Raw genomic sequence first — 114951 nt, 5'->3', positions numbered from 1 at the left:
CCGCGAACTCCTCGAACGTCAGCACCGCGTCCCCGTTCGCATCCGCCGCGTCGAACAACGCCGACGACGCCTCCGCGTCCTGCACACCCCAGAACGGCAGCACCCCCCGCGCCGCCAGCGTCGGCCCCCGGTCCCGCAGCGCCGAAATCACCTCGACCCGCGTCAGCCGCCCATCGGCATCCAGATCCAACGCCTCGAACAGCACCCGCGCCTTCTCACTCATCCCAGAACTCCCCACTCGACCCACTCGACCCACTCGGCCTCAACCGCATCCGAGGTCCTACGCTCGCACCATGACGACGATCAAGAAACACCCCCGCTGCTCACGGACCTGACGCACCGCCGCCCGGCACGCCAGGGTATCTGTCGACTCCCCGAGCCGTGGATGTGCAAGGTCTTCTACACCGACGGCAGCCTCCGCGACATCACCGTCTCCGGCACCGACGAGAGCCACTGGCCCAAGGTCCTCCACCACCTCGGCGCCACCGCCGACGAACTCACCTGGTACGGGCAGGCACCCGACACCGACCCACTGGCCACCCTCCAGGACGGCGCCCCGGCGAGCCTCGCCGTCCGCTACGGCCGGACCTGGTTCACAGCCCACCTGCCGGTCGACGGGATCGAGTTCTCGCTCTCGCCCGAGGATGTCGTGGACGGTCGGCGGCTGCTGTTACACGCAGGACATCCGGAAACGGCCGCGAGCGGAACACCATCTCCCTTGCAACTCCCCCTCCGGTCAGAGCCGTTAACAGGAAAAGCTACCGTTACGTGGCAAGCCGCCGGGCCGAGGCGTTCCTTGCCCATGGCGTCATGATCTACATGTGGCTGGAGGGGTTCTGTTGACCGGTGGCACGACCTTGAAGACCTTGCTGGAGGGCCGGGAGATCGTTCTGGCCCCGGGAGCGCCCGACTCGATCACTGCTCGGCTCGTGGAGGCGGCCGGCTTCCCCGCGGTGTATATGACGGGTTTCGGCGCGACGGCCAGCCGACTGGGAATGCCGGACATCGGGCTGCTCAGCCAAACCGAGATGACCGAGCACGCACGCAACATGACCCGTGCGGTAGCGATCCCGGTGATCGCGGATGCCGACACCGGCTACGGCGGCCCCAGCAACATCGACCGTACCGTGCACGAATTCCTCTCCGCCGGTGCTGCGGCGATCCACCTCGAAGACCAGGCCATGCCCAAACGGTGCGGCCAGACGAGCGGCGTGCGGCTGCTCGACGCGGAGAGCGGCGTCAAGCGTCTGAGGTGCGCGCTGGAGGCGCGTGGGTCGGCGGACATGCTGGTCATCGGCCGCACTGACGCCCTTCCCGCGCAGGGAATCAACGAAGCGGTCCGGCGCGCCCGCCTCTACCAGGACGCGGGTGCTGATCTGGTCTTCGTGGACGGCATCAAGAAGATCAGCGAACTGGAGGCGGTGGCCGCGGCGGTCGAGGGCCCGAAAGCGGTGTCCGTCGTCGACGGCAACGAGACCACCCGACTGACCGCCACGGACCTCCAGGAACTCGGCTTCTCCCTGGCCTTCTACGCCGTGACGGCTCTGTTCACCGCCACGCGGGCCGTCGCTGACGCCCTGTCCCACCTCCGGGCCGCGGGCACACCCGCCGGGGGTCCCCCGCAACACAGTTACACGGAGTTCTCTCAACTCGTCGGTGCCGACTTCCACACCGACCTCGACGACCGGTTCGGCGGCTGAGGCCCCGATCGTGGTACGGAGCGGTCTCCGCCGGGACTGTGGGTGTTCGCCCGGCCGTCACCTCCGTGCGTCCACCTGCCGGCATCGCCGCTTCATCGCGGGTTGCGGCCGCCTCGGCGATCCGGACCCGGGACTCGCCATGATCGACCGACGTCGACAACCTCCCCTAAACGACCCCGCTCGTGGCAGAAGAGACGAGCGGAATCGGGGGTCCCCCCGTGGTCCTGGGTCCGCGGGGCGGATGCTTCCGGTCGGGTGGAGAAGCCGGAAGCGGCTCGCTGATCACCTGACAATGGTGGTGCGGAAAATGTCGGGTGCCCGGAACCAGCGCCGCCGCACGATAAGGGCATGGATGACACGACCTTGGTATCCCGCTTCCTGCGCGATGGCTTCGTGAAGCTGGAGGGCGCCGTCGCGCCACGCGTGGCCGCGGACTGCGCACGGCTGCTGTGGCGAGAGACGGGCTGCGACCCGGACAATGCAGCAACGTGGACGCAGCCCGTGCACTGGGTGCCCGGCATGACGCAGGGCCCGTTCGCCGCCGCGCCCAACTCCCCCGCCCTGCACCGCGCGTACGACCTGCTCGTCGGCGCGGGACGCTGGGAGCCACGCTACTCGCTGGGTACGTTCCCGCTGCGCTTCCCGCACGAGGAGGAGCCGGACGACGCCGGCTGGCACGTCGAGGGGAGCTACCTGCCGGACGGCGAGAGCTGGTACTTCACCAACCTGCGCTCCCGGGGCCGGGCGTTGCTGATGCTGTTCCTGTTCAGCAAGGTCGGTGAACAGGACGCCCCGACCCGGATCCGGGTCGGCTCACACCTCGACGTGCCGAAGGTGCTGGAGCAGTACGGGGAAGGCGGAGCGAGCGGGCTGGCTCTTGCGCCCGATCTGGTAGCGGCGTCCGACCACCGGCCACTCGCCCTCGCCACAGGGTCTCCGGGCGACGTCTTCCTGTGTCATCCGTTCCTGGTACACGCTGCGCAACCACACCATGGGGTGCGACCGCGCTTCATGGCGCAGCCGCCGCTGATGCCGGCCGCGCCGTACGAACTGAAGCGGGCCGACGGCGCGTACTCGCCCGTGGAGATCGCGATCCGTCGGGGCCTGGGGCAGGACACCCCGGTCACCGGCCTTGGCTGAGAACCACTCAAGCTTTTCCGCGAGAGGCCGGCGCAGCGCAGACCTCGGTGAAGATGTGCGCCATCCCGGTGCGGATCTGGCGCCCGTAGTCGAGGTACTCCGGCTGCCGGGCAAAGTTCGACCAATCTCACTGAGCTGTGACCGCTCGCCGCTGACCAGCTGGCTGCGAGCCGGGCCGGGGAGAGCCAGCCCGACTCGGCGACCAGTGCGCGCTTGGTGGTCGGTCGATCAAAAGTGGGCGTCGTCGAAGAGGGGCTCAAGGGGATCACCCCCGTATCCGACGCCCGGTCAGAGAGTCCCCGGTTGGCCGGATGCTGGTCGCCGACACGTGAAAACGGCTGGCCCCGGGAAGGTCCTGGGGCCAGCCGTTTTCGTCAGGCGCGGACCCAGAGGACGATGATGTCCTGGCGGGTCGAGCTGAGGGGCTCGCAGGAGAAGATCGGGCCCCAGATGCGGTACCCGGCCTGGCCGGTGGCCTGGCAGTCGGCGTACGAGGTGTGGTGGCTGCGGGGGTAGAAGCCGGGGCCGGGGTTGGCCTCGGCCGCACCGGCGGTGGTGAGCGCGAGGGCTCCGGCGGTGGCGACGGTGGCGAGAGCGGCTGCTGCACGGCGGTACATGGCATGTCCTCCTGAAAGACGCCGGGATACCCCGGACAAGTGCCCGACGATGCGATGCGGTAAGTCCCCGTTTGATCCCGGCTGCGCAGCCAGGCACGAACGTACCGTCACGAACCCGGCCGCACAATAGGTCTAGGCCAATACGTCATGGCGTCCCAACCCACACCTGCGTCAACGCGACGCGCCCCCGGCCCGCCCGCCAATGCAGCGGGGGCAGGGCGGAGTGTGACCGTCGCCAAGGTGAGCCGTCTGGCGTCCACACCCGAGGCCCTCCGATTACTCACACACCGGAGGACCTCCCCGAAAACACGAGGAGCCTTCAGCTGTTCGCGAGTCAGCGCGGCACGGTCGACGAGAAGCAGGAGCAGGACGTCCAGGCCGCCCGGATCCGGCTTCCGGCCCGAGTCCAGCCCGACTCAAGTAGAGCCTTCAGTACCGAGAGGAGTGCGGGTGTCTGCCCCGATCCTCAACACACCTGCGAGCGGAGTCGGTTGTGGGCGCGAGTACGGCCCCAGACCGCTTCCTGCCGGGCCCGGGCCAGGACACCGATCGCCCTGACCAAGTCGGAGTCGCCGGGCAGTGGGCGGTGGTGCCCGGCGTCGGTCCGCGAGATGTTCGCCGGCGCTGGCCAGGCCGACGAGCCAGAAGCCGTCGCAACGACGCAACAGACCACAGAGCTCGTTGTCACCGGCGGTCTGGCAGGCCCCCGCATCAACCAGCTCCCTGGTAACCGCAGTCCGGACCACACCCACGCTCCGCGAGGTCAAACGCCTCGCTCGTGCGATGCGTGAGGGTTGGGGCGGACCCGGGTGGCACGCGCGGGGTTGGCTCCCGTAGTAGTTCGACGTCTCTGCCGGGCCCCTGCCCGTGTCGGTTTGGTGCCGGTGCCGGTTGGGTGCCGGGCTCTCCTGCATAATGGCGCCGGGTACGTCCCCTTTCGGGGGATTTCAGGCTCTGTCTGTGAAACCGGCGCCATTCGGAACTGCGGACGGTATCAACGGGGCGGGAAGCAACTTGAGTACGAGCAGGACAGTGCTGGCCGTGGCCGTGCTGGGCATGGTGGGCACGGTATGTGTGACGGGCTGCACCACGAGTGACGAGTCCGGTTCCCCGGCGCAGTCGGCCTCCTCTGCGCGGACAGCCGCGCCCGAGGAGCGGGCCCTGTCGGGCGGGCTGCGCCGGGAGCGGGAGGGGGTCGACGCGGATCTGGACGCCGCCGCAGCGCAGGCCCGGCTCACCGGGCTCTCCCCGGGCCCCGACCCGGACGCCAGCTCGCCCGCTGAGCGCAAGCTGGCCGACTGCAGCGTGCTCTGGTCGGGCACCACGGGCCTGGCCGAGGCCAGGGGCGACAAGCCGTTCGCCGTTGCCGTACGCGCGCTGCAGAAGCGCGGCTGGAAGCTCGCCTCCCGGCAGCAGGACGGTGCCCTCACCCAGACCGTCCTGGCCAAGGGGGAGTGGACCGTTAAGGGCAAGCTCTCCGAGAGCGACCGGATCGACCGGATCTCGTTCGCCGGCTACCACTCCAGCTGCGCGAAGGACATCGCCGCGCTCCCCGGTATCGGGCCGAAGGCCTGAGCATGCCCCAGCCGGAGAAATCCGTCCTCGACCTGGAGCAGTGGGGTGCCGGCATGAGCCGCCTCACCCGCCTCTTCCAGGACGGCTTCCAGACGGTGCACGGCCTCTCACCCGACCGACGAGCACCTCGTACGCACCGCCACCGGACAGGAGGCAGCCCAAGCCCCCATGCTGCTGGCCGAGGCCGAGGCCGAGGCCGAGGCCGGGGCCGGGGCACACCGCACGCTCCTGGCGTACTACGCGCGCATGAGCACCGCCGAGCTGCCGGACCTGGCGAACGGCATCTGGATCGAGGACGCCCCCACACTTCTGCACAGCAAGAACCATCCCACCCGGCTGCAGGGGACCATCAAGGACACAGTCACCGGCTTCGCGACGGACGGTGGTTGGCGGCCACTACGCCGTGAGCACCACCACAGGAAACATCTGCCACATGACCGCCGGCACCCTGCACACCGACGCCATCCACCCGGACGGCCTCCACGACGCGGAAGAGACAAGCCCCTCCAACGCCTGACCCGACCTGTTGGCTCGGGCGGTTTGAGCGGGGCTCTGGCGGCGAGCTGACAGCCCGACGGCAGGCGATCGGGACCCGGTGGCGGCGTCTGCCGGCCGGTCCGCCAGGCCCTGCCGGCCCTGGCACACCTGCGGTGCGGTGACACCTACGCCCAGCTCGCGGCCGGGTTCGGCATCGGGATCGCAACTGTCTTCCGCTACATACGCGAGACCGTCGACGTCCTGGCCGCCCTCGCCCCGACCCTCGCCGAGGCGAGGGAGACGATCCGCGAGAAGGCGTTCATCATCCTCGACAGCACCCTGCTTCCCATCGACCGCATCGCCGCCAACACCCCGTACTACTCCGGGAAACACCAACGCCACGGCATGAACGTCCAGGTCCTCACCGACCTCTTCGGACGCCTGCTCTGGGCCTCGCCTGCTCTGCCCGGCTCGACCCACAACCTCACCGCCGCACGACACCACGGGATCATCGACGCCTTCGCGACCGCAGACCTCAAATGCTGGGCGGACACGGCGTATCAAGGAGCCGGCAGACCAGTCCGGGTGCCCTTCCGGGGCCGCCGCCTCAAGCGATGGAAGCGCCGCCACAACACCACCCATGCCAGAATCCGCTGCCTCGGCGAACAAGCCATGGCCACCCTCAAGAGCCGGCGCCTCCTGCGGAAGCTCCGCTGCAGCACCAACCGGATCACCAACATGGTCAAGGCCATCCTTGCCCTCCACCACGCCTCAACCTGAGGTTGGAAAACGCTCTGTACCCCTCACCGCGTGAGGACGTCGGCGGCGTCGGTGTCGGAGAGGTAGGCCGGGGCGACTTCGAGCATCAGCTCGCCCAACGCGTGGGTGCTGGCGGCAAGGCCGTCGGTGACACGGTGCAGCGCCGCGTCCGTCGGGTCCGCCGGGCGGTGGGGGCGGGATGGGGCGGCGCGGACGGCCTGACGGACCGCCGCCCCACACGGCCGGCTTATCGAGCGTCTGGGGGCCGCTGTGGGCGAGCGCGGCGAGTCGGCCGGGAGGAGCTCCGCGACGTCGCCGCTACGGGTGGAGACGGCGATCAGGGCGCGCTGGGACAGGCCGTAGTCGAGCACGGCCACGGCTCCCCGGGCCGGTGTCTCGCCGGGAGACACCCCGGTGCCGGTAGTGACCGTTTATCGGGGGATGTCGGGGAAGACTGTGGAGGAAGTTCCAGGCGCGTGAGGAGGCCCTTCGTCGCCGAGGAGCTGTGGGCTGGCAAGATCGGCCGGGCGCTGCAGGCCACGGGCACCCGCTGCACCCCACCTCTCTAACTGACCCCGGCAGGCGCACCTGGATCACATCGTCTGCTCGGGGGTGTCCAGCCACACGGATTGCCCGGAGGGTGTGACGGTCAGGCCGAGCCGGTCGCGGGCCGGTGCGCCCTGCTCCTGCCACCGCCGGTAGGCGGTCTCGGCCTCGTCCCACAGGCGGCGCGGCCCGTACTGGTCGACCTCGAACGCGTCGTGCCCGGGAACGCATTCGGCCGCCGCCCAGGACGCACGGTCATCCGCCAGCAGCCACAGCGTCGCCTCGTCGCTGCCGTCCTCCGCCTCGGCCAGCAGATACCAGGCATCGGGCAGGGCGAGCCCGGTGAAGAACAGGGCGTCGCTGTCGCCCACCAGTGCCCGCGGCGACAAGGCGGTGTGTGTGGTGGTGGCGTCGTCACTGTGGTGCAGGAAGTCGGACAGGTAGCCGCGGTGCGGCCGGCCGCTGCGGCTGCGCATGAACGCGGGGTATCCGCTGAACCGCCCCTGCCCGATCCCGTCGGCGGTCTCCAGCACGGCGAAGGAGTGCGAGAACCAGCTGCCGCCCCACGGCGCCACGATCCGCCCCGACGGCACCTGTTCCACCCACGCGTAGGGAATCTCGGAGACGGTGTAGGTGGCGATCAGCCGCTGGTAGGGGGCGCCGTCGGGCCAGCCCGCCGCTCCGTCGCCCACCACCACCCGCGGACTGTAGCCGGCCGCCTTCAGGTTGACGCTAGCCTGCTCGGCCAGCATCGGGTCGATGTCGAGGGTGGTCACGCACGCGTCCCCCAGGCGGTGGCACAGCCACGCCGCGTTGTAGCCGGTAGCGGCTCCCAGCTCCAGGACCCGCTGCCCGTCGCGGAGATCGAGCAGGTCCAGCATCTCCACCATGACCGAAGGCATCGAGCTCGACGAGGTGGGCAGCTCGTAGGCGCCCTGCTCGACCGGCCGTCCGTCATTGACCTGCGTGGTCAACGGCAGGTCCCCGTAGACGGCGCTCAGCCACCGCTCCGAGGCCGTGCTGCGGGAGATGACCCGCTGCGGCGTCTCGACCACATCGGGCAGGAACAAAGCCCGCGGCACCTCCAGCACCGCCCGCTCCCACGGCGAGCCCGCCGCCAGGGTTCCCTTGTTGAGCAGGATCTCCCGCAGCCGCTCCGGGGAACTCACGCCGTCACTTCTTCCTCGGCGGGTCGCTGACCGGCTTGTTCCACTGCCCGTCACTCTCCTTCGGGGACTGCTGCTTGTCCCCGTCGGACCCGCCCTTGCCGTCCCCGTGCCTACCCATGCCCGGCTCCTCTCCTGTGGGGGTGGAACGCGTCCCCACGGAGTCTGGCCCATCCGCACAGGCAGCGAAACCCCGCCTGGACGGAGCGGTGTGAACACACCGGCTCAAGGAGTACCGCCACGGGTGCCGATGACGACGACCAGACGCGGTGCGCGGGCCAGTTCGGCGACGATCAGGTCCTCGGCATCCGCAAGGCGCCGTGGCCGTACCTCGTGGGCGCCTTCGAGGTTCAGCGGGCCGTACAGGGCCTCAACCGCCGCCGCCCGGTCTCCAGGGGCTCTGGCGTCCACCCACACCACCCCGGCCCTACTTCGGGCAGGACGGAGACAGCCACCAGGTGACTTTGACCGCCCGGACCAGACCGCTTCTTTGTTCCTAGTCGTCCCCGCCGGTGGTCCCGTTCACGCGCCGGCGCCGGTTCTTCCCGGAGTGGCGCACCAGCTCGCCCGCGGCGAGCGTCATGGCCGCCACGGCACGGGCCCACCGGGGCCCGCCGCGTTCCGCCCACACCACACATGCGCACCCGCCGACGGCGAGCGCCAAGACACCGAGCAGCACCAGACCGATCATGTTCCCCACCTCTGCGTTCATTCGTACAATCCTGCTGATCGTCTCAGGCCGAGAAGGACGCTCCAACGAAATACCCGGCTGAACGCCACTTGGCCCACTGTGACGTCGGCTCAACGACCCTGCGCGGAAGACCGGATGGCGGGGTCCGGCAGAGTGAACGCGGGCCTGTGCGCGCCAGCGCCACCGGCAACGCCACATCTACGCCGTAGCCCGCTCACACGCTGACCGGCGGGCGCCATCCGGACCCGGGGACGCACCGGTACGGTTCTGATCATGGTGATCGACCAAGGCTTCCACGAGGTTTCCGCCTCAGACATTACCCGGATACTCGACGAAGCCGCCCGCCAGGGCGTGCCCGCCTTCACACTCTCCACCGCCGGGCGCACCGACCAGGAGGCGTTCTTCGCAGCGGTGCGGCAGACACTTCCCCTGGACCCGCCGCTCGGGGCCGACCGCACGGTGTGGGACGCCCTTGCGGATTCACTCTGGGGCGGGCTCCATGCACTCAACTCTCCCCGCGCGGTCATCGTCTGGCCCGACGCCCAGCCCGTCGCGGGCGCCCAGGGAGAGTACTGGATCGCGCTGGACATCCTCCGCGACATGGTCACGACCCTCGCCGAAGCCCCGTACACCGGCGGACGGCCCACCCAGGTCTCGGTCTACATCGCACCAGCACCACGCGGCGGAGAAGAAGCGCCGACCAAGGGGTAAGCGGCTGCCGCACACAGCGGTCCGCAGACCGCAGGGGCGCCGGGCCCCGGCCCGAAGGAACCCGGCGTCAACCGGCCGCATACAGCAACAGCTCCGTGCCCGCGGGTCCCTGTGGCCCAAGCCGCAGGCGGGACCCTGTGAGCGCCACGGCCAGCAGCCAGTACTCCGGGGTGTGGCGGCCACGGATCGACGAGTCCTCGCGCACCACCGCTCCGGGGAACCGCGCCTACCCTCAGGGTCAGGCTGCCGACGGCAGTCCCGCCCGCATCTCCTCGACAAGGCCCACAGAGATGTCTGCGCCCGGCGCCACCTCGACGACGCGCGCCACGGCCCCGTCGGCTTCCAGCTGCTGCTTCCGGTTCTCGGCCGCAGTGGCCGAGTACGACACGGCATACGAGCGCACCCTCCGCCGCTGTCCCGCCACACCACTTTGAAGTGCGGCCCCTCGCCCGGCCGTGGCCACGCTGCTAAACACTGCGCTGCCGGTACCTCAGCCGACTCCAACCAGTTGCCCACCCAAGGGGACGCTCATGGCATCGAGCAGGCTCACGAACGCGCTCTTGGCGACCTTCACAGCTGCCGCCCTCAGTATCGGCACCCTCGCCGGCGCAACAGCGGCCACCGCCGCGCCCGCCCGGCAGCCCAGCGGGACCATCGCCATCCAGGCCGTCAACAACCTCGGCCTCTCCATCTCCGAAGGCAAGAGCGTGCAGTGCTACGTCCGCGACACCTCACCGCGCGGTAGGTACAACCCTGGCGCCATCGACGGCCAGCTCGGCACCAACAGCTGGAAAGCCTGGCAGCTCTTCCTCAACGACCGCGGTTACAACGCCGGAACCGTCGACGGCCAGGTCGGCCCCAACACCATCCGGGGCCTGCAGAGGTTCCTCGTCGACATCGGCTACGACACCGGCGGCATCGACGGCGTTGCCGGACCCAAGACCAGGGCCGCCTGGAAGGCGTTCTCCCACCTCCCCAACGATGGAAGCTGGTGCTGACCACGTACCGGCGCACGACGGCGATCTGCGCACGCGCACGCGTTCTTCAGTCCTGTGATCTTCACATAGGCGAGGACCGGCGGGTCATGAACGAGCAGGCAACAGGTCCTGCGTAGTCGATCGACCCGACGCACGGGCCTCGGGGCAGCCGCCCCGAGGCCCCGCGCTGTTCCACTAAGGGATCATCTCGTTTGGTTGGTTCGGGTGGCCTGTCTGGGTGTTGATGGTGGAGCGGTTGGTGCCGGACGGGTTGTGGGAGTTGTTCCAGCGGGTGGTGCCGGAGGCTCCGACGCGTCCTCAAGGGGGCGGCCGTCGTCGGTATGGGGACCGTGGGTGCTCGCGGCGGTCATCTTCGTGGCGACGGCGGGGTGTACGTGGTCGCAGGTCCCGCCGGTGTTCGGGCCGTCCGGGGCGACGGCTCACCGCCGGTTCATGGAGTGGAGCCGGCTGCGGGTGTGGGCGAAACTGCACCGCCTGGTGCTGGACGAACTGGGTGCAAGAGGCGAGCTGGACTGGTTGCGGTGCGCGATCGACTCGGTGAACATGCGGGCACTGACAAAGGGGACCTGACGGGTCCGAATCCTGTGGATCGGGGCACGTACGGTTCGAAGATCCACTTGATCACCGAGCGGACCGGACTGCCCCTCTCCGTTGGCATCTCCGGCGCAAACTCCACGACAGCCAGGCACCCGAGCCGCTCGTGCGCGGCATACCGCCCATCCGGTCCCGCCGCGGACCCCGTCGGCGCCGTCCCGCCAAGCTCCACGCGGACAAGGCCTACGACAACCGTCGCGCTTCATGAGCCCCGAGGCCGGATACCACCGCCGACCGGTGCCGGTGCCCGACCCTCGTCGACCGGCCCCCACCGGCCATTCTCGAACCGGATGCAGCGCCCCGCCAGCCAGGCTCGCCGAACAGGCCGCCCGACCAGCCATCAAACCGCCGCGCTTCGATCAGGCGGCGCTGGGGGTTGCCGGAGCAGACATACTGGGCGGCCCGGGCAGCGGGGCGTGGTGGGCCGGTGGCGGCTGTCTACGCGGACCGTGACACGGGGCGTGGGGACGGAGCACGCGGGGTGCGGGTGACCACGAGTCCTCGGGTGCTGGCGCAGCTCGTGCACCGCTTCTGGGCGGCCGGCGAGCCGTACACGGTGTTGACAACGTACGCGAGCATCGAGGACGGTCATCGCGGCGCACCGGCTGCGCAAGGACCGGGACGGGCCCGCGGCACTGCCGCAGTGGGATCTGCTGGTGGCAGATGGATGAGGCACACCATACGGAGACGTCGAAGCAGTGGGGGGCGGATCAGCTCGAACCGGCTGGTGCCCGCTGTGCACCGGCTGGCGATGACCGCGACGCCGCGTCTGATGGGGCTGGTGAGCCGGGACACGCGCGGACGGCGGGTTGTGACGCCGGGGGTGGCCGACGCGGTGGCCTGGGCGGCCGACGCGGCCTGGGCGGTGGTGGCGAGCATGCCGGTCAGACCGAGGAACAGACCAGCGACCGAGAGGCCAGCAGCGAACCCCACCGCCCTCCGCCCATCTTCACCGAGCGACCAAAGACCCAGCGCCACCCAGTACAACTGAACGACCCCAGGCCACGGCCTCCCCCCGGCTGATCAGAATCACCGGTTTCCGACAAGTGAGCAGGCACGCGGGCTGTATCTCGCCGCGCAGCAGACGGCGCTGCTGAAGGCCGCACGCCAGTACGGGCTGCGGCGGGTGCTGGCATACGTGAACCAGGTCGAGGACACCGGGTCGAGGACGCCGAAGCCTTCGCCACCACCCTCACCGCACAGGCGGCGCGGCTTGAGGGGCGGGTGTGGCCGTGCCCAGACGGGTGTGCGACCGGGATACCGCTGGGCACGGACGACGAGGGGGAAGTCGTCGCCACGCTCGTCACCCGGCGGGCCGCGCCACACGACGTAGGCGACGGGGGCGAGTTGGGTGACGAAGGCCGGCAGCCGGGCGCCGTCGACCGCGCTACGCCCGGCGGGTTCAGTGCGCAGGTGGGTGAGTACGGCCCGCTGTACCCGCCCCATGCCTCGTGGCATGGTCTCAAGGATTCCGGTCGCGGGCGCGGTCCGGGCAACGAGTACTTAACTCCGGGCAGGAGCACACCGGGGCAGCGGGCAGCGCCGTCACCGGTACGGTCATCGGCACGGCGCCGCATCCGGCACAGGACTGACACAGCGCTGCCTGTGGATGGCATCTCAACGCCTGCGCTCCGGCTGTCCCGGCTGTCCGGGTTCCCGCGCCCAGAGCATGTCCATGACCGTTGTTAGCACGGGGCTCCGTGGAGGAGGCTCACAAGGCCGAACACCACGTTGAGTACGGGGTCGAGGAGACCGAAGCCGTAAATGCCGCTGCAGGTGTTCCCGTCGGCGGCGCGCAGGTGGGCGTGCTGCACCACCGCGCCGGACGGGGCGGTCATGCTCGCCGCTTGGGCGGGGGCGGCGGTCGAGGTGAGGGCACTGATAGTGAGAAGCGTACTTGCTGCGGCAGTGGCCATGAGACGACGCGTCTTCATGTGGCGACTCCTGAGTGCGATGTGGTGACTGCCTTGCAGGCAGCAGACGACTTCCCCCCATGGGTGCTTACATACGGCACGGTATGCCGCAGGTGCTGCCTGCGCCTCCGGGGAAACGCCATGCGGGTGAGATCCGACCAGCGGCTGAAGCGCCCGTGCTGGTGGTGTCGGTGGGTCGGTCAGGACGGGCGATGTCGCGCGGCTGCGGCGCTCGGGCGGCGTCAGCCCCGGTCGGGGGGAGGTAAGGAACTTCGAAGAAGCACGGACCTGCGCCGTTGGCGGACAAGCGTGATCATTTCCTTCGCCTCATGGCGCAAGGGATGAGCAACTCAGCGGCGTGCCGCGAGGTGGGGATCAACCGCAGGACCGGGACCCGCTGGCGGTACGGGCGCAGGGAAGTCGACCGGACCGGACTCGAACGCGTCTACGCGCCGATCACCGAGGAACGGCGTCGCGACGGGCCTTCGGACCGGTCCCTGTCCGAGGACGAGCGGGTCGTCATCGCCGCTCTGCTCCGCTCCGGGAACTCGCTGCGTGCGATCGCCCGGGAGCTCGGCAGAGGCAGTTGGGAGGGTGACCTCATCACAGGCAAGAGCAACCGGTCCGCAATCGGCACCCTGGTCGACCGCAGCACCCGCTACATCAAACTCCTCCACCTGCCCGACGGCCGGGGCGCCGAGCAGGTCCGCGGCGCGCTCGCCCACGCCTTCGCCTACCTCCCCAAAGGCCGGCTTCCTTGCCGACTGGGACGCGCGGTTCGCCGTCGGGCTGCACCTGCCCGGCGTCTACCAGGGCCGCCTCACCGAAGGCACCTGGCTGTCCTCCCACGACTCCTGGGCCTACCTCGACAACACCACCGTCCACCAGTGGGGACCCCCGCGACCTGTTCGACGAAGCCGCCACCGCCGCCGAACACCGGCACACCCAAGACCGGCCACCAACACTCTGCACACAACCCCGGCCTGAACACATCCACAGCCGCGCGAGGGATGCCGTTCCGAGAAGGCGTCACGGTGCCGCCGGAGTCGAACGGACACCATGTAAGGAATGGGCGGGAAAGCCGGAATTGCGGACCGAAGTCCGCAGTCCACATGGTCCACAAGCCACCAGCTCCCCCTACAGCCCGCCGAGCTGCGGCTCAGCACTCCTCCCAGGGGCGACCTCCGGAGAAGGAAAACAGGCCCTTGCGGAGACCGCCGTCACACGCTCACGTGGGGCGTTGTTAGCGGGTTGTTGGAGGCCGCTGTCACGATCGCGGGGTGTCGGCAAGGTGCCGTTACGGGAGAAAGGACTGTGTCCAGTGAAGAAGCTCAAGCGCGTCTCAGTCGTCGCGGGCGCGATGTCTGCCGCGTTGGCCATGCTGTTTACACTCTCGCCCACTGCCTCCGCTACGGACGGCATGCTCATGGACCAGAACGGTTGGTGCCTGGGCGTGGACGGCGGTTACACCCAGAACGGCGGAAGCCCGATGCTGTGGGGCTGCAACAACAACCCCGACCAGCACTGGACCTACTCGCGAGTCGGCTCCGACTCGGGAGGCGCCTACTACATCATGACCAACGACTCAGGTCGCTGCCTCGGGATCAACGGTGGTTCCAAGACGGCGCGCGCGGGCGCGATCCTGTGGGACTGCAATGGTCACGACGACCAGCACTGGTACATCAACCGGGACTACCGTGACAGCGCAGGCAATCCGCTGGACCACTTGAAGAACAGGGGCTCCGGGATGTGCCTGGGTTCCCTGAACGGAGGCGGACGTGGTGCCTACATGATCCAGTGGCCCTGCAACAACAATCCCGACCAGCTCTGGTACCCGCAGAACTGAGTAGAGTCGGGGACTGGCACGGTGGCTGACGCTCCGTTACCAGTCCCCTGCCGCTTCAAACCGTGCACGTAGATCTCCCGCACACGGCTTTCCGACATCGTTCACCGACTGGCATGCGCCACCGCCCTGTGCACATTTCCGGTAAACCGGCAGACCCCGATCCGAGCGATCTAGCCATGAGTAAACCGGTGGCCCAGTTCCTGCCCGCGGCGGCATCAACGGACCACCGCACCCACGGCACAACCGCGGCCCGGAGTCGTCGCCGGTGACCACGACCAGCCGCAGCCGGGGCATGTCGTCCCTGCCCATGCCGGCACCGTACGACCAGCAGCGCCTACTGCCCACGGCATCCTGTGGGTTTCAGACGGGGCCGACAGAGAGAGTTCGGCCCAGGCACGTCCGTCGGCGTCTCAGGGGGACCGCGATCCGGCAACGGGAGCCGCCAAGCCGCCGTGGTGGGAGTCATGGTCGGCCCCACCGCCGCCCCTGCAGGACTGCACGGGTGGGTCACGTCTTCGGGACTTTGTGCTGCGCTTCGGACTGGCGCTCAGCGGGCCACAACTGGAAGCAGTGTTCCTCGGGCATACCGTCCAGCGTGCGGGCCTGGAAGCGCAGTCGCCACCAGGCCGGCGCACCGCCGGGGGCGGGAAGCACGATGGGGTCGGGCGCTTCTTCGGCCGGTGAACCGTCGTCGAGGAAGGCCAAGTATGCGACCGGGTGACCGTCGTCGCCGGGCTCAGGACTCGGGTGGGCCAGGATACTGATGTCCACGACCGTGTCCCAGCCGTCGGTGTCCAGCGAGGGCGGCGCCTCGTACAGGTACACGGAAAGGTGCAGCTCGTCCCATTGCGTCTGGGTGGCGACCGCCACCATCCCGCCCTCGGCGGAGGGGCGGATCACGCCGTTCCATTCGGGGGCGGAGAAGGCCTCATCGGTGAACCGCTCGAAGTCCTCGGGGCCGCCCGTAGCCATCCAGTAGCCGCTCGAGACGAAGAGGGAACGCGTGCTGTACGTGTCTGTCATGGGCCCTCCGTGATCGCTGCCGTCACACGCCGACCGCTACGTAGTACGGGTCGCCGTCGAGTACCCGGAACTCGCGGTAGAAACGGCTCAGGTAGCTGCCCTGCCTCCGGTTCTCCTGGGCGGGTACCCACATGGTGGCGCGGTTCGGAGGGGCTTGTGTCGTCCCGCCCTCGTAGGTGGACGCGTAGGGGTACTCGTCGCACTGGGGCTCAGGGAAGGGCAGCCCCGGAGGCGGCGTCTGATTTCCGCAGACGGCATTCCGGTTCGCGGACTGCTGTCTCGGTTTCTGCAGGCGGTGCAGCGGGCGGCCGTAGTTGGGTGATCCAAGGTGCACCCCCTGAGACTGCACGTTGTGGATGTTCTGGCTGATGTACGGCAGGAGCCGCTGGTTTTCCTCGGTGACGGGACGCTGCGGGAAGACACATCCGGGGTCCTTGTGGAATTGCCTGACCTTGTTGCTGAACCTGTCGTCGCAGCGGAAGAGGGCGGAGTCGTAGGCCACGAGGCCCACACTGAAGCCCGGCCGGGTGATGTCGAAGGAGTAGTGCGCCATGTTCCGGCGGATCTCGTACTTTTTCACCGGCACGGAGTAGACGATCCTTCCCGACTTCGCCGAGTTGCCCAGGGTGAAGGCTCCCATCTTCACCGTGGCCTTGCAGAAAGTGTTGCAGCTGGCGCGGAGCTGGACCCGCAGATCCTTCGCGTCACCGGTGAGGCGGGCCTTGCTGACCCTGATTCTCTCGGTCCACTGGGTCCGCTCCGTGTCCAGGGTCATCACGTTCTGGATGGTGAACTCCGCTCTCCCCACCCACGTTTCATCACGCAAGACGTTCACGGTGGCGCTGACGGTCTGGCATGAGCGCGTACGTAACCACACGTTCGTCTGGACAGGTGGCACGGGACACTCCAGCTCGTCCGCCAGTGCGCGGCCCTTTGCGACGGAGACCTCGAGCCGGTCGGTGGACGGCGACGGGGCAGCGGCACTCGACGCGCCGGCGGTCACGCCGAGAAGCGTGAGCAAGGCTGCGGCGGCGGCCGCAGCGCGTCTGAGCGTGGAACCTCGCATGGTCTTGCCTCCCTTGACTGGGCGTTTCGGGTGGCGCGGTGGGCGTGATCCCAGCCGGGCCACGCCCAGCCAGCACATCAGGCCGGTGACTCTACGCCACATCACCGAAGGGGTGACTGACAGGTCGAACCGATGGCCAAAAGTCCGCCGAAGCTGGCGGAGATTTCACGAAGTGCCGTTGCCCCAACACAATTTGATGACCCATCAGCTTGCTGTCGGCGCTCTCGTGCCCGCTGGGCGGGCCGTCTTCTGGTGCGGGATGGCCGGGAATCACATTGCTCTCCGTGTCCGTGTCCCAACAGACTGACCAGGCTCATGACATGTTGAAGCCTCATGGAGGGCACCAAGCATGCGCATGCCGTCGACGAGAGCCGCCGCCGCGGCCGTACTGGCGCTCAGTGCCGCCCTGCTCGCCTGGCCCGCGGATGCGGCACCCCAGGACGAACCGGAGGTCAGCGGGCCCTACCAGGTGCGCGCCCTGCACAGCGAGAAGTGCCTGGATGTGCAGGGCGGCCCAGGCGCCACGGCCGACGGGGCCAACGTCTACCAATGGACCTGCCTGGGACCGGCCAACACCAACCAGCAGTGGTACCTGCACGCCTCCGAGGGCGACTCTTTCTTCTTCACCGCCGCGCACAGCGGGAAATGCCTGGACGTCGAAGGCGGCCCGGGCGCGACCGACAATGGGGACAACGTCCATCAGTGGACCTGCCACAACCCCCCACGCAGTAACCAGCGTTGGTTCCTCCAGGAGGCCGGCGACGGCTACGCCTACCAGATCCAGGCCGCGCACAGCGGGAAGTGCCTGGATGTGGAAGGCGGCCCGGGCGCCACCGCCGACGGGACCAACGTCTACCAATGGACCTGCCTGGGACCGGCCAACACCAACCAGTGGTGGTACCTCGCCCCGATAGAGCCCACCACCAGCAAGAGCCTCGCGGGCAAAAGGCCATAGCGTTCCCTCGACTGAAGGAACCGCGCGGCATCGCCACTCGCTTCGACAAGGCGCCCGAGAGCTACCTCGCCGACCTTGAACCCCGTACCTCGATGATCTCGGTCGGAGGTCCCCTGCAAGCAGCCGGTTGATCACGACATCGCACAGACCCTAGGAGTCGCAGCTTCCCGGGTAATAGCTGTAGCTGTCGAGGTAGAGAAGATTGACGCCGAGTGCTTCCTCGTACCTCACTGACCATGTCGACTTCAAGGGGTCACTCCCCTCCAGGTAGAAGGTCATGATGTCTCCCTCGGTGACGACATGCCCGTAGAAGCCATTACTCTCGTTCTCTGCCGCGACTTCGCCCTCCGCGGTGAAGGCGTATGTCCAGTGACCGTCCGGTTGGTCGTTCGCGCCACCGCACCAGACGCCCACCACGCTGTCAGGAACAGACCACCGCACCTCGGGTTCGGGTGGTGTGGGATCGGGTTCCGGCGGTGTCGGACTGGGGTCGGGTGATGCCTGGTCGGGTTCCGGCGGTGCCGGGCTGGGGTCGGGTGGTACCGGGTCGTGTTCCGGAGTGTGCTCTTCAGGTGTGGAGATCACCGGCTTCGGGGCGGGAGTCTCCGGTGAGGAGCACCCGCTCGCCGCCACAAGGGCAAGGCCCAGTGCCAGGGCGCAGGTGAAGCGAGAGGCGGCGGACCGCGTAGAAGGCAGCATCTTCCCCCCCTTACAGATCGAATGGTTCCCATGTGGAGTCCATCGGCTTCGCACGCTACGGAAGCGCAGCAACGAGTACATCCGTGATTCCCCCAGGCCTCGCCCCGGGGTATGGGGACCAGACTCCGGGTTCAGCAAAGGGGTGCCGGTCTGCCCATGGGTACAGGCCAGGTCAGGGTTCCTCGTCGAGCTTGGCAATCAGCCCCATCCGCGAGGTGATACCGAGCTTCGTGTAGACGTTGCCGAGGTGGTATTCGATCGTTTTGACGCTGAGGACCAGCTCCCGTGCGATCTCGCGGTTCGACATGCCTCGCCTGGCGAGTCTCGCCACGGTCAGTTCCTGCGCGGTGAGCTTGGCAGGAGAGACACCGCCACGTCGCGCTGTCACGCGACCGCACCCGGCAAGTTCTCGGACACACCGCTCGAGATACGGTGCGGCCTGCAGATGCAGGAACATCGTATGCGCGGACTCAAGTTCGGCCACCGCTTTCTTCCGTTGGCCAGTACGGCGTAGAAACGCACCGTAGGAGAAGTGCAGCAGTGCTTCCTCCCAACACGGAGCGCCTTGCCTGCAGAGCTGTAACCCCTCCCGGAACGCGTGATCTGCGGCCTCATGATTGCCATATGCCTCTTGCAGCGAGCCCCGGCAACGCGCGGCTGACGCCTGTTCCAGCCATCGGCCTCGCTCGGTCGCGCCGCTCTCGTACGGGATGAGCACCTCAAGGGCTTCGTCCTTGCGCCCGAGGCGTGTCAGGGCTTCCGAGAGCAGCGGTCGCCACGGGACGATTCCGACCTCCTCCAAGCCGCTGCGGTGGACGATCTCCTCACTCAGAAAGGGGCTCAGCTCGGCCACCGTGTTCTCGTCATCACCCCGTGCGCTGTGCACCAGCGCGAGCGCTGTTGCCGCGAAGGCACCATCGTTGACGTCGGCCAGTGTCCGGGCGTGCTGCATCGCTGCCCTGGCATGTGCCTCGGCGGCCTCGAAGTCACCCCGGCCGGCAAGGGGGAAAGCGGTGAGGGCATGCACGACCGCCAGGATGGATATCTGGTCGGTGTCCTCGGCCAGGGAAACGGCCTGGGTGCCGTGCGCGATGGCCTCGTCCCACAGTCCAGCCCGGTATTCGGTGTCGGTGAGGAAGGCCAGCGCTACAAGAGCCGCGTACGGCAGACCACCCCGCCGGTGCGAGGCGAAGGCCTCCCTCAGATCCCGGCCGGCCTCTCGCAGCTGACCGTTCCACAACTGCAACATCCCCCGCGCAAGCAGGCCGTCCAGTTGATCGGGGGTGTGGCGAGGCCCTGAGAGCGGGAGGTCGGCAAGGGAGCGGATGCCTTCTTCGTACCTGCCGGAGATTGCCAGCCCGATAGCGAGGGAGTCACGCAAGAAGGACGACCGCCTGCCCGGTGGAAGAGCGAGCCCGCGCCTCGCCCACCTGACGATGTTCGGTGCGTCGCCCTGGATGAGGCACAGCCAGGCCATCTGCTCGGCGGCTTTCTGCAGGGTTTCGGCTTCCGTGCCCGCTCCGGAGCTCTCCCAGCACGCTGCGAGCCTTTGGCGTGCCTCCTCCAGTCGGCCCGTGGTTAGGGCGAGATGCCCCAGTACGTACTGCTGTTGGGCGTCGGGTTCCCTGTCGCGGACCATCGGCTCGAACTCGGCGGCCTGGCGTACGTCGCCTGCCAGCAAGCGGTACTCAACGGCCTGGACCAGCCACCGCTCACGGAGGTTGCTGTGCGTGGACAGCCGAGCGGCGGCGATCGCAGCCGAGGCGGCTGCCGCCCAGGCACCTCTCTCGGACTCCTGCGTGGCGAAGCGAATGAGTTCGTCCGCCAGATCCTCGTTCGGTGCCACGGCGGCTTGCACCCGATGCTGCAGCGCGACGTAGTGGTCCTCCGACTGGGCGGCCGCCAGGTGGTGCAGGCGGGAGCGTTCGGCTGGATCCAGCCCTCTATAGACAGCCGCCCGCAGCAACGGATGGGGGAAGGTGATCCTGAGCACGGCGTTGGCTGGATCCTCTTCCAGGAGCTCGTACGTCATCGCTTCCGCCAGCGCACTCAACGGGTCCGGCACGGCCCCTATACGTGCGGCCTGATGCAGAGAGCTTGACATGCCGAGGACACTGGCGGCTTCGACTAGGTCGCGTGCTGAAGCGCTGCACCTCGCGAGGTGCCCTGCGACGAGCCGCTCGTACCTGCGAGGGGCCGGTAAGACGGTGTGGCCGCCGAGGACATCCCCCGGAAACTGTTGCAGCAGCGCCTTGGTGTGCAGCGGGTTTCCGTGCGTATGCTCCCGCAACCGGGCGATGGCCGAGCGGGGAAGGGCAGATGGTCCCAAGGCCGCATTGAACGCGACGATGTCCGAGAGGCCGAGTCCCTCCAGGGTCAGCGTGAGCGTGGTGTCGTCGTGGAGGATGCGGTGCAAGCCCTGTGGCAGCCTGGGATCACTGGCGTCTCGTGTGAGCAGAACCGCGAGTACCCGGTCCATGCGCAGTCGCCGCAACGCGAAGGTGAGAGCGTGCAGCGAGGGAGTATCGGCCCAGTGGACATCGTCGATCAGCAAAACCACGGGGGCCCGGCTCTGGATCTGCCCCAGGGCGTCGAGGAACAGGGCACCGACACCGATCGGGTCCTGCGGGGCGGCGTCGGGCATGCCGAGGGCCAGCTCCCGCAGTGCGTTCGGCACGTCGGGCAGCTGCGCTGCGAACTGCGCGATGACTCCGTACGCAAGTTCCATCTCCAGTTCCTCGCCACTGGCCTTCAGCACGCAGCACTCCGCGGCGGCACCGGACAGGAAGTGCCGGGCCAGTGAGGTCTTGCCGATCCCGGCGGGCCCGTCGACAAGGACGATCTGTGGCGCGCCGCGGGCCGCTGAGTCCAGCCGGTTCTTCAGCTTGCTCAGTTCCTCCCGCCTGCCCAGGAACAGAGATCGTGGTGTCTGCCGCGGCACAGTCGGCGCCTCCTAACGGACACAGGGAGCTGCTGAATTGGGCTGTCGGCCGTGGCGGCGTTCCAGTTCCCACATTCGAACCCCCCTCACGCCTGTGTACGTCATCACGTGCGAACCCCGGCTGCAGGTTCTTCCGCCGCGGCGTCTTCGCTCGATCGAGTGACTCCGTCACGGGGAGCATGCAGGTTCTGAACAGGCGGGCAGGGTTTGCGAGTCGCAGCCGGGCAGTGGGCTGGACAAGGTGCCGGCGGCAGCCGCCCAGCTCGGGCCAGGTCGAGGGCCAGGTCACGCGCATCAAGCGGATCAAGCGGAAAGGCTACGGCCGAGCCAACCTCGACCTGCTCCGCAAACGGATACTCCTCACGACCTGACCGACCCCGGATCACAGCATCTTCAGGGGACCGGTCGCCCGAACGCGCTGCAGCTGACCTTCTTAGATCTCGAAGTCTCTCGCGGCGTCGTCCCAGCAGAGGCTGCGGAGACCGGGATCGGCGTCCTCGTCTGACGCGATGGCGCTGGGGAAGCTCTGGACACGCGCCATCTGGTGCGCTGTTGCGCAAGTTGGACTTCGAGGCCGACATTGACGGGGCCGAACGCTCCTCTCCCGTACACCTTCCCCCGCATGCGAAGCTGGATTCGCGTCAGGGGAAGCCGGAACGGACGAGGTGCGCGATGATTCGCAGCAGCGCGGACGGCCATGCGGTGGTGGTGGGTGCGGGCCTGGCCGGTCTGCTGTCCGCCCAGGTGCTCGCACGGCGTTTCGCCCGGGTGACTCTGATCGAGCGGGACCGGCTGCCGCAGTCCGCCCCGGCGTTCCGCCCCGGCGTCCCCCAGTCCCGGCATGTACACCTGTTGTGGTCACGCGGCCTGGACCTGATCGAGTCCCAACTGCCGGGTATCACCGATGACTTGCTGGCAGGCGGTGCCCGGCTGCTGCGGGCACCAACCGATCTGCACTGGCTGAGCCCGGTGGACTGGTTCGGGCCGGTGCCCGGCACGGTCCTGCTGGCAGGCAGCCGTGAGCTGATCGAATGGACCGTACGGCAGCGGGTGCTGCGCGAGAAGCGGATCGAGCCACGCACGGGCACCGAGGCGATCGGACTGCTCTGCGCACCGGACGGCGCGGGCGTGCGCGGCATCAGTTTCCGGCCGCGCGGCACACCGAACGGCGACCGCGTCGAGCAACTCGCCGCGGACTTCGTCCTCGACGCGAGCGGCCGCACCTCCCGCGCCCCCACCTGGCTCGCCGAACTCGGCTACCCGGCACCGGCCGTCACCCGCTGCGACGCGCACCTGGCCTACTCCAGCCGCTACTACCGGGCTCCGGCCGACGGCGGCCGGGACCACACCGCGATCTATATCCAGGGCCGCCCCGACCTCCCGCGCGCCGCCGCGCTCCTGCCCATCGACGGCGGACGGTGGCTCGTGACGCTCATCGGGATCGGCACGCACGCGCCGCCCACCGGTGACGAGGAGTTCGTGGAGTACGCCCGCGCCCTGCGCAGCCCCCTCCTGTACGAGGCCCTGCGCGCGGCGGTGCCGCTCTCCTCCGCCAAGGGCTTCCGCGACACGGCGAACGAATGGCGGCACTACGAGCGGCTGCGCCGCTGGCCGGACGGCTTCGTCGTGCTGGGCGACGCCGCGTGCCGCTTCAATCCCGTGTACGGGCACGGCATGACCGTCGCGGCGATCGCCGCGCACTCCCTGGCCCGGGAGACCGAAGGGCGGGACCACCACGGCATCCGCCGTGCGGCACGGCGTATTCAGCGCCGCACCGCCGCCAGCGCTTCGACGGCGTGGGGCATCGCCCTCAGCGGGGACCTGCGCTCGCCGGACACCGAAGGACCACGGCCCGGGCGCTTCGCCACGGTCCTCCAGCGGTACATGCCCCACCTCCTCGCGGGAGCCAACAAGGATCCCGTGCTTTCGCGCGCGCTCTTCGACGTACTGTCACTGAACGCGGCGCCCACCACCCTGCTCACCCCCAGCACCGTGATCCGCGTCCTGGGCAAATGGCGCCTGCCCACCGCCCCTGCCACCGAGCCCTACCCTCCGCACGGCCATTCGGCGCCGGCACAGCCGTACTGACATCGTTGTTGGGGTGAGCAACGGGGCGGGCAAAGGCGGAAGTTACGGCAGCGTCCACTTCTGGGCATCCATGCCATTGCAGTCGTAGATCTGCAGCTGCGTCCTGTCGGCCGTGCTGCCGCCGGGGACATCCAGGCACTGTCCGGACTGCGGATTGAGCAGCAAGCCGTTCGCCGTCGGCTTCCACACCTACGCCCCGGTGCCGTTGCAGTCCCATTACGACCCCGCCCGGGGTCACCAGGGCGTGTTCGCCAGCCGGGCTGCACTCCAGGCGAGCCCGCCCTATCGGGCGCAGTGGCCGCCGTCTCCGGCCGGGCCGGGCCCAAGCCGACGGCGGCCAGGAGCCAGGGGCCTGGCAAGGGAAACAGCAGGGGAACCGACAGGGGACACGCCCCAGGCTTGCCCAATCCCGCACCGGCTTGCCCAGACAGGCCTACCCAGCGATGCCCGGGCAGGCCGCACACCGCGACCACAGCCCCTGTCCACCACAGGCCACCACCATGGTCGGGCCCCTGGTCACGGTGGCCGAACCCCGTCTTCTGCCCTGGCAAGACGATCAACGCCCGCACCTGAGCCACAGGGCGGCGCCCGCCCGGTCAGCCCTCCGGCTCTTCCGGCCCGGCCCCGCCCCGGTGCCGGTCGCGGCCCGCCCGGTAACGCCGGACGCGTGCGGACTGGGTGTTGATGAAGGCGCTGGCCAGCTGGGCAACCAGGGCGGCGAACAGCCCCACGGCCAACAGGGCGTAGACGACCGTGAACACCTTTCCGGCGTCGGTGATCGGGGCCAGGTCTCCGTAACCGATGGTCAGACCAGTACAAACGGCGAAGTAGAAGGAGTCCAGGACGCCCCAGTCCTCCTGTCCGGCATAGAAGGCGGTCGCCCCGATCCACACCAGCAGCAGCGACAGCGCCGTCCCCCGGAAGGCCGGCTCATGCCATGCGCCGCGCACCGCGGAGAACAGGCGGGCGATCATGATGCCAAACCCGAACACTCCGGCCTCCTGTGGCTCCGGGTCGATTCGGCCACTCGGCTTCGAGCGGTCACATACCTCATAGAAACGTACAGTTGCCGACAAGACCTGGCATTGGGTGCAGTGCCATATGTCTCGAACGGGTGACTCCGGCTTGGCCAGGTGCGGCGGTTCGTCCAGGCCTGGTGGAAGGCATCGGGTTCGCGGCGCTGGCGCCGTTCCTCGGCGAGCGTGGCGGTGAGGATGGTGCGGTCGACGTACCTGTTGACGGCATCGAGAACCAGACGGTGGAGCTCGCCGGGGTCCAGGGCTTCGGCTGCCCACTGAACAGGCTCATCGAGCGGCAGGCCATGGCGGCGGGCGAAGGCGGGCCGGCGCGGATCACTCGCCTTCCCCACCGTCCCGCCCGTACGCCCCCGTCAGCCGGGCAACAGCCCACCAAGGCCCGCCGCCATCCGCACTGTTCATACCGAGCCCAACACCCCCACACCCCTACCGGCCACCACAGCCGGACCACTCATGACGTCTTTGCTACCGAGCCGTGATCTGCCCTCTCCGCTGTCCCCCGCCGGCGCCGTGGGCTCCACCCCGTGCCAGGGAGGCGGTGTGCGGAGCCGGGGCGGAGCCCGTGCCGGGCCTGCCGCACACCCCGGGAAGGACAGGGGCGGGGACCCGGCACCGTCCACGATCATCACGGCCGGACACCCCCGCCCCCCGGCGCGACACGCGCACCCCGCACCGGCCGACCGCCCGCCGACGACCCCGGCAGCGGCAGCGGCTTCGTGAGCCGAGTGAGGTGACTGTCAGCTGTTGTACCAGTAGTGGTCGCGCCAGGTGCCGCAGGGCCACTGCATGACCTTGGCGCCTTGGGCGGTGCTGCCTGCGTCGACGGCGAGGCACTGGTTGCTGTTGCGGTTGACGATGTGGGTGCCGGTGCTGTCGTTGACCAACTTCCAGTAGTGGTCGCGCCAGGTACCGCACGGCCACTGGATGACCTGGGTTCCGGCCGTGGTGCTGCCGCCTGGTACCGCGAGGCACTGGCCGCTGTTTAAGTTTCTGATCTTTACGTAGCCGGCGACGTCGGAGCTCTCGACCGACCAGTAGTGGTCGCGCCAGGTACCGCAGGGCCACTGGATCAGCCCGGTTCCCTGTGCGGTGCTGCCGCCCGGCACCGCGAGGCACTGGTTGCTGTTGAGATTGCGCAGCCACGTGTACACGGCGTTGGCCATGTCGGTGCTCCGCGCTGTGGGAGCCGGAGCGGAAGCGGGGGCCGCCGTGGCACTGCCGGTTCCCAGACCGACGACGGCGACGAGCGTGGCGGCAGCCACGGACGTGGCGTGGCGGGTTCGGATCTTCATGGGTCTCCTCGTCTGACGTGTGACGTGACGTGTGACGCGCCGGAACACGGCGGTGCGGTACCAGGTCCGCTCGCAACGGTCCGGCAACACCTCTCTGACGGACACAATGGGCGTGTCCATGACTTCCCTCTGACTTCGAGTCTCGGGCACGGCCCCGCACCCGTCTTAGCCCTCAGTGCGGGATTCCTTGCCCGCAAGCGCGGACGATGCCCCCAGGGCCGCCCGGCGCCAGTCACCGGGCGGTGTCCCGTAGGCGGCGAGGAAGGCGCGGCTGAAGGCGGACGGGCTGAGCAGGCCCCATCGGGCGGCGATCGCATGGACCGCGGTGCCGCGCAGGCCCGGGTTCTCCAGATCGGCTCGGCAGCGCTCCAGGCGCCGGTGGTGGATCGTGGCGGCCACGGTCCGCTCCCGGGTCCGGAAAAGGGTGTGGAGCGTGCGTACGGAGATGTGGTGCCGGGCCGCGACGGCCCGGGGAGTCAGGGCGGGGTCGGCCAGGTTGTCATCGATGAAGGCGTCAATGCGAGCCAGTAGCATCCGGCCGCGGGCCTCCGGCGGGACCTGGTCGTGCGCGTTGAGACGGTCGGCGAGGAAGGCCACGGCCAGCTCCCACAAGGCTGGTCCGAGCCGCTCCCGCTGCCGGTCCGTCATGGACGGTGTCTCGTCGGCCAGGTGCCGCAGGAATCGCGCGAAGACCGCAGCCGTGCCCTGGTCCGTGGGAGTGGCGCTTGCCAGCAGCCGGTCCAGCCTGGAGTCGGGAAAGGGCAGTTCAGTCCTTGGCAGGTGCACGATAATGGCGCGGGCGGCCCCGCCGTCGGCCCCCCGCAGCCCCCGCGCGTCGAAGGGCCGGGAGGTGTTCCACAGCCCCAGGTCGCCGGTGCTCATCCTGGTCTCGTTGCGAGCCTGGGCGATCCACATGTCACCGCCCTCGTTGAGCGCCAGCTCGTATACCTCGGGGTCGGATCTCCGGATGAGCGCCGGGATGCGCTCGGACCTGATCGGGGGGAAGGACAGCGTGGTCACCTGGATGCAGCCCAGCCCTATGGCCCCCGCACCCGCGGAGAAGTCGCCGCGGTGCTCGCTGGTGATCCGGGTGGGGGCGACATCCTGGCTGATCATTTCGCACCACCAGTCGAACCGCTGATCAAGCGGGACACAACTGCTGTGGAGCGCTGAGAAAGTCACCAGGCCTCCCAAGGACCACCAGCCACCGCACACACCGCCCCAGTGTCGTCAAGACTCCCGAAAGGTCACAACTGAGAAGCCATTCAGCGTGAACGGCGAGCACCGAGGCATGCGCATGCTGCTGCGGGCGGGAGTGGCGGCCGGGACCGTCGTGCGCGCCGCAATTGCGATCACGGGCAGCCTTCCCTGACGAGGCCTTCCTGGCAGGTCTCTTCGGCAAGGTCCCCCTGGCAATCTCGTCCCGGGCCTGGTCAAAGCGGGTCCACATACGCGAGGATCACCGCCGCACCACGCATGCCACCTCCCCACCACTTCGTCCCAGGAGGATCTGTATGGCTCGCCGCACATCCCACGGCCTCGTCGCCGCGGCCGCTGCCACCGTGGCGCTCTTCACCCTGGCCGGCCCGGTCTCCGCCCTGCCCGCGGGCGCCGGCACCGCTGCCGGCGCCGCGCTGCCCCAGGCCCGGCTGTTCATGGTCAACCCCGTCCAGTCCTCCGGCGACCAGACGCTGACCGACGGCAAGGACGGCAACGCCGCCGTGCCCGCCTCCGCGTACGCCGTGGCCGCGCTGCGCAATCTGGACGGCAGCGGCTCGCTCTCGGGCAGGTGGGCGACCGTGCGCTCGGACACCGGCGCCTCGGCTCGGCTCGCGGACGTGGGGACGTACAGCCGCAACGACGACCAGTTCGAGCAGGTCATGGCGTACTTCTGGGTCAACGAGGCGCAGGAGTACCTGCAGAGCCTGGGCTTCGGCAGCGAACTGCCCGGCGCCAACGACCGCGCGCAGCCCGTCCGGATCAACCAGTGGGGCGCCGACAACTCCTTCTTCACCGACAAGAAGGCCGAGATCCGCTTCGGCAAGGGCGGGGTGGACGACGCCGAGGACGCCGAGGTCATCGTCCACGAGTACGGGCACGCGGTGCACCACGCGCAGGTTCCCGGCTTCGGCACGTCGCCGGAGGCCGGTGCGATCGGCGAGGCGTTCGGCGACTACCTGGCCGTCACGGTCGGCGCGTACGCCGACGCCACGTACGGCTGGCCGCTCAAGGCCGACCTGGCCTGCGTCGCCGACTGGGACTCGGTCGCCTACAGCGCGGCTCCGCACTGCCTGCGCCGCATCGACGGGAACAAGGTGTACGAGGACCGGGTCGGGGAGGTCCACGCGGACGGCGAGATCTGGTCCCGGGCGCTGTTCGACATCCGCAAGGCCCTCGGTGCCCGGACCGCCGACCGGATCATCGTGAACGCGCAGTTCGGCTTCCGCGCGGACACGAGCTTCCAGGACGCGGCGCTGACGACCATCGCGACCGCGCAACGCATGTACGGGGCGGGCGCGGCGGACACAGTGCGCGCGGCGTTCAAGGCCCGGGAGATTCCCGGGGTCTAGGCTGTCCCGCAATTGATCTTCTGACATCGAGAACACCGCTGCCCCGCACGTCCATTGGCTGTCCGACGAGGGTGAGAACCTGCAGGCGGGCGATGCCGAGCATGGCGTGGTGCATGCCATCGCCCTTGAGACGGCAGTCACGGAGGTCTTCCAGCTCTTCATCCGCGCGAAGGTGTGCTCGACGCGGGCGCGAAACTTGCGGTGTGAGCGGTTGTGCTCCTCTTTCCGGGCGGGGAGTTCGGCTTGGCCGGGTTCGCGGCGGTGCGGGATGATCAGGCCGGTTCCGCGGCATCCGCCGTCAGCGATCACCGTGGTGTTCCCGACGGCGTCCTTCACGCCGGACAGGGCCCCTGCCATGCAGTCGTTGCGGTTGCCGGGCAGGGGCTGGCCGACCATGACGACGAGCCGGGTGTCGGCGTCGATGACGACCTGGTGATTCGTCAAGTACCGGCAGTTCTTCGATTTCTCGGCCACCGTGTGGTCGCGGGCCGGCGCCAGGGGGGCGTCCACGATGAGGACGGTGTCCCTACGGAAGACGGGCGGGTCCTGCTGCTGGCGGCCGCTGGCGCCACAGCATCCTCACCACAGCGGGCGGCACCACCCAAAGGACGCGCAGGTAGTCGTGGGGCAGGCTGCCTTCACGCGCCTCTCGGCGCCGCTCGGCAACCCAACGGCCGAGGGGGAAGCCATCGGGGGATTCGTGGACGCGCGGGACAAGGTGGCCGTGGTGGGCGGTGTAGTCGCGGGCGATGGTGAGGGGGTATTCGATGCTGGGGCGTGGTGGAAGGTGTGGGTGGTCTCGAAGGCGGCCTCCCAGACCCGGTTGGGTGCCATGACGTCTCTCAGGCCGAGAACGGGCGCGATCTCGGCCTGAGCGTTCGGGGCGTGCGGCGAGCTGCGGCGCGACGGGGTCCGCTGGTCCACCGGAGGCGGTCGACGCGGTGGAAGGTGTGCTCGTCGTAGACGTCGAGGCCGATGAGGACCCGGTAGAGCAAGTGGAACGGGCTCTACTCGGTGGCCTCTTCGAGGGGCGCGCCGGGGGCCATGCAGAGGGGGACGATGATCGTGGAGATCTTGCCGCTGCCGGGAGTCTGGCGCAGGGCCCGTCCGACGGACTGGACGATGTCGATGATGCTGCTCTTTGGGGTGGGCGAACAGCACGGAGTCGATGGCCGGAATGTCGACGCCCTCGGACAGGCAGCGGCAGTTGGTGAGCAAAGCGCACCGGGGCGGCCTGGTGGAACGGCCGGTGTCGAGAGGGACGTCGGCGAAGCCGGTGAGGAGGTGGTGGCGTTGGACGGGACTCCGGCGGGAGCTGACCGTGCCGATCCGCAGGAGGCCTGCAAGGCCGACGGCATGAGGGAAGCAGTCTCCGGCGCGGTCCTGGTGGCCGAGATCACCGAGAACGGCGCCTGCCCGCCACAGGCGGGCGGGCGCCTGAGTACCGAGGACACCACCGTCGCCCCCCTGCGCCAGATCGCCTCGCTCGCCCCCGGCTCGACGCTCGCCATGACGTTCCTGCTGCCCGTCGAACTCCTCGACCCGGCCGACCGCCCCGGCCTGCGGGCCAGCGAGGAAGGCGCCCGCGCGTCCGGAACGCCGTTCCTCAGCTTCTACGCCCCACAGGAGATGCCGACCCTGGCCCGCGAAGCCGGCTTCAAGGACGCCTGCCACGTCTCGGGGGCCTCGCACGCCCGAGCGCTACTTCGCCGCCCGCCCCGGACCGCCTGCACCCGTCCACCGGCGAGGACATCCTGCTGGCCACCACCTGACCCCGCCACGCAGCCTCCGTACATACGCCGCCGCCCCGCGCACGCGACACTGGCCACCGCGCGGCAGCCGCACCACCAAGCCGCCCCGGCCTGGCCGGGCGGGCTCCAGCCGGAGCCCACGGCGCACAACGAAAACGCCCCGCCCAGGACCACCGGGACCTGCCGGACGGGGCACCGTCACCGCTGGAACAGACGGACATGAGCGGTCCCAGCCAGCGGTCCCAGCCGACCGCGCCACGACCCGCCCCGCTTCCCCGGACTGCCACGCGCAGCAAGTCCGGACACCGCACAGCCGCCTACCAGCGGTGCTTGCGGCGCAGCCGCAGACCCACGAGCCCGACCCGGCACATCACCCGGGTGAACGGTCCGGCTCTCCGGGATGTGGGGCGAGGGTTTCGATCGGAATCGCGATCCGCTGGTCGTGCTTGTCGACGAGCCAGCGCTCGATGTCCAGGAGCCACCAGTGCAGCACTTCCACCACGTAGAACCGCCGCGGTCCGGCGCCGTGGAACTCCTGCTCGGGCAGCAGCCATGCGCTGCGGGTGTCATCGTCGGGGAAGTTCAGCTCGTAGTACGCCCGGTGATACTCCGTCAGGCTGCCGGGGCCCACAACCCGGCAGCGGCCGGTGAACTGGGCGCCGTCGAGGCCGAAGCCGGCAAGTCCGGTCATGTAGATCGAGCCCGCGATCACGGGGTGTCGTTCCACGTTGCGGGAGTGCTGGGCGGTGTGCAGGGAGTAGTAGAGCAGCCTGAGCGGCCGGTACAGGGCGACGAAGTTGACGGTCGACGCCCAGGGGGATGTGCCGTCCGAGGTGGCGAGGGTCATGAAGCGGGCGTTGGCCAGCAGGAAGTGGCTGCGCTCGGCGAGTTCTGCGGAGTCTGTCATGGCTCACCTTTCCGGGCCGGGGGTGCGGTCGAACCCGATGGTGACCGGGGGGTCGCTGAGCAGGGCCGCGTCGAGCAGCTGCCACCATGTGCCCTGTTCGGCGCGCCGACGGTCCCAGGCCGGGACGCGGCCGCGCTCCGACAGCTGCCGACGGTAGTGGCCCCAGGCGGCCTCGTCGGCGAAGGTGACGGTGTGCTCGATCGTGTGGACGTCCGTACCGACCGTACGGACCGTCCAGCGGGTGGCGAGTACGGTGTCGAGGCCGTCGTAGAACCACTTCTCGCGCTCTTGCACCCAGGCCCAGAACTTCCGCGGATCCGCTTCCGCGGCAGCGGTGAGCCTGATCCGGTAGACGAGGTGGAGCATGGCGGGTGCCTCCTGTTCAGGGATCGGGACCGGGCCGCACGGCGTCCCAGCGGCCCCATTCGGTGCCCATGGCCTGGGGCCTGGCGGCGCACCGTTGACGCCATCGCCGGGCCACAGCGCGGTTGAAGGCGAGAGCCCGCTCACGGCTGCACACCTCGTGGTCAAGGGGAAGCACCACCGCGGCGAGCGGGGAGAGCGTGGCGCCGCGGCGCGCCTTGAGGTTCCAGGCCGAGACGGCCAGCCGGTAGCGGCTCAGGCCGTGGGCGGCGGCGTAGTCGAGAGGCGCGCGGTAAGTGAGGACGAAGTACTCACAGGCCGGCTCGGCTGTCCGGTAGTCGAAGCCGTAGTAGCGCGCGTAGAGACGATCGTGGTGGGTGTAGCAGACGGTGACCGCCAGCGGTCGGCCGGCGCGGATTCCGAAGCAGCCGACGGCCTGCTCCAGTACGCCGGATCGGCGCTGTGCCGCGAAGGACCGCCGCATCAAGGCGGGGTCCGCGGTGCCGCCGTAGCGGGCCCGGTTCTGGGTCACCAGGTCGGCGGCGGCCCGGCCCGTCTCCCCTGTCAGCCGCAGCCACTTGACGACCGTGCCGGCGCGGTCGCAGGCACGCAGTTCGGCGCGGCGGCGGGTGCGGTCGGGCTGGCTCATCCGTGTGAACTGGTCCCTCGATCCACCGGCGGGGACGTCCATGTTGGCGTCCGCGTCGTGCAGCAGAACCCGTGCGCGGGGATGGGCACGCGCGAGGTCCACCGCGTCGTCCGGGGCCAGATAGGGCAGGACCAGTCCCGCCGCGCCCCGTGCGCGGGCCACCGTGAGCGCCCCGTGCACGAGCCCCGTGAGAGTGGGGTGGCGGAGCTCGCCTCGTACGCAGACCAGCTCGTTGTACACCGAGCGCCGGGCTCCCAGCCACAGGTAGTCGGCCGGCCGGCGCAGAGCCAGGCCTGGGAGCATGTCCGGCAGGCAGAACAGACCGGGGCCGTCGGCGTCGCCGGGCCAGGTGGGCAGGGCGCCCAGCAGCGTGCCGTCACACGACGCGGTCACGATGTCCTCGCTGCCATGGGCGAGTTCGAGGCTGCGCAGCCACCCGTAGCTGTTGTAGAAGTTGTCCGGTCCGACGAGCGCGTCCCACTGCTCCCGCATGACACCGCGAAGGCAGGGCACGGTGTGCGGTGTGATGCGGTCGGCCCAGGTGTCCCGTCCGCCCGAGGAACCCACTTCAGACCTTTGCACACGTGATCATCGACGCGTGCGGGCAGTCCAGATACGGGTGCCAGAACTCCTCCCCGTACCGTGCGATCCCCTCCTCGGACACGCGGAAGGCGGGCCAGTCGATCGCCTCGAAGCCGGACTCGCGCAACGCCCTCTCCAAAGTGCCGCGCGTCCAGTACCGGGCGGTGATCTGTTCTGCGTAGCGGCCGAAGCAGAGTTCCAGCGTCACACGCGAGGCATCCGCCCTCGGCTCGGCGTCGAAGAGCCGCAGTCCGTACCGCTCGTAGTAGGCGCGCCCGCCGTGGTAGTCGGGGTTGACCGGGAGTGTCACGAACAACCCTCCGGGCCGCAGTGCGCGAGCAGCGATCGAGCACATCTCGACCAGCGTGGTGTAGTCCTCGGCGTACGGCAGGATGTACACGCCCAACGCGCGTCCGAAGGCACCGGCCTCGGCGTCGGATGCGGTGGTGGTGTATTCGATGCCCAGCGGCCGGTCGGCCTCCCGTCGCCGGGCGACGGCGATCATGCCTTCGGAGATGTCGTATCCGACGACGCGGGCCGCGCCTCGGCGCTTCATCACGCGGCTGTACAGCCCGGTGCCGCAACCGATGTCGTAAATCTGCTCGCCTTCCAGTGCGCCCAGCGCGCGGAGCACACTGAAGGACTCCAGGTGTGCCCTCCACGGCAGACGGAACATCTCCTCGTACATGTCCCCGAGCGCATCGAATCTGCTGGCCATGGTCTTCCTCCCCTCACGAAATCTGTGCCGGTGCGAGAGGGGAATCGGGGGCGGCGGGGGCGAAGCGGGCCTGGAAGAAGCGCAGGTTTTCGGGTTCGTGGACGAACACGAGGCCGCTGTCGAGGCGGTCGCGTTGTTTGTGCACGCGGATGGCGCTGTCGGCGACGAGGTCCATGTGGCTCTGGGTGTAGACGCGGCGAGGAATGGTGAGGCGGACGAGTTCGAGGCGGGGGTAGCGGTTCTCTCCGGTGGCCCGGTCGCGGCCGGCGGAGACGGCGCCGCGTTCGGCGGCGCGGACTCCGGAGTCGAGGTAGAGGGCGGCGGCCAGGGTCTGGGCGGGGAACTGCTCGCGGGGCACGCGGGGCAGGGTGGCGGCGGCGTCGATGCACACGGCGTGGCCGCCGGTGGGACGTACGAGGGGAAGGCCCGCGTCGGCCAGTTGCTGTCCGAGGTAGGCGACTTGGTCGATGCGGGCCTTGATGTTCTCCTCCTGGACGGATTCGGCGATGCCGACGGATATGGCTTCCATGTCGCGGCCGGCCATGCCGCCGTAGGTGTGGAGTCCTTCGTAGAGGACGACGAGGTTACGGGCCTGCTCGGCCAGGTGGGGGTCGCGCAGGGCGAGCCAGCCGCCGATGTTGGCATAGCTGTCCTTCTTCGCGGACATGGCGGCGCCGTCGGTGCGGGCGCAGATCTCCCTCAGGACGGCGGCCACACTGTGCTCGCGCCAGGCCTTCTCGCGCTGCTTGATGAACCAGGCGTTCTCCACGGCACGGGCGGCGTCCAGGATGACGGGGATGCCGTGGCGGTGGGCGAGTTCGTGGACCCGGGTGAGGTTGGCCAGGCTGATCGGTTGTCCGCCGGCCATGTTGACGGTGGCCGCCACGCAGACGTACGGGATGCTCCGCGGCCCGACGTCGTCGATGAGCCGTTCCAGCTTGGCGAGGTCGACGTTGCCCTTGAAGGGGTGCTCGCAGGCCGGGTCGTGGGCTTCGTCGATGATGACGTCGTGGAAGGTGCCGCCGTTGAGCTCCTGGTGGGCCCGGGTGGTGGTGAAGTACATGTTGCCGGGAACGTGGTGACCGGGGCGGATCAGGATGCGGGAGAGGATGTTCTCCGCGCCCCGGCCCTGGTGGGTGGGAATGAGGTGCTCGTAGCCGTAGTACTCGCGGACGGCCGCTTCCAGGCGGTAGAAGCTGCGGGCACCGGCGTAGGCCTCGTCCCCGGTCATCATCGCGGCCCACTGGCGGTCGGACATGGCGTTGGTGCCCGAGTCGGTGTAGAGGTCGATGTAGACGTCCTCGGAGCGCAGCAGGCTGATGTTGTACCCGGCCGCCTGCAGTGCCTGTTGCCGCTGGCGGCGGGTGGTGGTCCGCAGCGGTTCGACCATCTTGATACGCCATGGTTCTGCCGGGTGTCGGGGCATGGCTCCTCATTCGGGCCGGGAAGGGGGACGAGCCGGGGCGGCTCCGGGGCGGGCCGGGCGGACCTGTGGGTCAGTGCTTGCGGGCGACCAGGACACCGTTGGCCCCCGGACCGTCGAAGGGGGTGACCCCGTCCGGCTCGAGCCCGGCCGCGCGCAGCCAGGCGGAGTATTCGGCGGCGGTGTAGTTCCTGCCCCAGGTCTCCGCCAGCATGTTCAGGCTCATCAGCGCGGCCAGCGGCGGCCCCTGCTTGTCGTCGGCGACGAAGGACTCGCAGATGAGCAGGAGCCCGCCCGGCGGGAGAGCGACGGCGCAGGTCTTGAGGATCCTCTGTACGTCGCTTTCGCCCCAGTCGTGCAGGATGTTGGAGAGCAGTACGGCGTCGTGCCCGGCGGGGAGGCGGTCGGTGAAGAAGTCCCCGGCGGTGAAGGCGATGCGGTCGTCCAGCCCGGCCGCGGCGACCCAGGGCCGGGTGAGGTCGCAGACGAAGGGCAGGTCGAAGACGGTCACGCGCAGGTGCGGATAGCGGCGGCACAGCTCGACGCCGAAGGCGCCACCACCGCCGCCGACATCGAGGAGGCGGTCGACCTTCGCGAAGTCCAGGGCGCCGGCGAGCAGGTGGGCGGTGTAGGCGGACAGGGAGTGCATACCGCGCCAGAAGTGCTCGGCCACCACCGGGTCGTCCGGCGCGAACAGCGACTCCTGGCGTTCGACGTCCCAGGTGGTCGGGTGGTTGCCGCGCAGGGAGTCCGCCAGCTTGAGGTAGGCCGGGTATTCGTGGCGGTCCACGACCGTGATCCAGCCGCCGAAGTAGTACGGCTTGCCGCGTACCAGGAACTCCTCGGACATCGGCGTGTTGGAGTAGGTGCCGTCGCTGTCCAGCCGCAGCAGGCCCAGCGCCGTGCAGGCGGTGAGCAACAGCTCGGCGGGCCGCTGCGCCAGGCCGTGCCGCTCGGCGAAGTCCGCGGCCGTCCCCGCGCGCCCGCCGGACAGGTCCGTGAACAGCTCCAGTTCGGTGGCCAGGGCCAGGGCCTTGAAGGCGTAGACCCCCGAGGTGAGCTCCATCAGGGGCAGTGGCGTGACCTGATGCTTCATGGCATGCCTCCGGTCGTGGCGGGGAGTTTGCGGGCGAGGGTCACACCGTCGGCGATGGGCAGCATGACCAGTTCCATCCGGGCATCGGCGAGGGCGTGGTCGTTGAAGGCACGGATGGCCGCCGCGTTGCCCACCGCCTCCGCGTCCACCACGGCCCCGCCGTAGAAGACGTTGTCGGCCACCAGGAGCCCGCCGGGCCGCAGCCGGGGCACCAGTTCTTCCCAGTAGCCGATGTATCCGGCTTTGTCGGCGTCGATGAACGCGAGGTCCACGGGCGGCTGTGCGGGCAGGGCGGCCAGCGTCTCGGCGGCAGGTCCCAGGTGCCGCTCGACGCGCTCCGCCACACCGGCTCTCTGCCACGCCTCGTGGGCGATGTCCGTCCACTCCCGGGACAGGTCGCACGTCACCACCCGGCCGCCCGGCGGCACTCCCCGTGCCAGGCACAGGGTGGAGTAGCCGGTGAAGGTCCCCACCTCCACCACCAGGCGTGCGCCGACGAGACGGGCCAGCAAGGTGAGCAGGGCGCCCTGCTCGGGCGGTATCTGCATCTCGGCGACCTGGCCGAGCGTACGGGTGCGCTTGATCAGGTCTTGGGCGACGGTGTCGGGCGGGGTGCCGTGCTCGACCATGTACCGGCGCAGTTCGTCGGTCAGTTCGACGTCCTTGACCAGTTTCATGGGACCTCCGTGGGTGAACGGGACCGGCTCGGACCCGGTGAGGTCCGTGCGGGACGTGGTGGGCAGAGGTGCGGCGTGGTCCCGTAATGCCGCGGCGAGGTCCGCGGCCTGCCGCCGCACCCGGAGCAGTGCCGTGCGTTCCAGCTTCGAGATTTCCTCGCGGAAGCCTTGGGGGGCTGTCTGTGCGGCGGGCGGACCCCGGTAGTACAGTCCGCAGCTCTCCAGGTCGGCGATGATCCTCAGCAGCCGGTGCAGCAACTGCGCCCGCAGCCCATGCGCGCACACGGTCGCTCTGCGGGTGAGGAAGAAGCGGTCGTACAGATCGGACTCCTCCGCGGTGGGCTCGCTGCCCGCGCGCCGCCCGGCCCGCTCCAGCAGCGAGACGCCCCCGGGTACCAGCCGCCCGGCCACCGCGATGTGTACGTGGTGGTTGCGCCGCACGGCCCGGGTCACCACGGGCGGGGCTCCATCCGCCGCCGTCTTGAGGAGGCGGGCCAACCCCTGGTGGTCGCGCGCCCATTCACCGCTGAACGCCGGATGCCACTGGGCCATCCATGGACGGATCATCCGCTGGTAGAGCTCGGGCGGACAGCTTCCGGCGTACAGCAGCAGGACGGAGTACAGGTCCAGCAGGGCGACTATGTCGTCGGCGGGAAGGGGACCGGGACGCGTGAGTGCCGCGCGCAGCAGCGACCACTCCAGGAACGCGGTCTGATGGCCGAAGATCCACCGGTACGCGGCCAGGTCGGGGGTACGGGCGGGAGGCGCGCAGACGTCCAGGGGACAGCCCAGTTCAGCAGCTCCGGCCAGCGTGATCCCCTCGAACACCCGGAACGGGTCAGCGTGGGCCGCGGCGCAGCGCGGCACCCCGTCGGCACAGCGCGCAGCCCGCGCACCCGGCAGCGGGAGAGCCAGGACGTCGAGCGCATCACCTGCGAACTCCTGCATCGCCTCACCGCCCTTGCCGCCCTTGCCGGTTCGGGGCGGAGCACGCCCGGGCCCCAACCGTCCGTGGGGAGAACGGGTTGGATGCCACCCGGAACCATTGAGAGGGAACATACGAGCGAAGGGAATGTGTGCAAGTCGTCGGGCGACGTACGGGCCGGGCGCACGGATGCACACTGTTGTCTGTACGTACCACTGGCGTACGGCCTGTTCGCGCACGAGTGCTCGCGCGCGCCGGAGCTCGGCCGGTGACGGAACCTGGCGGCGGAGGGACGGTTTCACCCCGGCCACCAGGGCTCCTGCGCGGCTGGGAGCGCCGCTGGGGCACACTTGCGCGGAAGGCCCCGCCGCCCCGGGGGGGGTGGTTTCCAGGGATCGTCGCACCACGTATCTCCCGGCGTCGGCGGGCGGCGCGGTGTTGCGCGGCGAGCATGGCGGCCGGGTCGGGTTCGGCGCAGTGATGGAGATGCCGGCGCTGTTGATGCCGGCGTGCGCGTCTCCTTGGGCGAGTGCAGCTGGGCGACCGGCCGCAGTCCCACCCACACTGAGGACGAAGCGGAGCGGTCGATGCCCGGGATCAAGATGTTCCCTCCGCGGGCGACGAGTGCCAGGGGCGCGCAGACGACTTTGACGTCCGGGTGAGTGCGGGCAGCCTTCCAGTCCTCGACGCGCGCGCAGACCACGCCGGGCGGCACGGCGACACCGGGGGTCAGACCGGATGCGCGGACGACTGCGGCGCCCCAGGCGATGCCGACGGCACCGGCCTCGCGCCCACGACGCCGTGGCACGAGCCCGACAACCCATCGGAAAGCCAGGTATCCCTGACCCCGCCCCATCATTCTTCGACTTCGGCGCGCCGAACGCCGTACTCGCGGTCACCCGATGAGTGGTTTGTTCCAGGCGTGATCGGATCATTCAAGATCGATGAAGGCCGGGCAGAGGAGTCTGGGCGAAGCGCGGCACGCGGCGCAGCGGTGCCGGATCCGCGTCCCGTCGGACACATCTGCAAGGAGGCTGTCATGGTCGACACCCCGGACAAGACGCTCAACGGCAAGGTCGCCTTCGTCGGTGGCGCGTCCCGAAATCTCGGCGGACTGATCAGTACCACCCTGGGGGCGGACGGCGCACTGGTGGCCGTCCACTACAACAGCGACTCCTCGCGCGCCAAGGCGGAGGACGTGGCCGCGGAGATCAACGCGGGCCCGGGCGAGGCGTTCGCGATCCAGGCCGATCTCACGCGTGCCATGGAGGTGGAGCGGGTCTTCGACGAGGTGGTCAACCGGTTCGGAAGGCTCGACTACAGCATCAACACCGCAGGCATGGTGCTGAAGAAGCCGCTCACCGAGATCACGGAGGAGGAGTACGACCATATGTTCGCGGTCAACTCCAAGGCCGCGTTCTTCGTGATGCGGGAAGCCGCACGCCGGATCGAGGACGGCGGCAAGATCATCACGATCGTCACCTCGCTGCTCGCCGCCTACACGGGCCTGTACTCCTCGTACGCGGGCAGCAAGGCACCGGTCGAGCACTTCACCCGCGCCCTTTCGAAGGAACTCTTCGGCCGGAACATCTCGGTCAACAACATCGCCCCGGGGCCGATGGACACCTCCTTCTTCTACCCGGCCGAGGACGCCGACTCCGTCGCGTATCACAAGTCCTCAGCGATGAACGGCGACCTGACCAAGATCGAGGACATCGTCCCGTGGGTCCGCCATCTGCTGACCGACGGCTGGTGGGCCAACGGCCAGACACTCTTCCTCAACGGCGGCTACACCACCCGCTGACCTGCCGTTCCTCGACGCTGTGCGGAGCACCCCACCGGGGCTCCGCACAGCGCCCCTCGCCTTCCCGGACCGCTCGCCCGGCACGATCGGAGAGTCGGCATGTCGTCGTCCCGGCGCGATTACCAGCAGGACCACGTCCACTTCAGCGAGGGAGCCCGTCCCCCGGACACCGCTACCGCCCGGACATACAGGCGTCTGGACGGGCTGGAGCAACGCGTCATGGGCCGCCTCACGAACTCAGTCCGTCCGGTGCTGGGCCGCCGACGGTGCCGGATCCGCCGTCCCTGAGCGCTTTGGGGGTCAAGCCGGTGTACCGGCGCAAGCTGCGGGTGAGATGGCTCTGGTCGGCGAAGCCGCACCGCTGGGCGATGGCGGCGAGCGGGGCGTCGGTGGCGAGCAGGGCACGCCGGGCCTGTTCCAGCCGCAGACCGAGCAGGTACTGGTGCGGCGACTGACCCGTCGAGGCGCGGAACGCGCGGGTGAAGTGGGAAGTGCTCACGTCCGCGACGGCGGCGAGCTGCTCAAGGGTGAGACGCTCGGCGAGGCAGGTGTGCATATGGTCCAGGACACGGTTCAGACGTCGGGGCGGCAGACCGCCGGTGGCCGGGGGCAGCGGGACGGCGCGGCTGGTGGAGGTCTTGACGAGGTGGGCTCCGAGGGCCTGCACCAGACTCTGGGCGTAGAGGGAGTCGGCGGGCTGCGACTGCTCGTACTCGGTGACCAGTTTTTCGACGAGCATGGCCAGGAACGGGTCGTCGACATGACAGCGCGGTACAACCTCCGGTGTCCCGGGGACGCTGTTCTCCTGAAGCAGCCTGTCCAGCCAGGCCGGGTCGAAGGCCACGCACATCAGTTCCGCGTCCTTGTCCCACAACGGCCGGCAGTCCCACTGGGCGGGGTTCACGATCGACTGGCCCTGGCGAAACCGCTCATGAAACGAGTGCCCCTCGTCCGACCAGCGCAGATTCGTGGAGGTGCCGACGTGTACGAGTACGACATGCCAGGCCGGTGCCATGGGCCGCGCGCTGCGCCAGGTGTCGGCCGCGGGGCTGGTGTTGCGTTCCACGACCGCCTCGTCCAGCTCCCTACCGCTGCCGGAGTGGTTGACCAAGTGGGGTTTGATGAGCGAGGGGGCCATGTCACCCATTCTGATCCGTACGGGTGAAGATCGCCGCCCAGAAAGCGCTGACCAGCGGAAACAGGGCAGAACACCGAGGCTGAACAAGGCAGACCGCTGCTTCGGCACCTGCACGTCGTCATCGGGCCGCCCGGCCGCCAAGAGGTCGAGCACCTACGGCTACGGCGGCCGCGCGACGAAGCTACGCGGTGAGGCCGGGGCAGTCCGCAACCGAGCGGGCCGGCGGCGGCGAGCCGCCCACGCAGGCCCGCCAGGTACTCGTGTTCCCTGGGAGTCCACCTCACCCACCACGCGGGGGCCTTCGTGTCCCGTCTCAATGCCCGGCCGGCCACTCGGTAGGCTCGGGGACCGGCGCGGTGGCTGATGGGCCGCGCCTACCACGAGATCCGCGTCGACAGCCCGATCGAGAGCGAAGGCCCCTTCCCCCGCACCGCGCGCCCGCTCGCGGACACCGACCTCCTCTTCGCGCTGCGCCTGCTCCTGCCCGGCATCCGCATCACCACCGAAGACAGCGAGGGCGGCATGCGCGCCTGGCTGCACGACGGCCGCTCCTCTTGGGCCGTTCTGATCACCACCAACACCACCACCGAGGCAGCAACCGTCTATCAGAGCGGTGAGCGCCGCCTCGCTCACGAGATCGTCGCGGCCTGGCAGCAGTGGGAAGGCACCGGCGCGCCAGGCCCGTACGACTTCGGCATGACGCGCACCGAGGACCAGCAGTACATCTTCAGCAACGCCCCGCACACCGGGCCACGCTGGCAGCCCCTCACCACCGCCGCACTCCCCCGACCCGCCTCATCAGGCAGGACTTCCGCGATCCGCCAACTCGTCCTCGCTCACCTACCCTCCACAGCTGAGCAGACGAGCAAGCGCGGTCTTCACTGCCAGATGGTGAGGTCACCGCCTGACGTACACACCACACGCAGATTGTTCGGGCCGGTGGTATTCCATGCTTCGAAGCGCGGTCAGCCGCGACGGCGAGCCGGGCGCCCTTGGCGAACTCCACGAGCAGCCGCCCGTCCTTGAAGGCGGTCGCTTCAGTGACGGTCATGCCGAAGAGCCCAGTGCTACGGCTACCTCTTGCCGCTCGGGAACGAGGGGCATCGTCGGCCCACCGCCGTTGTCTTCCATCGCGGCATCGGCTTCTACGCTGATCCAGGTGTCCTCGCCCAGCCGCAGGCTCAGCTGGTGGTCCATCTGCGACTCACTGACGGTGAGGCCGACGAGAGGGAGCCGCCAGCGGCCATCGAATTCCACTACGTCGGATCACGTCGCACGGGCACGGTGTCATACGCCTTCTCACAGGAACGACTCGAGCCCTGTCCCCAGAGTCTCGTGGAGAGCCGGCGCCCCGCGGCGCTTTCGGTCCCCCCAGCCGGGCCGTCGACGCGGCAGACATACGTTTCCCCCAGCAGGCATGTCGCTCCCATGTGCGGCCGACACACTAGCCCAGCGGTACGAAGCAGCATTCACCTCCTTCCCGGCCGAACTGGCCATCGCGACAGCGCTTCTTGGGCACGTGAGATGTCTTTCAGGCGTGTTGCGGATTCCTGTGCTACCCGTGTCGGCACGTGTCAGGGCCTTGTCCTTCCTGTGAACAGGCAGGCGGCAAATCCGGCATGAGCGGCCGAACCCCCTTTTGTGCCGCGTGACATGTGCGCGGCGGGCTGAGAGTGTCCCTGCCCATCAAGGCAGTCCCTCCTTGAACGGTTGGGCGGCGATCCCGCCCAACTCCCCATGACTCTCTGGAGAATCCCCATGTCCTCGCTTTCCCCCACCGGCGGCAGGGCGCGCCGTCTCGCCCTCACGTCCGGCGCCGCCGTCCTCACCGGCGCCCTGCTGGCCACCGGTGCCGCCACCGCATCGGCGAGCGCCGCTCCGGAGCACCACGACGGCACCTCCGTCGCGGCCACCGCCCAGGCGCTCGGCCTCGGTGCCAAGGAGAAGCTGGTCGTCAAGGACGTCATCAAGGACGCCGACGGCACGGTCCACACCCGCTACGAGCGCACCTACGCCGGTCTTCCGGTCCTCGGCGGCGACCTCGTCGTCCACCGTGCCGCCGACGGCGCCGTCAAGGACGTCACCAAGGCCGTCAAAACCGCCATCAAGGTCGCCTCGCTCACCCCGAAGCAGACCCCGACCGCCGCCACGTCCGTTGCGGTCAAGGCTGCCAAGGCCGCGAAGACCACGGGTGCCGCCACCGGCGATGCCCCCCGCAAGGTCATCTGGGCCGCCGACGGCAAGCCCGTCCTCGCCTACGAGACCGTCGTCACCGGCACCCAGCACGACGGCGTCACCCCGAGCCGACTGCGCGTCATCACCGACGCCGACACCGGCAAGAAGCTGTACGAGATCCAGCTGATCGACGGCATAGCCGACGGCATCACCGGCAAGGGCACTGCCGGCGCCGCCAAGCCTGCCGGCGCCCAGGCCGCCGCCGTCGGCACCGGCGCCAGCCAGTACAGCGGCACCGTCAGCCTGAACACCACCAAGTCGTCGACGGGTTACACCCTCGTCGACAGCGTGCGCGGCGGCTCCAGCACCGTCGACCTCAAGCACAGGACGAGCGGCAAGGGCACCGTCTTCACCGACGCGGACAACAAGTGGGGCACCGGCAGCCCCGCCAACAACCAGACCGCCGCCGTGGACGCCGCCTACGGCGCCGCCCAGACCTGGGACTTCTACAAGAACGTCCTGCACCGCAACGGCATCAAGAACGACGGCCGGGCCCCGGTCTCCCGCGTCCACTACGGCAACGCGTACGTCAACGCCTTCTGGGACGACAGCTCCTTCACCATCACCTACGGCGACGGCGCGAGCAACCAGCACCCGCTGACCCAGCTCGACGTGGCCGGCCACGAGTTCAGCCACGGCGTCACCTCCGCCACCGCGAACCTGCAGTACTCCGGTGAGTCCGGCGGCCTGAACGAGGCCACCTCGGACATCTTCGGCACCGCGGTGGAGTGGAACGCGAACAACGCCCAGGACAAGGGCGACTACCTGCTCGGCGAGAAGATCGACATCTTCGGCAACGGCAAGCCGCTGCGCTACCAGGACAAGCCCAGCAAGGACGGCCGCGGTTCGGCCGACTACTGGAGCGCCGACGTCGGCAACCTCGACGTGCACTACTCCTCCGGTGTCGCCAACCACTTCTTCTACCTGCTGTCCGAGGGCAGCGGCGCGAAGGACATCAACGGCGTGCACTACGACAGCCCGACCGTGGACGGCTCCACGGTCACCGGCATCGGCCGCGACAAGGCGGTGCAGATCTGGTACAAGGCGCTGACCACGTACTTCACGTCCACCACCGACTACCACGGTGCCCGTCAGGGCACCTTGAAGGCGGCCACCGACCTCTACGGCGCGAACAGCGCCGAAGTCAAGGCCGTGGACGCCGCCTGGGCCGGGGTGAACGTCAAGGCCTGACCTTGAACCACACGGCGCCGCACCGGTGTGGAACCGGTGCGGCGCCGCCGCGACACCGCCGGGTTGCCGTGTGCCCCGAAGGCTACTGTCGCAGCCGCCGAACACGGACAAACGGCTGTGGGCGACCAGCTCGGGGTGGCGTCGCAGCAGCCCACGGATCTGGTGGGCTGCTGCGACCGTGCCGGGTTTCTCTCCCGGGGACAGGCATGGGCATCGACCGGCGCGGCCCACGAGTTACCGAGCGTGCTCGGGCCAAGCCGGAGCCAGCAGCGCGACGGCAGCATGCCACGCCGCCGGAGCACCGGAAGGGCGCCTGCTCACGGCCGGTGGTTTGTCAGACCGGGCGGTAGAGATCGAGAGGTCTGCCGGTGGCGACGGCGTTGATCAGGGCTTGGAGTTCGGTGGGCGGGGGCTCGGTTGTCCAGGCCCGCCAGCAGCGTTGCAGCATGGCCCAGGGCGTCAGCCAGCCACGGACGGCCCGGATGGCCCGGGGCCAGCAGGCTGGTTGGGGCTGCTGGGGCGTCGCTACTCCCCCTCTCCACCGGTCCTGACGGTTTGTCAGGCTCGGTGGTTGGTACGGCTGCAGATGGCGGGGGCAGGGCAAACCAGGTGTTCCAGCTGAAGCTGAACGCGCTGTTCACCAGCGTCTGGTGGCGGCGGACGGCGGTGTCGGAGCGGACCTGGAAGTCGGCCCAGCCAAGCTCGTCCTTGACCTGCTTGCAGCTCTGCTCGACCCAGTGCCGCAGCCCGTAGATCCGCATGATTTCGACGAGGCAGGCGGGCAGGTAAGACGATTCAGCGATGCGCGGGGAGCCGGGCCGGGGCAGATCGGGGTGGCCAGGTACCAGGTCGCCTTCGCCGGCAGGGGTGGCCGGGTCGGCGGTGGCCACGACCAGGCGGACGTTCCCGTCCGGGCCCCACCAGCCGAGCCGGGCCTCGGCGGCCCACCAGGTGGTGGTGTGTCCGCCCCAGAAGCTCCGCTCGATGCGCGACCAGTCCCCGGGGCGGTCCGCATCGATCCAGGCCAGAGCATGTGCGGCATCCACGGGGGTGTACTCGTCCGCCCCATAGGCCCAGGTGCCGTGCCGGGGCTTGAGGGCCATCACGAACGGCAGCCCGGCGATGTGCAGGTCGCGCCGGAAGCTGTCGTGGTCGCCGTAGGCGCAGTCGGCGGCCACCGCGCGGAAGACCAACCCGGCCGCCTTTGCCTGGGCGGCCAGGCCGGCAGCGATCTGCAGCTTGCTGCGGAACCCGGGGCGCTCTTGCCCTTGGAGAAGTGGCGGGCCGGGGTGTAGGGACAGGCGTACACCGGGTAGTAGACGCGCTCGTACGCCCAGCAGGTGGTCGCGGTGACCACACCTCGGTCGATCTTCCCGACCGAGCCCAGGTACTGCTTGCCTACGTGCGCGGTCGCCGTCCCTGCCTCGCGATCCTCGGAATCATCGACCACCAGCACCCCGTTGCCATGCGGCGCGGCGGCCGGATCGGCCAGCAGCAGCTCCAGGCGACCCGCGTTGACCTGCTCGCTGTCCCAGGCCGACTCCGAGAGGAAGAACTGCAACCGCTGCACTGCCGCACGCTGGGCGCCGACCACCGGTTCAGTACCGGCCAGGCAAGTCAGCGTCTTGTTCCGATCCCGCGGAAGCAGCAGCCCAGCCGGATACTCGCGGAACCCCCGCCGTTGGGCTGGCGTCCCCAGAGATCATCGAATCTTGCCGCGTACGCTTCCAGTGGACCGGGTGCGGGCGGACACGGCAGTCGCTTCGTCATCTCAAGCTCCACGGAGGTGAGTCGAAGCTCTCATCTCCGGCATACTGCTGCCACGATCCGCCGTCGACAAACCACCGCTAGGTGTGCTGTCTCGTGAGGTTGGTGCCGCTAGGCGGAACTGGTGGTGCTGGTCGGAAGAGCCTGCTGATAGAGCGCCACCAACACGCCGTGCACAGGCTGGTCTTCCGCATTTTCCTCGGCCTCGTCGACCAGTTGGGCGAGGGTCTCGCCGAGTTCTCTTGCCTTCGCGGGGCTGAGACGCAGGTGGCGCAGTGTCAGGTGGGTCTCGGCGGGAGAGCGGTCCAGCTCCTGGGCGACCGCGGCGAGCATCGCGGCGGTGCCTGCCGCTTGGGGTTCGGCGACGACCATGCGGCGGGCCGTGCGCTGGTAGTACTGCTCGGTGCCGCCGCGGACCTGGCGGGTCTCGGCGATGTGGACCAGCCCGGCTTCGCGGAGCACTTTGAGGTGGTGGGCCACGTTGCCCTTCTTCGCGTCGAGCTGCGCCGCAAGCTGGCTGGTGGTGGCAGGCCGGTGGCCCAGGGCGAAGAGCAACCGCTGACGCAACGGGTGAGAGAGCGCCGCGAACTGCTCAGGCGCACCGATCTCCAGGACGTCCTCAGGAGGCGGCAGGTAGGGAGGCTGATCGCGCATACCGAAAGTGTCTAAACTCTTTGACGCTTCCGCAAGGGCAGTGCTCTACTCCCTGCCATGACGATTCCAACGAAGCTTCGGCCTGCCCCTGTCATCGACGAGACAGCCCGGCTGCTGATCGAGCACTACGTTTTCCCTGAGACAGCCGAGCAGCTCGCCGGCCTGCTGCAACGACGCCTTGCCGAGGGCTCCTACGACGTCGACGGCGCCGAGGAGCTCGCCCGGCTGGTCACCGCGGACCTGCAGTCCGTCAACGCCGACCGACACCTGAGGCTGAAGCACCACGCCGACCCGGTGTCCCCGAAGCAGGGAGCGGCCACCCTGGACGCCATGCGCCGGGACTTCGACACCTCGCTGGGCGGTGCGCCCCGGGTGCAGTTGCTCGACGGCGGGGTCGCCGTGGTGGAGCTGGCACCGATGCTCTTTCCGCTGGAGTGGGCCGCCGAACCGCTGGGCGCCGCGCTCACCCTGGCCTCCCGCGCCCAGGCGCTGATCGTGGACCTTCGCGCCAACCGGGGCGGCGACCCGGACACGGTCGCCTTCGTCTGCAGCTACCTGCTCGACGAGCGCACCCACCTCAACACCATGCACTGGCGCCACGGCGAGCGCAGCGAGCAGTCCTGGAGCCTGCCGCACGTTCCCGGTGCGCGCTTCGGTGGCAGCAAGCCGTTGTACGTACTGTCCAGCGAAAGCACCTTCTCCGCCGCCGAAGAGCTGGCGTACAACCTCCAGCAGCTCGGCCGCGCCGTGGTCGTCGGCGAGCGCACCCGCGGCGGCGCACATCCGTGCAAGGGCTGGACGGTGCACCCGCACCTGGAAGCCACCGTCCCCGTTGGCCGCGCCATCAACCCCGTCTCCAGCACGAACTGGGAGGGCACCGGTGTGCAGCCGGACATCCCTTGCGCTGCTGCCGACTCCCTCGACCACGCGCACGCACTGGCCCTCGCCCGGCTGGCGGGCTGACCCAGTCCAGCTCGGGTGCGTTCTGAGTGAGAGGTCGTTGTGGTACCGATCGTGATGGCTGGTTTCCGCTGATTGCGCATGAACTCCGTGACGTCGAGGAAGAGTCGGGCCGTCGCGTTCGTCCGGGATGACACGGAGGTGTCGGTGGCTTCGCTCATGGGCTTGTTGGAGGTTCAGGAGGCGGCTGCGCGTATGCGGGTCGAAGAGCTCCGTGCGGAGGTTGACCGGGTGCTGGTCGAACTGGCGGATGTGGAGGTCATGTTGGAGCGGCGGACCATCGCCCGCGCGGAGCTGGCCGAGGCACCTTCCCGCGCAGCCGGTCGTGGAACTCGCCGATCAGCCCGCCCACGCGCCGGCGCCGGAAGAACACGTAGACCCGGTCCCAGGCGGGAAAATCGGCCGGCATCGCCCGCCAGGTGATGCCGCCCGCGACCAGGTAGCGGACCGCGTCGATCATCTGCCGGGGGCAGTAGCCGTCCGGCGCGTCCGTCCCGTTCATCCACGCGGGAATGGGGCGGGCGTCGCGCGGTTACCCACTCGGGTCCGTCATGTCGGAGGGGTAGGACCGCATCCTGCCCGGACGGTCACCCGCATTCCCGTACACATGCGCGAGACAATCACACGGCCGGGACGGCGAGTTGGGCTCGCGGGACGCAGGCGCGTAACACTGCGGCAACGGGGTCTGCCTGCTGCTCGGATGGCTTCGCACCCACGAGGTGTACAGGAGGCCCCGCCTTCATGCCCGGATCACCGGAAGATCACCCGGCCAGGAACCCTCGTTCGACCGGCAGACGAACTTCTCGGTACGACAATGGCTACTCAGAACACCGTCACCGGCGCGCTGACCATCACCAACGTCGCCACCGGTCTGGCCCGCGACACCGCCGACACCACCCCCGGCTCCACCGCAGTGGCCAACCCGGCCTACGCGGCCGCCCCGGGGCAGTCCTGGACCTCCTGAGGTATCCCAGCCCCGGCAGTCCGGCCGCCCTTCTCCGGCAGGAGGTGGGCGGCCGGACTGCTGGGGTCATGGGGAAGGGGCACCACCCCGCCCGGGCCGGGCGCCCCGGCGCCGCAGTTCCGCTGCGAGCAGCACGAACCAGAACCCGGCCGTGGCCAGATGGGCGCGTTGGGCGAGCCCTTGGCCGCCGGGGTGGCCGAAGAACGGGCCGACGGTGGCGATCGCCGCCGCCATCGACACCGGCAGCAGCCACGGACCCCAGCGGCGCACCAGGGTGAGAGAGAGCGCTTCGCGTCGGGCGGCGGCGGTGACCAGGGCCATCGACGCGAACAGGGCGAAGTGGACCAGGCCGCTGGTGAGAGTGTGCCGCAGGCTGGCCACCTCGCAGCCGGGTTCGATCGACGGCGCGCAGCGCATCGGCAGCAGCACGTCGGCCACCGAGAAGACGCCGACCCCGGCCAGCGCGGCCCAGCCCGCCCGGGCCAGCGGCTGCCCGTACAGACTCCGAGCCAGCATGGCGGCGGTCAGGACGAGTAGCGCGCAGGTCAGCTCGATGGCGCTGAACAGGACCCGGTGGGGCTGGTCGGCGGCGAACAACTCGCTGACGTAGGAGTCACGTTGGCTCAGCCCGGTGAGCAGCACGAACTGCAGGAGCCAGTCGTTGTAGGCGACCGCCGTCACCGCGAGCAGGCTCACCGCCACTGTCCGGCGCCGCCTCGCGGACGGAGTGTGCCCGTACCCGGTGGCCACTGCGCGGGCGGCGCCGCTGGATAGGGGTGCAGCTGGCATGCGAGGCTCCGTCAGAGGCGACCTTCTGGCCCCTGCACCGTGAGCCATGGCGCCACAGGGCGTCAAGACGGCCCTCGGTGAAATTGCCTGTCCGTCAACCACGAGTGCCGACGGCCACCTGACGTGAACCCCTGCTGGGCGCCGAAAGCTCCGGCCACCGGCGAGACCCGGCGGTCGGAGCGACGTCGGGGCAGCGACCCGGGAAGTGAAGCCTTACAGCGCGGTGATCTCACGCGTCAGCTGGGAGTGCCAGGGGCACCAGGTCGAGCGGGGCAGGAGCGCGCCGCCCACCTCGTTCAGGTGGGCGTTGACCCAGGCGATACAAACCCTCATTCGATCGACAGGTGAACTCCTCGGTACGACAACGGCTACCCAGGCATGCGGGGCAGTCCGGCCTTTGCCCGATCGCAGGTGCGGTGAGCGGACGGTCCCTCGCCCCGCTGCAGCAACGCCCTGACCTGCATACTTAACCCTCGATGAGACGAACTGCATCCCATCAGGCTTCGGTCAGATTCACTCAAGGTTCGGTGCGACAGGACAACGAGATCGTGAGGGAAGAGGGGGCATGGCCAGGTGTCCTATGACAGTTGATCTTCCTCTTTGCCACTGAATCTTCCTCAAGCTCAGCTTGTTGCCACTACGGTTTACTCGATTGGGGGGGCAGGTGACCAGGTGAGCACTGCAGGTGTGTTCGAGCGTGACGTCACCGGAGATGGGTTCACGCTCAGTTTCGTTGGTCCTGCGCTGGGGTGAGCAGCCACCGCGTAACGGGCCGTCAACCCTCGTCCTGGGCGGCTCCTCCGCGGCCACCGCCGACAACGGCTCCAACGCCAGCGTTGCCGTCATCGACGGCAACGGCATCGGTGGCGATGACTCGGGCACCTCCCCCCTCTGCCTTCACCGAAATCGAGCAAAGGAACGCCACCGTCGCCATCAACCTCAGCGAGCCCTGGTGGGCCCGACCCGCCCCACGCCGAGCATGGCGAAGCACCCTCCATACGAGAAGTCGAAGCCGTCCCCGGACTGTCCAGCCCCTCCTCCGTCGCCTACCAACTCCGGCGGATGAGGGGACAGGACGCGGTCGTCGAGATCCGAGGACGTCCCAGCGACCGCTGCCCCACTGCGGACGTTGACACCTGCCCCTGCCACGACCAGGCGACCCGGCCGGTGCTGCGCCGGAGCCCTGTACGTCGGCATGCGTCCAGCACAGCCGATAGCCCCGCCGGACACCCGGGGGTGCGACGGGTTTCCCATTTCCCGATCAGGAGCGGTGTCGGATGCGGTCCAGGTCCGCGTCGAGGACAGCAAGGCCGGTGGGGTTTCGCAGCTGCTGCTCGCGCGCCCATTCGTCCAGGTCCGCTTTGTACGCGGCCTGCACGGCGTCGATGGGTGGTGCCCGTCAGGGTGGCGAGAAGGTTTGGATCGTCGCGGTTCATGCCGTGATAGCGGTTGGCGGGGGGGCGCAACCGGAGGCGATGTCCGCAGGGCAGCTGCACCACCGAGCTGAACTCATTGCCGTGGCAGAGCATCACAGTCACCCATCTCCAATCCGGGACGTCCCCAGGGCGACACCCCCTGTGGCCGCCAGCAAGCCACAACCACCGACGGCACCGCCACCCACAAGCCTCGTTCGCCGCCCCCGGTATGCCCCTTGTCCGGGTACAGGGTGATCGGCTGGGGCCGACGCCGTCGTCTCGGGGCACGTCTGTGCGGGCTCCATGGTGTTCTCATTCTCCCGATGTCATCAAGGGCTGCCCGTTCCACTCAGCGGACCGGGGCCTGTGCGGTCCGGTCTCGCACCGACATGCTGATCCCGGTGACCAACACCGGTTCTGGAAGCGGTTGTTGGCCCGGAATACGTGGGCGTGCCCAGAACACCGTTATCGCAGACCGGCCCGGCCTGACCAGTCAGCCGTCGGACGGGAAAGTCACACTCCATGATGTGAGGGGAGTTTCGTGAGAAAGGACGTTGAGGCACGCTGGTCTTGGCGGACGGTCTACTAGCCAGTAGGGCGCGTTCGCGCAATTCGTGCCGCGCTGGCCTGCCCGATTGCTGCACGCGGCACCACGCACCCGCAACAGGGGAGAAGTCCGAAGTGCGGGCCGGGATCTTGCCCGCAACCGGTCGGCATACCGACCGTGACGGCAACGTTTCCATGAGGAGGGAACAAGCATGCATGTTCGCCGATGGCTCGTCGCCATCGCGACAGCGCTGGCTCTTGGGCCAGGAACGACCGCAGTCGCCGACGCCTCGCCCCAGGGCACGAGTTCTGCCGGCTGGCAACCGCAGCCCGGCGCGACCTACCAGTTCACGTCCCGCTGGAGCGGCAGATGCCTCGATGTCGCGGGCACCGGTGACTTCTCCAACGTCCGGCAATGGGACTGCGTGGGAGATGCCTACCAGCGCTGGACATTCGAGAATGCGGGCGGCGGCTACTACTACGTCCACCCCGCTTTCGACTCCGGTATGTGCCTGGATGTCGACACCCGGGGCGCCAACGGCGACTTCGGCGGCAACGTCCACCTGTACCACTGCTGGCAGGGACAGAACCAGATGTGGCGGCCGGACGACATCGGTGACGGCTGGTCCTCCGTGATCGCTCGTCACAACGGCAAGGCCCTGGACGTGGACACCCGCGCCGGCAACATCAACAACGCCAACGTCCACAACTTTACCTACTGGGGTGGAAACAACCAGATGTGGCGCATCACCCCAGTCTGATCGGGTTACCAACTGGCCCTGCATTCCTCACGGTTTGACGCCCGGTTGATCCAGACCGAGCGTGACGCTCTGACCGCACGGACGTGCTCCGTACCGCCGAACTCTCGACCGTACGGAGCACTCTGCGTACACCGCCTGACCGGCGCCATGCAGTTCCAGACCCTGCCCCGCCGGCCCAGTCACGACAAGGACCCAGCAGGCGAGTCCATCATCGGTGCCCAGCACGAATCGAGCCGTGGTTGTAGACGTCGGCGACGCGCCCGTGGCGGGTCTGAAACGAGGGGCTCGCCTTTCCAGGCCCAAGCCTCCTGCAGAGGGAACAACCCAACCGGATCGCGGTTCCCATGGGGGCCAGTCCGGCGGGAGCTGCCCCAGCGGCAGAAGGCCGCCGCCCTCACGAAACCACCGCGGCCCCAACGGCATCGACACTCCGCACGCGACAGCGGTCTCCTCACTCGACGGTCCCTCGACGATCAACTGCCAAAAATGCTGTCGTTCCTCCGGCCGGTTGACCGGGGGCCGCCCCGGCGACCGCGGCGGCGGAACGACCGGTCAGAATCGCCGCACGCGCGCCCTTCCTCGCACCACAACACTCTTTGCCACGATCAAGGCGTCGCAACGACCGGTTGAATCCCCTCCTCCAGCCCAACCCGCCGACGCCATGCCCCCCTTCACACCGCTGACCTTGCCCCTGCTGTCCGGCGAACATACCGGCGGTGACGGGAGACGGTACTGGTGCCGGGCTTGATCACTTTCACCCTGTCACCGTCCTCACTCGGTGCGAGCAGTGCGGCGATGCGGACAGCGGAACGTTCCTTCCGTCTCCGCTGTCGCGCTCGCACTGTTCCTTCAACGGTGGTACGTAGCTCCGCTGGCGCCGAATCCCCCTGTAGCGGACAGGGATTCCATGATTCCGGACGGCTGGGGCTCGGGAGGTTGCCGTGGCCAGTGGTGGGCGGCCACGGTGTGTCGGGGCACCGGAGCCCCTCAATCCTCCCCAGTTCAACCGGCGTGCACCGGTCATTCGGGCATGCCGAAGAAAGGCCTGCCCATGCACCGAATACGAGTCCCGCGGCCCGCCCTACTGGCCGCGCTGGCGGGCGCCGTCGCCTGCCTGGCGACCACCGCAGCGACGCCCGCGAACGCGGGGACGGCCGCCCCGGCCGCCCCGTGCACCCTCAACGCTCCGGCCAAGGGCTCCGAGGTCCCGGCCAGTTGCGTCAATGTCACCGCCGCCCTCGACCACCTGCCCGCGGTCGGCGAGCAGGCCACTCTCACCGTGGACATCACGGCACAGACCGCCGTCCGGCGCGCCGGTCTCTCCGTGCAGCTACCGCCATCCTTCCAACTGGCCGGCAAGAACGAGGCGTTCAGCGCCTCTCGCACCGACGCCTTCGGTCAGAAGACCGGCCGGACGTTGTCCCTCACCCCGGGCACCCACAGTGTCAAGCTCCAGGTCAAGGCTGTCGCGGCCGGGCCTGCCCAGATCCAGGCCGATGCCAACGACGTCGACGATCCCCGCCCGGAACGCGGTGCGCACGGCGCGGTGCAACTGACCGTCGGACAGACCAAGGGCTCCTCCAGCAAGGACGTCTCGGTCACCCGGGGCGCTGCGACCCCGGCGGACAGGCAGCAGGCAAAGGGCCCTGCCACCCGCCCGACGCCCGCCAAGGGGAGCGCCGGCCAGGTCTGCATCAGCGGCAGTCTCGGCTACCAGTACCAGTCCGCCGAAGACGGGACCTGGAACTGGGACGGGACGTTCACCAAGCCCACCAAGAACGGCGTAGTCCGCAACGCCAACGTCACCCTGTGGGGCAAGGCGACCTCGAGCAGCGGCACCCAGAAGCTTGCCACCGGCCTGACCAGCGGCAGCGACGGCTCGTACAACCTCTGCTACACCCCGAGCGGCTCCGCCATGGCCCAGGTGTGGGCGCAGTACTCCACAGAGAGCACCTCGCAGTGGAAGGTGGTCGACAAGAACGGCTCCCTCTACTCGACCGTGTCGAACACCCTCACCAACGTCTCCAAAAGCCAGGACCTGGGCGCGCTGAACGTGAACGCGGGCCAGTACCGCGCCTGGCATACCCTCGACACCCTCAACAAGCTGTGGTGGAACCGCGGCTCCTCGACTGGTTGCTGGACGAGCCGTCAGAGCGGCACTGCGAGCAGTCCCTGCACCGAGATGACGTTCCAGTGGTACCCCGGCTCAACCGTCTGGCCGAACTGGAGCCCGTACACCGACACGGTTCAGCTCGGTGACGCCACCCCTGACGCCGAGCACATCGTTCTGCACGAGTCCGGGCACGCCCTCATGGGCAAGCTGTACGGCGGCAAGTGGTGGCCGAACACCGACTGCCCGTCCCCCCACTACCTGGACAAGTCCAGCGGTCCGGTCTGCGCCTGGACCGAGGGCTTCGCCAACGCGGTCGCCTTCCACACCTTGGGCGACACCAAGTACTGCTGGGAGACCAGCGGCTGCACGAACTACGCGAACGACCGGAACACCACGGGCATGGACAGCGGTGACACCGTCGAAACGCGAGTCGCCACCTCGCTCATCGACCTGTGGTCCCAGGACGACGGCGGCTGGGAGAAGACCCTCAATCTGATGACCAAGGACAATTCGTCGACCTTCCGCGAGTACTTCCTCACCGACCGGAAGGCCGCCGGACTCGACACGTCCACCAAGGCTCGCACCATCCTCTACAACCACACCATCGACTACGGAAAGGCGACCTCCTGACTCTGCCGACGGCCGTTCCTCACAGGTGAAGTGACCCGCCCGCGTACCACCGTGGGCGGGTCACGCTCCCACTTGGAGAGGGTCGTGCTCGGCGTCACACCGGCGCACGACGAGGACGGCGGCGCCATCGCGCTGCTGGGCGCCGGTATGCCGCTGCAGCTCCAGCCGCAACGGCTCCACGAGTTCAGGCGAAGGCGGTTCGCCCTCAGCGTCGGTGACTGTGCCGGGCGCGGTGTTCGGAGGGGGTCGATCCGTAGTGGACGAGGAAGGCCTGCCGCAGGGTTTCGGGGGTGCGGAAGCCGCACTGGCGGGCGATGGCGGCGATGGGCAGTGCGGTGGAGACCAGGAGCTGCGCGGCGGCTTCGGCGCGGGTGGCGCGGACGAAGCGGGCCGGTGACTGGCCGAGGTGCTCCTGGCACAGCCGGGCCAGATGCCGCTCGCTGACGCCGGCGAGGGCGGCCAGGACGGAGGTGTCGAGATCGCCGTTCAGATGTCCGGCAACGTGCTGGATCACCGTGCGGACGACAGGGTTCTCGCCGGAGGGGGCTCGGACGAACATGCTGATCTGGGCCTGGTTGCCGGGCCGGTGAAGGTAGGTGACAAGGGTGCGGGCGGCGGTGCGGGCGAGGTCGGGGCCGTGGTCGTCCTCGACGAGGGCCAGCGTGAGGTCCAGGGCTCCGGTGACTCCCGCCGAGGTCCAGATGTCGCCGTCGCGGATGTACAGCGGGGCCGGGTCGACCTTGACCCGCGGGTAGTTGGCCGCGAGGTCGGCGGCGGCCCCCCAGTGGGTGGCGGCGCGGCGCCCGTCGAGCAGGCCCGCCGCGGCCAGTACGGTCGCCCCGGTGCATACGGAGGCGACCCGACGGCTCTTCGGCGCCAACCGACGGACCGCGTCGAGCAGGTCGGGGTCGCGGGCGGCGGCCTCGTGCCCCGGTCCGCCGGAGACGACCAGGGTGTCGAGCGGACCGCGGACACGCTCCAGGGCGGTCTGGCCGACGAGGGTCAGGCCGGAGGAGCAGGGCAGGGGACGGCCCCCTACCGTGGCCAGCCGGACTTCGTACGGCGGTTGCGCACCCAGCTGGTTCGCGGTGTCCAAGGTGTCGGTCACTCCGGCGATGTCGAGGAGCTCAGTGCGCTCGTACCCGATCACCACTACCCGGCGCGGTGTGGTTCCCATGATTTCCACGGTACGCCCGCGTGTCGGACAGACAGGTATCGCAGAATTCCGGACATCTCGATGATCGTGAGTTGCCCGGACGGAGACGGGGCGAAATGGTGTGAGAGTACCTGGAAGCGGCCGCACCGAGGTTGCCGGCAGTGGGGAGATCTGCCCTGGTCGAGCCGACCGCCGCAGCTCCGCCGTTGCCGGGTGGCGGTCCGGTCCGGTCCGCAGCATCGCCTTTGTCGCTCATGTCGGGTACCGGCGCGGTGGCTTCCGCTCCGTTTCCAGTCCCCGACCCTGCGCAGGGCGGCAGCGCAGGCAAGGGAAAGAAGCCCGGATCCATTGGATCCGGGCCTCTTCGCGTGGTAGCGGGGACAGGATTTGAACCTGCGACCTCTGGGTTATGAGCCCAGCGAGCTACCGAGCTGCTCCACCCCGCGTCGGTAGACACCACCTTACGGTACTTGGCAGGGCCCTGAGACCAGCCGTCCCGGCACGGTGAGGAGCAGCCGACTGCGGGTGACTGTTCGGTTATTTTCTGTGGCGGCCACTCGTCACGGCCATTACCCCGTCGCAGTCGATCTGGTTCCCGCCTCATGTAGGGGTGATGCGCCGTACCTGCGCGCGATGGCGCGACCGGCTCGGGCTTGACAGCGAGGTACGGCGCCTGCCCGGTGCAACCCATGCCGCCGAGTTCTGGCAGGGGCATCCGGCTGGACCCGTGCGCGAGGCTCGGGACCAGATCGGCAGAGAGGGGCAGTCACTACGTCCCGGCGAGTTCGCGCACGGTTGCCATGTCGCTGAAGGGGAGCAGTTCGTCACCGACGATCTGGTGGGGCTCACTGCCTTTGCCCGCGATCAGGACAGTGTCGTCGGGGCCTGCCGCGGACAGGGCGAAGGCGATCGCCTGGCGGCGGTCGGTGATCCGCTCGAACGGTGTGCCGGTCGCCGCCAGGCCAGGCGCGATCTGGTCCAGGATGGCCCGGGGGTCTTCGCTGCGGGGGTTGTCCGAAGTGAGGACGCACAGGTCGGAGTGGGTTCCGGCGATCCTTCCCATGTCGGCGCGCTTGGTGGTGTCCCGGTCGCCGCCGCAGCCGAAGACCGTGATGACCTGGCCGCGGGCGAAGCCTTGGATGGTGGTCAGGACCTTGTTCAGGGAGTCCGGTGAGTGGGCGTAATCGACGATCACCGACGTGCCGTGCGGGGTCTGGAAGCGTTCGAACCGGCCCGGGACAGGAGGCATCTGGTCGAGCGCGGCGACCAGCGGGCCCAGATCGCGCCCCAGGGTGTGGCACGCGGCCACGGCGGCCAGCGCGTTGGCCACCGAGAACCGGCCCGGGACAGGGATCGCAGCTGCGTACTTGCGGCCGTTGTGGTGCAGGGTGAACCGTGTGCCGCAGGCATCCGCGGTGAGATCGGTGGCCCGATAGTCCGCCTCGGCGTCAAGGGCGTACGTGGTCACCGCGCCGGGCATCATCGTCTGGATCCCAGCGCCCACAGGGTCGTCGGCGTTGACCACCGCGCGTCGGCACAAGCCCTGGAACAGGCGCAGTTTGGCGTCCCGGTAGTTCGCCATCGTTCCGTGGTCGTCCAGGTGATCCTGCGTCAGGTTCGTGAAGACCCCGACGTCGATGAACGTACGGTCCACCCGGTGCGTCAGCAGGGCCATGGACGTGGCCTCCAGTACCACGCCGGCGGTCCCGCGGTCGCGCATGCACCCCAGCAGATACTGCAGGTCCGGCGATTCCGGTGTGGTCAGCACCGACCTCGGCATCGGGATCAGCTCGTCGCCGATCCGGCTGCCGGCCGTCCCGATGACCCCCACCTTCGCACCCTCGGAGATTCGCAGTGCCGATTCGACCATGTACGACACCGACGTCTTCCCGTTGGTGCCGGTGATCGCCACCATTTCCATCTGCCGCCCCGGCTCGCCGAAGTAACGGGAGGCGACGACCGCGGCCGCAGTCCGGGTATCCGGCACCCGCACGACGCACGCACCCGCTGCCGAGGCCCATACCGATGCGGGAAGAGCCGGCGCCCCGTCGTCGACGAGCACTGCCGCAGCGCCGCGTGCGAGAGCCGGCGCCACGGCGCCGGGACCTCCTTCACAGTGGCTGGGCACCGCGATGAACAGCGAACCCGGCGCTACCCGGTGGGCGTCGAAGGTCGCTCCCGCAGTGATCAACGTCTTCTCCGGATCGCCCTGGAGAACCCGGTGCTCCTGGCCGGCGAGCAGCTCGCTCAGCTTCACAATGGTCCCTTCGAAGTGGCTCGGCCCAGTCCTGCGGCCGTCGCCAGGCGGCAACGCCGGCGGTGCGCCGGAAGCTGCGGTGATGATGTGGAGCGGTGGCGCAGACGTGTCCGATGAGAGCCGGACGCGACGACCCGGCCCGGCTGAAGAAGTCCTTCGGGGTCGTGGGAAGAGCAGCGAGCCGGGGCCAGGGCCCTGGGCAGGCTCAGCGGAGAATCGCTAGCCGTGGCCGTGCAAGGCCATGCGGCCTGTCTCAGTACTCACGTGCCCGCCGCGGTCGGTGGGCCGACTGCCGCGGAACCCGCCACGGCCGGGACCAACACGCAGGTGGCCTGCCGCAGGCACTCCCTCACGTCAGTCGTGCGACCCATGGGGTGAGTGTACGTCTGGTCGAGCGGCACACAGGACATGTCTGGAAGGTCGCGTAAGTTCGTTATCCGATGACTGTGACAGAGCCGATTGGCCCCCGCTGGCCGAAAAGGCAAGATCGCGTGACCGAGCTCCACATACCCGAGGCGTCCGAGGCCGGGTCGGTCCCGGCCGAGCAGGTGAACGCGCCCTGGTCGAGCAGCTGATGGGCTCCGCTGACGCCACCGGCGCTCCGCCGGCCGGGGAGGGCGGGCTGCTGCAGCTGTCCAGGGCTCTGCAGACGGAGATGACCGAGGACCTCGGCTACGAGGAGGGCGATGCGGCCGACCGCATCGCCAGCGGCAACAGCCGCAACGGTACCTCGGCGAAGACGGCCCTCACCGACGTCGGTCCTGTGGAGATCGAGGTGCCGCGGGACCGCAACGGCGCCTTCGAGCCGCAGATCGTCCGAGGTTCCGACTTGTATGGCGGTAGCGGAACGTGTTCGGGTTGACCGCTCGTAGCGTCTCCGTAGGACGTCGGTCCGGATGGCTCGTGAGGTTCCTGCCGCCCTTGTTGGCTGGCTCACCGGGGGTGTGCCGCCGGTCCGGCGTTCGTCCGCGGTCTGACTCAACAGAGGCGTGTCTGGAAGATGGGTCTGACACTCCCCCTCGGTGTCCGTGCCCGAGGTGATGCCGTCAGCGCGTTGGTCGTCAACGGGGTTGAGGCTCCCCCGAGATGCGAAGGAAGTTGACAGCAGGTCAGATGGGACTCATGAGAGGACCCATGACCATGGCTGCACCCCGGAAATACTCGCTGGAGTTGCGGGAGCGTGCGGTACGGATGTACCGCACCTCCGACCCGAAGCCCCAGACCAAGAAGCTGGCAGGCGGTCTCGGTGTCCATCCCGAGGCCCTGCGCGGCTGGATCCGCCAGGCCGAGGCCGATGCCGGCGAGCGCGACGACCGGCTGACCACTGATGAACGAGCCGAGCTGGCGGCCCTGCGCAAGGAGAACGCCCAGCTCAAACGGGCCAACGATGTCCTGCGGACGGCCTCGGCTTTTTTCGCGGCGCAACTCGACCCGACCCGGCCCAGGTGACCACGCTCGTCGACGAGCATCCCCGCCTGGGAGTCGAGTGCGTACTTCGGGAACTGCACATCCCCTCCTCGACCTACTACCGCTGGCGCCGGGCTGAGCGTGAACCGTGCGAACGGCGGCGCCGCGACGTCGAGCTGACCGAGCGGATCAAGGAGATCCACACCGACTCCGGCGGGATCTACGGTTCACCGCGCGTCCATGCGGTGCTCAAGCGCGAGGGCGTCCACGTGGGCCGCAAGCGGGTCGAACGCCTGATGCGCGAGGCCGACATCGCGGGCGTCAGCCCACGGCGCAGGGGCTTCACGCGCCGCGATCCCAAGGCCACGCTCTCCCCGGACCTGGTCGAGCGCGACTTCACCGCACCGGCGCCGAACCGGCTGTGGGTCACAGGCCTCACGATGATCGCGACCGGCGAGGGACCCTTGTGGCTCTCCGCGATCCGGGACGCGTTCTCGCGGCGGGCGGTGGCCTGGGAGACCTCCGCCCACGCGGACGCCGACCTGGTCCCCGCCACGCTCGAGTACGCCCTCGCGAGCCGGGAAGTCGAGCCGGGCAAGCTGATCCATCACGCGGATCACGGCTGTCAATACACATCCGTGAAGCTGACAACCCGCTTGCTGCGTGCGGGGGTTGAGGCATCCATGGGCACGGTCGGTGACTCGTACGACAACGCCCTCGCGGAGAACCTGTGGATGATCATCAAGACGGAGTGCATCCGCGGCCGCGTCTTCTCCACGAGAGCCGAGGCGAACCTTGCGCTGTTCGAGTACATCAACGGGTTCTATAACTCCCGGCGCATCCAGAAAAGGCTCGGCTACCTCAGTCCGATCGAGTTCGAAGAGAAGTACTACGCCGAGCAGGCGACGGCCGAACCAACGAACCTGAACACCCGTCAACCCGCTCTGACCAGCTGATCAGAACCTCCCACACGACGGGGGAACCTCAGGTGCGGGGGCAGCCAGCCCCGGTACTTACTGGTTGGAACAAGGGAACAGCGGCTGACGGTAGCTGCGGTTCCGTATCGGACTTCCCCGCAAACGGTCAGTTGAGAAAGGTACCCCCGGCTCCGCCGTGGAGGACCAGGTCCGGGGCGGAGTCGTGCTACGTGGCGGGCACCCGCAAAGCGGCCAGCACCGGCAGGTGATCCGTGGCTGCCTTCAGGTCTCGTTCCTCGACCCCGGGGAGCCCCATCGGCACCCCGCACCCCAGCACCTGAACCCCCTTTGTGGCGAAGACGACGTCGATCCGCTGGAGCGGATCGCCCAGCCGGGTGGTGTGCTCCCGCCCCCACGGCTTCGTCGCCCAGCCATCCTGCAGGGCGCCCGCGAGGAGGCCGAAGGTAGGGCCGTCGGGCCAGTCGTTGAGATCGCCCGCGGCAACCGCGTACAGCACGTCCATGGCGGACAGCCGCTCCAGGAGCAGCCGGCCCTGCTCGTAGCGCTCCTGGTCGTTGATGCTCAAATGGCAGCTGAGCACGCCGAGCCGGGCCCGGCCGAACCGGAGCACGGCGGTCGCGAAGCCGCGCTGGTGCAGGCCGGGAGTGCGGGGCAACAGTACGTCTTCGGTGCGCTCCACGCAGGCGCGGAGCGAGGAGAGGATCATGGGGCCGGAGGCGGTGGCGCCACCCGCAACGTACACGAGCCCGGAGGCCCTTGCGAGGCGGGCGGCGGCCTTGCGCCAGCCGAAGAACCGGGGCGCCTCCTGAATGCAGACCACGTCAGGCCGACAGGCCCGGATCACCCGGGCGAGGGCTGCGACGTCGTCGCGCATGGAGCGGATGTTGTAACTGAGCACGCGCACGACCACACAGCCATCCGGCTCCGTGGCCGACGTGGGCAGATCCTCCACACTTCCCCTCTCCACTCCGCGACAGCACGAGCAAGACCCGGTGACCGGGACGGTGCGGGAGCGGCCCCGGCCGTACTGCACCCGTCACTGGGACCGGACCGGGCTGCCCCGCGCGCTCCATACCGGCACGGGCCAGGACCGAGCCTGATACGAAAATTCGTTGGTGGCAAATACCGCCGTGCTGGTCAGGCGGCCTCGATGGGTTGGAGGCTGACCTGGTAGCCGAGCTGGTTGAGCTGGCCGACCAGCCGTCGGGTGGCGCGGGTCTTGCCGGTGCGTTCCAGGAAATAGTCGCCGCCGAGGTCGGCGTGCGGGACGTCGTGGGTGAGCATGTGCCAGATGGCGATGAGGATGGAGTGCTCCAGGGCGACCACGGCACGGCGTTTGCCACGGCGGGCGACCAGGCGTCGGTAGCGGGACGCAAGGTAGGTGTTCTTGGTGCGGGCGGCGGCCATGGCCCCCTGGCCCAGGGCGGCCTTGAGCCAGGGATCACCGTGCCGGGTCCGTCCGGTGGGCTGGCGGCCGGCGGATTCGTGGTTGCCCGGGCAGACCCCGGCCCAGGACGTGAGGTGCTCCGCCGAGGAGAAGCGGGACATGTCCGCGCCGATCTCGGCCAGGATCACTTCGGCGAGGCGGGTGCTGACGCCGGGAATGGTGACCATGAGCTCGACGCTGCGGCGCATCGGCTCGATCGCGGTCCCGATGCGGGCACTCAGCCGGATCTCCATGGCGGTGGCGGCATCGATCCGGTCCAGCATGGCCCGGGCGAGGAAGGCGTGGTGGTCACCGAAACACCCGGTCAGGGCCTCGACCAGCACGGGGATCTTCAACCGCAGCCGGCGTTTGGCCAGCTCGGCGAGTACGTGCGGATCGCGCTCACCACCGATCATCGCCTCCAGCATGGCGCGGCCGGAGACGCCCAGCACGTCGCTGACCACGCTGGACAGCTTGATCCCCGCGTCTTCGAGGAGCTTCTCCAGCCGCTGGGCCTCTCGGGTGCGCTCGCGGATGACCTCGGTGCGGTAGCGCGTGAGGTCACGCAGCCGTCGGATGGGTGCCGGCGGCACGAACGAGGGGCGGACCAGGCCGTGCTCCACGAGCTTGGCGATCCACTCGGAATCCTTCACGTCCGTCTTGCGGCCCGGAACCGCCTTCATGTGGCGGGCGTTGAGCAGCCAGCACTCCATGTCGTTCTCGAGAAGGTAGAAGACGGGCTTCCAGTAGATGCCGGTCGCTTCCATCCCCACCAGGGTGACTCCCTCGGCGAGCAGCCAGTCCCGCATGGCCAGCAGGCCGGAGGTCATCGAGGTGAAGGTGCGCACCTCGCTGCGGCGCCGCCTGCCTGGACCGGGCACCCGGATACAGACCTTGACGTCGACCTTGCTGATGTCGATTCCCGCGCACCGCTCGTAGACCACATCCACCTTCCGGCACCCCCTCCGGCCGTCCGCCCCGAGCGCGGCCGCCCGGGGAGATCCGGAAGGCGAAAGATCCTGATACTCGTGCTCGAAGCAACACTTCCGGGTGCCTGTCGAGTGATCTCCAGCGTCTTGCTAATCCACGGGCTCGGACACGCCAAGGCTGAACGACGTCAACCGGACGGCCGCAGGCCCATTTTCCCCGGCTCAGGGGGGCGCTCGGCAGAGGCGCTCGGACTGCTATCACCGGAGTCAAGCCCAGAAGGCGTCGGTGACGGTGATCTGGGGGCGGCGTGGCAGCGGGTGAAGGTGAAGATGAGCCAGCCGCGGCCGCCGGCGAGGTCGGCGAGGTGCGGGCCGCCGGAGCTGGTCGAGGCCAGCGGGCGGACGGCGATCCAATGCGGCAGGCCTAGGTCGGCGTCGATGCCCCGGAAATAGGGGTCCGCGGCGGTGATCCGCTCCGCGCGGGCCGACAGGACCAGCTGCTTGCCGTCCTCGGGCATGGCTTCGAACTACTGAAGGGCCTCTGCCGTCCAGTCCATCTTCCACGGCGGGCCGGGGAGCTCATCGGTCACCGGCCGGGCTCCACGGTACCCGCCTGGCGGCGCAGGCGGCTGTACTCGGCCAGCAGGCGGGTGGACTCGGGCAGGATCCTTCGACGTCGCCGCGCGGGCCTCGAGGTCGCGCAGGTGGGCTTCCAGGCCGGGGTCGCGGGCGATGGCGTACTGGGTGGCTTCCTCATGCAAGGGTGGCCCCGGGATTCTGGACAGCGTTGGCTCCGCCGCGTGTTCGAGCGATCCTCATCGGGTGCGGCTGAACGGAAAATCAATGGTCAGGTGGGCAGGCGGTAGCGTCCGGGCGGCGGAGCCGTCCCGGACAGGGCTGTGACGGGTGTTCAGGCGGTGGTGAGGGTGACCTGGTGGCCGAGGTGTTCGAGTTGCCGGACAAGGTCGCGGGTCTTGCGCCTCGGGTTGAGGTGTCGCTGGTGCCAGTCGGGGCCGAGTTCCTGATAGCGGGCGTGCGGGTCGTCGATCAGGTGCCAGACGATGACGAGGATCGAGCGGGCGACCGCGACCAGGGCTTTGGCGTGGCCTCGTCGTTTGACCAGGCGCCGGTAGCGGGCGCCGAGGAAGGTGTCGGTCCGGGCGGCGGCGCTGGCCGCTTCGCCCAGGGCGCCTTTGAGCCAGGGGTTTCCTTTGCCGGCGGGTCCGGTGGTGCTCTTGGAGCCGGACTGGATGGTGCGGGGAGATAGTTTCGCCCACGAGGCGAGGTGGGCGGGGGTGGGGAAGACGCTCATGTCGGGGCCGATCTCGGCCAGGATGGTCCGCGCGGAGGTGGGGCCGACGCCGGGGATCTCGTCCAGGCGGGCCAGCAGGTCGTCGCCGAACGACACAGCAGCGGGCGGCGGTGAGTGGTCCGGCGCGTCACTGCGGGGGTCGGGCAGGGCCGCGAGCGTGGTGGCGATGTCCTGGTCGAGCGCGGTGATCTGCGCGGTGAGGTGGTCGACCGTGGTCAGCAGGAGCCGCAGCAGCCGGGCGTGGTGATCGTCGAATTGCCCGGTCAGGGCTTCCACCAGGGCGTCGTGCTTGGCGGTCAGCCGACCTTGAGCGAGACTGGCCAGTGTCCGGGGGTTGCGCTCGCCCGCGATGAGCGCCTCCATCATTGCCCGTCCCGAGAGGCCGAACGGGTCGGTGGCCACCGACGAGAGTTTGATCTGCGCGTCCTGCAGGACCTTGTCGGCTCGCAGTTTGTGGCGTGATCGCTCGCGGACGAACACGGTGCGGGTGCGGGTGAAGTCCCGTAGGTGTCGTACGGGCTGGGGCGGCACGAAGGAAGGGCGCACCATGCCACGCTCGATGAGCTTGGCCAGCCATATCGCGTCCAGTTTGTCGGTCTTTGGTCGGCCCGGTACGTTCTTGACCTGGCGTGCGTTGACCAGCCAGCACCGCAGCCCCCGGCTTTCCAGCAGGTAGTAGAAGGGCTGCCAGAAGACGCCGGTCGCCTCCATCACCACCAGTTCGACGCCCTGGCAGGCCAGGTGGTCGCCGAGCTCCAGGATCGCGTTGGTGGTCGCCGCGACGGTCCACACCTTCTGGGTGCGGGCTCCCTCGCGGGTTTCGTTCGGCAGCCGCAGGCACACCACGCCGCTGTTCTTGGCGATGTCGATCGCGGCCACCCGGGCCACCGTCTCGTCCTGCAGTTCCTCGCGCGGCTCGTCCACGGTTCCTCCCCTGCCCTCAGCTCCCATGGGGTGGAGACTGCCCGGGAAGCCGGAGGGGAACGGCAAGGCTGAACGGCGTGCACGTGGCAACAGTCGGTGGCCCCTGGTTGGCTCCCGCGTCAGACTCTCCTTCGGGCGCGCAAGCCCAAACCGCATCGACGTGGACGGACAGTCTCCATACCCAGGATCGAGGCAGGCGCCTGGCGAACGCCACGGCGGTGAGATGCGCGCACCCTCTGTCCGATCGCTCCTCGCACCGATTTTCACGCCGCCAGGCGTGACGAGAGGGACAGGAGGACTCTCCTGAAGTGAGTGTGTGACGCTGTACGCCGTTGCTGTCCGTGGCCGGAGGGTGGATCGTCGTTTCCGGGACCGTGGTCTGGGAGGCGGGGATGGCGTCGTGGCTGGAGAAGCTCGAGCGGCGGGAGGCTGCCGCGCGGGAACAGATCGTTGAACTGCGGGCCCGGATTGAGGAGTTGTCCGGGCGTCTGGCCGAGCAGGAGGAGGTCCTGTCCCGATTGGAGATCACGCGGGAGACCATGTCCGAGCTCCTGGACGACGGCGACGACGAGGGTGCTGTCACTGGGGTGGAGTCCGGCGGGCCGGTCGGGTCGCCGGTCGGGGTGCGGCTGATCCCCGACTGGTCGCCGGAGTCGGAGGTGTCGGTGCTGCCGCGCGCGTACCAGGACATTGTCGAGGTCCTGGGGGATGCGGTGCATCCGCTGCGGGCCCATCAGCTGTGTTCGGTGCTGGGGCTGTCGACGGACAAGTCCAAGGTGGAGGGCTTCCGCTCGAAGCTGAAGCGGATGGTGGAGCGGGGTTGGCTGACCGAGGCGGAGCCGGGACTGTTCGCCGTGCGGAGCGCGCCGGGGACCGGTCCTCGTACGCCGGAGCACAACCGGCCGCCCCAACCTTTGCGCCGCGCCGGTGAAGGACCGGGCTCTCGTCCCTAGCGTCGAAGGTGCCAACCTGTCCGACCCGGCGGAAGCGAGAGCCCGATGTCCGCACGGTATGCGGCCGCGACGACGGCTGACCCCTTTGACCGAGCTGTTTCTTGTCTCACTTCTCTCATCACCTCCCTCTCCGGTCCCGGGGCCCTGCACCTGTCCCACGACCGGGCGGAGGAACGGGCCGAGGCCGGGGCCCGTGAGGTGGCCCGCCTGGTGTTGCAGGGCCACCTCGACCTGCGCGCGCGTCGGGAGGAAGCCGCACTGTCCGCGATGACCGGGCCCGAGCGGGCGGCGCTCGGCGCCGGCCGCACCCGCCTGGAGAAGGGGGCATGGGCGCCGGCTGAACACCGTGCTGGGGCCGGTGCTGGTCACGCGGTGCGCGCTGCGTGCCCCGCACCTGGCCAACATCCACCCGGCCGATGCCCAACTCGCCCTGCCACGTGAGCGGCACAGCCTGGGCCTGCGCAAACTCGCCGTCCTCGAGGCCGTGCGCGGCTCCTACGACACCGCGCTGGAAGCGATCGAGCGCCGCTGCGGTGGGCCGGGACTCGGCAAGCGGCAGGCCGAACAGCTGGTGCGGGCCGCCGCGGTGGACATCGCCGCCTTCTACGCCGCCCGCACCCCCGCCCCGGCCGGCAGCCAAACGCTCCTGGTGATCAGCGTGGACGGCAAGGGCATCGTCATGAGGCCCGGCCACCTGCGCGACGCGACCCGCAAAGCCGCCGAACGCGCACAACGCACCTTCCGCACCCGGCTGTCGAGCGGAGAGAAGAGCTGCCGCAAAAGGATGGCAACGCTGGCCGTCGTCCATGACGCCGCCCCGGCCGAGCGCCGGGTGCACGACATCATCGCCCCGCCCGGCGGCCGCACCACCACACGCACGAAGCGCCCCGGGCCCAAGGCCCGCGCGAAATGGCTCACCGCCTCCGTCCGCGACACCCCGCAGAAGGTGATTGCCGCCGCGTTCGACCAGGCTGAGGCCCGCGACCCGCAGCACCGTCGGTGCTGGGTGGTCCTGGTCGACGGTGCCGCCCACCAACTGGACCTGATCCAGCGTGAGGCCGCCCGGCGCGACGTCACCGTCCATATCGTCCTCGACATTGTCCATGTGATCGAAAAACTGTGGGCGGCCGCGCGGTGTTTTCACACCGCCACCGATCCCGAAGCCGAGACATGGGTCGGCTTCAAGACCGCCCGGATCCTGGCCGGTGACGCCGTCGGCGCGGTCGCCGACATCCGGGCCCAGGCCGACCGGCTGCACCTGTCGCACGACGACCGGGCCGCGGCGGACACCGCCTGCCGCTACCTGCTCAACAACGCCGACTTCGTCGACTACGAGCAGGCTCTTGCGGCCGGTTGGCCGATCGCGAGCGGAATCGTGGAGGGAGCGGCCCGTCATCTGGTGGCCGACCGACTCGACATCACGGGCAGCAGGTGGGGCGTCCCGGGCGCCGAGGCCGTCCTCACCCTCCGCGCACTCATCAGCAACGGCGACTTCGACGCGTACTGGATCTTCCACGTCCGAAAGGAACGTGAACGCCTCTACCCCATGGACGACCAGCACGGATACACACTGCTGGCCTGACAATCGAGCTCACTCCACAAGAGCCGCACCCATCCACGTTGGAGTGTTCTGACGCAGGTCGACAGCGGAGCCAACTCAAGCCGGAGCGGGATGAATCCCGGAGTGGGGCCAGCTCTGTCCGATTCCTCGGGACCACCTACGAGCGAGGAAGCCATACTGGTCCACCACAGGTGCATGAACGCCGGGACCGGGGTGAGGTTGAAGGCGTCGCCGATCGCGCGGCGCCGGTGGGCCTCGAAGTCCGGCAGCAGGCGGGGGGCGTGCTCCTGGATGGCCAGGCGCAGCGCCTGGGGGGGGTGCGTTCGGGCATCGGCGGCACCCGGCGGGGCTTGTCGCCGCCGGGGCCGTCGAAGTGCACGGGCCCGGCAGTCATGACGCGGGCTCCCTGTTCGCGCGGGTGGGCGGTCAGGCCGCGTCCTGGCCGGCGGCGGGGGCCGACGGGTTCTGGGCGGCTGTGTACTGCTCGAACCACTCGGCCGGCACAAGGCAGGCGAGGGTCTTGCCCTTGCGAGTGATCGCCGCGGGCTCGCCCGCGATCCGGGTGCGGTGGAGGATCTCACCCATCTGCTTGCGCAGGTCGATCGTCGTGTTGGACTCCACGTGAGCAGAGTCCGATCGGAATTCCGGTTGCCCTGGATTCATGGAGTGCTATTCGAGGACACGGAGATGGGGCGGCGTGTGAAGGACGCAGGATCCGAGTCCTCATCGGGGCCGAATGGGCCTCACGCAGAGGAGTCGTCGAACGGAGCGCTCATCACCGACGAGGACTGGCAGTACGAGATCACACCGGTGCTCACCTTGATCTTGCGGACCTCGATATAAGCGTTGCTGATGTAGCCGCCCGGCGTGGCATACGTCGTCCACGTCGCGGTTTCCTGGCCCGACGGAATGGTCCGCAGCCGCCACACGATATGGCCATTGTCGCCATTGGTGACCAGTCGGGCACCGATGGCATAGCCGTCGGGCGCGGTGTCGTGGATGGTGATCTTGACGGGGTCCAGGCTGTAAGACCGCAGCCGCCATCCGATGTCCTCGCGGCCGGAGAACGAGAAGTCCGTCGCGCTCACGCTGGCCGACGTGGCGGCGGGACAGCGGCGGCGGGCGTGGCGGCAGCCGGGACGATCACGGCGGCCAGAGCCACCGTCGTGCAGGCAGCCAGGGCGTGCTTGAGACGCATGGATCCCCCAAAGAGCTTCCCCATGACGATGCCAAGCCCGTGTCGTGACGGTTGGTAGGGGCACGTAGCACTCTCCGTCACGGAGCATGGCCCCAAAACGTTGGCTCGTCGACTGGCCAGGGCGAGCAGAGCCTGTTTGTGCCCCTTGCCCTCGTTCCGCTTGCGTCCGTAGTAAGCCTGGGAGGCGGCGCAGGTTCTCAGGCTGGCTATTGCGGAGGGGTAGAAGGCCCGGAGCAGGCCGCGGTGGTAGCGGCGCGGCGGCGCATGTTGCCGCTGACGCGGCCGGAGTCCCGTGGCACGGGTGAGAGGCCGGCGAAGGACGCCAGGCGGTCGGCCGTGCCAAAGGCTTCAAGGTCTCCGCCGGTCGCGGCGATGAACTCGGCGCCGGCAACCTTCACCGTGTTCTGCCCGATCTTCAACAGCGCGTTCGCGGAATGCCGCCACGGTCTGGGGACGACCTCGACGACGACGCCTGCAGCGGCAGGGAAAAACGCCGCCCCGCACACCGCTGACATGACCACCAGATGCCACAACACCGTGGCCGACCCAAACCACAACAGCAGCGCGGCCAGACCCTCGGCCACCGCCGACACCGCATTCGCCCACACCATCACCCGGGCCCGCGACCACCGGTCCGCGACCACCCCGCCCACCAGCAACAACACGATCTGCGGCCCATCCCAGCCGCCAGCACCAGGCCCAGGTTCCCCGCCCCACCACCCAAATGAAGGGTGGCGAACGCGAACGCGAACGCGATCGGAGCGACGGCCGACCCGGTCCACGACAACAGACGCGCCGTGAAGTGAAGCCGGAACTGCCGCACACCGAGCGGAGCCACAGCATCGCGCAGGCGGGAGGACCGGTCGGTGGTGCCGCGCCACGCGGGCTGTCGTACGAACCGCAAGATCCTTCTCCGCACCCAGAAAGCACGAAATCCCCGGCAGCAGAACGCCAACGGGAACTCGCCCACCCCTAGGACGACTCGAAGATCGTGTGTCCCGGACGCACACAACCGCCCTCAACCGCCACACCGGCGACCAGGGTCCGGCCCGTGAACCCCGAGCACCGCGCCTTCCTCGCCGCCACCGGCCCCGTCCCCGGAATGCCCCCGGTCCCGGACATCGCGGCGTCGTTCTCCGTGCTCGCCGAGCGCGATCGCCCCGGGTCTGACCATCGTGCGGGCAGGCCCGGCCGACGACACGACGATGCGCTACGCGCTGTACTCCCTCGCCGACGCCGTACGGCCCGCCATGACCAGCACCTCCGGGTCCTGGCGGCGCCTCGCGGCCCTGGTCCGGGGCGCGTCCGGCCAGACCGAGGTGGTTGAGGAGACGTACGTGAGATCCATGCTGTCAGCCCAGCCGACACCCCCGACCAGACAGACAGCCACAGCCCCCGACCACGGATCGCGATCAGGCAGCTTACGCGCTGGGCTGCCGTGGTCGCGCGCATGGTCGGGCCCGTTCGACCCTCATGCCCAACCGGTGCGCGCCGGAGTGCGCACTCGTGAGCCGGACGCTGCGCAACGGGACGCAGCGTGCGTAGTCGGCCTGCTCATACGCGTACGCAGTCGAGACTGCGCACTCCTCCCCCGAGCGGTGCGGGGAGAGAACTCGTCATACAGGTTGTCGGCGCAGTCACCGGCCCGGGTGCGGTAGTGCCAGCTGCCAGACCGCGGTGAGGGCCGCGACCGGGTCGGTGGCGGCCGGTGCCGCGGGCCACCACTCGCCGTCGTCCTGGAGACAGGGGTACCAGCGGGCGTCGGGGCCCAGACGCAGTTGGATGCCATGTCCGGTGAGGGTGAGGCGGTTGCGCCAGGCCCTGAGTCGTACGGGGGTGTCGGTCATATCGGCGAGAGCCGCGGTCAGGGCGGTACGGGCCGCTGTCATCGCCGACGGGTCCGGGCTGTGAGGTTGTTCAGCGACGGCGATACCGGTGGGGCCCCCGTGGCGCCAGGCGCGGGTGAGGCGGGCGAAGGCAGTGGGTGCGGTGCCGGTGTTCTGGATCAGGCGGTGGAACCACTCGGGGCCGGGACTGCTCGCGGCGATGCGTACGGCGTCCTGGTGCTGGGTCAGGTACAGGCTGGTGGCATCGCCGGACAGCAGCTGTGTCGCGCGTGACTTGACGTCGGCCATCAGGCGTTCCAGATCCGGCAGTGACAACCCGCTGTCGGCGGGCGGGGGAACCGGCAGTGCGGCAGTGTGGGCGGATGGCTTTGGCGTATCGGGCAGGTCAGGCAATCCTGGGGTGTGCGCGGCGAGCGAGGCCCAGGCGGCGTAGGCGTAGGCGGCGTGGACACCGGCCGGAGCAGACGGGGCCTGCGCAGCCCGGCCCGCGGTGCGGCGTGCGCGCAGATCGGCGAGGACCTCCGTCCGTCCACGGCCGCGCAGCGCGAAGAGCACGAACGGGTCGTCGTCGATGGTGGCGGCGATGGCATAGCAGAGCGCGGCAGCGTGCTTGCAGGGGTATCCCCAGTCGGGGCACGAGCACTCGGGGTCGAGTTCGGTGGGCTGCGGGAGCAGAGGGACACCGGCCTGGCGGGCATCCTCGACGAGTTCGGCGGGCATCTCGTCGTCGAGGAGCGCGGCGAGGTGCCCGGCGCGGCCCGCGACGGCGTCGAGGAGAGTGTCCCACTGGGCGTCGGTGAGGACGGGCAGATGGACGGCCGAGCGGTACGGACGCGGACGGCTGCCCTGGACAGGGGCTTTCACATGGCCTGGCGCGATGGTGACGGGGCCGACCATGCCCTGGCGGGCGTAGGTGCGTCCGCGGGACAGGCGCCCGGCGTCCAAGGTGGAGTCCTCCAAGGCCGCTACCCATGCCTGGCCCCACCAGGTCGCTGCGAAAGCCCGCCTGCCGCGGCCGGGCGTACGGCGCGGTCCGGAATCGGAGGGGCTCATGACTGCCTCCCCAAGGCGACGAGTTCGGCGAGTTCGGCGTCGGACAGTTCGGTCAGGGCGGCCTCGCCGGAGCCGACCACGGCGTCGGCGAGCGCGCGCTTGGCGGTGAGCAGCTGCGCCACCTTGTCCTCCACGGTTCCCTCGGCCAGGAGTTTGTGCACCTGGACGGGCTTGTCCTGGCCGATACGGTACGCACGGTCGGTGGCCTGGTCCTCCACGGCCGGGTTCCACCAGCGGTCGTAGTGCACGACGTGGGTGGCACGGGTGAGGTTGAGGCCGGTGCCCGCCGCCTTCAACGACAGCAGGAACACCGGCGCTTCACCGCGCTGGAAGCGGTCCACCATCTCCTCGCGCGCGGTGACCGGGGTGCCGCCGTGCAGGAACAGACTGGGGACGCCGCGCTCGGCGAGGTGTTTCTCCAAGAGGACCGCCATCTGTGTGTACTGGGTGAAGACCAGCACCGACTCACCTTCGGCGGTGATGGTGTCGATCAGTTCGTCGAGCAGGGCCAGCTTGCCGGAACGGCCGTGCAGCGGTGTGGTCTGGCGCAGGTACTGCGCCGGGTGGTTGCAGATCTGCTTCAGCGCGGTGAGCAGTTTCAGAACCAGGCCGCGCCGGGCGATGCCCTCAGTTTCCGCGATCTTCGCCATGGCCTCCCGGACCACCGCTTCGTACAGGCCGACCTGCTCGGTCGTCAGAGGCACGACGCGGTCGGTCTCGGTCTTGGCCGGCAGTTCGGGCGCGATGCCCGGATCGGACTTCCTGCGGCGCAGCAGGAAGGGACGGACGAGACGGGACAGCCGCTCGGCGGCCTGTGGGTCCTCGCCGGACTCGATGGCTCGCGCGTGCCGGTCGCGGAAGGCGGACAGGGAGCCGAGGAGTCCAGGGGTGGTCCAGTCCAGCAGTGCCCACAGCTCGGAGAGGTTGTTCTCCACGGGGGTGCCGGTGAGGGCGACTCGGGCACGGGCAGGCAGGGCGCGAAGTTCGCGGGCGGTGACGGCGTAGGGGTTTTTGACGTGCTGGGCCTCGTCGGCGGCGATCAGCGACCAGGCGGCTTCGGCGAGGGTCTCCCGGTCCCGGCGCAGCACCCCGTAGGTGACCAGGACGATCTCGTCGTCGGCCAGGTCCTTGAGATGGCGGTCGCCACCGTGGTAGCGGCGCACAGGCGTGTGTGGCGCGAACCTGGCCGCCTCGCGCTGCCAGTTGCCGAGCAGCGAGGCGGGGCAGACGACGAGGGTGGGGCCCGCGGTGGCGGGGTCGGTCTGGCGGTGCAGGTGCAGGGCCAGCAAGGTGATCGTCTTGCCCAGGCCCATGTCGTCGGCGAGACAGCCACCGAGGCCGAGTTCGCACATCTCGGCCAGCCAGGCCAGCCCCCGCTTCTGGTAGTCGCGCAACGTCGCCCGGAGAGCGGCGGGCTGCGGGGCGGGCATGCGGGACTCGGGTTCGCGGATACGGGCGACGATGTCGCCGAACGCGCCGACCGCCGCACACGGGACCGACTCGCCGTCCCGCTCCAGCTCACCGGTCAGCGTGGCGCTCAACGCCTCCATGGCGGTGAGCGGTTCCATCCGGCGGCGCCTGGCACGGGCGACCAGTTTCGGGTCGGCCACCACCCACTGGTCGCGCAGCCGGACGAGGGGACGGCGCGCCTCGGCGAGAGCGTTCATCTCGGCTTCGGTGAGCGGTTCGCCGCCGAGTGAGACCTGCCAGCGGAAGTCGAGCAGAGCGTCGCCGTCGAGGAGGCCGCCTGCGCTGGAGCCAGGGGCGGTGCGCTGCCCGATCTCCGCAGTCGCGGTGAGCGCCTTGACCAGCTCGCGCGGCCAGTGCACGTCAATACCGACCGCGCGCAGCGCATCGGTGGCGTCCCCCAGCAGGTCGAAGGCTTCGTCGTCGGTCAGCCTGAGCTGGTCGGGGGCGGCGTCCTGGAGCAGCCGCTGGAGAGGGGGCCAGGCGCGGGCGCCGCGGCGCAGGGCGAGCAGCGTCTCGGTCTCGGCGCGCGGGCCGAGCAGCTGCTCCACTTCGGCCGGTGCGCTCCACAGTTGTGCGGCCTCGACGACCAGCGCCGGATCCGCCGCGGTGTGCAGTTGCAGGACAGCCTGGAACTGCCGGCGCCGTCCCTGGGGTACGTCAACGCGCAGGGAGATGCCGACCTCGGCGGTGAACGCGGCGGAGGTCTCCTCGGCCCACTCCCGCAGGGCGGGCACCGCACGCGTCTCGCGCCAGGCGTAGGGCAGCGCACCCACGGCGAGCGGCGCAGCCGGGGTACGCACCAGCGTATCGGCGACCGCGTCGCAGAACCGGCGTACCAACGCGGCCGGTTCGGCGATCCGCAGCGGGCCCGGGCCGGGCTCGGGCAGGCAATGGGCATGGGGCGGGAAAACGGCGGCAAGGGCTTCCAGCGTCTCCCGCTGGGCGGCGGTGAAGGGACCCGCCCGCCAGCTGTCGTAGCCCGCGGGGGTGAGAGCCGGGTGAAGACGGCCATCGGCGAGCAACCGCAACGCGAGGCGGGCGGCAGCCTGCCAGGCCGCACCTGACGGATGCGGCGGCCGGGCATCGGCCAGCGCGGAAACGGCCCCGGCAACAGGGAGTGTGTACCCCTCTGTCCTGCGCCGCCGGACCGACCGGCCGTGCGGCAGTACCAGCTCCACCGACTCGTTCTCGACCCCCGCCGGTACCAGGCCGTCTGCGGCCGCCACCCCGGCGGGCTTCCACAGCATGAGCCGTCCGAGACGGGCGGGCTCGCCGGGCAGGAACACCGCGGCCCAGCCGCTGTCGAGCAGAGCCCTTGCGAAGGCGGACGCTTCCGGCAAGGCCAGCGGCGGCACGCTCCTCGCGCCCGTGCCCGTGCCCGACCCTCGTACAACGACTCGTACCACTCTCGCCCGCCCTATTGCTTGCCGGGCCCACCCCAGGCCCGCTCACGACCCAACCCCACCAGGCACGCTCACCCACTGGCAAGTTCGGGCCTTGCCTTCACCGCCTGTCAGTGGCCATGATTTCACCCCCGGTGACGGACGGCTGAACCCATGCACTGGCGGAGACGAGCCCTGCTCGCTGTGGTATAGCACTACGGTGAGGCTATGAACTCCAAGGACCCAGCCGTGCTGGTGTTAGCCGACGCTGTAGGTGTGCATGAGGTCGACGGTGTGGTTGTTGACGGGGTGGGGTGAAAACGGCCCCGGCGGCCGGAGGCCGCCGGGGCTTTCGTGGTCATGGTGTTGCTTTCGTGTTCACTCTGTCGCGACGGTCTCGGTGACGGCGGCGCGGGCGGAGGACTCGTCGACGATGCTCTTCTGCTCGGTGAACGCGGCGATCAGGGACTGCCAGGCGATGTTGTTGACGGAGCGGGGCAGGCCGCGGCTGGTGGAGTGGATCAGGTCGATCGCGTCGTCGGAGAACAGCACGTCGGACCGTCCGGCGATGGTGAGGTGGTGTTTGACGTAGCTGGCGGTCTCGTCCTTGGTCATGGTGGGCAGCTGGTAGCTGACCGCGATCCGCTGTTCCAGGGCCGCCAGGATGCCGTGTTTCATCTTCTTGCGCAGGGTGGGCTGGCCGACCAGCAGCACCGCGAACGGTGTGGTGGAGTCCATGTCGTAGTTGGTCAGCATGCGGATCGCATCGAGCCGTTGGTGGTCGAGGAGGTGAGACTCGTCCAGCACGAGGGCGGGGGTGCGTCCGCGCTCGTCGACCTCGGCGGCGAGGGCGGCCGAGGCTTGGGCGGCGAGGGCGGCGAAGTGGTATTTCGGGGTGCCGCCCAGGCTGGTGACGATTCTGTCGTAGAGGCCGCGCATGCCGGCTTCCGGGTTGGGCTGGTAGATCACGGTGAAGCGGGCCGGATCGAGGGAGGACACAGCACCCTTGACCGCGACGGTCTTGCCCGCGCCGACCTCGCCGGTGACCACGCCGATCGCCCGGTGGTTGATGCACCACGCGATGCGGGCGGCGGCCTCTTTGTGGGAGTGGTGCTGGTGGAGCATCGAGGGGGCCAGGTCCCGCCCGAACGGGATCCGGGTGAACCCGTAGTAGCCCTGAACACGGTCGATCATGGAATCCTCCAGGGACAGAGGCAGAACTCCGCCTGCTGCACTGCCGGTTCGTGTGCTTCGGTGGTGTCGGCGCGGCGTGCGAGCCGGACTGCGAGATGCACCGCGCGGAGCGCGGTGCGGACGGCGGAGCCGTCCGGGATGCCGAGCCTCTCCCCGGCCCGGCGGCAGCAGACGTCGGCCAGGGCCAGGGCTCGCCGGGCGAGTTCGTGCTCGGTGAGCATGAACAGGTCCATCTCGGGGTCGAAGTGCAACTCCTCGGCCCGTGTCGGCTTCACCGCTGCCCCCGTGAATCGTCCATCATCGACGAGTAGTTGATGCCCTTGCGGGTGGCGGCGGCGTGCTCGCCTTCGAGGATCTTGAGGTAGTCGATCCCGGTCGCAGGGGTCGGCTGGGCCGGTGTCTCGGGGGTGGCCTTGGGGTGGGTGTGACGGTGGACGTGGTGCGGGAGGGCCTTGCCGACCGGCTTGCCGGCCGCGCGGACTTCGATGTCGGTCAGGTCGAACGGGTCGAAGACCAGCTCGACGCGCATGCCGGCCAGCATCGGGTCGACCTCGTAGCTGTTGCCGTGCAGCGAGACGATCCCGGTGTTCTTCTTCACCGTGCGGATCTCCGACCACAAGAACGCTTCGCGCAGGTCGGCCTGGGAGGGCAGCGGCAGCGGCGTCGGGATGGAGCCCAGCCAGCGTTCGATCGGCGCCTGCCCCGTCTCGGTGTGCACCGTGCGGTGGTAGACCGTCTCCACCCAGGCCGCGAAAAGCCTGTTCAGCTCGGTGAGATGCTCAATCTGACCGACCCGCTGGTCGTCGAGCTCGACCAGGAACTGATCCCGCACTGTTCGAAAAAAGCGCTCGATCTTGCCCCGGCCCTGCGGGCGTCCCGGCTTGGAGTGGGTGAGCTTGACGGCCAGCGACGCGCAGGCCCGCAGCAGCCAGGCGTCCACAAAACAGCTCCCGTTGTCGACGTAGATCGCTTCCGGGACGCCGCGGGCTGCAAGCGCCGGGCGCAGGGCGGCGGCCAGGCGGACGGTGTCCTCGGCGAACCCGAACCGGTGCCCCACGATCGCCCGGCTGTGATCGTCGATGAAGGCGAACAGGTACGTTTTCCGCCCGCCGATCCTCGGCCCGTGCAACGCGTCCCCGGTCCACAACTCGTTGCCGCGCGTCGCCTCGAACCGGCCGAACACGCTCTTGTCCGTGCTGGTCAGGCCGGTCAGCCCGGTGTTCACGAAGTACCGCTGCAGCGTGCGGTCGGTCGGCGACCAGCCCTGCGTCGTGCGCAGGATCCGCTGGATCTGCGCGGCTGTCCTCGCCGGGTTCTCCCGCTTGAGCGCGGCCGCCAGGTCGAGGACCTCCACCGGCGTGCGCGGGGTGACCTGACGCGGGGCCGGCACCAGCGCCGGGAACCCGCCGGCGCGGTAGTGGCGACACCAGCGGTCCAGCGTCCCCCGGGCGATACGGACCTGCCGCCCGAAGGGATCGGTGTGCTCTTGCGCTGCCAGCTCGCGGGCCAGGGCCCCGCGTTCGCGTTTGGTCAGCTTCGTGTCGATCAGGTCCTGGATCAGGCCATAGCGGAACAGGGCCACCTGCCGGGCCCGTTCCGCCCGGCGGCGGTCCTCGTCCTCACTCGGTGACATCGGCAATCCACCTCGCGTCTCGAACCTCGTCCGTCCCCATCCGGACGGACACGATCAAGACTCGCGGCACCTCCCCGAGGCGCCCAGGGGCGGCCCGTGTTGCTCAGACGCTGACAGAAGGCGAGGCCAGAAGCCTGCCGCCGGTCACCCGGCCGGCGAACTCCCACCGCGACACCGTGTGCATGTCCGGCCACCTCGTCGTGGCCGCCCGATGGGCGGCCACGACCGCGAAGACAGCGTCCGACAGCGGCGAGCCGCCGGGCTCCGGCATCACCGGATCATCCGCGACCGCCACCAGGACCACGGTGAAGTGCCGCCTCACGTCCTCGGCCCGCAGCCTAAACCGGCGCAGCCAGCCGCGGACCGTGCCCTCAGCCCGGCCTAGATGGGCGGCGATCGTGCGGTGTCCCATGCCGAGCGCGGCTATCTCCAGCCCGGCCCCGATCACCTCGGCCGCATCCATCCGCCTCGGGACTACCACCTCGGCGAGCAGGACATGCGTGGCCTTGCAGGACGAACAGCGCGTACGGCGCGGCCGCAGGAACAACCGGGCACCGAGATCACCCCGGATCTCCCGGGCACGACCATGGCCCCACGGCGCCAAGGCAGCCCCGCACGACGGGCACTCCAAGCAGCCCTGGCACAGCTGCTGTTCAACCCGAACAACATCGGCGTCGACGATGAGCACGTACGACCTCTCCGCCCGTGCACACGGTGTCGTCGCACACGAGCAGAGATCACACTCCCCAACAAGATCAGCACTCATGCACACCGCGAGTGTCGCCAACCCCCACCACCGTGCTCACACAGAGAGTCGTCTAACAGCTGGACGCGTTGATCGAAGAGGCCACCGTCGACGCCTACAGCGAGGACGAGCAGGTCGCCGGCCTCTTCACGATGATCGAGGAGAACCTCGCCCTGCCGTTCACCACAACTGTTCTCGGCGTCGAGGTGAGCGTGCTCGGTGTCGATCTGACCGAGGACGGACGCGTGGTCGCCCGTTGCGCTCGGGGATCGGTCCGGCAGAGCATCGGGATTCTGGACCTGCCTCTGCCGGAACCCGCCCCAGAGGGATCTCGCTGGATCGAGGCATACCGTCACTGGGCCCGTTGAACTCATCCGGTGCAGCGCCGAGTTGACGTATCAGCAACCCAGGCCACAGCGCCAGCCGCCGTGATGGCGGGGAAGCAGGACCGGTGTTCGTCCCGAACACACCCGGAAGGGGAGGCCGTCGCACGGCTGTGGATACGGCGGCAGACCGAGGCGGTCTGGCTCTACCTCGTCGGGACCACGGGCCCCTACCAACGGTCACGACCCAGCAACGGGAAACCTCTGTTTGCCGTGGTCGGGCCCATGGGGTGGATTCGAGGGATCGTCGCAACCGGGGTGAGTTGATCAAGTGGCGAGCAGTTTATGCAGTCGCTCGACTGGGGTTTCCCAGTCGAGCGTTTTACGTGGACGGCTGTTGAGCTCGGTAGCGATGGCCTGCAGGTCCTCAGGAGTGTGCGTGGACAGGTCGGTACCCTTGGGGAAGTACTGCCGCAGCGGGCCGTCGGTGTTTTCAATCGAACCGCGCTGCCACGGGCTGCCGGGGTTGCAGAAGTAGACCCGGACGTTGGTGGCCATGCTGAAGCCGCGGTGAGCGGCCATCTCAGTGCCCTGATCCCAGGTCAGAGAACGTTTTAGGTGGGGTGGCAGGGCGTTGACGGTGGCGATGAGGGCGTCGCGCACGGCTGCTGAGTTGTAGCCGTCGGGCAGGTGGACCAGCATCAGGTATCGGGTGCTGCGCTCGACCAGGGTGGCGATCGCGGAGTGCTTCCTGCGGCCGAGGATCAGGTTGCCCTCCCAGTGCCCGGGGACCGCCCGGTCGGCTGCCTCGGGCGGCCGTTGGCTGATCATGGCCATGTTATTGACAGCTCGAGAGCGTCGACGGTCGGCCAGGCGGCGAGGGCGCCGCCCGACACGTCCAGTGCGCAGAGCCTGGATGAAGTCGTGCAGTTCCGGGTTCTGGCCGATCTTCCCGGTCTTGGGGCGAGGCCGGCGGGCGTCAGCGCGGCGCTGGGCGGAATAGGGCGGTACTGCCAGCGGCCGTCAGCCAGGACGGTGCCATTGCGGCGGACTTCGCGGCTGATCGTCGACGGGCTTCGGCCCGGCTCGGCGGCGATCACTCGGACGGTGGCCTTCTCCTGTAGCCGGTCGGCTATGTGGACGCGGTCGGCTTCGCGCAGATTGCGCGAGTGATCGGTCGGTTCAGCGACGGGTGCCGCGTTGACCGGTGGATATGCCTTGATCCGACCCGAGGCACCTCGTCCGTTGCGCCATCGCTCGCCGGTGCGGGTGCTGATACCGACGGTCCTGGCAGCCTCGGCGGCAGCGGGTTTCCTCAACGTCAGCAACCACACCTTCTGACCTGGGATTTCGACCATGCCCTCTGGCAAACAGGCGGCACAGAGCCACGCTGCCGCTCCGACGGCAGCAGGCGCGCAGCCGGAGGCGACACGACACCGCGTCCGACTCTCGCGCCTGGCGGCCTGGGCAGCCGTCGCCACTGGGGGCGCCGTCACCCGTGCGTACGCGCGCTGCTGCAGGCGTGTCAGCTGCTGAACATGGAAAATCGCGAGGATCGCAGCCACGAGGTTGAGGGCGTCGATGCCGATCCAGACACCCGAAGTCCGATGTGCCAAAGCCATCCCGTCGTCTGCCGCGGGCAGGCGCGAGCCGATCACGAGCAGCACCTTCGATGCGACCCATGCGGTCCACCATGCGTTCGCAGGGTGAGCGGCGGCTTGCGCGCCGCGTCCTCGTGGGCCGACCTACCGCTCGCGTACGTCACCTCCCACGCGATGAGCCACGGCATGACGAGGTTCACGAGCGGTACGAACCAGACTCCGATGGCCTGTCCAGGTCCCGTGACGGCCGGAGGCCGCCCACCGCACGACCTCCGCCAGGCAACCTCCCGGCGGCGCCCCCGCAGCCTGTGAACTCGGCCGAGTCGAATCGAGGCGAGGGTGACGGCGCTGCCGAGGTCGCATGGTCAACTACAGGAAGTCGTACCGATCAAGGGCGGGTTCGGATGACGGGACATCACAGGTAGTAGACGGCCTCGATGGTGCCCACCGGATGCCACCCCACGTCGTCACGGGCCTTCCACAGCGGTCCCGCTGGACGGAACCGCCCCGGGTCAGCCGCCTCCTCGCGGCCCGAAGTCGGGGTGCGCACAGCAGCTCCAGCACTGACGTCCCTCGCTTCCACGGCGGGGCCGCTACCGGGAGATGTGAGGGGGGAAAGGCTCAGACGCACACCCGGAACCTCAGCGAAGGCGCGCCGGACGCGCGGTTCGACGTCGGCCCACTCCAAGCCCGCCAAGTCCCGCGCCGAGTGCCGGGATGGCGAGGGATTCGAGGCCGAGCTGCTGGCGGGCCGGATGGCGCTGGCTCGGCACCCTCAACCTGTTCTCCTGCTCCAGCTGCCCGCCGGCGGTCGCCATCGAGCAGGGGCGACACCTGCACGGCCCGGGGCGGCGCGGGGCGGGATTGTGACCTCGTTGGGGATCCGCCGTGCGGTGGATCCCCAACGAGAACTACCGGAACGCACCATGGATCCGGGTGTCAGCAGGAGCCGGGGCCTACGCCGTCGATGCGGCCGCCGAAGTCGCCGAGGTACCGGGAACGCCAGTCGCCGTTGAAGACGTCCCGCTTCTCGACGGGTCCCCAATTGATGAAACAGGCCTTGGTGGAGGCGACGAACGAACCGACGTGGTCGTGCAGGAACGGCGGCATGTCGCGGTAGCCGCTACGGGCCGTCCACTCCCAGCTGCTGCCGCCGAAGCCCTCCCCGCTCCAGAAGCAGACCGAGCCGTCGGGGCACGAGGGCGCGGCCGGAGCGGCCGCTGCGGGGGACGCGGGCATCAGCAGGGCGGTCAGCGAGACGACGGCAGCGACGGACCAGGAACGCAGCTTCATGGTTCTCTCCTCCATACGGTGGGGAACGGTGAGCTGTCATGCTCCTGGCGCCGCTGCCCGACTCGCCAGACGTGCCGACCGGTTATCACTCGATAGGGGACACCAAGTGACGTACGGGCAGGAATAGGCCAAGCCTCGGGAGGTCCCGGATCAGAACTCTCGTCCAAGCCGACACTGCCCCTTGCGGTGCTTGGCCGTCACGAGATCCACGAAGCGCCTCCCTGTGAGGCCCACTGTCACGAGTGGTCCCGTCCCGGCCGGGGGCTCGGGGCAAGCCCCCGTCCGCAGCCGCCTTTTCCGCCGCGCCACGTCACCCGGGGCCGCCGTAGCGACAGACGAGGCCCTGGTCACCGAATTCCGCCGCAACGGCCGTCATGCCTTGTCCGGTACCGGTACCGGTACCGAGTGGAGCGTTGCGTCCGGGGCGAGCGTGGTGAGTACGGGGCGCCTGTCGGCATCCAGCGCGAGCGAGGGGCCGATGACGGTCCGGCCGGGCAGTGTCGACCAGCGGGCCGTGTCCGGGCCGCCGAGCCGCGCCCAGCTGACGGTGCCCGCGTTGTTGCGGCCCGCCAGGAGCACCGCTCCGCCCACCGCGAGCAGCGCGAACGCGCCGTATCCCCGGCCGGGCAGCCCGGGGGGCTGCGACCGCCAGGCGCCGTCGGCGTCGAGCTGGTGCAGCAGCGGGCGGGCGGTTACCGGTTCACGGAGTACGAGCAGCACCGATCCGTCCGGACGGGCCAGCGCGGTCGGCGGGTCCGCCGAGGCGGGCAGGCCGGTGGGGATCTCGGTGAAGGCGCCGCCAGGAGTGCGCTGTGTCCAGTGGTGCACCGTGTCGCGGCCCGTGGCGAAGACATGAACGCGGCCCTGGGTATCGGTGACCGCCGTCACACCGTCCTGGAGTGCGCGTGCGGTTCCGCCCAGCGGGCTCCAGCGGCTCCAGGTCCCGCCGGGGTGCTGGACGCGGGTGGCGATGCCCCGCTCCCAGGTCCGGGCGAAGAGGTGCAGGGTGCCGTCGGGGGCCTTGGCCACGGCCGGGGTGCCGACGCGGCGGGCCCGCTCGGGGTCGCGGTCGGGGGTGCCCAGCGAGGTCCACGCGCCGAACGCGCCGCCGGGACGGGTCTGCCGGGTGTACGCGAGGTCGCGCCGGTTGTTGCGGGGGCGCGGCCCGAGCCCCGTGATCCGCACCGCGAACAGCTGCCAGCAGCCTTGCGGGTCGAGCAGTGCGGTGAGTCCGGGCAGCACTCCGTCCCCGCCGACCGGTGTGGGCGCACCCCATGTTCCGCTGCCGTGCGTGGTCTCCTGCCACATCACCGCCTGCCCGGAGAGCACTCCGAACGCATGGAGCCGCCCGGTGGTGTCCGCCCCGATCTGGGGCGCGGCGACCTGGCGCGGGCTGGTGCGCTGCACCCAGCCGGTGCCCAGGGAGTTGTCGTGGCCCACGTCGTAGTCGCCGCATCCGGCCGCGAAGCCGCACGAGCCGGGAGAGCCCCCGTACACGTTGAGGATGTGCGCCTTGCGGCGTACCAGCGGCTTGGGCAGGTTCTGCGGCCAGCGCTCGTTGTAGTACCCCCGGTACGGCACGACCGCCCAGGCCGGTGCGGATCGGCCGCGGCGGTGGCGCTCCAGCGCGGCGAAGGAGAACAGCGCGGCCGCCGTGTGGTCGGGGTGGTCGGAGTAGCCGGGCTGGTCGTGGTGGAGGCGGTTCGCCGCGTCATGGGGCTGCTGGTCCGGATCGGGGTCCATGGTCCGCACCACCGTCGGTGCGAACCGGTCGAGCAGATGGACCAGGGCGTCGATGAGCCCGGCGCGGGTCACCGCGTACGAACGGGCCACGGGCGAGCCGGTGCTGACGCGGGTCCGGACGACCGTCGAGGGGTCGGCCCACAGGCGGGGCAGCACCCAGTCCGGGCCGTACTGCTGTATCCCGAGGAACACCAGCTGAACGTGGTCGTGCCCGTCCAGCGTGTCCAGCTCGGCCTCCAGGCCGCCGGGCAGGGCGAGCGCCCCGGTCCGCCAGCGCGCGTCCGGGCGGCCGGTGACCATGAACGCGTACGCCTGCCGCAACCCCTGCCGCCGGGCCCCGGCGTAGCCCGGCTCGTCGGGCCGGGGCGCCGACCGGCCGCCCGGGACCTTGTTGATCCCGTCCTTCTCGCCGCAGTTCAGATAGACGCTGACCAGCCGGTCCCCCGCCGTCAGCGACTGCTCCAGGTCCGGGTTCATGAAGTACAGGTCGTCGTCGGGGTGCGCGACGACCTGCATCACGGTGGCGCCGCCGCGCGGCCGGCTCGTGGGGGACCCACCGCTGTTGCGCCCGTCCGAGGTGTCCCGGCCTGGCACGCATCCCATGGCGGCGACGGCGACGGTCCCGGCCATCACACTCCGGCGCGCCGGGCCCCGACTGCGCTGCGGTATCACGGTCTCCCCCTGGCATAACGAACACACGGGCACCCCGGCCCGGTCCCGGCACACCCGCCCCGGTCAGTGGCAGGTGTCCCGATCGACCCAGCCAAGATACCCGCCGTCACGTCCCGGGCCGGAAGTGACGCGTGCGGGGCGACGGGGCGGGCCACCGCCCGCACCCCCCGTCCCCCTTTTCTCCCTTTTCCTTGATCAGGGGGCGGGCGTGCGGCTGTGAAGGGAATGCCAGCACCCCGACCACACCGAAAACCCATGGTGACCAGCAGCGTTACCCCGGGTGGCCTCAGCTCTTCGGGGCCACGATGATGTTCCCGCCCTTGTCGACGGTATGGCTCTGCCAGTAGACGTCCCACGTGTCCCCCACATGCTCGGGGACCTTGCCCCTCGGGTAACGGGTGTAGCCCGTGGGCGGTTCGTGACCGTTCGAGATGCAGGCGCTGCCGGTGGATCCCACGTTCAGGACCGGGTACTCACCCCCGCCGCAGATCGCCTCCCGCGGCGAGCAGCCGGTGATCAAGAGGGCCGCTGCACAGGCCGGCACAAGCATCGGCACCGACACGGGGCGACCGTGGCGGGCGACCGCCGAGGCCGTGCGGAACCGGATGGACGTGCGCATGGTGCAATCCTTGTGGAGCGAGGGCGGGGCCGGGCGGTTCAATGACACGCCGCTGGCGCTGCAGCAGGGCGTGTACCCGGCGCTCGGGGCGGAGGCCGGGTATGGGCGGGTGCGTCGTCGCCGTGCGGGAAGAGTCCGAGCAACACGGTCATGATGCCGGCCGCGACTGCAGGAGTGCGGCCCATGGTACGCGGGAGAGGGCCGCGATAACGGTGAGGAAGTGCTCCGCCCAAGCGGTGCTCGCCAGTTGCGGCGTATCGATCCTGGCCTGATCCCCCTTGGGCAGCCCATGCCTCCATGCCGTCGCTGAAGAGCTTCCCTGCGCCTACGGCGGCCTCGACCAGGAACAGCGGGATCGCCGACACAGCGGCGCCTTCTGACCTACCGCGAGGGCCTTTGCTTCCCGGCGAAGGCCCTCGGGCTTGGCTTCACCCCGCCGCAGGTGTGGCGCCTTCACCGAACGGGGGCACATCGGCAACCATACGTCCAGGCGCAACCTGACGAGGGATGGAGGATCTGGGCGATCGGCTGATCAAGAGCGCTACCGTCCCGACCCGGGCTTTTCCCGGGTGGGTTCGACGTGCGGGAGAGCCACCATTCGAAGATCACTTCCCGCGCGATCGTAGATCGTTTACCGGGCTGCGAGTGGGGCCGCGCTCGACGCCTCCCCGGCCGACGGGGTGACCTTCCGGGACGCCGGCACCAGAACGTCATCCTGGGCGGCGTCGAGGCCGGCGGCGCATGATCGCCCAGTGCCCGGTCGGTACAGAAAGAAGTCCAGGTCGTCACCGCCTTGCACGGTGAATCCCAGGCGGGCGTAGAGCCGCTGGGCCGACAGGTTGGTACGGGCGACGGTGAGCGAGAGCGCGCCCTCGCAGCGGGTCAGCGCCGCGGTCGCCAGGCCCCGGCACCGGTACTCCGGGGCGATCGCGAGGTCGACAACGCGTCGGGAACCGTCCGCGAGCGGCCGGGAGAGCCGGATCCGGCCGGCGGGCGCGCCGCCGGCCTCGATGATCTCCAACAGGCCCGGTGGGTACCGCTCCCGCCAATCGCGTTCCCGTGCGTCGTACTGCATGCGCAGCAGGAGCTCACGCTCGCGTTCCGGCCAGGCCTGCAGACCCAGCACCGGTTCGAGGACAGCGGCGAAGAGGCGGCGCAGGAAGCCGGTGTCCGCGTCCTCCTGCGCGCGGAAGGTGACGGTGGTGGTCACGATCGTGAGGGAAAGATGCCCTCGAGCGCGATGACGAAGTTCACGCAGAGGACCGGCTGCACATTGTCGTGCGGCTGGCTTCCGCCCGTCGCGGCGACGGCTTCCGGGTGCATGTCGGCCGTCGGGGTCTGGGTGCTGTAGTAGCCGCTGTTGCTGAGGGCCGCCCCGGTCACCCGGTTGGTGTCCTGCCGCGTGGCAGCGCCCTTCAAGGTGTGCGTGTGCGAGGGGAGCTGGCCCGCCGTCAGCACGACCGTCTCCGCCCCCGTGGACTCACCGAGGGTGCGGGGGGAGAGCCCCGGACCGGCCCCCTGATGCAGGGGAACGCGGCCGCGCAGGTCGGGCAGGGCGAACGTGGTCCGCCCATCGCCTCCGTAGGTGGTGCCGAGCAGGGCGAACAGGGCCGTGTTCTGGCTGATCGGCAGCAGCTGCCCATTGCACTGGGCCCAGCCTCTGGGCGCGAAGTTGAAACCGACCATGCGAATCTCACCGACGAATGGCTCCGACACCGTTCACCGCCTTTCCGCTGCCGTGTCCGGCAGCCATGTGTTGACCACGGCCTGATAGTGCGGTCCCGGGCCGACCGGGCTCAGGAAGAGTGCGGGGGCACCGAGGGCGGGGGCCTCCAGGGGGTGAACACCCTCGTCCAGTGCCGGGCCCGACTGACCGGTGAGACGGATGACGAAGACCTCGCCCCGGCCGGGCACACGGTTGCCGCGGGTGACGTCCGACCGGTCCCTCACTTCGGTCACCCTCAGGACCGATCCGGGCCGGCCGGTGACTCGTACCGTCGACCCGACCAGCGCCTTCCAGGCGGCGAGCGAGTAGGCGGGAGCGCGGGCGGGAACGGCTGCCGCCCGGCGGGCGCCGAACGCGCACGGCGCCACGAAGGCCGTGCCGAGTACGGCTCCGTGCAGCAGAGCCGCGCGTCTGCTCACGACCACGTCAGGACTCCAGGAGAGTGGACCAGCGGACATCCCGCAACAGACCGGCCGAGTGCTGAACCTCCGCTGCGATGGTGTCACCCGCCACGAAGCCGATGGGAGCTCCGGCGGTCGCCGTGCACGTGCCCGCGGCGTCGGTGGTGCAGGTGAGGGCGGTCGCTGTGCCGTTGCGGATGACGGTGACCGCGACGCCCTGCGCCGAGTTTCCGACCTTCACCCGGAGCGTGCTGATACGCCCGGCTGTCGGCAGTGGCGTGGCGACGGCGTCGGCCGAGGTGCCGAGACCGGCCTGCCCGGATGCACCGACGAAGCCGTCCGTCTCCGTGGCATCGACGAAGCCGACGAGGCCGGTCAACACCGAGGAGCCGCCTGCGGGTCCGGGCGGTCCCTGTGGCCCTGCCGGCCCCGCCGGACCTGCGGGGCCCTGGATTCCCTGCGGTCCGGTGGAACCGGCCGGGCCTGCGGGCCCCTGGTCTCCTTGCGGGCCGGTGGCCCCTGCCGGGCCTTGTGGTCCGGCCGGACCGGCCGGACCAACCGGACCCTGGATTCCCTGAGGGCCGGCGGGACCAGGGGGGCCGGGAACGCCGGACTGGTTCCACGACAGCGGGCACTCATTGGCGAGGCAGTCCTGGGGGCTCGACACATACCGTAGAGCGCCAGTGTGTTGGTCGTAGCAGGCGTTGATCACGTCGGCAGCAAGTCGCTGCTGCGCCAGTGGGGCGTTCGCCTGGGCGGTGACGCCGGACAGGGCCAGGGAGCCGAGGGCCGAAACCGCTACCGACACGGCCGCCACGCGGCGTCGAGCTCTGCCGACGGAAGACAGGAGTCTGAGACCTGACACGTGGCCTCCACAGAAGAAACGACGGGGCATCAGGCAGACGGGGATGGGCCCGCCCGGAGGAAGCAGTTCGGGGTGGATCGTGTCACGGCGACGCCTCGTCGCCGCGGCAACACGACCGCGTGCACCCTTCCGGGTCTCCCCACTGGGCCGACCAGCGGAAACCGGGGCCGGACGCGGCGTCATCAGTGACGACCGGGCCCCAGGCGTCCGTCCAGGACGCTACGTTCACCTGCGCCACCGTGCAGATCCGTTGACCGCCCGTCCCCTGAGCCGGCACGGGCTCGTCGAAACTCTGCTGTCAGGCGGTGCTGGATCGCCTACGCGGCGGTCGGTGGGCTGCTCGTCATCTTCGATACCGGACGGGCCGGTTGAGGCGGAGGCAGCCTGCGCCCGGCTTACGGGGCCTGGCCCGTGCCAGTGGTGATACGGGCCTTGACGGTGGGCTCGACGGGGGTGAATTCGGCCTTGTAGCCGAGCAGGAGGCCGCTGACCGGAGGGACCGTGACCATATGCACCGGGCCGGGGTCAGCACCCAGGCCTGGCAGATGTTCCAGGTCTCACGGCGCTGCGCCCACTCGGCATCCCCGCGCTCACGCTCAGCCTGTTCCACCTCACGCCGGGCACGGCGGGCTCGTTCATGCTCGCGTTGCAAGGAGGATCCGGGGGCCGTCGGGGGTGGCGAGGGTACGGGTCGCGGAAGTACCGGCTACGGGTACCTGTCACCGGTCTGTGGGCGCGCCAGCCTCCTGAGTCACGAGGTGGTCAGGAGGCACAGTCGGCGCGCGCACCCGTCCAGTGCGGCCGCCATCCCGTTGGCAAGCGTTCGTACCCGGCGCCTCTTCCTCATGCTCTGTGAAGGCCAAGCCCTCTGTCAGCGCTGCCCGATACGTTCGGTGCCATGGGTCTTGACGATGCCGTAAACGCAGCCGTCGGCAGGCGGACTCCTTCGCCAACCACCGCAAGCAGCAGGAGGACCGTCAAAGGCGAGAGCGGCACGAGGCGCACGAGCTGATGGCCGAGCCCTACTGGGAGGTGGCCCGCAGGCTCTTCTTGGCCAGTTCGTAGGCCGGGAGCATTTCCTTGTGCTCGTCGGTGTCCATGCCGCCCAGGTGCAGGACCACCGCGCCGCTCGGGGTGATGACGGCCAGGGCGTGCTCCTGCTTCGACTCGTCGAGGAGCTTGCTGTACGTCTCGTAGACGACCTCGGTGGCGGGCAGCGAGCCCGCCTTGATCTCCGTGTACGCCGCCTTGCTCGCGTTCTTGTCGGCGGTGACGAACGCCTCCAGGGCCGCGCGCGGGGTGCCGCCCTTGGCGGTGCTGGTCCAGGCGCGCAGGAAGCCGATGTTCCCGGCGGGCTTGGCGTCGATCTCGCAGGCCATGGTGAACGGGCCCTGTTTGGCGAGGGCGTCCAGTGCCGTGCCGTCGAGCTTGATCGCCTTCGCCTTCCACTTGTCGGCGGTGGTGAAGGCCACGGGCAGCGGGCATGCCGATCCGGCGGCCCCGACCGTGTTGCCGCCCTCGGCGACCGGAGCACCGGACGCCTTCTCGGACGCTTCCGAAGATGCCTGCGTGGGGGTCGCCGCCGGCTTGCCCGAGGACTCCTTCTCCCCGCCGCACCCCGTCAGCACCGCTGCCGCCAATGCGGCCGCGACCGCCCCCCGTACCAAAATCCGCACTACAAGTCCTTTGCACCGTACTTTTCGACACGGTCGATTGACCGCCCACGGGAGATTAACCGACCCCGGCCAAAGCGATGTCCCGCTTGCCGCCCGGCCGGCCGTCCGACCACGCGCAACACATCTGCGACCGGGGCATTCGTGATGTGCCGCTTCTCACCAGCCAGCCGCCAGCCGTCGCCGTCCTCAGCGGGCACCGCGGTGGAGCGCACCACGGCCACATGGGAGCTGCGGTGCGGCTCGGTGGCTGCAGTGCCGCCTACTACCACCGTGGACATCAGCCGTAGGGAAGCCAAAAGGCCGCGCACTGCCACGCCTGCCGGGTGGAGCAGCAGGCGTGGCAGGCGGAGGAGAAGGCCAAGGCCCGTGCGAAGGAGCAACAGGGCGAGCGGGCCGGACCGGTGCTCGCCGCAGCGCTGCTCGTGCTGCCGGTCATCGCCGGTGTATCGCCGGTGTCTGGCTGGCCGTGCTGTGGCTCTCGTCACACTGTTCGGCTGACAGCGCCCATGAGGTGAAGCTGCAGCGGGTAGCCGCAGTGAAGGCTCCTTGACCTGGGCCGCGAACGGCTGGAGGAACGAGGGGTGTGATCAGGCGAGCTTCTTCAGCTGGGCGTCGATCACGGCCTTCGGCTGCTCCGCCTTGCCCGCCAGGCTGAAGGCGTAGAAGGTGGCGAGTGTGGTGCCCTGGCGGATGGCCACCAGGTGGGACGTGCCGGGTTCACCGTCCAGGTCCGCGGTCAAGGTGAAGGCGACCGCCTCGTCCCCTGCGGTGTAGGAGGCCGGAGAGACCTTGAACGCGGTCTTGTCGCCTTCGGCGATCAGGGAGAAGCCGCCCGCGCAGTCCGCGCCCGCCTTCTTCAGGGCCGCCAGGGCGTCGGCCGCGCCGCGGCCGCTGTAGGAGGCCAGCGTGTCAGCGGTGATCGTCGAGCCCAGGGCGTCGAGACCGGCCTTCGCCTTCTCCTCGGCCGAGGCGCTCGCGCCCGGGCCCTTGGGCACCGCCATGACCTTGCGGGTCGCGCTCGCCCCGGGCGAACCGGGCGCGCGCAGCGCCATGACGTCGCCCAGCGGCTTGCACGCGGCCTTGTCGGTGGTGACCGTCTTGGACGAGGCGAGGTCCGCCTGCGTGGGCTTGGCGACCTTGTGGTCCTTCAGGTCGGCCTCGGCCAGCACGAGTTTGTCCAGCTCGGCCTGGGACAGAACGTTCTGAGCCGATGTGGTAGCCGGGGCGGTGGGTGCACCTGACGACGTCTTGCCCTTCGACTCCTCCTTCGCTGCTGACCCCTCCGAGCCGCAGCCGCTGACGAGCAGGGCCAATGAGAGCGTGGAGGCGGCGAGGGCGGTACGGCGGACAGTGGTGCGGCGCATGAATGAAACAACTTCCTTTGGATCGGTGAACAACGACTCCTCCGGGCACCGTCCACTGACCTGCGGACCTGCGGACCTGCGGACCTGCGGACCTGCGGAAACGTCGTGTGCAGATCAATCTATGCGCCACTGCAACCCGGAGAACGGTGGCTTGGTTACAGCGCCCTGATCGTGACGACGACGCAACCTCACCTGCATCCGATTGAGATCCCGATCCGTACAACCCTCCCTCTTACAACCCTCCCCCTGCCGCGACACCCACCACGAAAGACGAGAAACCGACGCCGACGCACCAACGTGGCACGCACCCAGGACAACAAATGGGCCACCAACCTGCGCACCGCACGCCAGCACCACGCCCGCGAAGGGCATCTGAACGGCCTGGTCCTTCTTCTCCGGGATGACCGCCTTGATCTGGCGCTTGCGCAGGTAGGCGCGGTTGGCGCGGGACGAGTACGCCTTGTTCCCTGCGACCGCGTCCGGCCGGGTACGAGGACGCCCGGACCTTGCCGGTCTGCCCGCCGCGCGATCGCCCGAGCAGGCTCCGGTGTTCGGCCCGGGTCGGGTACTGCGCGTGTCCGAGAGCGGCGAGGTGCTGCGGGCGGACTACCATCCGGGCTCATCGGCGGGGGCGTCTCGTCGTACGAGCAGTCGGCCGTCCTCGTCCTTCGTGACGGGCGGTCCTCTGGTGGAGTCACCTGCGCGGCCGCGCGGGAGACGGGCGGTTCTCACCCCGTCGGCCGTGCCTTTTCTTCGTAAGATCCCTGCTCTAGCTTGTTCCGGGCACGGCGCCCAACGGCGGGCGCCGCACCCGAATGTCGAGGTGAACCCGCGATGCGAAAGAGCCGCAGGAGAGCGTTAGCCGTGGGTGCCATGGTGATGGCGGGGGTCGGGATCGGGACCGGGGTGGCGTGGAGCATCGTCGACACATCCACCGGTACGTTCACCGAGCAGCAGCAGTACGCGTCCAACACCAACAATCAGACCATCAACGTCGCCGGGTGGGTCGACGTGGCCGGCATGGCGACGTCGGTCACCATTCCGGCGGGCACCACGCGGATGTTCGACGCGCGTTTCACAGCCGAGGTGCAGTGCCCCGGACCCGGCTGGTGCGCGGCTCGTATCGTCTACCAGAAGTCGGACGTGGGCGCTCCGACGGAGATGGAACCCGCCGCCGGGACGGAGTTCGCGTTCGGGGCATCGGACGGGTTCGAGGCCAACGCCATGGAGCGCCACTCCAAGGACTTCCTGCCCGCCGGTACATACCGTGTATGGGTGCAGGCATCGCTCCAGGTGGGAGCCACCTCGCTGTGGATCGACGACACACATCTGACGGTGGGAGTCATCCGGCCCTGACATGAACCGAGGGCGGGTCGGGCGCGCCCTCGGTGGCTCGATCTGCCCTTCTCGGCCGAGGCGAATCGGTGAAGGAGCGCTCAAACGGACTTGCCGAGGTCCGGTGCGGTACGGCGCCCCGTTGGGCGGGTCGGGAAGGGCTCGACGGCCCACTGCGGGGATCCCCCCCCAAGCGGGCCCCCAAGGGCCCCCGCCAGGGGAAGCTGTTCGGGGAGCCGGGCCGCAACGTCATCGACTTCGACTTCGACCTGATCGAGTCCCAGTTCCGACACCTGATGCGGGTGGCCGTCTCGGTGCGCGAGGGCGCCATCTCCTCATCGACCCCGAGGACCTGGCCCAGATCTCACCGTCCCTGAACGAGCACATCCGCCACTCGGCGAGTACTCCACCCACGAACGCCGCCTTGAGCCCGAGACATACGACCCGCACTTGGACCCCGACTCCAGCTGCTCCGCGGTGACGGCCCCGTGACGCCTGAGGAAGCCTGCCTTCGGCAACGTCTCCAGGACCAGGTTCTCCAGCCCACGGAGCCCGAGTGGCCAGCAAGATCAACCCCTTGGCATGACCGGGGCTGTCGCGCTGCCCAAGCCGTTGGCCCTGGGCCAGAGGTGGATTACGCGGTTGGTGCGGTTGGTGCCTCTGACCGCCCCCGCTGACGCGTTACGGCACACGCCGATCTCCGGATCCAGCTCGACGGTCCGGTTCCCCGAACGGTCGAACCAGTCGAACCACTCAAAGTAACACTGTCCGGTGCCCGGTGAGTCACAGGCCGGTACCAGGACCCGCGCCTGGGCGCGGGGTTCCGCGTTCACTGCGCCGGTGCCATGCCGGTCACGGCAAGGGTGAGCGGACAGCCGAGCGCGAGACGCAGAGCCGTCCTCCGGTACCACATAGTCACTCCTCGTTGAGCAGGAACTACCGGCCCCGCCCGTGGCCTACCAGCATGATCAGCCCGCACCGCACGTCCGTCGATCACTCACAGCGAGAGCCTGCGCTCACCAGGCACGGAATACGCGACTGTCGAATACGCGAGGTCGCCAGATCCGAGGCCGGACATCCCCGTCCCCGTCCGGCTCGCATCCTCACGCCCGACGCCGAGTCGTAACGAGCTGTCCGGGCTCCAAGAGCATCCCGTGGCGGGTTTCCGACGTATCTGGGTCATGCCCCGGATACACGAGATGACCATAAGTAGCCGCATCTCAAGGGGCTGGGCAGGCTTGGAGATCAGAAAACGCTCGAGGTGAATCAGTCGGCCACCTTCGACTCCCTCTGACACCGTCGGTCTCGTTTACGGCGTTCCTTCCGGAACGTCCGCTCGTTGGTCTGGATGTGTCATCGAGCGATGTTCCATAGGCATGGACCGGCGACGGCCCGGTGGCGGCGATGCCCCACATGCGGTCGGCGGCCGCGACCCCGCGCTCATTTCATCCACCCCCGCCCTGCCTGTGGCCTGAGGGCATGCGAACGGAGAGCCTCGTGCGAATCACCGACATCCAGCGTTGCGAGATCCGGCCCGGACGTCTCGTGGAATGGATTCTGCATCCGACGGCCGTCGAGACCGCGATGAGTCTGCCGGACGACTCCCGCCCGCCTGCGTACGTACAGGAGGCCCACGTTCGAACGACGCGGTCGGTACGCGATGACGGCTTGTTCGTACCGACCTGGATCGGCACAGCATTCGACATCCCGGGGCAGGTTGATCTCGACGTCCTCCACGACGCGCTGCGGGCCTGGACGCTTCGGCACGAGACGCTGCGCAGCGGGTTCCGCTGGACCGGCGAGGAAATGCGGCGCTTCACGCTGGACGCCGATGCCGTCTCGCTGCACCGTCAGGACATCGGCGACTTTCCCGATGCGGCGTCACTGGCCCAGTACCTGCAGGACCGTTTTGACGTCGCGGCGGATGCGCTCACCTGGCCGAACTTCATCTTCACCGCGGTCGTCCGGGACGACAGCGCAAGTGTCTACATGGCGTTCGATCACAGTAACGTCGACTCGTATTCGATTCAGCGCATCCCTGGTGAGGTCCACGATCTCTACGCGGCCGGCCTCGAAGGCCGGACCGTGGACACGCCACCGGTCGCCAGCTACGTCGACTTCTGCGCAATCGAGCGCACGAACGCCGATCAGATCGACGACACGCACACGACTGTCGCCCGCTGGCGGGAGTTCATCGCTCGATGCGACGGGAAGCTGCCGAACTTCCCCGTCGACCTCGGTCTGAACCCCGAAGGGCCGCTTCCCACCCAGAAACTCATGCACGAGATGCTCGTGGACGACGCGGACGCGGCAGCCTTCGAGGCGTACTGCCGACCGTACGGCGGAACCCTGACCGGCATCCTCGCGGCCACCGCCCTCATCGTCCACGAGATCAACGGGCAGCGGGTGTACCGCACCGTCGTGCCGTTCCACACCAGGGTGAAATCCCAGTGGTCGGACTCGGTGGGCTGGTACGTGGGCGGCGCGCCGATCGAAATTCCCGTGGCACAGGCGCTCGGTTTCGACAGCGCACTGGTAATGGTCCGCGCCTCGCTGCGAGAGAACCAGTCACTGTCGCGGATGCCCATCGCCCGCGTGCTCCGTCTACTGGGCTCCGACTTCCGACCCACGTCTCCCGACCTGTACTCGATCGTCTCGTTCGTCGACACACGTGGCATCCCGGGGTCGGGACGGTGGCAGGACCTCAAGGCGCAGGGGTTGATGCGGATTTCGTACGGCGACCAGGTATGCGTGTTCATCACCAGGCTCCACGAGGGCCTGCAGTTCGCCAGCCGCTATCCGGACACCGACATCGCGTACAAGAACATGCGGCTGTACGTCGAGCGGCTGCGGGAACTCATCCTCTCGGTGGCGCGAAAAGACTTGGCCGTGCGCGTCTGAGCTTTTGAGTAGGGTCGGGGACTGGCGCGGTGGCGCTTTTTGACGTGCTCCGTTTCCAGTCCCCGCCGCTTCAAGTGAAGTAGGCCGCCGACGAGGTGCCCCTGGTTGAGGTCTTTTTCCGACGGCTCCTTCCCGAACGGGACAGGCGGTTGGGTAGGCCGCCAGCGAGGTACCTGTGACCAGGCCCTTTTCCAACGGCCCCCACAGAACCGGACGTGCGGCGCTGACTGCATCCGGCTCTCCAGTGCCTTTCCTTCTCATGAGTTCTGCCGCGAGGGGCGTCCGTTGTAGTGGACGCTCTCGTGGCAGACACGGCAGACGACCAAGGCCTTCCGACGGCGCGCGGCCATTGTCTGGGCCCAGGTGGGGTTGGGAGCCTGCCCCCGGACGTTCAGGTCTTTCAGGTGCCGGATGTGGTGCACTTCGACACCGTCATGGGACCCGCACATCTCGGAGGTGTCGGCGAGCAGGCGCTTGACGACTTCACCGCGTTCGACGATGACCCGCAGTCCCCCGGCGGGGACCTTGGTCCGCCTTCAGCACGGTCCGGTAGCGCTGGTAGATCCTGGGGACACGGATGCGGTACTTCCGTGCGAGCGTCTTGACCAGGGAGCGCTGCATCACGTGCTTCAACCGGTCGAGTCGGTGGAGGTGGAACGCGAGCTGGTAGTAACCGGCGATCCCGCGGAACTCGACCTGATTACTGGGCGACGATGGAGAAGTCGCTGTTGACTGTACGTTCGGTCCGCCGGACCGGTCGGCCATGGTGCATGTAAGGGCGGCGCCTGGCGCGGATGACGTCAGCAGGCACTTTCAGCTTCAGCCCGATCTGCGCGTTGATGCTGCGATTGCCGCGCTGGTCGTGCTTGGTGTCGTTGTCCAAGACCACGATCTCGTAGCCGAGGAACCGGGCGGCTTTCGTCCGCCCGTGCGTGATCAGGGTCTTGTCCTCGGACAGTTCCAACCTGAGCTCGTTGTGCAGGAACCGGCCGATGTCGTCCTTGATCTCCTCGGCCTTCCGCAGGACATGGTCTTCATCTGCTTGCTCAGTGCCCGACCTGCCTCCCAGTCTCCTTGCTGTTCCAGCCTGAAGGAGCGTTGCCACAGCAACATGTACGGACGGTATGGCGTGCGTCGTGCTTCCCGGTGGTAGGCGGGCAGCAGGTTCGTCTCGATGGACTTGCCAGCCGATCCAGGTAGACATTGAATAAAAGCATTGAAATCACACCGCCTTGCGGTGAACCACTGAGCGTTGCGTGGTAGCGCCACTGTTCCAGATATCCAGCCCTGAGCAGTCCATCGACCAAACGGACCGCTATGTCCACGAACGGCTGGCGATCTTCGTCAGCCATAAGCACGGTCGTACGGGCCGCAATTGGGTCACCCGCTATGACAGCGCGTGAGGGGCACCGTAGGGTGGACCGATGTTCGATCGGCTTGAGATCAGGGTGCTTCCCCGGGGCCCACGATTTGCTGCCCAGGTGCGGTTCTGGGTCAACGGCGAGGACGTGGTGCACGGCGTCGTAGGCGATGGAGGTCGCGGGCCGTTTGCCAGGGATGCACTGCCTGCCGACCGCCCCAGCCCTTTGCGTGGCAGGGGCGAGGCTCGCCGCCTGTTCTTCGGCGAGCCCGAATGCACGGCTGGCTGCTGCGGCGGCCTCAGCGCCTTCGTGCAACGAACGGGAGGCCTCGTGTGCTGGACGGGCTGGGAGACTCCGCGCGACGAGAGTGCGCCGCGCGACTTTTACTTTGAGGCCACCCAGTACGACGCCGAACTGGCTCGGGCAGAGGCTGACCGATCTTGGCGGATGGACTGACGGCACCGCTGCCGCACCGGGCCTGTCACACACCCCCGGGAAGGATCGGGGGCGGAGGCCCGGCACTCCATACGATCACCACCGGCCGGGACTGAGGCTCCCCGGCACGACACACGCATGCCATGTGCGCTCCGATGTCGGTTGCCGGTTGCCGGTTGGATCTTGACCACTGTCACTGCGGCCGCCCGACGGCACCACACAGGCCGCTGCCCACCCCGACCCCCGGATGGCCGCCCACAACCCGCCAGGCTCATGCCCGCATGCTCTGCTGGTTCCAGGCTGCGCCAGCCATCCAGGAAACAGGAAAGGGGATCGACCATGCTCAGATCCAGCCGGGCCACCATGGCCAAGCGGCTCGTCATAGCGAGCAGTACCGTACTCGCCGTCGGCCTGCTGCCCACGCCGCCCGCCAGCGCAAACCCGCCTCCAGGGCCCTCCACGGACTCCTTCGTCACGCAGGTGGCACCGCCCGCCCTGCTGGCCGATCCGGACGGAGTCGGGACCCTGAAACTGAACACGGGTTTCGCCTCGTTCGGCGAGTACGGCACGGGCAACCCGGATTTCACGCTCACGGTCAACGCACCCCGGGGAGTGGACTTCACCTCGGTCAACGCGGGCCCAATTCCCGGCCTCGGCACGCAGCCGTCGTGTTCCTTCACCACGTCCTCTGTCACCTGCCAGTTCCACCTGTACGGGACACAAACGGTGCCCGTGGACATCGGCCTGCGCTACAACGGCGACACACCGGACCCCACCCCCGAAACCACGCCGACCAACATCGCCTTCCCCGGCGGCAAGGCCATGGTCTCCCCCGGCGGCTCCAACCCGAACAACGACCAGGCCGACCTGAAGATCGTGTGGCAGTGCACCTGATCACACCCGCCGCCGCACCACCAAACTCACCGAGCAGCGCCGCGCCGTGCCGACCTCAACTCCCTCGGCATGCGCTGGTGAGGTCGGGATTGCGGCAGCAGCACGGGGCTGTTCACGGCGCCTGACACCGACACAACACGTGGCATCTCTGCCGCCCCGGGCCCTCCGTCACCAGGGCCCGGGGCAGCCGGGACGGCCCGGCGGTACTGCCCCCAGAGCGCTGGGCGCCGAGCCTCACCCACGCACTCCATTCCGGCACATGCCGGGCCGAGCCCAGCCGTGCCGGGCCAGCCCGCCGCACGGCGGGCACAGCGCGGAGCCCCCGCGACACGCAACCAGCAGGCGGCGCCCCGATCCCCTCCACCGCCCGCCCACCCTGCCCCCCTTCCTCCCTTTTCCTTGATCAGGGGGGCGAGCGTAGGGCGGTGGAGGGGATGTCCGCACCCCGGCCACGCCAAAAAATCGTGGTGACCAGCAGCGATACCGAACGTGCCAGGAAGCAAAGGCCACCGATACTGCAACAACCAGCGCGGCAGATGCCACAACAGATCCGGGGGCCGGGCACTTCCGGAACGAGCGAGCGCCGGACACCCCTGGCTTGGGGCAGCGGCCTGGGCGCGGGACAGGTACCCCAGCGGGTAAATCCGGCCCTCGCGTACGCGGACGCAGGCTATATACAATACCCCAACTCGACCGCTTTAGAAGGGTATTGAAAGACTTGAGGCAGTCTGCCATGGTCCCCGGTATCGAAGCCGGGCCGACCGAGTGCCCGGCGGCTGGAAGGAGATCGCATGGACACCGTGCACCTCTCCCGATCGCACAGCGCGCGGGTGTGGGGCGCTCCGCCGCCGTCAACTGGCGCCGCAAGTACCCAGACTTCCCCGGCCGGTCGGCGGCACTACCGAAAGCCCCGAGTTCCCTACCGCCGAGGCCGACACCTGGCTGCGCGAGCACGGCAGGGACGGGGAGGCGGCCACCGTGTCCTGCCACTGCGGCGGGCAGGGGCGCACCGTGCCGCAGTCGCCGCTCGGTCAGGCCGAGGACGTCAAGCACCGCCGTGATCTGGGCGGGGAGACTCAGGCGCTGGTGGAGGCACCGCGCGCTGACCCGGGCGCCGTGGTACCCGTCGCAGGCCGGGGACCGCCTCACCGTCACCTATGAGGCAAGCGGGCAGGACCCGCGGTGGACGCAGATGTACGAGGCCGCGGAGGACGCCGCGCACAGCCTGGTGCTGCGGCACGTCGGGCACACCGCTCCGGACGACTCGCTGGCGGGCTGGTTCGCCGACCCTGCCGAGCTGCACGGCGGCGACCCGGCCGAGACACCGTGGAGGGAAGCCGACCCCGACCGCCTCACCCTCACCCGTAACGGCACCCTCGTCCACCAGGGCCGCCACATCCTGGCCCGGGACACCGACACCGCCGAGCCCCGCCTCACCACCGCCATCAGCGCAGACGGGACCATCGAGTGGGCCATCGTCCAAGAACGCCAGCACACCCCCGCCGAGTACGAGGACCTGGAACAGAAGGTCATCGCCCGGGGCGTCGAACTGGCCGCCCGCGCTGGGACCAGGAACGGCCGAACCCGGGGCCATGGCCCGCTCGCCGAGGCAGCGGATCTTGGCACGGGTGGGGTTGTGACGGCGCTTCCATCTCCGGAGGCGGCCCCGAAAGAGCCCCGGACAGGTCCGCCGGCTCCTTGATACGCCTCGTCCGCCCAGCATTTGAGGTCCGCATCGGCAAAGGCTGCGGTGATCCCGTGCCGCCGTCCAACTCGTGGCCACTGCCGCCAGGTTGGGAAAGGCTCAAAACGGGTTGTCACGGGGTTTCGGGGGGCAGTCCCGGCCGTACTGCACCACCTGTCACCGAAACACTAGTCGCAAAGGCGTTTGAAGGAATCCGCTCCGGGTCGGGCACGGAACTTCACCACATGACCCAAGCCGTCGGTGAAGACGGCCTCCGTCCCGGACTTCAAGGTCATCGTGCCGCGCTGGACCGGGTTGCCCCACCCTTCGGGCGGGTTCCCCGAGCCGTCGGAGAGCGGGGTCTCCGCTTCGAAATACGTCGCACCGATACGGGCCTCGTCGATTCCGCAGTGCGTAGAGAGCTCAAAGGGAACCGTCCGAACGGACGGGGCTGCCCGGACGGCTCTGGTGCTTTCACCCCCCTGCGTACAGCCCACGAGCACCCCACCAGCCAGCACGAGAGCAAAGACGGTTCGCCGAGTCCTGTCACCCATGCCCCTTCGACGGTCACACCGAGCCGACGGTTCCCCACCCAAACGCCTCGATCAACGTGTCCACCGGAACCCGGACGGCCGGACGGCCTCGCCGGTGAGGAAGGTCGGAGTTCAGCGCGTCAGAGATGGTGTCTGAAAGCGGGCACGCCCTCTGCGGAGGCCAGGTCCGGTTTTGCTCTCGGATCATGCGGCAGAGGCTGGGGCGGGGCGGCGGCGCGGCCGCCTGGACCCATCGACCTCGGCGGCGAGGAGATCCCGATCGGATCAATGCTCACCGAGCTGTACTGCCCCGGCGTCACGGATACCGAGCTGGACGCGATCGGTGAGTGGGGCTGCCACCCGAAGCGGTCTGGACCGCGGTCTGGCACCGCCAGCTCGTGCGGCTCCGCCTGTTCAGGACCGAGGGCGGTCGGCGGGCCGAACTCCTTGCCGGGCCAAGGGAGTTCTGCTGCAGCGATCTCGGGAAATGGCTGCGCACCCAGCATGTTCGATGGAAGGAACTGTCCCAGGCGCAGCGCCAGGCACTCAAGGACCTACGGATGGGACCCGCCGCCGGTGACGCGCGCGTGAACACCGCGGGTGTGCCCCAGGCGCGGCGCAGCCGCACGGAGCGGGCCACGGAACTCGTCTTCGCTGCCCGCCAGCACCTCACCGATGAAGCGGGGCGGATCATCGTCGCCGACTCCTACCGGCCCCACATCGCCGGACAGGAGTCCAGCTCCGGAAGCGCCTCTACCCGGTACGGGACAGCTTCGACGGCTACCCGCCCGAGCTACAGGCCCTGTTCACCGGACTCGGACTGCCATGGGCGGACGAACCACACCAGCCGGAACGGCGTTGGGCGTGCAGCCGACGGTGGGGCAAGGGCGTCGGCATCGACCGCATCGCCGCCCGGGCCCGGTCTGGATCGCAAGACGGTCCGCCGTTACGGCCAAGCGGCCACCGCGGACGACATGATCACTACGCGGCGCCGCAGACACCATGGGCTGGCCCGTTACGCTCCCTATCTCAACCAGCGATGGCGCGAAGGTTGTACTGACAGCGGGCGGCGCCTGCACCGCGAGCTGCGTGAACTCGGCTGCCTCGGCAGCGCCCGCAGCCGCGTGCGCCGCTAGGCTGGAACCCCCGCGCGGCACCAACCCGCCCCCGTGCGGCCCGCCCGAAGCACCCACCGTCCGGCAGGCCACCACCTGGTTCACCCGCCGCCCCGACGGCCTGACCGGTGAAGAATCTCTCCGCCTCAAGGAACTCCGGTACGGCTTCCCGGAGTTGGCCGACACCGCGCAACACGCCCGCGAGTTCGCCAAGATCATGGCCCGGCTCGACAGCGAGCGGCGGCTGCCCGGATGGATCGAAGCCGCCGAGCACGCCGAACTGCCGGTGATCCAGAGCTTCGCCCGTAACCTCCGCCACGACCTCGACGCCGTCGTCCAGGGCCTCACCAGCCCCTGCAACTCCGGCGTCGTCGAAGGCAGGGTCACAGACCTCAAGACCGTCAAGAGGCACATGGCCGGCCGCGCAGGCTTCCCGTTACTGCGGAAGCGTGTCCTGCTCGTGGCCGCCAGCTGCCGGACACCTCAAGTCACCACACCGATGGAGCCCTGATCGTTTTCACGGAAATCTTGGATGGGCCGGCCGCGATGGCGCGCCCTCGGCCGCCGACCGGCCGGGGTCGCGCAGGCACTCTGGCGTCATGCCTGTCCACGGCTCTACCGTGGCACCGGGGGACGCACCCGCATCACAGTTCGTACCGTTTGTCATGAACGCGCCATTACCTGCCCTGTCATTCACCACACACCGTGACCTTGATGACTCCAGGCAAGAGGTGAGCCATGTTCGTGCACCGCAGACGCCTGCACCGACCACGTCGACTGCGTCGGCTCAGCGTCGTCATCCTGCTCCTCGGCGTCGTCGCAGCCGTCGCAGCCGGGCCCGCCCGGGCGACGCCGGATGCCGCGCCTTGGGGCCCGCCCCTGGTCCGGCCGGTCGACCCTCAGCACTGGCGCAACCCCGACGACATGACCTGGGCCGAATACCGCTCCGTCCCAGGCACGGACTGGGCGAACCCCAACCGCCAGCCCACCCGGCGCAAGTTCAAAGGCGCTCTCGTACTGCTGGACTACTCCGACGAGGAGTTCTCGGTCACCAAGCCCGCCGGCGCCGCCAAGTTCGGCAATCCGCTGCCCAGCGCGTCCGGCATCCCCCGCGCCCAGCTCCCCAAGTTCTACGAGGACTTCCTCAACAAGCCCGGCACACTCAACCACGGCCACACCATCAACGAGTACTGGATGGAGGATTCCGGCGGCCGCTTCGGCGTCGGCCTGACCGCCTTCGGCGCCTACCGCATGCCGGGCAAGTCCTACCAGTACGGCATCGAGCCCGGCATGAACCCCGGCGCCTGCCCCGTGGGCGAAACCTGCGGCAAGGACATCCGCGCCGACGGCAAACGGGCCTGGGTCGCCGACGTGGGCGCTGGCAAAGCCGGCGAGTTCGACTTCGTCTTCTACCTCACCGCCGGAGTGGACGAGTCCTCCGCCTGGCAGGAGTTCGGGCCGATGAAGTTCGCCTCCGCCCAGGACGTGCCGGCCGCCTGGGGACCCCCGTCACCCATCGCCTCCGGACAGAACGCGGCACGGACCCGCTATGTGCCGTGGACGTCCTGGCAGGCGGCCGCCCGTATCTGGCCCAACGCCGCAAACGGCTCCTCCACCCAGGCCGAGAGCTCCGGCATGGCCACCTTCGCCCATGAACTCAGCCACATCCTGGGCATCGGCGACAACTACAACAACCCCTACGGGACACCGCTCAGCCGCGCCTACACCGGCATCTGGGGCATGCTTTCGCGCGGCACATTCAACGGCCCCGGCGGGCCGCACACCCGCTGGCAGATACCCGCCACCGCGGGCGGCTCCATGGGCGCCCAGCACGTCCTGCGCGACAAGCTCAAACTCGGCATGGTCGACGAGAGGAACATCCTGCGCCTGGACCGCGACGCCCTCAAGGACTCCGGCCCCGTCGTCGCCCGCGTCACCGCCCGCTCCGCCCCGCCCGGAGAGAAAGGGCTGACCGGCGTCAACATCACCATGGCCCGCGACCTGTCGCCTGCCTGCGACCGGGCCACCGACCCGCTGTGCGACGGCGGCGGCTACGACAACTACACCGTCGAGGTCGTCGACCGCATGGGCATGGACTCCTTCACACCGGACAGCGGCGTCCTCCTCAGCAAGACCAAGAACGCCGACCGCGCGCCGTTCGCCTGGGTGATCGACGCCCACCCCGAAGACATCAACCTGGTGGACTTCACCCGCCCCGACGGCACTCCGCAGAAGATCACGATGGGTGACTACCGGCAGCTCAGCGACGCGCTCTTCCACGTGGGGGCGGACTCCGGCAGCTCGTACGAGTACGTCGACGAGGCCAACCGGCTGTACTTCTACGTCCTCAACGTGCGACGCGACGCCACCGGCGTGCTCTCCTACGACATCGGCGTCAAGTCCCTGGACGGAGTCGGCCCGCAGGCCCGCGCAGTCGCCCTCGGCAAGGGCTCCGTCACGAGCACGCCCGCCACCGGCCGGGCCGTGTGCACCTTCAGCCTCGCCAACACCGGGCAGCCCGACCCGCGCAACCAGCCGCACCTGTCCTCCGACATCTACCGCCTGACCGCCACCACCTCGCAACGCGGCTGGTCGGCCTGGCTCCCCAACCGCCTCACCGCCGCGGCCGCCGGCACCTCCGTCCCCGTCGACGTCGCCGTCACCGCGAAGCCGGGCGCCGAACGCACGGGCACCGTCATCCTCACCGCCCGCTCGGAGAGCGACCCGGCCAAGACAGCCCAGGCCACCTGCTCGCTACCGAAACCCGGCAGGTGACCTCTCCCGTATAGGGCGTGGGGCAGCTGGGCCAGCTGCGGCCCGGCTGCCCCACGCCCTGGCAACAGCCGCTGCCCCGAAGGAAGTCAGCCGCTGACTGCCCGCCAGGACCGGCTTCCCGGCGTTCGAGGGTGACGGCGTAACCGAGTGCGTCGAGTCGGGCGGCCAGGCGGCGCCGGTGGCGTTCCTCACCGAGGCGTCTGGGGGACACGGCCAGCGCATCGGCCAGACGGGACACCGTGCGAAGTGGAGCATTCGCCCTGCGCCGTCAGGCTGCTGAACTTCGGAACCGGTCCCGCCCAGGCCTCGCATTCCGACGGCGAAGAGCTGCTCGTCCCGGCTGAAAAGGTGTACCCGGGCTCCTGCGTGAGACGACGAGCCAGCGCCGGAGACTGCAACACCGCCCGCACGGCGCCGTCTGTGGCGCTCAGGCGGTCTCGGCGACCTCGTTCTCGGCCCGGCGCTGACCCCCGCGCCCCGACCAGGCCATGAACACCACCGTCCGCGGGGCGGGCGGCCTCCCGCTCGCCAGCTCGCCGCTCCGCCAGGCGCTGCTGTTCGGCCCGGCAGGCACCCTGGCGGGCCCTGGACCGCGCTTCCCCACGAACGTCAAGCATCGCGGCGCGGGTTGCCGATCGCGTCCAGGAGACTTTGACGGTGATCACGGCCGAAGCGCCAGTAGGCGGGGCCAGCCGAGCCGCAAACGAGGGGTGGGGGTGGGCCAGCAGCTGCGCCACATCGGAGGTAGCCGACCTTCCCGATCCCCCACCGGCCAGTGCCTCCCCGTCAGGCTGAAGACCAGTCCGGCGAGGAGGCAAGGGCTCTGTTGGTGGCCGGAGCTACGGCGTGTCCGATGGGCCGCGCACGCCTGCAGCCCCTCTCGGGACTTGGCGAGCCAGCCGAGTGGTTCGCCCCTCAAACCCCTAAACCCAGACGCGGGGTCGGCAGATCGCGGGGGCGGTGTTGCTGCACTCCTGGTATGAGGTGATGCGGTACGGGCCCGTCACCCGGTACTCCCCCAGCCGGACTGGCTGCCATTGGGGTCGTAGACGACGCCGCTCTCCCCGCTGGCCAGCCAGAATATGGTCATGAACCCATCGCCGTCCGCGTAGGAGTCACAGGCATAGGATCGCAGGTTGTTGTTGCTGACCCCGCCGTGACCGCAGATGGACCTCCCGAACGACCCACAGCCACCGAGCCGACTGTCGCTGTCCACCGCTGCGGCCGCAGGTGCCAGCCACAGCCCCACACCTGCGACCGCTGCCACGAATCCACTTACCCAAACAAGACGCCGCGCTTCCGATCAGCCCTCCGGCCGAACCCTCTGACGAGCGGCCTCAAGCTGCTGGTCATAGCCGGATGCGAACAGCTCAGGAAGAGCCTTGTCGAGCGTTCCGGCGATCCGATGGATCGGCGCCCAGACCGCCGGATCATCGACAACGTGGCTGAGGTCCGTCATCTGGAGCTTCTCCAGCCAGTGCGACAGCACCAGTGCATCGTCACCCGTGAGCTTGATCGTCACCCGGCTATCACCCATGCACACCCCTACGGCTCGGCCCCACCCTCAGTGCGGGTGGCGGGCTGTCCACGATGCCTGGATGCCGACGGCCTCGCCGAGCTTGGTGCGCAGCTGGTCCAGGAAGGTCCACAGGTCGGGTGCGGCGTTGGAGGGGCTTGTCTCTTCCGCGTCGTGGAGGCCGTCCGGGTGGGTGGCGTCGGTGTGCAGGGTGCCGGCGGTCATGTGGCAGATGTTTCCTGTGGTGGTGCTCACGGCGTAGTGGCCGCCGCCACCGTCTGTCGCGAAGCCGGTGACTGTGTCCTTGATGGTGCCCTGCAGCCGGGTGGGATGGTTCTTGCTGTGCAGAAGTGTGGGGGCGTCCTCGATCCAGATGCCGTTCGCCAGGTCCGGCAGCTCGGCGGTGCTCATGCGCGCGTAGTACGCCAGGAGCGTGCGGTGTGCCCCGGCCTCGGCCAGCAGCATGGGGGCTTGGGCTGCCTCCTGTCCGGTGGCGGTGCGTACGAGGTGCTCGTCGGTCGGGTGAGAGGCCGTGCACCGTCTGGAAGCCGTCCTGGAAGAGGCGGGCGAGGCGGCTCACGCCGGCACCCCGCCCCACCCCACCGCGCCAGGTCGAGGACGGATTTCTCCGGCTGGGGCATGCTCAGGCCTTCGGCCCGATACCGGGGAGCGCGGCGATGTCCTTCGCGCAGCTGGAGTGGTAGCCGGCGAACGAGATCCGGTCGATCCGGTCGCTCTCGGAGAGCTTGCCCTTAACGGTCCACTCCCCCTTGGCCAGGACGGCCTGGGTGAAGGCACCGTCCTGCTGCCGGGAGGCGAGCTTCCAGCCGCGCTTCTGCAGCGCGCGTACGGCAGCGGCGAACGGCTTGTCGCCCCTGGCCTCGGCCAGGCCCGTGGTGCCCGACCAGAGCACGCTGCAGTCGGCCAGCTTACGCTCAGCGGGCGAGGTGGCGTCCGGGTCGGGGCCCGGGGAGAGCCCGGTGAGCCGGGCCTGCGCTGCCGCGGCGTCCAGATCCGCGTCGACCCCATCCCGCTCCCGGCGCAGTCCGCCCTGATCGCACATCTACGCCGACGCCACCCGGACCGTTCCAGCACCTGGAGATGATCTCCGTCGACGAAAATCTTGCCAAAGCCCGTCACCTTGTACGCGGACTACGGCCGCCGCGTCCTTGAGCGCGGCGGCCGTAGTCACTGGTTTCGGTATCCGCCGCTCAGTGGGCGGTCATGATGCGGGTCTGCATCGGTAGGTCGCCGGGCCCGGTGTAGTCGCCGTAGATCCGTACCCACACCCGGCCCTGCTCTCCCGGCTTGAGCTTGCGGTCCCGTCCTTCGAAAACCTCGGTGAGGGCCACGGTCTTGGTCTGCCACCTGTTGTTGCAGACGATGTCGCCGCGCTGCAGCCACTTCCCGACATACGTCGTCGGCTCGGTCTCCGGCGCGGTCAGACCGACGTGGATGCTTCGTTCCAGGTTCGGCTTGCACCGGTAGGAGAACTGCACGACGTTCGGGGCGATCAGCTTGTTCGCGGTGATGTGCTCCGGTGCACGGAACGGTTTCCCGGCAGCCGACGCGGGGAGCGCGGCGGCCGAGGTGATCGCGGCGACGATCGCGGCAGTGACGATGATCTTGCCTGTGTGCATGGTTTCCCCCTCAGGTGTCTTTCGGTCTGTCACGCTGTCACGGTTCTTGCCAGTGCTCATGGTGTATGAGGGAACTGGACGGACGGAGGCCTTCCGGGCCGTGGTTGATGTCGCTGGTCGGCAAGTCCATCAGGCAGAGGATTGTTCGGCAGCCCGGTTCGGGCACCGAACAATCCTGCTGAACCGGGTGAACACGCACGCATGCGACTGGTGGTCCGACTCACTGCCCGACCGACACGCCCAGCGACACAGCGCACCCCACCCCACCGCCGGAGGAGTGAGGCTGTGGCAGAGCCGGCCAGGCTGACCATGCGTGTGCCCTGCCCGGCAAGCCGTGGGGCTCCTGATCTTGCCAGACGCTCTTTCCTGCCATGGCATCTCAACTACGCTTGCCATGATCACGGCCAAGATCGAACGAGGGGGGGTACACCCATGCCGTACGAGACCGGCGCGAAGGTGAAGCTGACCAGGGATGTGCAGGTCACCGCAAACGACACAGCGGCCAGGGTCGGCTACCCCGGTCCGCTGTTCCTGGCCGAGGGCTTGGAGGGCATCGTCACGGGCGCGGCAAAGTAAGCCAGCGGCTTCGCCCAGGAGCAGGCCGCGCTCCTCGAGCAGCAAATCCGCGCGGGCCAGTTCACGGACCACGCGGCCAGCCTGATCGAGCAGCTCCGTCAGCAGATCATCGGGCATGGAGCGTACGACGCCGGAGTCGGCGCTCAGATCAGATACCGGGTGCGCTTCGAGAACGGGTTTGTTCTCGACGGTCTTGGAGAAGACTGGCTGACCGAAGCCTGAGTATCTGCCACCACGCCTCCGCCGGCCGGCGGAGGCGTCGCGGTCTCTGTAGCCGGTTCTCACCAGCCCCGACGCAACCCCACTCGAATTCGGACGGCGAGTGCGGTGTGCCCGCGGTGGTGATTGCAGGTGCGGGCCGCGAGTGGCGCGCGCGAGCAAGGGGTGGGCGCGCGAAATGGCGGACGGAAGCTGGCGAAGGAGCCTCGCCGGCCACCATGCTGGTCCGGCCCTCCTCAGCCCGGGTAAGCGATCGAGCCCAGCGGCGGGCAGGGGATGATCATGGTGCCGGCCCCGGGGCGTTCGACGAAAGCCCGGGCCGCGGCGGCCTGCACGCGGTGGGAGTCCAGCTCGTCCGCGTGCCAGGCGTCGTGCCTGGCACGGTCGTAGTCCCACGAGTCGTCGATGAGGCTGAGGCTGGTATTGCCGGAGCTGCGCTGGAATTCCGCTTTCACGGCGGCCTGTTGGAGTGCGGTCTGGGTCGCGGCGAGATCGATGCGGGTGATCAGGACGCCGGGGGTGTTCGGTTCGCGGGTCGGCATGGGGGCCTGCGGGAGCAGCGACACCCCGGTGTCCAGGCGGCCGATGTTGTCGACGCTCGCGTTCTGGGCCTCCCTCGACATGATCTGCATTTCCTGATGCAGCCAGAAGAACTCGTCGAGGTCGGCCTGGGTGATGCGCATTCGCTGGTACAGGGCTTGGAAACGGGGATCGTGATGCAGCGGGCGTATGGGGGCGATGTGGAGCGCCACGCAGTCGTTGAAGCCGTCCGACACCGCGGCCTCGAAGTGGAGGATGGCCAGTTCCGCCTGCCCCTGTACGCACACCAGCCCACCGAGGCTCGCGTGGCCCGCAGCGGCGAGCCACGCACCGTCGGGGCCCAGCACCGAGGCACGCGCGACGGCGTCATGGAGGCCCCGGGTACCCGCCACGGCGGGTCCCTTGGTCAGGAGCTCCACCAGCACTTCGTGAAGACGGGTGGGCCAGTGAGTTGACGGTGTCGACCATGGATCTCCTCGGACCTCGGTGGTGAAGAGTGAAAGGGGTGCTGGGTCTGTAGCAACCCCCGTGGGGATGACGGGCGGACGGGGTGAGAGGTTCCCGCTCGTGCCCGGCCGTGATCACGAGTGGCATCGGCTTCTGGGCCTGCTCGACCGCCAGGTCGATCTTGGCGGCCAGCCCACCGAAGAATTGTCCGAGCCGGTGGTCGTCGGTTCAGTGAGAACGCCGTCAGGTGGCTCGACCCGCAGATCCACTTTTGCCCGCGCCGGCGGCGTACTGCTGGGCACGGCAGACAGCCGAGTCCACGCTCCGATCTCAACTCTGAACAAAGTTGGCATCCTCAAGCACGGGTATCTGGGCTGGACCTTCCTGACGGCCAGCCTCAGGCAGGCGGGGCCCACCCCTTGTTGGCGGCGAGCAGGCGCTGGGCGATGCGCTTCCGGCACTCGGCCCCGTTGTTGGTCTGGACAACTTCGACCTGGAACGGCAGGCGTTGGATGACATGGTCGAGGAACTGGATAGCGGTGGCTCGGTCGAGCTGCGGGTAGATCCGCAGCATGGGCAGGCGAGTGCACTCGTCGATGGCGGTGAGCGGGAAGTACTTGTTACGGCCGTCGCGGCGCCCCTGAGACATCGAGGCGAGAGGTTGGATGAACTTTCACGTCGATCTGGACCCGGTGGCCGGGCAGTTGCTTCTCGTACCGCTTCCAGCGGCGGTCGTCGCACTTGTATCGCTGGGAGGCCGGCAGACGGCCCATCTCCAGTCGGTCCCGGATGCGCCGGACGCCGGACTTGCCTCAGGCCCGTATCGGGATGCGCTGTTGTTACTGTCTGTCCGTACCTGTGGGGGATCACGGAAAATGCCGTACCGCGGGACCCTCACGTCCTTCACTGCCCTCCGTTCACTGCTGTTTCTGTCCAGGAGGGCATATGACTGGCTCCCGTATTCCGTGACGGTTCCTGGCACTGGCGGTCAGCGCCGGGCTTGCCGTAACCGCCGGGGCGCTCGTCGCACCCGTGGCCGCGGCCATGCCCATCACATCCGCCACGAAGACCCCGCGCCCGTAGTCAAAGTCGCTCCTGGCGCGGAGATCCTGAGCGCGGGTACGGCCGGTTTCCTCTCCGCGGACGCTGACGGCACCCTGCGGTGGACGCGGTACGCCGACGGCGTCACGACGGAGGTGGGCAAGGGCAAGGACCACAGCCCGACCGTGCACGGCACAGTGTCCGACACCGTCGTACTGGGCGACCATCCGCAGTACCCCACCTCCTCGGACAAGATCACCCTGCGGAACATGGCGACCGGCACATCGGCCGTCTTTGACCTCACCACGCACGGCTACCGGTACGCCGGTACGGTTGGCGACATCAGTCGTCGCGCCCAACGGCGCCTACACCTGGCGCCTCGTCACCAAGCCCAAGAATGGCCTCGGACCCGACCTCGACGTCAGCGGCGGCTTCACCCTGGCGCGCCCGGCCGCCGCCCACGACTACAGCGACAACGGTTCCTCCGATGTCCTCGTCCGCAACTCGGCGGACCGGCTGTTCCGCGAGGACACCTTCCACGGCCCCGCCGAGGCGAAGCTCGCCGCCCGCACCCGGGGCCTGATCGGCTCCGGCTGGAACGCCTACGACAGGCTGCTCCGTGGGCAATGTCGCCGGCGCCCCGAACGCGGATCTGGTCGCCCGGGACAAGAGCGGAGTGCCCTGGCTCTACCTGGGCAAGGGCGACGGCACCTTCACCGCCCGCACCCGGATCAGCGGCGGCTGGAACACCTACCAGCGGCTCATCGGCATCAGCGACTCCAACAACGACGGCAAGGCCGACGTACTCGCCTACGACCAGGAGGGCAAGCCGTACGTCTACCACGGCACCGGCGACCGCCAGGACCCGCTGGCGGCCCGGGAAACACCGCGCTGTCCGACACCCCCTCCTACCAGACGGTCGCCTGAGGCGATGGCATGAGCGGGACTTCTCGCTCATGCCACAAGAAGCTCGCAAACCTGACCATGTGAGACATGCAGCCGCCTAACGGTCTTGCCCACTGCATAGAGCCGTGCCGGATGGTGTATCAAGCGCACTATCGCCTGCTACGAACGCTCGGCCAACCTGTCCGCCGCGTCCCTCACCCTCGCCACCCCACTCACCTGCTGGAAGAACCTCGCCACGTGACGCTCTTGCGCAGGAAGGTCTCAAGCTGTTCGGCGAAGCCCGGTGCTGCGGCGACGAAGTGACCAGCGCCCGGATGCACGCTGCGCTTGCCACCGAGGGCATCCGCAAGTGCGTCGCAGATCCGCTCGACCGCGGCCGCGTGGTCTCCGGACGCGACGAGCACCGGGACACCGGCGTCCCGGATCGCGTCGAGCTGTGGGCGCGCCTCGCTGGTCGGCCTACCACCGTGCGCCCGCCGAACGCCGGCGACCACCTCCTTGGGGAGTGGGCCGTCGCCGATGGGCGCGCCCGCGAGATGGAGGAACTCGCGCAGCTCGGCCGGATCCATATCCATCCCGTGGGTGAGGACCGCATCGCCGATGCGCTCGAGCCGCGCCACCTCGGGATCGTCAGGGACAAGGTAGTTGAGCGGTGGCTCGATCAACGTGAGCGAGCGCACGCTGCCCGGCGCGGCAGCAGCCGCAATCAACGTCCCGAGGACGCCGTAGGAGTGGGCGACAACGTGCGGACGGCCGACGAACAGCGGCGCCAGGTCCAGGGCATCCACCTCGAAGTCCTGGCGCTCCTGCGGTGGTGGACTCGGCGGATAGCCACGGCGGTGGACGTATGCCAGCGTCCACCGGTCGGCCAGCGGAGCGATAGCGCCCCACGTCGTCCGCGGGCCGGCACCGCCATGCACCAGCAGGACCTCCGGCCCACAGCCATCGCGCACCACCACGATCTCGCCCACGGAGGCAAGCATAACGACGCACGATGCGACACGGCGCTAAAGAGGCCAGCAGTGAACTGCTGCGGATCGTGGCCCGGACCCGGGACGGTGCCGCAGCTGTCGCCCGGGGTGCGGGACGGAGTCGGACCGGGTCACTCCCGGTACGTGCGGCATGTCGCGGACGAGGCGGTGGCTGGCTAGGCCGTCGTTGCCGGTAGAAAGTTCGGCCAGATAGTGGAGCAACATCGCAGCTCAGCCAGTCCCTCCAGAGGAACTAGGCTCATACAAGTCAATGTGGCCCGTTGCCGCGCCGTGGTGACGACGCGAAAATCGGTCGTGGGTGCCGCTCGCGTCCGACGTCGATCGAATCTTGGTCTGGTGAGCCCGTATACAAGTCTGATGCCGGGGCCGTAGCGCGGGGCAGTGACCTGTTGCTTCGAGCACGCCGGCCAGATTCGGCATCCCCCTGCGGCCCTCCGGGCGGCACCCGCCTGGTAGTGGCCCTCAGAGCGGATGCAGAAGGAGTGGGCGGTGGGTGACGAGACGATCGTGACGGAGTTGGATCCGAGCGGCGAACTGGTGGCGCGGGTCGGAGCGTTGGACATCGCGAAGGCGTCGGCGATGTTGTGCACGCGGGTGCCCGGTTCCGGCAAGCGCAAGCGGCAGGAGGTCCGCAAGACCGGCGCTACGACCGCCGCGATTCTGGAACTCGCGGACCATCTGGTCTGTCAGGGCATCGAGTTGGTGGTCATGGAGTCCACCTCGGACTACTGGCGGCCCTTCTACTACCTGCTGGAGGACCGGGGCCTGCAATGCTGGCTGGTCAACGCGCGTGACGTGAAGAATGTGCCGGGCCGCCCCAAGACGGACAAGCTCGACGCCGTGTGGCTGGCCAAACTCGCCGAGCGAGGGATGCTGCGGCGCTCGTTCGTACCCCCCGAGCCGGTACGCCGACTGCGGGATCTCACCCGGGCCCGAGCCGTGCTCGCCGAGGACCGCACCGCGTTCAAGGAGCGCATCGAGAAGGTCCTGGAAGATGCTCAGATCAAGCTGTCCACCGTGGCCGCCGACATTTTCGGAGTGTCCGGGCGGTCGATGCTCGACGCGCTGATCGCCGGTGAGCGCAGCCCCAACACCCTGGCTGACCTCGCCCGCGGCAGCATGCGGGCGAAGAAGGCCGACCTCGCGCAGGCCCTGCGGGGCCGGTTCGATGGCCACCACGCCTACCTGATCCGCCTGTACTTGGACAACGTGGACCGTCTGGACACCCAGATCGCGGACCTGACTGCGCACATCGAGGCGGCCCTCACGGCACTGGCCCCGGCCCCGCGCACAGACCCGGCTCCGGACGGCACAGTCAGGATGACGCTGCTGGACCGCCTCACCGAGATCCCCGGCATCGGCCGCGTCAGCGCACAGAACATCCTCGCGGAGACCGGCTTCGACATGAACGTCTTTCCCAGCCCAGGGCACCTGGCTTCCTGGGCCAAGCTGACTCCGCGCACCATCCAATCCGGGGCGAAGAACACCACCGCGGGAACCGGCAAGGGCAACCCGTGGCTGCGGCGCGCCCTGGGGCAGGCCGCCGTCAGCGCCGGCAAGAGCCAAAGCTTCCTCGGCAGCCGCTACCGACGCCTCGTCAAACGCAAGCCCAGGAAGAAGGCGCAGGTCGCCATCGCACGGAACATCCTCGAGATCGTCTGGTACCTCGTCAACGATCCCGACGCCCGCTACATCGACCTCGGCCCCGACTGGTACGACCGCCGCACCGATCCCGAGCGCAAGACCCGCGACCTCGTCCGCCAGCTCGAACGACTCGGCAACACCGTCACGCTGACGCCCGCATCCGCCTGATCTTCTCCCTGCCGAACCCGAGCCATCAAGCACAGCCGCACCCTGGGTCAGCACCAGCCTGTCCGCGAACGTTGTGATTTTCCGGCCAGATTTTCGTAGCCGTTGATCGATTCGCCTGGGGCGTGACATCCCTCTGCGTCAGCGGGATGCTTCCTGTGTGCGACGACGTGTTGAAACTGTTGCCGCAGCTCAACGCCGTGGAGGTCGGTTCTGTCGAGGAGTTCGGGGATGTGGTCGTGATCTCCGCGCGATCCCGGGCGGGACCGGCCGCATGCACCGGCTGCGGTCGGATATCTGACTGGGAACACAGCCACTTCGGCGGCGGCTTCTCCGTCGAACTCCGCAAGGGCACCACGGACTCCGCCCCCTACGCCTGGGCTCGCGTCCGCTTCCCGGCGCCAGCAACCAGAACGAATACACGATGTACGTCGAGCGCTGCCACCTCGACCACACCGTGTGCGAAATCCTCGGCAGCCGCCAGATCGGCGGCACCTGGACCACCTCCGCCGGCAACAACTACAACCTCACCCGCTCCGGCATGTTCTACGACCCCGCCGGAATGCCCGGCGGGACTTCGCCGCCTCACGGGATCCGCCCAGGAAATGGGTGACGGCTCAGTCTCGTCCGTCCCTGGGCGGGCGACTACCAGGCCCGCCGGGCGGGCAAAGGCGTCGCAGAGCTGCACAGGCCAGTCGATGTCGGTACCCGGGATCGGATCGTGTCCCTCATCGGACACCGTTGGCGAATCCACCTGGCTCCCCTTTGGGAACGCCGCCCCGGCCACGACGGCTGTCTGCTCCGGAACCTCCAGCAGCCCCTTCAGCCGCATCGACATCCGCTCCATCCCCACGACCGTACGGCAGGACAACGACCGCACGAACGATCATCTCGTCAACACCCCATCACCGCAGGGAATTGCGCAGCGGAGTCGAAAGCGCAGACAAAACGCGAGGCTCCCGTACGGGGAGCCTCGCGTTCTAATAGGTGAGCACCGGGCTCTTCACGAACTCGGCGAACTCGTAGTTCTTCCCGTTGGGAAGGATCTGCAATTCGGCCCGGTACTGGTGCCCGGCGGTCGGGTTGGGCAGGTTGAAGTGCTGGTCGAGTGGCTGGTCGCACCGGCGCAGCTCACGCTCGAAACGCCAGTCGGTGGTGTCGTCGAAGGCCACCAGCCGCATGCGGCAGTCGCGCCCGGCGTCGGGCCAGTCACTGCGGGCCTCGAAAAGAATGTCGCCACCGTGGCCGCCGTCGTCTATCAGGCTGACACAGGCCTGCTTCGACGCGGGGCCGGTACAGCCGCCGCCCGTGGCTGCCACGGCCATGCCGGCGGTCCCGGCCAATGCGACACCCGCCACCGCGGTGGCGGCCCATACCGATACCGCCGCACGCAGAAATACACGAAGAGTCATTGCTGATACCCCCTATCATCTCGGTCTCCGGAAAAGCACCGGAAAGGAACGCACCGAGCATATGCAGACGGCGAGGTGCACCGCCGTCAATTTTTGACGATGCGCCAGGACAAGGAAGGCCGCCCCGGTCTGCTCATGCTCAGCGGACCTGGCGAAGTCCGCTGATCCCGCAGCATTCACGCTGGGCGCGAGGCCGCCCACACAAAGGATCAGCAGTCGGCTGGGGCCGCAAAGCCAGCTGAGGGGCGGGCCTGTGTGGCAGGGGCGTCAACTGGTAGCTCAACCTCCGGCCACCCGGCAATTCCATGCTTGCGAAGCGCACCTCAACGTACCCAGGAAGGCATGTGGAGAGACTCGCGCGACCGGAACCCGGCGACGGCCCTGCACAGCATCGCGGACAGGGACTGCGGAGCCCGTAGAGGTCGAACTCGGCATGTTCCTCGACAACACCCGACGACGAGCCGACAAACTCACCGAGCAGCGCCGAGCCGACCTCGACGCCCTCGGCATGAGGTGATGAGGTGATGTGCTGCGCAGTCGGCGTGTATCCGGTTGGCTCAACGCGAGAGGCGTGTCTGAGCGATACATCCCTAATGTCACTTATGGGATCGGGGACACTCCGACGACATCTCCGGGGGCACCGAAGAAAGGCGCGAAACATGACCGATGTACGGGAGCCGGCGGCGTCAC

General features: G+C 69.1%; 100 protein-coding genes, 1 tRNA gene and 13 pseudogenes (2 of these 114 cut by a window edge). 39 read left to right on the top strand and 75 right to left on the bottom strand.

All coding sequences use genetic code 11. The features are described from left to right. Nucleotides 1-223, bottom strand: the 5' portion of a protein-coding gene (locus QIY60_RS31565; protein WP_283145580.1) for an EF-hand domain-containing protein. The gene continues 29 nt to the left of window position 1, outside the view; 223 of the gene's 252 nt are visible here — the first part of the coding sequence; its start codon is at nt 221-223; the stop codon falls past the left edge of the window. A 162-nt stretch (nt 224-385) separates the two neighbouring features. On the opposite strand from QIY60_RS31565, the gene QIY60_RS31560 reads away from it, so the two are divergent. From QIY60_RS31560 to QIY60_RS31550, 3 genes are all read left to right on the top strand, one after another. Beyond that, nucleotides 386-814, top strand: coding sequence for a hypothetical protein (locus QIY60_RS31560; RefSeq protein ID WP_283145579.1), 429 nt, complete (start codon nt 386-388; stop codon nt 812-814). A gap of 43 nt (nt 815-857) precedes the next feature. Continuing rightward, nucleotides 858-1700 (top strand): isocitrate lyase/PEP mutase family protein, encoded by an 843-nt coding sequence (locus QIY60_RS31555; RefSeq protein ID WP_283145578.1) that lies wholly within the window; start codon nt 858-860, stop codon nt 1698-1700. Nucleotides 1701-2048: 348 nt separating this feature from the next. Beyond that, entirely contained in the window at nt 2049-2840 is a 792-nt protein-coding gene (locus QIY60_RS31550; protein WP_283145577.1) for a phytanoyl-CoA dioxygenase family protein, read from the top strand. A gap of 374 nt (nt 2841-3214) precedes the next feature. Here the strand turns inward: QIY60_RS31550 and QIY60_RS31545 are convergent, their stop codons facing one another. Together QIY60_RS31545 and QIY60_RS31540 are read right to left on the bottom strand one after the other, a co-directional pair. Further along, a complete protein-coding gene (locus QIY60_RS31545) occupies nt 3215-3457 on the bottom strand; it encodes a hypothetical protein (protein WP_283145576.1) in 243 nt (80 codons plus the stop codon). 478 nt (nt 3458-3935) lie between these two features. Then, nucleotides 3936-4076, bottom strand: a pseudogene (locus QIY60_RS31540) (IS110 family transposase); the annotation flags it as partial. A 395-nt stretch (nt 4077-4471) separates the two neighbouring features. Between QIY60_RS31540 and QIY60_RS31535 the strand changes: the two are divergent. Both QIY60_RS31535 and QIY60_RS31530 read left to right on the top strand, forming a co-directional pair. Further along, a complete protein-coding gene (locus QIY60_RS31535) occupies nt 4472-5032 on the top strand; it encodes a hypothetical protein (protein ID WP_283145575.1) in 561 nt (186 codons plus the stop codon). A 572-nt stretch (nt 5033-5604) separates the two neighbouring features. Then, nucleotides 5605-6289, top strand: a pseudogene (locus QIY60_RS31530) (transposase family protein); the annotation flags it as partial. A 23-nt stretch (nt 6290-6312) separates the two neighbouring features. Here the strand turns inward: QIY60_RS31530 and QIY60_RS31525 are convergent. The 4 genes from QIY60_RS31525 to QIY60_RS31510 form a co-directional block, all read right to left on the bottom strand. Further along, nucleotides 6313-6645 carry a hypothetical protein gene (locus tag QIY60_RS31525; RefSeq protein WP_283145574.1) on the bottom strand — a complete coding sequence of 111 codons (333 nt, stop codon included), beginning with the start codon at nt 6643-6645 and terminating at the stop codon, nt 6313-6315. A gap of 216 nt (nt 6646-6861) precedes the next feature. Continuing rightward, nucleotides 6862-7983 carry a methyltransferase domain-containing protein gene (locus QIY60_RS31520; protein ID WP_283145573.1) on the bottom strand — a complete coding sequence of 374 codons (1122 nt, stop codon included), beginning with the start codon at nt 7981-7983 and terminating at the stop codon, nt 6862-6864. 222 nt (nt 7984-8205) lie between these two features. Next, nucleotides 8206-8391 carry a hypothetical protein gene (locus QIY60_RS31515; RefSeq protein WP_283145572.1) on the bottom strand — a complete coding sequence of 62 codons (186 nt, stop codon included), beginning with the start codon at nt 8389-8391 and terminating at the stop codon, nt 8206-8208. An 85-nt stretch (nt 8392-8476) separates the two neighbouring features. Then, nucleotides 8477-8671, bottom strand: coding sequence for a hypothetical protein (locus QIY60_RS31510; protein ID WP_283146134.1), 195 nt, complete (start codon nt 8669-8671; stop codon nt 8477-8479). A 273-nt stretch (nt 8672-8944) separates the two neighbouring features. On the opposite strand from QIY60_RS31510, the gene QIY60_RS31505 reads away from it, so the two are divergent. Continuing rightward, entirely contained in the window at nt 8945-9382 is a 438-nt protein-coding gene (locus tag QIY60_RS31505) for a barstar family protein (protein ID WP_283145571.1), read from the top strand. Between the two features lie 238 nt (nt 9383-9620). Here QIY60_RS31505 and QIY60_RS31500 read toward each other — a convergent pair whose 3' ends face one another. Further along, nucleotides 9621-9785, bottom strand: a complete 165-nt coding sequence (locus tag QIY60_RS31500) for a hypothetical protein (protein WP_283145570.1) — start codon at nt 9783-9785, stop codon at nt 9621-9623. 127 nt (nt 9786-9912) lie between these two features. Here QIY60_RS31500 and QIY60_RS31495 point away from each other — a divergent pair, with 127 nt between their 5' ends. Together QIY60_RS31495 and QIY60_RS31490 are read left to right on the top strand one after the other, a co-directional pair. Continuing rightward, entirely contained in the window at nt 9913-10380 is a 468-nt protein-coding gene (locus QIY60_RS31495) for a peptidoglycan-binding protein (protein ID WP_283145569.1), read from the top strand. 223 nt (nt 10381-10603) lie between these two features. Continuing rightward, a pseudogene (locus QIY60_RS31490) lies at nt 10604-11170 on the top strand (IS5 family transposase); the annotation flags it as partial. A gap of 833 nt (nt 11171-12003) precedes the next feature. Here QIY60_RS31490 and QIY60_RS31485 read toward each other — a convergent pair. Together QIY60_RS31485 and QIY60_RS31480 are read right to left on the bottom strand one after the other, a co-directional pair. Further along, nucleotides 12004-12420, bottom strand: coding sequence for a hypothetical protein (locus QIY60_RS31485; protein ID WP_283145568.1), 417 nt, complete (start codon nt 12418-12420; stop codon nt 12004-12006). A 239-nt stretch (nt 12421-12659) separates the two neighbouring features. Then, a complete protein-coding gene (locus QIY60_RS31480; protein ID WP_283145567.1) occupies nt 12660-12908 on the bottom strand; it encodes a hypothetical protein in 249 nt (82 codons plus the stop codon). Between the two features lie 560 nt (nt 12909-13468). On the opposite strand from QIY60_RS31480, the pseudogene QIY60_RS31475 reads away from it, so the two are divergent. Together QIY60_RS31475 and QIY60_RS31470 are read left to right on the top strand one after the other, a co-directional pair. Further along, nucleotides 13469-13597: pseudogene (locus tag QIY60_RS31475) on the top strand (IS30 family transposase); the annotation flags it as partial. Nucleotides 13598-14208: 611 nt separating this feature from the next. Continuing rightward, complete coding sequence (locus QIY60_RS31470; RefSeq protein ID WP_283145566.1) at nt 14209-14733, top strand: RICIN domain-containing protein; 525 nt, start codon at nt 14209-14211, stop codon at nt 14731-14733. 507 nt (nt 14734-15240) lie between these two features. Here QIY60_RS31470 and QIY60_RS31465 read toward each other — a convergent pair. Further along, a complete protein-coding gene (locus tag QIY60_RS31465; protein ID WP_283145565.1) occupies nt 15241-15756 on the bottom strand; it encodes a hypothetical protein in 516 nt (171 codons plus the stop codon). 22 nt (nt 15757-15778) lie between these two features. Beyond that, complete coding sequence (locus tag QIY60_RS31460) at nt 15779-16822, bottom strand: NucA/NucB deoxyribonuclease domain-containing protein (RefSeq protein ID WP_283145564.1); 1044 nt, start codon at nt 16820-16822, stop codon at nt 15779-15781. A 355-nt stretch (nt 16823-17177) separates the two neighbouring features. Between QIY60_RS31460 and QIY60_RS31455 the strand changes: the two genes are divergently transcribed. Then, nucleotides 17178-17777 carry an RICIN domain-containing protein gene (locus QIY60_RS31455; protein WP_283145563.1) on the top strand — a complete coding sequence of 200 codons (600 nt, stop codon included), beginning with the start codon at nt 17178-17180 and terminating at the stop codon, nt 17775-17777. Nucleotides 17778-17927: 150 nt separating this feature from the next. Here QIY60_RS31455 and QIY60_RS31450 read toward each other — a convergent pair whose 3' ends face one another. Together QIY60_RS31450 and QIY60_RS31445 are read right to left on the bottom strand one after the other, a co-directional pair. Beyond that, nucleotides 17928-18362, bottom strand: a complete 435-nt coding sequence (locus QIY60_RS31450; RefSeq protein ID WP_283145562.1) for a hypothetical protein — start codon at nt 18360-18362, stop codon at nt 17928-17930. 286 nt (nt 18363-18648) lie between these two features. Then, complete coding sequence (locus QIY60_RS31445; protein ID WP_283145561.1) at nt 18649-21417, bottom strand: helix-turn-helix transcriptional regulator; 2769 nt, start codon at nt 21415-21417, stop codon at nt 18649-18651. A 672-nt stretch (nt 21418-22089) separates the two neighbouring features. Here QIY60_RS31445 and QIY60_RS31440 point away from each other — a divergent pair. Beyond that, on the top strand, nt 22090-23505 hold the full coding sequence (locus QIY60_RS31440) for an FAD-dependent monooxygenase (protein WP_283145560.1): 1416 nt from the start codon (nt 22090-22092) through the stop codon (nt 23503-23505). Nucleotides 23506-23547: 42 nt separating this feature from the next. Here QIY60_RS31440 and QIY60_RS31435 read toward each other — a convergent pair. The 4 genes and pseudogenes from QIY60_RS31435 to QIY60_RS31420 form a co-directional block, all read right to left on the bottom strand. Then, nucleotides 23548-23691 (bottom strand): annotated as a pseudogene (locus QIY60_RS31435) (RICIN domain-containing protein); the annotation flags it as partial. Between the two features lie 410 nt (nt 23692-24101). After that, nucleotides 24102-24497, bottom strand: a complete 396-nt coding sequence (locus tag QIY60_RS31430; RefSeq protein ID WP_283145559.1) for a potassium channel family protein — start codon at nt 24495-24497, stop codon at nt 24102-24104. A gap of 782 nt (nt 24498-25279) precedes the next feature. Continuing rightward, nucleotides 25280-25834 carry an RICIN domain-containing protein gene (locus tag QIY60_RS31425; protein ID WP_283145558.1) on the bottom strand — a complete coding sequence of 185 codons (555 nt, stop codon included), beginning with the start codon at nt 25832-25834 and terminating at the stop codon, nt 25280-25282. Nucleotides 25835-25999: 165 nt separating this feature from the next. Continuing rightward, nucleotides 26000-26950 (bottom strand): helix-turn-helix domain-containing protein, encoded by a 951-nt coding sequence (locus QIY60_RS31420; protein WP_283145557.1) that lies wholly within the window; start codon nt 26948-26950, stop codon nt 26000-26002. Nucleotides 26951-27348: 398 nt separating this feature from the next. On the opposite strand from QIY60_RS31420, the gene QIY60_RS31415 reads away from it, so the two are divergent. Continuing rightward, complete coding sequence (locus tag QIY60_RS31415) at nt 27349-28404, top strand: M4 family metallopeptidase (RefSeq protein WP_283145556.1); 1056 nt, start codon at nt 27349-27351, stop codon at nt 28402-28404. On the opposite strand, the pseudogene QIY60_RS31410 reads toward QIY60_RS31415, so the two are convergent. Beyond that, a pseudogene (locus tag QIY60_RS31410) lies at nt 28376-28938 on the bottom strand (transposase); the annotation flags it as partial. The gene QIY60_RS31415 and the pseudogene QIY60_RS31410 overlap by 29 nt on opposite strands. Beyond that, the gene (locus QIY60_RS31405) at nt 28931-29629 is read right to left on the bottom strand and encodes a helicase associated domain-containing protein (protein ID WP_283145555.1); all 699 of its coding nucleotides are present in this window, start codon (nt 29627-29629) and stop codon (nt 28931-28933) included. The gene QIY60_RS31405 and the pseudogene QIY60_RS31410, both read right to left, overlap by 8 nt. Before the next feature lie 131 nt (nt 29630-29760). On the opposite strand from QIY60_RS31405, the gene QIY60_RS31400 reads away from it, so the two are divergent. Beyond that, entirely contained in the window at nt 29761-30378 is a 618-nt protein-coding gene (locus tag QIY60_RS31400; RefSeq protein WP_283145554.1) for a hypothetical protein, read from the top strand. A gap of 147 nt (nt 30379-30525) precedes the next feature. Here QIY60_RS31400 and QIY60_RS31395 read toward each other — a convergent pair whose 3' ends face one another. The 7 genes from QIY60_RS31395 to QIY60_RS32835 all read right to left on the bottom strand — a co-directional run bounded on the left by QIY60_RS31395 (nt 30526) and on the right by QIY60_RS32835 (nt 37518). Then, nucleotides 30526-31062: a pyridoxamine 5'-phosphate oxidase family protein gene (locus QIY60_RS31395; RefSeq protein WP_283145553.1), complete on the bottom strand. Its 537-nt coding sequence runs from the start codon at nt 31060-31062 to the stop codon at nt 30526-30528. 3 nt (nt 31063-31065) lie between these two features. Next, nucleotides 31066-31428, bottom strand: coding sequence for a hypothetical protein (locus QIY60_RS31390; RefSeq protein WP_283145552.1), 363 nt, complete (start codon nt 31426-31428; stop codon nt 31066-31068). A gap of 16 nt (nt 31429-31444) precedes the next feature. Continuing rightward, complete coding sequence (locus QIY60_RS31385; protein WP_283145551.1) at nt 31445-32566, bottom strand: peptidogalycan biosysnthesis protein; 1122 nt, start codon at nt 32564-32566, stop codon at nt 31445-31447. Between the two features lie 76 nt (nt 32567-32642). After that, complete coding sequence (locus QIY60_RS31380) at nt 32643-33374, bottom strand: class I SAM-dependent methyltransferase (protein ID WP_283145550.1); 732 nt, start codon at nt 33372-33374, stop codon at nt 32643-32645. A gap of 13 nt (nt 33375-33387) precedes the next feature. Then, on the bottom strand, nt 33388-34800 hold the full coding sequence (locus tag QIY60_RS31375; protein ID WP_283145549.1) for a tryptophanase: 1413 nt from the start codon (nt 34798-34800) through the stop codon (nt 33388-33390). Between the two features lie 70 nt (nt 34801-34870). After that, nucleotides 34871-35893 (bottom strand): methyltransferase, encoded by a 1023-nt coding sequence (locus tag QIY60_RS31370; RefSeq protein ID WP_283145548.1) that lies wholly within the window; start codon nt 35891-35893, stop codon nt 34871-34873. Continuing rightward, nucleotides 35890-37518 carry an O-methyltransferase gene (locus QIY60_RS32835; RefSeq protein WP_349253972.1) on the bottom strand — a complete coding sequence of 543 codons (1629 nt, stop codon included), beginning with the start codon at nt 37516-37518 and terminating at the stop codon, nt 35890-35892. The genes QIY60_RS31370 and QIY60_RS32835 overlap by 4 nt, the downstream gene beginning before the upstream one ends. 1016 nt (nt 37519-38534) lie before the next feature. Between QIY60_RS32835 and QIY60_RS31360 the strand changes: the two genes are divergently transcribed. Next, nucleotides 38535-39299 (top strand): SDR family oxidoreductase, encoded by a 765-nt coding sequence (locus tag QIY60_RS31360; protein WP_283145547.1) that lies wholly within the window; start codon nt 38535-38537, stop codon nt 39297-39299. 229 nt (nt 39300-39528) lie between these two features. Here the strand turns inward: QIY60_RS31360 and QIY60_RS31355 are convergent, their stop codons facing one another. After that, nucleotides 39529-40437 carry an AraC family transcriptional regulator gene (locus QIY60_RS31355; RefSeq protein ID WP_283145546.1) on the bottom strand — a complete coding sequence of 303 codons (909 nt, stop codon included), beginning with the start codon at nt 40435-40437 and terminating at the stop codon, nt 39529-39531. 363 nt (nt 40438-40800) lie between these two features. Here QIY60_RS31355 and QIY60_RS31350 point away from each other — a divergent pair, with 363 nt between their 5' ends. After that, nucleotides 40801-41463: a hypothetical protein gene (locus QIY60_RS31350; RefSeq protein ID WP_283145545.1), complete on the top strand. Its 663-nt coding sequence runs from the start codon at nt 40801-40803 to the stop codon at nt 41461-41463. A gap of 21 nt (nt 41464-41484) precedes the next feature. Here QIY60_RS31350 and QIY60_RS31345 read toward each other — a convergent pair whose 3' ends face one another. Continuing rightward, nucleotides 41485-41694 (bottom strand): hypothetical protein, encoded by a 210-nt coding sequence (locus tag QIY60_RS31345; RefSeq protein ID WP_283145544.1) that lies wholly within the window; start codon nt 41692-41694, stop codon nt 41485-41487. A 501-nt stretch (nt 41695-42195) separates the two neighbouring features. Between QIY60_RS31345 and QIY60_RS31340 the strand changes: the two genes are divergently transcribed. Further along, nucleotides 42196-43863 (top strand): M4 family metallopeptidase, encoded by a 1668-nt coding sequence (locus QIY60_RS31340; protein WP_283145543.1) that lies wholly within the window; start codon nt 42196-42198, stop codon nt 43861-43863. Between the two features lie 317 nt (nt 43864-44180). On the opposite strand, the gene QIY60_RS31335 is transcribed toward QIY60_RS31340, so the two are convergent. The 3 genes from QIY60_RS31335 to QIY60_RS31325 all read right to left on the bottom strand — a co-directional run bounded on the left by QIY60_RS31335 (nt 44181) and on the right by QIY60_RS31325 (nt 46284). Continuing rightward, entirely contained in the window at nt 44181-45056 is an 876-nt protein-coding gene (locus QIY60_RS31335) for a hypothetical protein (RefSeq protein WP_349253971.1), read from the bottom strand. After that, nucleotides 44966-45511, bottom strand: a complete 546-nt coding sequence (locus QIY60_RS31330) for a transposase (protein WP_283146131.1) — start codon at nt 45509-45511, stop codon at nt 44966-44968. The genes QIY60_RS31335 and QIY60_RS31330 overlap by 91 nt, the downstream gene beginning before the upstream one ends. A gap of 230 nt (nt 45512-45741) precedes the next feature. Next, nucleotides 45742-46284 (bottom strand): winged helix-turn-helix domain-containing protein, encoded by a 543-nt coding sequence (locus QIY60_RS31325; protein ID WP_283145542.1) that lies wholly within the window; start codon nt 46282-46284, stop codon nt 45742-45744. Nucleotides 46285-46341: 57 nt separating this feature from the next. Here QIY60_RS31325 and QIY60_RS31320 point away from each other — a divergent pair, with 57 nt between their 5' ends. Continuing rightward, a complete protein-coding gene (locus tag QIY60_RS31320; RefSeq protein WP_283145541.1) occupies nt 46342-47247 on the top strand; it encodes a S41 family peptidase in 906 nt (301 codons plus the stop codon). 256 nt (nt 47248-47503) lie between these two features. Here QIY60_RS31320 and QIY60_RS31315 read toward each other — a convergent pair whose 3' ends face one another. After that, a complete protein-coding gene (locus tag QIY60_RS31315; RefSeq protein ID WP_283145540.1) occupies nt 47504-47746 on the bottom strand; it encodes a transposase in 243 nt (80 codons plus the stop codon). Nucleotides 47747-48058: 312 nt separating this feature from the next. Between QIY60_RS31315 and QIY60_RS31310 the strand changes: the two genes are divergently transcribed. After that, on the top strand, nt 48059-48208 hold the full coding sequence (locus QIY60_RS31310; RefSeq protein WP_283145539.1) for a hypothetical protein: 150 nt from the start codon (nt 48059-48061) through the stop codon (nt 48206-48208). Nucleotides 48209-48274: 66 nt separating this feature from the next. On the opposite strand, the gene QIY60_RS31305 is transcribed toward QIY60_RS31310, so the two are convergent. Further along, a complete protein-coding gene (locus QIY60_RS31305; RefSeq protein WP_283145538.1) occupies nt 48275-48997 on the bottom strand; it encodes a DUF998 domain-containing protein in 723 nt (240 codons plus the stop codon). A gap of 2173 nt (nt 48998-51170) precedes the next feature. Between QIY60_RS31305 and QIY60_RS31300 the strand changes: the two genes are divergently transcribed. Beyond that, nucleotides 51171-51719 (top strand): RICIN domain-containing protein, encoded by a 549-nt coding sequence (locus QIY60_RS31300; RefSeq protein ID WP_283145537.1) that lies wholly within the window; start codon nt 51171-51173, stop codon nt 51717-51719. A 1051-nt stretch (nt 51720-52770) separates the two neighbouring features. Beyond that, entirely contained in the window at nt 52771-54462 is a 1692-nt protein-coding gene (locus QIY60_RS31295; RefSeq protein ID WP_283145536.1) for a mycolysin, read from the top strand. Nucleotides 54463-54667: 205 nt separating this feature from the next. Here QIY60_RS31295 and QIY60_RS31290 read toward each other — a convergent pair whose 3' ends face one another. The 3 genes from QIY60_RS31290 to QIY60_RS31280 form a co-directional block, all read right to left on the bottom strand. Then, complete coding sequence (locus QIY60_RS31290) at nt 54668-55639, bottom strand: GlxA family transcriptional regulator (protein ID WP_283145535.1); 972 nt, start codon at nt 55637-55639, stop codon at nt 54668-54670. A gap of 348 nt (nt 55640-55987) precedes the next feature. Continuing rightward, nucleotides 55988-56064, bottom strand: a tRNA-Met gene (locus tag QIY60_RS31285). A 323-nt stretch (nt 56065-56387) separates the two neighbouring features. Next, nucleotides 56388-57875, bottom strand: a complete 1488-nt coding sequence (locus tag QIY60_RS31280) for a UDP-N-acetylmuramoyl-L-alanyl-D-glutamate--2,6-diaminopimelate ligase (RefSeq protein ID WP_283145534.1) — start codon at nt 57873-57875, stop codon at nt 56388-56390. Between the two features lie 571 nt (nt 57876-58446). Here QIY60_RS31280 and QIY60_RS31275 point away from each other — a divergent pair. The 3 genes and pseudogenes from QIY60_RS31275 to QIY60_RS31265 form a co-directional block, all read left to right on the top strand. Further along, nucleotides 58447-58695 (top strand): annotated as a pseudogene (locus QIY60_RS31275) (transposase); the annotation flags it as partial. Nucleotides 58696-59015: 320 nt separating this feature from the next. Beyond that, nucleotides 59016-59324 (top strand): transposase, encoded by a 309-nt coding sequence (locus QIY60_RS31270; protein WP_283145533.1) that lies wholly within the window; start codon nt 59016-59018, stop codon nt 59322-59324. Next, on the top strand, nt 59321-60238 hold the full coding sequence (locus QIY60_RS31265) for an IS3 family transposase (protein ID WP_283145532.1): 918 nt from the start codon (nt 59321-59323) through the stop codon (nt 60236-60238). The genes QIY60_RS31270 and QIY60_RS31265 overlap by 4 nt, the downstream gene beginning before the upstream one ends. Nucleotides 60239-60425: 187 nt before the next feature. On the opposite strand, the gene QIY60_RS31260 is transcribed toward QIY60_RS31265, so the two are convergent. The 4 genes from QIY60_RS31260 to QIY60_RS31245 all read right to left on the bottom strand — a co-directional run bounded on the left by QIY60_RS31260 (nt 60426) and on the right by QIY60_RS31245 (nt 64811). After that, nucleotides 60426-61172, bottom strand: a complete 747-nt coding sequence (locus QIY60_RS31260) for an endonuclease/exonuclease/phosphatase family protein (RefSeq protein WP_283145531.1) — start codon at nt 61170-61172, stop codon at nt 60426-60428. A 185-nt stretch (nt 61173-61357) separates the two neighbouring features. Next, entirely contained in the window at nt 61358-62596 is a 1239-nt protein-coding gene (locus QIY60_RS31255) for an IS110 family transposase (protein ID WP_283145530.1), read from the bottom strand. 167 nt (nt 62597-62763) lie between these two features. Further along, nucleotides 62764-63093: a hypothetical protein gene (locus QIY60_RS31250; RefSeq protein ID WP_283145529.1), complete on the bottom strand. Its 330-nt coding sequence runs from the start codon at nt 63091-63093 to the stop codon at nt 62764-62766. Nucleotides 63094-63485: 392 nt separating this feature from the next. Continuing rightward, entirely contained in the window at nt 63486-64811 is a 1326-nt protein-coding gene (locus tag QIY60_RS31245) for an IS110 family transposase (protein ID WP_283145528.1), read from the bottom strand. 392 nt (nt 64812-65203) lie between these two features. Here QIY60_RS31245 and QIY60_RS31240 point away from each other — a divergent pair, with 392 nt between their 5' ends. Together QIY60_RS31240 and QIY60_RS31235 are read left to right on the top strand one after the other, a co-directional pair. Further along, nucleotides 65204-65764 (top strand): hypothetical protein, encoded by a 561-nt coding sequence (locus QIY60_RS31240; protein ID WP_283145527.1) that lies wholly within the window; start codon nt 65204-65206, stop codon nt 65762-65764. A 331-nt stretch (nt 65765-66095) separates the two neighbouring features. Next, nucleotides 66096-67346: pseudogene (locus tag QIY60_RS31235) on the top strand (ISKra4 family transposase); the annotation flags it as partial. 158 nt (nt 67347-67504) lie between these two features. Here QIY60_RS31235 and QIY60_RS31230 read toward each other — a convergent pair. The 12 genes and pseudogenes from QIY60_RS31230 to QIY60_RS31180 all read right to left on the bottom strand — a co-directional run. Next, nucleotides 67505-67719: pseudogene (locus QIY60_RS31230) on the bottom strand (hypothetical protein); the annotation flags it as partial. A 32-nt stretch (nt 67720-67751) separates the two neighbouring features. Then, the gene (locus tag QIY60_RS31225) at nt 67752-67946 is read right to left on the bottom strand and encodes a type II toxin-antitoxin system Phd/YefM family antitoxin (RefSeq protein WP_283145526.1); all 195 of its coding nucleotides are present in this window, start codon (nt 67944-67946) and stop codon (nt 67752-67754) included. A 122-nt stretch (nt 67947-68068) separates the two neighbouring features. Further along, a complete protein-coding gene (locus QIY60_RS31220; protein ID WP_283145525.1) occupies nt 68069-68413 on the bottom strand; it encodes a hypothetical protein in 345 nt (114 codons plus the stop codon). 385 nt (nt 68414-68798) lie between these two features. Next, a pseudogene (locus QIY60_RS31215) lies at nt 68799-68909 on the bottom strand (transposase); the annotation flags it as partial. A 57-nt stretch (nt 68910-68966) separates the two neighbouring features. Continuing rightward, nucleotides 68967-69134, bottom strand: a pseudogene (locus tag QIY60_RS32830) (MFS transporter); the annotation flags it as partial. A 599-nt stretch (nt 69135-69733) separates the two neighbouring features. Beyond that, nucleotides 69734-69871: a hypothetical protein gene (locus tag QIY60_RS31210; protein ID WP_283145524.1), complete on the bottom strand. Its 138-nt coding sequence runs from the start codon at nt 69869-69871 to the stop codon at nt 69734-69736. Between the two features lie 289 nt (nt 69872-70160). Next, on the bottom strand, nt 70161-71315 hold the full coding sequence (locus QIY60_RS31205; RefSeq protein WP_283145523.1) for an SWIM zinc finger family protein: 1155 nt from the start codon (nt 71313-71315) through the stop codon (nt 70161-70163). A gap of 104 nt (nt 71316-71419) precedes the next feature. After that, nucleotides 71420-74239: a DEAD/DEAH box helicase gene (locus tag QIY60_RS31200; protein WP_283146130.1), complete on the bottom strand. Its 2820-nt coding sequence runs from the start codon at nt 74237-74239 to the stop codon at nt 71420-71422. Between the two features lie 414 nt (nt 74240-74653). After that, nucleotides 74654-75469, bottom strand: a complete 816-nt coding sequence (locus QIY60_RS31195) for an AAA family ATPase (protein WP_283145522.1) — start codon at nt 75467-75469, stop codon at nt 74654-74656. Beyond that, complete coding sequence (locus QIY60_RS31190; RefSeq protein ID WP_283145521.1) at nt 75466-75744, bottom strand: hypothetical protein; 279 nt, start codon at nt 75742-75744, stop codon at nt 75466-75468. The genes QIY60_RS31195 and QIY60_RS31190 overlap by 4 nt, the downstream gene beginning before the upstream one ends. Continuing rightward, a complete protein-coding gene (locus tag QIY60_RS31185) occupies nt 75741-77102 on the bottom strand; it encodes a DDE-type integrase/transposase/recombinase (protein ID WP_283145520.1) in 1362 nt (453 codons plus the stop codon). The genes QIY60_RS31190 and QIY60_RS31185 overlap by 4 nt, the downstream gene beginning before the upstream one ends. Nucleotides 77103-77205: 103 nt before the next feature. Then, a complete protein-coding gene (locus tag QIY60_RS31180) occupies nt 77206-77868 on the bottom strand; it encodes a DUF6431 domain-containing protein (RefSeq protein ID WP_283146129.1) in 663 nt (220 codons plus the stop codon). 68 nt (nt 77869-77936) lie between these two features. Between QIY60_RS31180 and QIY60_RS31175 the strand changes: the two genes are divergently transcribed. After that, a complete protein-coding gene (locus QIY60_RS31175; protein ID WP_283145519.1) occupies nt 77937-78215 on the top strand; it encodes a hypothetical protein in 279 nt (92 codons plus the stop codon). Between the two features lie 282 nt (nt 78216-78497). Here QIY60_RS31175 and QIY60_RS31170 read toward each other — a convergent pair. The 12 genes and pseudogenes from QIY60_RS31170 to QIY60_RS31115 form a co-directional block, all read right to left on the bottom strand. Further along, nucleotides 78498-79468, bottom strand: a pseudogene (locus tag QIY60_RS31170) (IS30 family transposase); the annotation flags it as partial. Nucleotides 79469-80186: 718 nt separating this feature from the next. Continuing rightward, nucleotides 80187-80321 carry a hypothetical protein gene (locus QIY60_RS31165; protein ID WP_283145518.1) on the bottom strand — a complete coding sequence of 45 codons (135 nt, stop codon included), beginning with the start codon at nt 80319-80321 and terminating at the stop codon, nt 80187-80189. Between the two features lie 389 nt (nt 80322-80710). Beyond that, nucleotides 80711-81064 carry a peptidase inhibitor family I36 protein gene (locus QIY60_RS31160; protein WP_283145517.1) on the bottom strand — a complete coding sequence of 118 codons (354 nt, stop codon included), beginning with the start codon at nt 81062-81064 and terminating at the stop codon, nt 80711-80713. A 372-nt stretch (nt 81065-81436) separates the two neighbouring features. After that, nucleotides 81437-83437, bottom strand: coding sequence for a PIG-L family deacetylase (locus QIY60_RS31155; RefSeq protein WP_283145516.1), 2001 nt, complete (start codon nt 83435-83437; stop codon nt 81437-81439). Nucleotides 83438-83765: 328 nt separating this feature from the next. Continuing rightward, a complete protein-coding gene (locus tag QIY60_RS31150) occupies nt 83766-84029 on the bottom strand; it encodes a hypothetical protein (RefSeq protein WP_283146128.1) in 264 nt (87 codons plus the stop codon). Nucleotides 84030-84729: 700 nt separating this feature from the next. Then, a complete protein-coding gene (locus QIY60_RS31145) occupies nt 84730-85308 on the bottom strand; it encodes a GNAT family N-acetyltransferase (RefSeq protein ID WP_283145515.1) in 579 nt (192 codons plus the stop codon). Beyond that, the gene (locus QIY60_RS31140; RefSeq protein WP_283145514.1) at nt 85305-85814 is read right to left on the bottom strand and encodes a tail fiber protein; all 510 of its coding nucleotides are present in this window, start codon (nt 85812-85814) and stop codon (nt 85305-85307) included. Before QIY60_RS31140 ends, QIY60_RS31145 begins: the two co-directional genes overlap by 4 nt. Before the next feature lie 3 nt (nt 85815-85817). Continuing rightward, nucleotides 85818-86249, bottom strand: coding sequence for a hypothetical protein (locus QIY60_RS31135; RefSeq protein ID WP_283145513.1), 432 nt, complete (start codon nt 86247-86249; stop codon nt 85818-85820). A 1-nt stretch (nt 86250) separates the two neighbouring features. Then, complete coding sequence (locus tag QIY60_RS31130; protein WP_283145512.1) at nt 86251-86607, bottom strand: hypothetical protein; 357 nt, start codon at nt 86605-86607, stop codon at nt 86251-86253. Nucleotides 86608-88112: 1505 nt separating this feature from the next. Further along, a complete protein-coding gene (locus tag QIY60_RS31125) occupies nt 88113-88766 on the bottom strand; it encodes a lipoprotein (protein ID WP_283145511.1) in 654 nt (217 codons plus the stop codon). A gap of 587 nt (nt 88767-89353) precedes the next feature. Beyond that, a complete protein-coding gene (locus tag QIY60_RS31120) occupies nt 89354-90130 on the bottom strand; it encodes a hypothetical protein (protein WP_283145510.1) in 777 nt (258 codons plus the stop codon). Between the two features lie 381 nt (nt 90131-90511). Then, nucleotides 90512-90634 (bottom strand): annotated as a pseudogene (locus QIY60_RS31115) (IS5/IS1182 family transposase); the annotation flags it as partial. Nucleotides 90635-90994: 360 nt separating this feature from the next. On the opposite strand from QIY60_RS31115, the gene QIY60_RS31110 reads away from it, so the two are divergent. After that, the gene (locus tag QIY60_RS31110; RefSeq protein ID WP_283145509.1) at nt 90995-91486 is read left to right on the top strand and encodes a hypothetical protein; all 492 of its coding nucleotides are present in this window, start codon (nt 90995-90997) and stop codon (nt 91484-91486) included. A gap of 1476 nt (nt 91487-92962) precedes the next feature. Further along, a complete protein-coding gene (locus tag QIY60_RS31105; protein ID WP_283145508.1) occupies nt 92963-94366 on the top strand; it encodes a condensation domain-containing protein in 1404 nt (467 codons plus the stop codon). A 700-nt stretch (nt 94367-95066) separates the two neighbouring features. On the opposite strand, the gene QIY60_RS31100 is transcribed toward QIY60_RS31105, so the two are convergent. Then, entirely contained in the window at nt 95067-95471 is a 405-nt protein-coding gene (locus QIY60_RS31100) for a hypothetical protein (RefSeq protein WP_283145507.1), read from the bottom strand. A gap of 319 nt (nt 95472-95790) precedes the next feature. Between QIY60_RS31100 and QIY60_RS31095 the strand changes: the two genes are divergently transcribed. The 5 genes from QIY60_RS31095 to QIY60_RS31075 all read left to right on the top strand — a co-directional run bounded on the left by QIY60_RS31095 (nt 95791) and on the right by QIY60_RS31075 (nt 103163). After that, nucleotides 95791-96183, top strand: a complete 393-nt coding sequence (locus QIY60_RS31095) for a hypothetical protein (protein WP_283145506.1) — start codon at nt 95791-95793, stop codon at nt 96181-96183. 318 nt (nt 96184-96501) lie between these two features. After that, nucleotides 96502-97056 (top strand): hypothetical protein, encoded by a 555-nt coding sequence (locus QIY60_RS31090; RefSeq protein WP_283145505.1) that lies wholly within the window; start codon nt 96502-96504, stop codon nt 97054-97056. Nucleotides 97057-98248: 1192 nt separating this feature from the next. Beyond that, a complete protein-coding gene (locus tag QIY60_RS31085) occupies nt 98249-98758 on the top strand; it encodes a hypothetical protein (RefSeq protein WP_283145504.1) in 510 nt (169 codons plus the stop codon). Nucleotides 98759-100362: 1604 nt separating this feature from the next. Further along, a complete protein-coding gene (locus QIY60_RS31080; RefSeq protein WP_283145503.1) occupies nt 100363-100899 on the top strand; it encodes a transposase in 537 nt (178 codons plus the stop codon). Nucleotides 100900-101126: 227 nt separating this feature from the next. After that, nucleotides 101127-103163: a M6 family metalloprotease domain-containing protein gene (locus QIY60_RS31075; protein WP_283145502.1), complete on the top strand. Its 2037-nt coding sequence runs from the start codon at nt 101127-101129 to the stop codon at nt 103161-103163. A gap of 427 nt (nt 103164-103590) precedes the next feature. Here the strand turns inward: QIY60_RS31075 and QIY60_RS31070 are convergent, their stop codons facing one another. The 5 genes from QIY60_RS31070 to QIY60_RS31050 form a co-directional block, all read right to left on the bottom strand. Further along, a complete protein-coding gene (locus tag QIY60_RS31070; RefSeq protein WP_283145501.1) occupies nt 103591-103737 on the bottom strand; it encodes a hypothetical protein in 147 nt (48 codons plus the stop codon). Nucleotides 103738-104466: 729 nt separating this feature from the next. Then, entirely contained in the window at nt 104467-104700 is a 234-nt protein-coding gene (locus tag QIY60_RS31065) for a hypothetical protein (RefSeq protein WP_283145500.1), read from the bottom strand. A gap of 27 nt (nt 104701-104727) precedes the next feature. Continuing rightward, entirely contained in the window at nt 104728-105144 is a 417-nt protein-coding gene (locus QIY60_RS31060) for a hypothetical protein (RefSeq protein ID WP_283145499.1), read from the bottom strand. A gap of 178 nt (nt 105145-105322) precedes the next feature. Continuing rightward, entirely contained in the window at nt 105323-105742 is a 420-nt protein-coding gene (locus tag QIY60_RS31055; protein ID WP_283145498.1) for a hypothetical protein, read from the bottom strand. A gap of 148 nt (nt 105743-105890) precedes the next feature. Next, entirely contained in the window at nt 105891-106319 is a 429-nt protein-coding gene (locus QIY60_RS31050; RefSeq protein ID WP_283145497.1) for a hypothetical protein, read from the bottom strand. Between the two features lie 432 nt (nt 106320-106751). On the opposite strand from QIY60_RS31050, the gene QIY60_RS31045 reads away from it, so the two are divergent. Next, a complete protein-coding gene (locus QIY60_RS31045) occupies nt 106752-106895 on the top strand; it encodes a hypothetical protein (RefSeq protein WP_283145496.1) in 144 nt (47 codons plus the stop codon). Nucleotides 106896-107350: 455 nt separating this feature from the next. Here the strand turns inward: QIY60_RS31045 and QIY60_RS31040 are convergent, their stop codons facing one another. Both QIY60_RS31040 and QIY60_RS31035 read right to left on the bottom strand, forming a co-directional pair. Continuing rightward, the gene (locus QIY60_RS31040; RefSeq protein WP_283145495.1) at nt 107351-108073 is read right to left on the bottom strand and encodes a hypothetical protein; all 723 of its coding nucleotides are present in this window, start codon (nt 108071-108073) and stop codon (nt 107351-107353) included. Between the two features lie 425 nt (nt 108074-108498). Beyond that, nucleotides 108499-108750 (bottom strand): hypothetical protein, encoded by a 252-nt coding sequence (locus QIY60_RS31035; protein WP_283145494.1) that lies wholly within the window; start codon nt 108748-108750, stop codon nt 108499-108501. 1011 nt (nt 108751-109761) lie between these two features. Between QIY60_RS31035 and QIY60_RS31030 the strand changes: the two genes are divergently transcribed. After that, a complete protein-coding gene (locus tag QIY60_RS31030) occupies nt 109762-110082 on the top strand; it encodes a VCBS repeat-containing protein (RefSeq protein WP_283145493.1) in 321 nt (106 codons plus the stop codon). A gap of 178 nt (nt 110083-110260) precedes the next feature. Here the strand turns inward: QIY60_RS31030 and QIY60_RS31025 are convergent, their stop codons facing one another. Beyond that, nucleotides 110261-111019 carry an alpha/beta fold hydrolase gene (locus QIY60_RS31025; RefSeq protein WP_283145492.1) on the bottom strand — a complete coding sequence of 253 codons (759 nt, stop codon included), beginning with the start codon at nt 111017-111019 and terminating at the stop codon, nt 110261-110263. 510 nt (nt 111020-111529) lie between these two features. Between QIY60_RS31025 and QIY60_RS31020 the strand changes: the two genes are divergently transcribed. Both QIY60_RS31020 and QIY60_RS31015 read left to right on the top strand, forming a co-directional pair. Further along, the gene (locus QIY60_RS31020; RefSeq protein ID WP_283145491.1) at nt 111530-112852 is read left to right on the top strand and encodes an IS110 family transposase; all 1323 of its coding nucleotides are present in this window, start codon (nt 111530-111532) and stop codon (nt 112850-112852) included. A 421-nt stretch (nt 112853-113273) separates the two neighbouring features. Beyond that, the gene (locus QIY60_RS31015; RefSeq protein ID WP_283145490.1) at nt 113274-113462 is read left to right on the top strand and encodes a hypothetical protein; all 189 of its coding nucleotides are present in this window, start codon (nt 113274-113276) and stop codon (nt 113460-113462) included. A 367-nt stretch (nt 113463-113829) separates the two neighbouring features. Here QIY60_RS31015 and QIY60_RS31010 read toward each other — a convergent pair whose 3' ends face one another. After that, the gene (locus QIY60_RS31010; protein WP_283145489.1) at nt 113830-114261 is read right to left on the bottom strand and encodes a hypothetical protein; all 432 of its coding nucleotides are present in this window, start codon (nt 114259-114261) and stop codon (nt 113830-113832) included. A 659-nt stretch (nt 114262-114920) separates the two neighbouring features. On the opposite strand from QIY60_RS31010, the gene QIY60_RS31005 reads away from it, so the two are divergent. Then, nucleotides 114921-114951, top strand: partial view of a hypothetical protein gene (locus tag QIY60_RS31005; protein ID WP_283145488.1) — the beginning only. The gene runs 548 nt beyond the window's last position; the window shows 31 of its 579 coding nt (coding positions 1-31); its start codon is at nt 114921-114923; its stop codon lies beyond the right edge, outside the window.

The organism is Streptomyces sp. BPTC-684 (assembly GCF_030028635.1).
Taxonomy (GTDB): domain Bacteria; phylum Actinomycetota; class Actinomycetes; order Streptomycetales; family Streptomycetaceae; genus Streptomyces; species Streptomyces noboritoensis.
Note: the sequence above shows the minus strand (reverse complement) of the source record. Positions and strands in the feature narration are given on the sequence as shown.

Excerpts from the sequence above, each read along its gene's own strand:
- QIY60_RS31560 (WP_283145579.1), top strand. The coding sequence starts at position 386 with ATGTGCAAGGTCTTCTACACCGACGGCAGCCTCCGCGACATCACCGTC.
- QIY60_RS31550 (WP_283145577.1), top strand. The coding sequence starts at position 2,049 with ATGGATGACACGACCTTGGTATCCCGCTTCCTGCGCGATGGCTTCGTG.
- QIY60_RS31545 (WP_283145576.1), bottom strand. The coding sequence starts at position 3,457 with ATGTACCGCCGTGCAGCAGCCGCTCTCGCCACCGTCGCCACCGCCGGA.
- QIY60_RS31510 (WP_283146134.1), bottom strand. The coding sequence starts at position 8,671 with ATGATCGGTCTGGTGCTGCTCGGTGTCTTGGCGCTCGCCGTCGGCGGG.
- QIY60_RS31505 (WP_283145571.1), top strand. The coding sequence starts at position 8,945 with ATGGTGATCGACCAAGGCTTCCACGAGGTTTCCGCCTCAGACATTACC.
- QIY60_RS31495 (WP_283145569.1), top strand. The coding sequence starts at position 9,913 with ATGGCATCGAGCAGGCTCACGAACGCGCTCTTGGCGACCTTCACAGCT.
- QIY60_RS31485 (WP_283145568.1), bottom strand. The coding sequence starts at position 12,420 with ATGGGGCGGGTACAGCGGGCCGTACTCACCCACCTGCGCACTGAACCC.
- QIY60_RS31480 (WP_283145567.1), bottom strand. The coding sequence starts at position 12,908 with ATGAAGACGCGTCGTCTCATGGCCACTGCCGCAGCAAGTACGCTTCTC.
- QIY60_RS31465 (WP_283145565.1), bottom strand. The coding sequence starts at position 15,756 with ATGACAGACACGTACAGCACGCGTTCCCTCTTCGTCTCGAGCGGCTAC.
- QIY60_RS31460 (WP_283145564.1), bottom strand. The coding sequence starts at position 16,822 with ATGCGAGGTTCCACGCTCAGACGCGCTGCGGCCGCCGCCGCAGCCTTG.
- QIY60_RS31455 (WP_283145563.1), top strand. The coding sequence starts at position 17,178 with ATGCCGTCGACGAGAGCCGCCGCCGCGGCCGTACTGGCGCTCAGTGCC.
- QIY60_RS31440 (WP_283145560.1), top strand. The coding sequence starts at position 22,090 with ATGATTCGCAGCAGCGCGGACGGCCATGCGGTGGTGGTGGGTGCGGGC.
- QIY60_RS31425 (WP_283145558.1), bottom strand. The coding sequence starts at position 25,834 with ATGAAGATCCGAACCCGCCACGCCACGTCCGTGGCTGCCGCCACGCTC.
- QIY60_RS31420 (WP_283145557.1), bottom strand. The coding sequence starts at position 26,950 with ATGATCAGCCAGGATGTCGCCCCCACCCGGATCACCAGCGAGCACCGC.
- QIY60_RS31415 (WP_283145556.1), top strand. The coding sequence starts at position 27,349 with ATGGCTCGCCGCACATCCCACGGCCTCGTCGCCGCGGCCGCTGCCACC.
- QIY60_RS31400 (WP_283145554.1), top strand. The coding sequence starts at position 29,761 with ATGAGGGAAGCAGTCTCCGGCGCGGTCCTGGTGGCCGAGATCACCGAG.
- QIY60_RS31395 (WP_283145553.1), bottom strand. The coding sequence starts at position 31,062 with ATGACAGACTCCGCAGAACTCGCCGAGCGCAGCCACTTCCTGCTGGCC.
- QIY60_RS31390 (WP_283145552.1), bottom strand. The coding sequence starts at position 31,428 with ATGCTCCACCTCGTCTACCGGATCAGGCTCACCGCTGCCGCGGAAGCG.
- QIY60_RS31385 (WP_283145551.1), bottom strand. The coding sequence starts at position 32,566 with ATGCGGGAGCAGTGGGACGCGCTCGTCGGACCGGACAACTTCTACAAC.
- QIY60_RS31380 (WP_283145550.1), bottom strand. The coding sequence starts at position 33,374 with ATGGCCAGCAGATTCGATGCGCTCGGGGACATGTACGAGGAGATGTTC.
- QIY60_RS31375 (WP_283145549.1), bottom strand. The coding sequence starts at position 34,800 with ATGCCCCGACACCCGGCAGAACCATGGCGTATCAAGATGGTCGAACCG.
- QIY60_RS31370 (WP_283145548.1), bottom strand. The coding sequence starts at position 35,893 with ATGAAGCATCAGGTCACGCCACTGCCCCTGATGGAGCTCACCTCGGGG.
- QIY60_RS32835 (WP_349253972.1), bottom strand. The coding sequence starts at position 37,518 with ATGCAGGAGTTCGCAGGTGATGCGCTCGACGTCCTGGCTCTCCCGCTG.
- QIY60_RS31360 (WP_283145547.1), top strand. The coding sequence starts at position 38,535 with ATGGTCGACACCCCGGACAAGACGCTCAACGGCAAGGTCGCCTTCGTC.
- QIY60_RS31355 (WP_283145546.1), bottom strand. The coding sequence starts at position 40,437 with ATGGCCCCCTCGCTCATCAAACCCCACTTGGTCAACCACTCCGGCAGC.
- QIY60_RS31350 (WP_283145545.1), top strand. The coding sequence starts at position 40,801 with ATGGGCCGCGCCTACCACGAGATCCGCGTCGACAGCCCGATCGAGAGC.
- QIY60_RS31340 (WP_283145543.1), top strand. The coding sequence starts at position 42,196 with ATGTCCTCGCTTTCCCCCACCGGCGGCAGGGCGCGCCGTCTCGCCCTC.
- QIY60_RS31325 (WP_283145542.1), bottom strand. The coding sequence starts at position 46,284 with ATGCGCGATCAGCCTCCCTACCTGCCGCCTCCTGAGGACGTCCTGGAG.
- QIY60_RS31320 (WP_283145541.1), top strand. The coding sequence starts at position 46,342 with ATGACGATTCCAACGAAGCTTCGGCCTGCCCCTGTCATCGACGAGACA.
- QIY60_RS31315 (WP_283145540.1), bottom strand. The coding sequence starts at position 47,746 with ATGAACGGGACGGACGCGCCGGACGGCTACTGCCCCCGGCAGATGATC.
- QIY60_RS31310 (WP_283145539.1), top strand. The coding sequence starts at position 48,059 with ATGGCTACTCAGAACACCGTCACCGGCGCGCTGACCATCACCAACGTC.
- QIY60_RS31305 (WP_283145538.1), bottom strand. The coding sequence starts at position 48,997 with ATGCCAGCTGCACCCCTATCCAGCGGCGCCGCCCGCGCAGTGGCCACC.
- QIY60_RS31300 (WP_283145537.1), top strand. The coding sequence starts at position 51,171 with ATGCATGTTCGCCGATGGCTCGTCGCCATCGCGACAGCGCTGGCTCTT.
- QIY60_RS31295 (WP_283145536.1), top strand. The coding sequence starts at position 52,771 with ATGCACCGAATACGAGTCCCGCGGCCCGCCCTACTGGCCGCGCTGGCG.
- QIY60_RS31290 (WP_283145535.1), bottom strand. The coding sequence starts at position 55,639 with ATGGGAACCACACCGCGCCGGGTAGTGGTGATCGGGTACGAGCGCACT.
- QIY60_RS31270 (WP_283145533.1), top strand. The coding sequence starts at position 59,016 with ATGGCTGCACCCCGGAAATACTCGCTGGAGTTGCGGGAGCGTGCGGTA.
- QIY60_RS31250 (WP_283145529.1), bottom strand. The coding sequence starts at position 63,093 with ATGCCCGAGGACGGCAAGCAGCTGGTCCTGTCGGCCCGCGCGGAGCGG.
- QIY60_RS31240 (WP_283145527.1), top strand. The coding sequence starts at position 65,204 with ATGGCGTCGTGGCTGGAGAAGCTCGAGCGGCGGGAGGCTGCCGCGCGG.
- QIY60_RS31210 (WP_283145524.1), bottom strand. The coding sequence starts at position 69,871 with ATGGATCTCACGTACGTCTCCTCAACCACCTCGGTCTGGCCGGACGCG.
- QIY60_RS31195 (WP_283145522.1), bottom strand. The coding sequence starts at position 75,469 with ATGATCGACCGTGTTCAGGGCTACTACGGGTTCACCCGGATCCCGTTC.
- QIY60_RS31185 (WP_283145520.1), bottom strand. The coding sequence starts at position 77,102 with ATGTCACCGAGTGAGGACGAGGACCGCCGCCGGGCGGAACGGGCCCGG.
- QIY60_RS31180 (WP_283146129.1), bottom strand. The coding sequence starts at position 77,868 with ATGAGTGCTGATCTTGTTGGGGAGTGTGATCTCTGCTCGTGTGCGACG.
- QIY60_RS31160 (WP_283145517.1), bottom strand. The coding sequence starts at position 81,064 with ATGAAGCTGCGTTCCTGGTCCGTCGCTGCCGTCGTCTCGCTGACCGCC.
- QIY60_RS31155 (WP_283145516.1), bottom strand. The coding sequence starts at position 83,437 with ATGGCCGGGACCGTCGCCGTCGCCGCCATGGGATGCGTGCCAGGCCGG.
- QIY60_RS31150 (WP_283146128.1), bottom strand. The coding sequence starts at position 84,029 with ATGCTTGTGCCGGCCTGTGCAGCGGCCCTCTTGATCACCGGCTGCTCG.
- QIY60_RS31120 (WP_283145510.1), bottom strand. The coding sequence starts at position 90,130 with ATGCGCCGCACCACTGTCCGCCGTACCGCCCTCGCCGCCTCCACGCTC.
- QIY60_RS31095 (WP_283145506.1), top strand. The coding sequence starts at position 95,791 with ATGTTCGATCGGCTTGAGATCAGGGTGCTTCCCCGGGGCCCACGATTT.
- QIY60_RS31090 (WP_283145505.1), top strand. The coding sequence starts at position 96,502 with ATGCTCAGATCCAGCCGGGCCACCATGGCCAAGCGGCTCGTCATAGCG.
- QIY60_RS31085 (WP_283145504.1), top strand. The coding sequence starts at position 98,249 with ATGTACGAGGCCGCGGAGGACGCCGCGCACAGCCTGGTGCTGCGGCAC.
- QIY60_RS31075 (WP_283145502.1), top strand. The coding sequence starts at position 101,127 with ATGTTCGTGCACCGCAGACGCCTGCACCGACCACGTCGACTGCGTCGG.
- QIY60_RS31065 (WP_283145500.1), bottom strand. The coding sequence starts at position 104,700 with ATGGGTGATAGCCGGGTGACGATCAAGCTCACGGGTGACGATGCACTG.
- QIY60_RS31060 (WP_283145499.1), bottom strand. The coding sequence starts at position 105,144 with ATGCTGCTGGCCGAGGCCGGGGCACACCGCACGCTCCTGGCGTACTAC.
- QIY60_RS31055 (WP_283145498.1), bottom strand. The coding sequence starts at position 105,742 with ATGTGCGATCAGGGCGGACTGCGCCGGGAGCGGGATGGGGTCGACGCG.
- QIY60_RS31050 (WP_283145497.1), bottom strand. The coding sequence starts at position 106,319 with ATGCACACAGGCAAGATCATCGTCACTGCCGCGATCGTCGCCGCGATC.
- QIY60_RS31045 (WP_283145496.1), top strand. The coding sequence starts at position 106,752 with ATGCCGTACGAGACCGGCGCGAAGGTGAAGCTGACCAGGGATGTGCAG.
- QIY60_RS31035 (WP_283145494.1), bottom strand. The coding sequence starts at position 108,750 with ATGTCTCAGGGGCGCCGCGACGGCCGTAACAAGTACTTCCCGCTCACC.
- QIY60_RS31015 (WP_283145490.1), top strand. The coding sequence starts at position 113,274 with ATGTACGTCGAGCGCTGCCACCTCGACCACACCGTGTGCGAAATCCTC.
- QIY60_RS31010 (WP_283145489.1), bottom strand. The coding sequence starts at position 114,261 with ATGACTCTTCGTGTATTTCTGCGTGCGGCGGTATCGGTATGGGCCGCC.